We start from the raw sequence: 112,171 nt of genomic DNA, 5'->3' as shown, positions 1-112,171 counted from the left end.
TGGGCACCGACGAGTACGTGCACGGTCCCGTGCAGACCCTGATCCGCAACACCGGCCCGTCGCTGTCGGCGTTCAACGCGTGGGTGCTGCTCAAGGGCCTGGAGACGCTGTCGCTGCGTGTGCGGCACCAGACGGCGTCGGCGCTGCAGGTGGCCACGTGGCTCGAGCAGCAGCCCGGCGTCTCGCTGGTCCGCTACCCGTACCTGCCCTCGCACCCGCAGCACGAGCTCGCGCTCGCGCAGCAGTCCGGCGGGGGCACCGTCGTGACGTTCAACCTCGCGGTGCCGGAGGGCGCGCAGCCCGACGTCGCCAAGAAGGTCACGTTCGGCGTGCTCGACGCGCTGCGGATCGTCGACATCTCGAACAACCTCGGCGACGCCAAGTCGATGGTCACGCACCCCGCGACGACCACGCACCGCAAGCTGGGTCCTGAGGGACGCGCGGCCGTCGGCATCGCCGAGACGACCGTCCGGCTCTCGGTGGGCCTCGAGGACCCGGCGGACCTGATCGACGACCTCGCGCAGGCGCTCGACACACTCGCCGGCTGACGCCTCCCCGATCCCGTCGGTCCGGCGCGGAACACTGACGGCGTGAGCAACTCGTCGTCACTGGTGCGCCTGCTGGTCGGCGTGCTGGCCGGGGTCGTCGTCGCCGGCATCATCGGCTGGTCGTCGGCGGTCGCCGCGATCCTGGCGGGCTGGGCGACCGTGGCCGCGGTCTTCGTCGTGTGGACGTGGGCGGCGATCTCGTCGATGGGCCCCGACGACACCGCGTCGCACGCCACGCGGGAGGAGCCGACGCGGTTCGGCGCCCACGCGGTCGTCCTCGCCGCCGCCGTGGTGACGCTCGCGGGCGTCGGGATCGTGCTCGTCGAGAAGGAGATCGGCCAGCTGTTGCCGACGATCGCGGTGCTGGCCAGCGTGCTGACGTCGTGGGCCGCCATCCACACCGTGTTCGCGCTGCGGTACGCGCGGATGTACCTGAGCGACGGTGCCGGCGGCATCGACTTCCACATGCAGGAGGCGCCGCGGTACACCGACTTCGCCTACGTCGCCGTCACCGTGGGCATGAGCTTCGCCATCTCCGACACCGACCTCGGGTCGTCCGCGATGCGGCGCACCGCGCTGGGGCACGCGCTGCTCAGCTACCTGTTCGGGACCGTGATCATCGCGCTGCTGGTCAACCTCGTCGCGTCGATGTGACCGCTCAGAGCCGGACGGTCTCGTTCTCGCCGCCGTCGTAGCGCTCGCCGGTGACCTTGGCCTTGACCAGGCTGAACGCCGTCGTCAGGCGGCCGCCCTTGGCGTGCCAGTACTCCGCCGTCTCGCCGCGGAGCACGACCAGGACCACGCCCGGCGTCTCCGGACCGTCGGGGAACCAGGCCTCGGCCGAGGTGCCCCACAGCTCCGCGATCTTGGCGCGGTCGCGGACCACCTCGGCGCGACCGGAGACCGAGACCCAGGCCGTCGAGTCCGAGAAGGCCGCGTTGGCGGGGCTCCCGCCCTCGACCTCGTGCACCTTGTGGCTGCCCTCCTCGGCGAAGAACCACAGGTCCCCGTCGAAGTCCACGTCCTGCACACCCATGGGCCGGCTCACCAGCGAGCCGTCCGCCGACACCGTGGTGAGCATCGCGATCCGCGCGTCCTTGATCAGTCCCGCGACCTTGGCCTGCTGGTCCTCGTTCGTCATGCGTCCTCCTCGAGCGGCGCGCTCGCGGGGCTGCTGACCGCGGCGGCCGGCCCACCGTAGGCACGCTGCGCGGCTGTCGCATGTCGGAGGGGCGCGGGATGCTCGGTCCATGACGGACAGCGACTACGACGCGATCGCCGACGACCTCGTCGCGCGTGGCGCCACGCGGGCGCAGATGATGGGCCGCCCGATCCTCAAGGTGGGCTCGACCATGTTCGCCGGGCACGTGGGCGGCGACCGCCTCGTGGTCAAGCTCGGCCGGGACAGCGCCGAGTACGCCGAGGCGCTGGCGCTGCCCGGCGTCACGATCTGGTCACCCGGCGACAGCGGACGGCTTTTCTACGACTGGGTCGCGCTGCCCGCCGCGCTCGAGGACGAGTGGATGCGGTTCGCGGAGATCGCCCGCGTGCGGGCCTCGAAGGGCTAGCGGACCCACTGCTCCCCGGCCTCGACCGCGACCGTCAGCACGTTCTCCGGCGGCGGGATCGGGCACGTCGCGAACTGCGTGAGACCGCAGGGCAGGTTGGACGCGCGGTTGAGGTCGAGCGTGACCGTGCCGTCGTCCGCCACCGGGCCGAGCGCGAGGGTGCGCGACGCCGGGTACGTGGTGACGCCGCTGGTCGCGTCGCGGAAGAGCACGCTGAGCCCACGCGCGCCGCCGTCGAAGACGATGAGCGACTGCGGGATCCCGGCGACCTCGAACTGCACGGTGCCGACCGCGGTGTGGTGGTGCTCGAGCCCGTCCACGACCGCCCCCGTGGTGACCGTCCGCGGCTCGTCGAAGGGCTCGAAGCGGCCGGTCAGCACCCAGTCCTCCGACGGCGCGTACGCCGGGATGCCCTCGAACGCGGCCAGGTGCGGCGCGGCCGGGTCGTGCACGCGGACGATCGCGTGGCCCGTGCGGCGGGCGACCTCGAGCAGAAGGTCACCCGCGCGGACCTGCAGGCCAGGCGCACCCTCGACCGGGTCGATCGTCGCGACGCCGTCGACGGTCGTGCCGTCCGGGAGGACGAGACCGTCGTCGGCAACCGCCTCGATGCGCACGACACCGTCCGCCGACCAGAGCCCGGGGACGTCCGCGAGCTCGCGCGGCTCGGCGGACAGCCAGTGCAGCGCGGTGATCGCCACCCAGCCGTGCGGCTGACGGAAGTAGGCCTCGCGGGTGGCGTGCCAGTCCTCCCACTCGGCGACGAAGGCGGAGCGCTCGGTCGTGGTCGTCATCAGCTGGCCCTCACATCGGCGTCGGCGGTGCGGCCGAAGGCGTCGGCCGGCGGGAGTCCGAGGTGCTCGCGCAGGGTCGAGCCCTCGTAGGACGTGCGGAACGAGCCCCGCTCCTGCAGCAGCGGGACCACGCGGTCGACGAACTCGTCGAGCCCGTGCGGCGTCAGGTGCGGGACGAGGATGAAGCCGTCAGAGGCGTCCTCCTGCACGTACCGGTCGATCTCGGCGGCCACGCGCTCCGGCGTGCCGACGAACGAGTGGCGGCCGATCACCCGGATGACCAGTTCGCGGATGGACAGGCCCTTGGCCTCGGACAGCTCACGCCACTGGTTGGCGATGGCCAGCGGGTCGCGGAAGTGCGAGGCGCGGCCCTTCGTGATCGACGGGGCGTCGACCAGCGGGTCGATGGCGGGCAGCGGGCCGTCGACGTCGTACTCCGACAGGTCGCGGTTCCACACCTGCTCGACGAACGAGCGCGCGACGCTGGGCCGGACCTGCTGGAGCTGGATCGCGCGCAGCCTCTCCTCGGCGTCGGCCTCGGTGTCGCCCAGGACGAACGACGCCCCCGGCAGGATCAGCAGGTCCTCGGGGCGTCGGCCGTACTTCGCGAGGCGGCCCTTGACGTCGGTGTAGAACGCCTGGCCGTCGGCGAGCTCGCTGTGCCGGGAGAAGACCGCGTCGGCCACCTGTGCGGCGAGCTCGCGGCCGCCGTCGGAGTCGCCGGCCTGGAGGATGACCGGGTGACCCTGCGGGGGGCGCGGGATCGTCGGCGTGGCCTCGATGTCGACCAGCCGGCCGCCCGTGCGGATCGTGCTCAGCGAGCCGGGGCGGACGAACTCGCCCGACGCGGCGTCGGCCACGACCGCGTCGGCGGCCCACGCGTCCCACAGGGCACGGGCGGTCTCGACGACCTCGCGCGCACGCTCGTACCGGTCCTCGTAGGCGAGGTACCCGCCGCGACGGAAGTTCGCGCCGTGGAAGGCGTCCGACGAGGTCACGACGTTCCACGCGGCGCGGCCCGCCGAGAGGTGGTCGAGCGTCGCGAACTGGCGGGCGAGCTCGTACGGGTCGTTGAAGGTCGCGTTGATAGTGCCGGCGAGGCCGACTCTCGACGTGACGCCGGCCAGCGCGGCCAGGACCGCGTAGGTGTCCGGGCGGCCGACGACGTCCTGGTCGACCAGCTGGCCGCGGTGCTCGCGCAGGCGCAGACCCTCGGCGAGGAACACGAAGTCGAACAGCCCGCGCTCGGCGGTGGCGGCCAGGTGCTGGAACGACGCGAACGACGACTGCGTGTCGGCGTGGTGGCTCGGGTCGGTCCAGACGGTGTGGTGGTTGACGCCGGGGAAGTGCGCGGCGAGGTGGATCTGCTTGGGCATCGGGGGTCCTTAGCGAGCGGCCGCGTAGCGGCTGGTGGGGCGGGGCAGGCCGAGGGAGTCGCGCAGGCTCGTCCTCTGCTCCACGGGGGTGATCGCGGCGCCGAGCAGCGGGAGGTCGCTCGCGAGGGCCAGCGGGCGGATGGTCAGGCCGTCGGCGCCGGAGCTCTCGACGAGCGCCGCCAGGGTCGTCGACGCGGTCTGCGGGCCGGCCACGATCGCGTCCGTGGTCCACGGCTCGAGGGCGTCGAGCGCCGCGAGGCGTGCGCGGGCGTCGTCGTCGGACGTGCCGAGCAGGACGTCCACGTCGAGCAGCACGATCACCTCGCGTCCGGCCTCCGCCGCGGCCGCCCGCACGAGCGGCACGGTCGCCTCGTCGGCAACCCGCACGATGTCCGCACGGCGTGCGGCGACCTCGCGGGCGTGCGGCTCGTCGCCGCGGACGATCACGACCGGGCGGCCCTGCGGCGAGCGGGGGGTGATCGAGGCGCCCTGCACCGAGAAGAACTCGCCGCTGAACTCGATGGCGTGCACGCGGGTGCGGTCGATGTACCGGTCGTGCTCGGCGTCGAGGACGATCGCGTCGTCCTCCCAGCTGTCCCAGAGCCGCCCCAGCACCTCGAGCACGTCGTCGGCCTCGCGCCACAGCGCCGCCACGTCACGCGGCACGCGCTCGTCGTACCGCAGCGCCTCGGCGCCCGCGCCGCTGTCGCCCGCGGGCGCAGCCACATCGACCTGCACCGCCGCGCGGCCCAGGCTCACGTGGTCGATCGTCTGGATCTCCTTGCCCACGTGGAACGGCTCGCGGTAGGTGACCGGCACGACGGGCGCGAGACCCACGCGATCGGTCAGCGGGCCGAGGAGGGCGGCGACGCCCACGGCGTCCAGGCCGCCGACGAGGGCGCCGGGGCGCTCGACGGGCGGCGCGGCCGAGTCGTCGACGATCACGAACGTGGCGCCGGCGCTCTCGGCCGCCCGCGCGAGGCGGACCCAGTGCTGTGCCGCGAAGGGGTCGGTCGGGTGCAGGCGCCAGGCGGCGGGGTGGAGGCCCGCGGCCGTCAGCTCGACAGCGACGGGGAACGTGTCAGGGAGGGTCATCGTGTCTTCCGGTCGTCGGGCGCATCGGTCCTGGCAGGAGCACCCGCACCCAGGTGGCCGGGGGGTTGCTGCGACGTCGACGAGCCAGGTCTCTCGGTCGCTCGGGATGGCGCGCACAAGGTAAGAACGAGTCGACGCTCTGACCAGGGTTCGGTCGGAAGTTCCCGCGATGTGAGACGGGTGTTCAGATGTCCTTCGCGAAGCACAGCGAGAGGAAGTCGTCCGCGTAGGGGGCGAACGGCGGCACGGGCCGGTAGCCGGCGGTGCGGTACAGCGTGACGGCCTCCGGCTGCCGGATGCCCGTCTGCAGGACGACGCTGGTCAGGCCGTGCGCGCGGGCATCGTCCTCGATCGCCGCGAGCAGCGCGCGGGCCACGCCGGTGCCGCGGGCCTCGTCGGCCACCCAGACCTTCTTGAGCTCGCCGGAGCCCTCCGGGAAGCCGTCGCCCGTGGTGCGCAGCGAGGCGCAGCCGACCGCTCGGCCGTCGATGCGTGCGACGACCGTGGAGAGCATGCCGACGCCGGTCTCGGCGTCGTAGGCCTCGTAGGACTCGGGCGCGTCGAACTCGGGGTAGCGGATGCCACCGTCGGCGAACATCTCCTTGCGCAGGGCCGTGGCGTCCTCGTCGGTCCACGGGACGCGGGCCAGCTCGATCGGGGGGCGCGGTGCCGTGCGGCGCTCGCGCGGCTGACGGTCGAGGTCCTTGGTGAAGCAGCGCGACGCCGTCTCGGTCGCGTACTCCCCGAAGTTGTCCATCGAGTGGTAGCCGGCGGACAGGTACAGCCCGATCGCCTGCGACTGCAGCACGCCGGTCTCCAGGACGAGCCGCTGCAGCCCCTTGCTCCGCGCGATGTCCTCGAGCTCCGTGAGCACCGCGCGGGAGTACCCGCGGCCTCGCGCGTCGGGGACGACGAACATGCGCTTGAGCTCGCCGACGCCGTCGCCGAGACCCTCGTCGGAGGCGTCGCGGATCGCGCCGCACGCCACCGGCTCACCGTCGACGCGCAGGAGAACCATCGCGAGGATGCTCTCGCCCGTCATCGTGTGGCCGATGTCGTCCTCGCCGTAGAGGTCCCGGAGCTCGTCCTGCTGGGCGGTGCGCAGGCGCGCGGCGTCGGGGTCGTCCCAGCCGACCAGGGCGAGGGTCGTGCTCAACTCAGCCGACCAGCGCCTTCAGCACGGACGTGAAGAAGCGCAGGCCGTCGGTGCCCGTGCGGGGCCCCTGGGCGCCGTCGGGGCCGAAGCCCTGCTCGACCGCGTGCTCCGGGTGCGGCATGAGGCCGACCACGTTGCCCGCGGCGTTCGAGATGCCGGCGATGCCGCGGCGGGAGCCGTTGGGGTTCCAGCCCTGGTAGCGGAAGACCACGCGGCCCTCGCCCTCGAGCTCGTCGAGCGTGTGCTCGTCGGCGACGTACTGCCCGTCCTGGTTCTTCAGCGGGATCGTGATGTGCTCCCCCGCCGTGTAGTCGCGGGTCCAGGCCGTGTCGACGTTGTCGACCGAGAGGACCTGCTCGCGGCAGACGAAGTGCAGGTGGTCGTTCTTGATCATCGAGCCGGGCAGCAGGTGGGCTTCGGTGAGCACCTGGAAGCCGTTGCAGATGCCGAGGACCGGCAGGCCCTTGTTCGCCGCGTCGACAATCTCGCCCATGACCGGCGCGAACCGGCTGATGGCGCCCGCGCGCAGGTAGTCGCCGTACGAGAAGCCGCCGGGCAGGACGACGGCGTCGACCCCGTGCAGGTCCGCGTCGCCGTGCCAGAGGGAGACGGCCTCGGCGCCCGCGAGGCGGACCGCGCGCGCTGCGTCGCGGTCGTCCAGCGTGCCGGGGAAGGTGACGACGCCGATGCGCGTCATGCCTGGTTGTCCTCGTACACCGCGACCACGTCCTCGATCACCGGGTTGGACAGCACCTGCTCGCCGGCCGCGCGGGCCGCCGCGAGGATCTCCTCGGTCACCGGCCCGTCGACCTCGAGCTCGAACCGCTTGCCCTGGCGGACGGACGCGAACTGCCCGAACCCGAGCCGCGGCAGGGCGCCGGCGACGGCCTTGCCCTGGGGGTCGAGGATCTCGGGCTTCGGCATGACATCGACGACGACTCGTCCCACGAAAGGGCTCCAGGTGTTCGCGCGGCGGTGGGGGGTCGCGGCGATTCTAGCGAGTGAGCGGGGCGCCTCTGCGCAGGCGTTCAGTCGGTGGCCACGGGTCTCTCGATGAACCCCGTCGACCGGCGGGGCTTGGCCCGTGAGGGCGGTGTGGAGGACGTCCGCCGCGGCGAGGTCGTCGGGACCCCGCGGGCTCGCCTGCCCATACCGACACGGGCCGACGCGCCCGTTCTGCCGACTGCTGGCCACCGACCAGGGGGCGAGCCCCCGCCAGCTGGCCCAACGGGCGCGGGCGGGGGTCCGTTCTCCCGACTGCTGGCCACCTACCAGGGGGCGAGCCCTCGCCGGCTGGCCCATACGGACGCGGGCGGTGACCGTTCTCCAACTACCGACTGCCGACTACCGACTACCGACTACCGACCAGGGGGCGAGAACCGCCGCCTTGGACTCGGACGGCTGCGCTACTTACTCCCGCCGCGCCTGGGGATCGCATTTGTCGTGGTCAAGAGTGAATGTCAGTGGTCGGTCGTACATTTGTTCTATGTCCGGATCGAATGGCTCACGCGGCGAGAGGTGGCGGCAGTGACGGCGGTACTCGGCGATCTCCTGGTCGATGACCTCGTTGTGAACGCGCCCGTCCGCGGCGCCACGGCGATGGCGCCCGCTCTGGCTTTGTCATCTCCGGACTCGATCCCCGCCGCACCACTGTCGTCCGCGCTGATGTGGGCGGACTCCGGGCACGGCGGGCGCCCCGATGCCGCACCGGAGGCTCAGCTCGGTGCGCGGGTGATCGATCTGGCTGCAGTGGAGGACTTCCCGCTGCCCGGCGTCGACGTCGCCGATCTGGTGGCGATGCTGGCCGCGGTGCCGGTCGCTGACGTGTCTGGGGCGGCCCTGGTCAACGCGGTGGCGGCGTCGCAGCAGGCGATCACCATGCTGCAAGCCCTGCAGGGGTCGTTCGCCCGGGAGCTCGGTGCCCGGACCCCGGATGCGTTGCGGCACGTGCCCGATGAGCTCGCGTGCGCCCTGGTGTGCACGAAGCGGGCCGCGGAGCTCGTGTTCCTGCGCGCCTGGGGCGCCGCCCAGCACCCCGCCCTGGGCGACGCGTGGGCGGCCGGCGCCGTGGAGGCGCGCAAGGTCGACGTGATCCTGGACGAGCTGAGCAAGGCAGGCGCAGACGTACCCCTCAGCGACCGTGAACGGGTGGTCGCCGACGCGGTCGATCGCGCGGGTGAGATGACCGCCCCGCAGCTGACCCGACACGTACGCGCCGCGCTCATCGCGTTGAACCCCGGCGTCGCGGAGAAGCGACGAGTCGCCGAACGGGACCGGCGTGCGGTCGAGCTGGTGCTGGCGCCGGATGCGATGGCCCGGCTGGTCGCCTACCTACCCGCCGCCGAGGCGACCGCCGCGTTCACCGCCATCGACGCCCTCGCCGGGCACGCCGGCATCGACGGAGACACCCGCACGGTCGATCAACGCCGCGCGGACGCGTTCAGCGACGTGTTCACCGGCATCCTGGACCGCCAGACCACCCCCGACGGGACCCCGCTGCCGACCCGGCACGGGCAACGCGCCGCGCTCCAACTCTCCGTCGCCGCGACCACCCTGCTCGGCCTGGACGACGCCCCCGGGTTCCTCGGGTCCTACGGGCCGATCCCGGCGCAGGTCGCCCGCGAGCTCGCCCAAGACGCCACCTGGCGCAGGGTCCTGACCGACCCGAACACCGGGCAGGTCTGCTCGGTGGGCACCGAGTCCTACCGGCCCGGTGCGGACATGACCCGCACCATCCAGGCCCGGGACGTGACCTGCACCTTCCCCGGCTGCCGCCAACCCGCCACCCGCTGCGAGATCGACCACCGCATCCCCTACGACCACCACCGACCACCCTCCCCGGGCGCGGGCGCACCACACGCCGACTCCCACGGGCACGACCCGCAGACCGGTCTCGACGGGCACGACCCGCAGACCTGCGACGCGAACCTGCACGCCTTGTGCAAGCACCACCACCAAGCCAAAACCGAAGGCTGGTGGAACGTCACCTACAACCCCGCCACCGGGGTCTCCACCTGGACCGACCGGCACGGACTGACCTACGCCCGCCACCCCATCCCGGTCTACGTCAGCCCCAAAGCGCTCGAACACCGACCGCCACCACCGCCACCCGCAGACCTCGGCGACCCGCCCTTCTGACGTGACTCTTCGGCGACCGCCTTCTGACGAAGACGTCGCTCGCGCGCCCGGCCCTTCTGACGCGACTCTTCAGCGACCACCTTTCGACGACGACGGCGTCGCTCGGGCGCCCCCCTTCTGACACGCCGCCGGCGGCTCAGCCTTCTGCCGCCGCCCTCTGCGGCCAGCCCTTCCAGGATGCCTAGCGACGCTCGTTTGCGGCTCTCTCCTCCAACGGTGGCCTCCATGGCGCGCTCGACGACCCGGCACGCACAGTCCGCGCGCGATTTCCGCGCAGGAGCCCTCCGAGGCGCGAAGTCATCGAGCCCGCCAGATGTCGAGGTGGGCTCACACTCCCTGCCCGATCGGCGTCTACAGAGGTATCACCTTCACTGGGCGACGGACCCCTGAAGCGGGCACGGGCCCGATCTGCGGCCGCCGTCGACCGATGGGGTCCGCCTCGAGGGACCGCACGTCGGTGACGGCTCAATCCCGCGGCGGCGCTCGACCGAAGAAGGGTGTGATGGGCATGGAGGGATGGTCAGGGATGCCAGTGCGGCGGGAGAGGATGCGCCCATGAGTTCTGCCGCACCCTCGACGAGCGGCTGGATCGGCCCGTACCTGCTGCTCGCGGCACTGTGGGGATGCAGCTTCCTGTTCATCGCGACGGCGCTGCAGACGTTCGCGCCGACGCAGGTCGCCTTCGGGCGGATCGTCGTCGGGTTCGCCATGCTCGGGCTGATCCTGCTGGTCAGGCGCGAGAAGGTCAGGGTCGAGCGGCGGCGGATCGGCGACTTCGTCGTGGTGGGCGCGGTGATGACGGCGATCCCGTTCGTGCTCTTCGCCCTCGCCGAGCAGCGGGTCAGCTCGGTGCTCGCCGGGCTCGTCAACGCGACAACTCCCCTGTTCACGGCGGTGTTCGTGGCGATCCTGCTGCCGGCGGAGCGGCCGGACCGGGTGCAGGTGGGCGGCCTGGTCATCGGGTTCGCCGGGATCGCGGTGCTGCTCGGGGTGTGGGACTCCGGCGCGATCGACCTGGCGGGCGGGCTCATGCTGCTCGGGGCCACGTTCTGCTACGGGCTGGGCAACGCGTGGAGCCGCCGGCGGCTGACCAGCACGGGGCTGTCGAACGTGGCGCTGCCGGCGATACAGCTCGCGGTCGGCGCGCTGGTGATCCTGCCGTTCGCCGTCTCGACACCGCTGGCCGGGCCGCTCGCGCCCGCACCCGCGCTCGCGCTGCTCGCGCTCGGGCTCGGCGGGACCGGGTTGGCCTACGTGCTCTTCTGGCGGGTGCTCGCGATCGCCGGTGCCACGGTGACGGCGAGCGTCACCTACGTGATCCCGCTCGTGTCCACGACGCTCGGCGTGCTCGTCCTGCACGAGGGACTGCACTGGTACGAGCCTGTCGGCGGGGCGGTGGTCCTCGCCGGCGTCGCTCTGACGCAGCGGGGAGCGGCCCGGCGGCGGACGGCCGCGGTCGCCGCGCCGGAGCCGACCGGAGACACGGTGGACCTCGTCAAGGAACGATGACCGTCATGCCCGGGCCGGCGGAACCCGCGCTCAGGGCGGCGAGGGCTGCGGGGGCGTCGGCGAGCGGGATCGTGCGGCCCACCAGGCGGGACGGGTCCAGCTCCCCCGACGCAATCCGGGCGAGCATCGCGGGGTACTCGTGCGCCGCCATGCCGTGGCTGCCGTAGATCTCGAGCTCCCAGCCGATGACGCGACCCATCGGGAGCGATGGGTCGGCATCGACACCCAGCAGGAGGCCAACCTGGACGTGCCGACCGCGGCGGCGAAGCGACAGGATCGAGGCGGCGGCGGTCTCCCGGCTGCCCAGCGCGTCGATGGACACGGCGGCTCCCCCGCCGGTCACGGCGTGAACCTGGGCACCGACGTCGCCGGACCCGTCGAGGACCACGGTCGCGCCCATCTCGAGCGCCGCCGCGCGCGCGGCTGGAGCGACGTCGACGGCGAGGACCTTCGCCCCGGCGGCAGCGGTGATCATCACGGCGGAGAGCCCCACGCCGCCGCAGCCGTGCACAGCGACCCAGTCGCCGGGACCGGGGCGACCGTGGACGGCGACGGCGCGGTAGGCGGTGGCGAACCGGCAGCCGAGCCCCGCGGCGGTCACCGGTGACATGCCGGCCGGGAGGCGGACCAGGTTGACGTCGGCGTGGTGGAGAGCGACGAGCTCCGCGAACGAGCCGTCGTCGGTGAAGCCCGGCTGCCGCTGCCGCTCGCAGACCTGGTGCTCGCCGGCCAGGCACGCCGGGCAGGTGCCGCAGGCGCACACGAACGGCACGGTGACCTCGTCGCCGACGGCCCAGGAGCGGACGCCGGGCCCGATCTCGACGATGACGCCGGCCAGCTCGTGGCCCGGGACGTGCGGGAGCGTGATGTCGTCGTCGTGACCCTGCCAGCCGTGCCAGTCCGAGCGGCACACGCCGGTGGCCGTGACCCGCAGGACGACGCCGTCGGCGGGGCAGGCGGGCGCGGGAACCTCGCGCAGGGTCGGAGGGACGCCGAACTGGTCGATCACCACTGCACGCATGGCGCACATCCTCCCGGAAGCGCAGCGGCGATCGGCGCAGCGCGGGGCGGGGCGGGGCGGGTCAGCGCGGGGGCGGAGCGAGCGCGGCGCGGCGACCGGCACGCAGCGCGGCGCGGGGGCGGAGCGCGCGCGGCGCGGGGGCGGAGCGACGGMGGGTCGTCAGATCGTGCGGTGAGTCCACCTGCCGGCGACGAGCGTCCCGGCCACTGGCATCGCTCGCAGCGGGGCGCTCAACGGGTCGGCATCCAGGACCACGAGGTCCGCGGGGCCGCCGACGACGGGCACGAGCCCGCGACCATCGACCGACGACTCCAGCGCGACCAGCCGGTCGAGCGCCTGCTCGGGGTGCCAGGGGGCTCGCCCGTCGCGCGATCGGGTCACGGCGGCGTCGGCGGCGATCCACGGGTCGAGCGGGGCGACAGGTGCGTCCGAACCGAGCGAGAGCCGCACGCCGGCGGCGTGGAGAGCGCCGAACGCGAAGGCGCGGTCCGTGCGACCCGCCCAGTGGCGGTCGGCCACGTCGCGGTCGTCCATCGCGTGCTCGGGCTGCACGCTCGCCACGACCCCGAGCGTCGCGAACCGGGCGACGTCGTCCCAGGACACCAGCTGCGCATGCTCGATCGACCCGGCCGCGCCGGACGCGGCGAACGCATTGAGTGCCAGGGCGTTGGCGGCGTCGCCGATCGCGTGGATGGCGCAGCGCAGGCCGTGCCGGGTCGCGTGGGCCATGAGGGGCGCCAGCCGGGAGGCCGGGACGGCGAGGATCCCGCGGGCGTTCGGACCGGTCAGCCCCGGATAGGGGTCGTGGCAGTAGGCGGTGCGCGTGTTCAGCGAACCGTCGGTGATGACCTTGAGCGGCCCCTGGGTGACCAGGCCGGCGATGGCGTCCCCGGTATGCAGGTCCTCGCGGACCACGCGATCCAGGAACTCCTCCCAGACGCCCGCCCGCACCCGGAGCCGCCCGKGTCGGGCCGCGGCGCGACGGCGCCAGACGGAGACGTTGTCGGCGATCTCGAGGTCGACCACGCCGACGACCCCGCGCGCGGCGGCCGCGGCGGCGGCATCGTCGACGAGGGCGTCGGCGACGTCGTCGGGAACGTGGTCGACGACGGCCGAGAGCGGGAGCCACTCGGACTCGCGCAGGAGCCCCGTGGGGTGCGACTGCACGCCCAGGAAGCGCAACCCGGCGGTCGACGCCCAGGCGCAGTGGAGGTCGCCCGAGACGAGGACGACGGGCAGATCGCCGACCACCGAGTCCAGCAGCGCGGCGGTCGGCACGTCGGGCCAGAGCCCGTCGCGAAAGCCGTAGCCGACGAGCGCGGTGCCCGGGACGGGCCGGGGCGCGGCAGCGACGAGCGACGCCGCGTGCGCGGCCGAGGTGGCCGTCGAGACGTCGAGCCGGCGCCGGGCCAGCGCCCACTGCGTGAGGTGCACGTGCGCGTCCCAGAGCCCCGGCATCAGCCACCGGCCGTCGAGCGCGACGGTCGACGCGTCGGGGGCCGAGAGCGAGGGCCCGACGGAGGCGACCCGGCCGTCGCGCAACAGGACGTCGACGGGCTGGTCGGCGCCGACGAGCCGTGCTGAGCGGAGAAGAAGAGCAGTCGGTACGGTCCCCATGTGAGCACCGTAGAGGCGGGATACGACCCCACGTTCCTCGGTCCGCGGGTGCCGCTGCCGGTCCCGGCGCAGACCGTCCGTCTGCTCCCGTCGACCCACTTCACCGTACTGCTCGACACGGAGCGCCGGCTCGCGGCGGCGACGGCGGTCAACATCGACGGCGCGCAGCTGGTGGACCTCGAGCGAGGCGACGACTGGCACCTCGACCCGCGCATCCCGGCGGACGAGCAGGCGGGCCCGGAGCTCTACGTGCGCAACGACCTCGACCGGGGACACCTTGTCCGGCGCCGGGACCCCGTGTGGGGCGACCTCGTCGTCGCGCGCCGGGCCAACTTCGACACGTTCGCCTATCCGAACGCCGCCCCGCAGGCCTCGGCCTTCAACCAGGGCGAGCTGCTCTGGGTGGGCCTCGAGGACCACGTCCTGGGGTACGCGAGGGCGAACGCGCGCCGGCTGTCGGTCTTCACGGGTCCGGTGCTCGCCGACGACGACCCGGTGTACCGCGGCATCGGCATCCCGCGGCTGTTCTGGAAGGTGGCCGCGTGGGCGTCGGAGGACGCGCTGCTGCGGGCGACCGCGTTCGTGCTCGACCAGACGTCGCTGGTGGCGGGGATCCAGGCGGCCGACGAGGTGCCGCCGCTCGGGCCGTTCCGGACCTTCCAGGTGCCCGTGGCGGACGTCGAGCACCTCACCGGCGTGGACCTCGGGCCGCTCGTCGACGCCGACGTCCTCGCGCCGGTGGGGGCCCAGGGCGACCGCGGGCGCTGGGTGCTGCTGACCGCGCTGGAGGAGATGACGCTCTAGGGCCGGACGTGCGCGTCGCGGCGCGCGGGCACCACCATCGGCGTCCCCGTCTCGGGGTCCGGCACCACGCGGCACGCGAGCCCGAAGACCTCGCGGACGAGCGGCTCGGTGACCACCTGCGACGGCGGACCCTCGGCGACGACCACGCCGGCCTTCATCGCGATGAGATGAGTGGCGTACCGGGCCGCCTGGTTCAGGTCGTGCAGGACGGCGACGAGCGTGCGCCCCTCCTCGTGCAGCCGCGCGCACAGGTCCATGACCTCGAACTGGTGGGCGATGTCGAGGAACGTGGTCGGCTCGTCGAGCAGCAGCAGGTCGGTCTGCTGCGCGAGGGCCATCGCCAGCCACACCCTCTGCCGCTGCCCGCCGGAGAGCTCGGAGACGAACCGCTCGCGCAGGTCGGCGACCTCGGTGGCGTCGAGGGCGTCGGCGACCGCGCGGGCGTCGGCGGCGGACCACTGCCGCAGGAGCCCCTGGTGCGGGTACCGCCCGCGGGCCACGAGGTCGCCGACCGTGATCGACTCGGGCGCGATCGGGCTCTGCGGGAGCAGGGCGAGGCGTCGCGCGACGTCCTTGCTCTTCAGCGACGCGATGGGCACGCCGTCGAGCAGCACCTGCCCTGCGCGGGGCTTGAGCGTCCGACCGAGCGCCCGCAGCAACGTCGACTTGCCGCAGCCGTTCGGCCCGATGATGACCGTGAACGACGACTGCGGGATCTGCACGGACAGACCCGTGGCGACGACGAGCTGGTCGTAGGCGAGCGTCAGGTCTGACGCCTCCAGCGGCGGACCGTTCACGCGGCACTCCTTCTCCACTCGCGGACCAGCAGGACCGCGAGGTACACGCCGCCGAGCGCGGCGGTGACGACCCCGACGGGATAGACGACGCCGGGCACGGCGTACTGGGCGATCAGGTCCGCGACGACGAGCACCGCGGCGCCGCAGCACGCCGCCGCGACCATGCCGGGACCGGTCGAGCGGGTCAGGCGGCGCGAGATCTGAGGCGCGGTGAGCGCGACGAACGCGATGGGCCCGCTGACGGTCACGGCCGCGGCGGTGAGCAGCACCCCCACGACCACGGCCCACGTGCGCACCCGGTCGGCGGGCACCCCGACGGCCACGGCGACCTCGTCGCCCATCTCGGCCAGCTGCATCGGCCGGGTGAGAGCCAGGGCCGCGGGCAGGAGCACCAGCAGGGCGACGACGATGAGCACGACGTCCGCCCACGACCGCGCCGCAAGGCTGCCGTTGAGGTAGGCGGCGACGACCTGCGCGTCCTCTCGGGTGGCCCGGGCGAGCGCGAGCTGCACGAACGCGAGCGACATCGCCCCGACGGCGATGCCGACGACCACCATGCGCAGCGGCGCCCGGAAGCCGGCGCCGGACCCGAGGTAGACGGCACCGATCGCGACGCCCGCGCCGATCAGCGCCCCGACCGGGACCGGCACCACGCCCGGCCACAGCAGGCCGGCCGCCGCCGCACCCGCGGCCGCGCCGGCCCCGAGACCGATGACGTCGGGGCTGCCCAGGGGGTTGCGGGTGACCGACTGGAACATCGCCCCGGAGACCGCGAACGCCGCGCCGGCGGCCGCACCCACCAGCAGCCGTGGCAGCCGGTTGGTCCACAGCACCCACTCCTGCACGCGGGTCCCGTTCCCCGCGACGACGGTCGGCAGCTCCGCGAGCGAGATCCCGAGCTCGCCGGCGGCGAGCGTGACCAGCATGGTGACGAGCACGACGACGAGCGCGACGAGGCAGACGACGACAGGTCGGTGGTGCCAGCGAATGGCGAGAACGGGCTCGGCGGCAGGGCCGACGGTCAGGACGCCGGTCACAGGCCGACCCTCCCCCGGCGCACGGCCGCGATGAGGAACGGTGCCCCGACGAACGCGGTCACCGCACCGACGGGCAGCTCCCCGGGGCGCGCGACCACGCGGCCCAGCACGTCGGCCGCCAGCAGCAGGACCGGGCCGAGCACCAGGCAGTACGGCAGCAGCCAGCGGTGGTCCGAGCCGGTGAACCCGCGGACCACGAGCGGCACGGCGAGGCCGACGAACGCGATCGGCCCGACGGCGGCGACGGCGGCGGCGCACAGGACGGTCGCGCCGGCGGCGCCGAGCAAGCGGGTGCGGCCGGCGCGCAGACCGAGGGAGGTCGCGGCCTCGTCGCCGAGCGCCAGCGCGTTGAGCGGCCGCGCGAGCAGGAGGCAGAGCACGAGGCCGACGACGACGAACGGGAGCACGGTCCCGACGGTCGACAGCGGCCGCCCGGCCAGGGAGCCGACCACCCAGTAGCGGTAGGTGTCGAAGATGGTGGGGCTGGCCAGCGTGATCGCCTCGACCAGCGCCACGAGCACCGCGGACACGGCGGCACCGGCCAGCACGAGCCGCACGGGCGTCGCTCGTCGGCCCCCCGACCCGACCAGGTACACCGCGACGGCCGCGAACAACGCACCCGGCACGGCGGCCCACACGGACCGCCCCGCGGCGCCGCCGAGCACCACCACGGTGAGGACCAGGGAGGCCGACGCCCCCGAGTTGACGCCGAGCAGCCCGGGGTCGCCGAGCGGGTTGCGCGTGAGCCCCTGGATGACCACGCCGGCCACCGCGAGGGCGGCGCCGACCAGCAGCCCGAGCTCCGTGCGCGGGATCCGCGACGCGACGACCACCGAGTCGTAGGACCCGTCGGGATGGCGCCACGCCGACCACACGTCGCCGAGCGGCACGGCCTTCGAGCCGACGGCGATGCTCAGGCCGACCACGAGCACCAGCAGGAGCACCGCGCCGACCAGCCCGAGACCCAGCCCGAGCGCGCGCGAGCCCCGCACGCGGGTGGCGTGCGGGGCTCGGGCGACGGCGGTGCTCACGAGGTGAAGGCTACGGAGCGACGTTCGCGGCGCCAGCGGTGATCAGCGGCAGGTACTGGTCGAGCGCCCACGGCACGCTCAGCGGCGTCGCCACGGACACGGCCATGCCCAGCTGCGGGTCGAGCATCGGCACGTACGCGCCGGAGGCGAACGCGGGGATCTGCGCCCAGAGCGGCTGCGCCTCGGTCGAGGCCTGCTCGTCGGCGTCGTTGAACCAGGTGAACAGCATCTGCGCGTCGTTCAGCTGGTCCGCGTTCTCCAGGCCGAGGGTCGCGACGAACGTGCCGGGCGACGCGGTCAGCGTCGAGACCGAGGGCGCGAGCGTCATGCCCAGGCCGGTGAGCAGCTCGACACGGGGGTCGCCGGGCAGGTAGACGGACAGGGCGCCGGGCTGGTCGCCGCCGTAGACGTAGGCGAACGAGACGCCGGCGAGCTCGGGGTGCGCGGCGGCGGCCTCGTCGATGGCGGCCTGGCGCTCGTCGAGCAGCGGCTGCGCCCTCTCCGGGACACCCAGGGCCTTCGCGGCGATGGTCACCTGGTCCTCGAGCGAGGTCTGCCAGGCGTCACCGGGATAGGCCACCACCGGAACGAACGCCGAGAGCTGGTCGAACGTCTTCTGGTCGAGGCCCGACTGCGGGGCGAGCACCAGGTCCGGGTTCAGCGCGACGACCGCGTCGACGTCGAGCTCCGGGTACATCGCGATCGTCGTCGGCAGCTCGTCGCCGGCCTTCTCGACGGCGTCGCGGAACCACGGCTGGTACCCCTCGGCGTCGCCGCCCCAGGTGTCCGACTCGATGCCCACCGGCGTGGTGCCCAGCGAGAACGCGATGTCCGCGGCGCCCCACCCGAGGGTCACCACGCGCTCGGGCTTCGAGGTGATCTCCGCGGTGCCGAGGGCGGAGTCGATCGAGACGGGGAAAGCAGCATCGGCCTTGTCGGTCGTCGACGGCGTGGAGCCGGCATCGTCGGCCGAGCCGCCGCACGCGGTCAGGGTGAGGGCGACGGCCGTCGCGGTGGCCACGAGGGCCGAGAGGCGCGCGATGCGCACAGGAGTGCTCCCATCCGGTCGGGTGACGAATGAGGTAAGCCTAACCTCTCCCCGACGACCGCCCCGCCGACCGTGGTGAGCGAAAGGTCACACCGCCAGCGCGGTACCGGTCAGGCGCTCGTACGCCTCGAGGTAGCGGTCGCGGGTGCGCTCGACGACGTCCGCGGGCAGCGCCGGCGGCGGCGCGTCGGCGGTGCGGTCCCAGCCCGACGCGTCCGAGGTCAGCCAGTCGCGCACGAACTGCTTGTCGAAGCTGGCCTGTGCGCGGCCCGGCTGCCAGAGGTCTGCGGGCCAGAACCGGGAGGAGTCCGGGGTCAGCACCTCGTCGCCGAGCGTGATCGCGCCCGTGGTCGGGTCGGTGCCGAACTCGAGCTTGGTGTCGGCCAGGATGACGCCGCGCTCCCGCGCGATGCCCTCGGCCCGGGCGTAGACCGCGAGAGTGAGGGAGCGGAGAGCCTCGGCAGAGCCCGAACCGATCTGCTCGACGACCGCCTCGAACGGGACGTTCTCGTCGTGCTCCCCCAGCTCGGCCTTGGTCGCCGGCGTGAAGATGGGCTCCGGCAGCCGCGAGCCGTCGACCAGCCCGTCGGGCAGCGGGATCCCGGTCACCGACCCCGAGACCCGGTACTCCGCGAGGCCGGACCCCGTGAGGTAGCCACGCGCGACGCACTCGACCGGGAACATCTCCAGGCGGCGGCAGATCATCGCGCGGCCGGCAACCTCCGCGGGCACGTCCGTCGACACCACGTGATTGGGCACCAGGTCCGCCAGCTGCTCGAACCACCACAGGCTGAGCTGTGTGAGCACGACACCCTTGCCGGGGATCCCCGGGCTGAGCACGTGGTCGTACGCCGAGACGCGGTCACTGGCGACGACGAGCACGACGTCGCCCAGCGAGGTGGTCGGGCCCTCGGGGACATACAGGTCGCGGACCTTGCCCGAGTAGGTGTGGGTCCAGCCGGGGATCGCAGCAGTCACGGCGCTAAGTGTGCCGGATCAGACGAGATCTTCCCCGCCCTCGAGCCCGTCCGGGATGGGCAGGCCGACCAGACGCACCAGCCGCTCGACGGTCTCCTCGACGAACGTGTCCTCCGGCTCGTCCACGTGCGCCTCGGCGAGCAGACGCCGCACGTGCTTGGCCTCGACGTCGACGGCGCCGACCAGCAGCGCCCACTCGGCGAAGGCCTCCGCCTCGGCGGCGAGGTCGACCGGCTCGCTCTCGGTCGGGTCGTCGAAGAAGTCCCGCGGCTGGAAGCCGAGGTAGAACCGGCCGAGGCCGTCGGGCGCCGGGCGGTAGTCGACGGTCGCGATGTCACCGTCCTGGACCTCGATGCTGAGGCTCGGGGTCACAGTGGCGTCCCCGCCCCAGGTGCCGTCGGCGTACACGAACGTGGTGGTGGCCATCCCGCGATGATGGCACTCATGACCGACTCCCTGCTCGTGGTGCTCGGCGGCCTGCCCGGCTCCGGCAAGACGACCCTCGCCCGCGCCCTCGCCCGCGAGCTGCGTGCCGTGCACGTCCGGATCGACACCCTCGAGCAGGCGATCGTGCAGTCGTCGCTCGGGGTGCCGGACGCCCAGGAGGCCGGCTACGCCGCCGGGGCGCGGGTGGCGCTCGACAACCTGCGGCTCGGGCTGCCCGTCGTGGCCGATTGCGTGAACCCCGTGCGCGCCAGCCAGGAGGGCTGGCGGGCGGTCGCCGACGAGGCCGGCGCCCGGCTGGTCGAGGTCCTCGTGGTGTGCTCCGACGCGGCCGAGCACCGGCGGCGGGTCGAGGAGCGCGTGGCCGACATCCCGGGGCATCGGCAACCGACCTGGGCCACAGTGACCGACCTGACGCTCGATCCGTGGCCGGAGGCGACGGTCGTGGACACCGCGTCCCGAACGGTGGGGCATGTGGTCGCCGAGGTGCGCGGCCTGACGGGCTAGAGGTTGGCGACGGCCGCTGCGATGTCCGAGCGGTGGTGCGACCCGGGGAGCTCGATCTGGTCGACCCCGGCATAGGCGGCGGCACGGGCGGCGGCCAGGTCGGGGCCGACGCCGACCACGGACAGCACGCGGCCGCCGGCGGACACGAGGTGCGCGCCGTCGATCGCGTCGTCGTCGTCGCCGGGCGCGTTCAGCTGCAGGGCGGTGCCCGCGTGCAGGACGTGGACGCCGGGCAGCTCCTCGGCGTCCTCGATGCCCGTGATCGGGTCGCCCGAGCGGACCGCGCCCGGGTAGCCGCCGGACGCGATCACGACGGTCACCGCGGCGTCGTCGCGCCACTCCAGCGGCGGCAGCGCGCCGAGCGTCCCGACGGCCGAGGCGAGCAGCACCGCGGCCAGCGGCGTCGCGAGCCGCGCGAGGACCACCTGGGTCTCGGGGTCGCCGAACCGGGCGTTGAACTCGACCACCCGCAGCCCCTTCGACGTGAGCGCGAGCCCGACGTAGAGCACGCCGGAGAACGGCGTGCCGCGCCGCGACATCTCGAGGATGGTGGGGCGGGCGACCCGCTCGACCACCTCGTCGACCAGGTCCGCCGGCGCCCACGGCAGCGGCGAGTACGCGCCCATGCCGCCGGTGTTGGGGCCTTCGTCGCCGTCGAGCGCACGCTTGAAGTCCTGCGCGGGCACCAGGGGCACCACGTCGGCGCCGTCCGAGAGGACGAAGAGTGAGATCTCCGGGCCGTCGAGGTAGTCCTCGATGACGATGCGGCCGCCCGGCTTGGCCAGGCAGGCGGCCGCGTGGGCGAGTGCCTCGGCGCGGTCGTCGGTCACGACGACGCCCTTGCCGGCGGCGAGCCCGTCGTCCTTGACCACGTAGGGGGCGCCGAACGCGTCGAGGCCGGCCTCGGCCTCCGCCAGGGTCGTCGCCACCCGCGGCTCGGCCGTCGGGACGTCCGCGGCGGCCATGACCTCCTTCGCGAAGGCCTTTGAGCCCTCCAGCCGGGCGCCCGCGGCCGACGGGCCGAACACGGGGATGCCGACGGCGCGCACCGCGTCGGCGACGCCCGCGACCAGCGGCGCCTCGGGCCCGACGACCATGAGGTCGACGTCCAGCGACGTGGCGAGCGCGGCGACCGCGGACCCGTCCAGCTGGTCGACGTCGTGCAGCGTGGCGAGCGCGCCGATGCCGGGGTTGCCCGGCGCGGCGTGCAGCGCGGTGACCGCGGGGTCGAGGGACAGCGCGCGCACCAGCGCGTGCTCACGGGCACCGGTGCCGATGACGAGGATCTTCACGGCTCGCGAGCCTACCGACCCCGGGAGGACTCAGGCGCCGTCGAGCGGCAGCGGGAGCGCGTCGAAGTAGATGCGCACGCGCCGCCGGCCTTCGGTGTCGCCCGCCGCCTTGCGCTCCTTGGCGTGCTTGAGCGCGCCGTCGATGATCTCCTGCACGGCAAGCACGAGCTCGTCCATCTCCCCGACGGTGAGGTCCCCCGTCGAGCGGTCGTTGAGCGACACCGCCTCCCACTCCGGGGTGTCCCCCGAGCTGAGCCACCGCTGCAGCACCTGCGCACGCTCGGCGACGACGCCCTCCAGCAGGGCGTTCGCCGCGTCGGCGGTCCGGGGGTCGCGCAGCATGTCGCGCCCGTCGAGGCTGTACCCGACCGCACGCCACCAGCGGTCGCGGCCGCGCTCGTGCGCCGGGTCGTCCTCGACGAACCCGTGCTTCTCCAGCTGGCGCAGGTGGTAGCTGGTCTGCCCGCTGCTCTCCCCGAGGTACCGGCCCAGCTGGCTGGCGGTCGCCGACCCGTGCTCGGACAGGTAGTCGTACATGGCCATGCGCAGGGGGTGGGCCAACGCCTTGAGCTCCTCCGGCCCGATGGCGCGGGCTCGGAACGGCAGGGGCTTGCTCTCGCTCATTCGCAGAGATACCTTTGCAGAGTTGTCTTTGCAGAGTTTTCTCTTCGATCGTACCGGGAGTCCACCCATGAGCGAGCAGGTCGCCACTCGCGAGCCTCTCGGCCGCCGGTTCGCCGCCCACCTCACCGCCACGGGCATGGCCAACCTGGGCGACGGCATCGTCCAGACCGGCGTCCCGCTGTACGCCCTGACGCTCACGCGCTCCCCCAGCCAGATCGCGCTCCTCACGGCCGCCGCCTGGCTGCCGTGGCTGGTGTTCGGGCTGGCCGCCGGGGTGGTCGTCGACCGTCGGGACCGCAAGTACACGCAGGTGGTCGGGCTCGGTGCCCGCGCTCTCCTGCTCGGGGTTGCCGTCTGGCTGGTCGCGACCGGGCACATGACGATCGCCGCGCTCGCCGTGATCGTGCTGGCATACGGGGTCACCGACGTGTTCGTCGACCTCGCCGGCTCCGCGCTGGTGCCGGACATCGTGCCCCGCTCCCGCCTGGAGGCCGCGAACGGCCGCACGCTCGCCGCGCAGCAGGTCATGGCCACCTTCGTCGGCGGACCGATCGCGGGCGGGATGCTCGCGCTCGGGGCCGGCTGGGTGTTCGGCGTCCCGGCAGGTCTCGGCGTCCTCGCCCTGCTGCTCATCGCCACGCGCATCCCCGGCAAGTACAAGCACGCGGCGGCGGAGAAGCGGCGGGCGACCACCGAGATCCGCGAGGGCGTCGGCTTCCTGGTCCGGCACCCCGTGCTGCGCCCGCTGCTGGTGGCCGGCAGCGTGATGAACATGGCCAGCACCGGCTACTTCGCGGTGTTCGTGCTCTGGATGGTCGGCCCTGGCTCGCGCGTCGGCCTCGAGCCCGCCCACTACCCGCTGGTCATCGCCGTCCTCGCGGTCGGCGCCGTGCTCGGCTCGATCGCCGCCGAGCCGCTGGGCCGCCGGATCCCGGAGGTCCGGCTGCTGCTGGGCTGCTGGACCCTCGACGCGCTGCTCATGCTGGTCCCCGTCCTGGTCCCCACGGTGCCCGCCATCGCGACCTCCCTGTTCTTCCTGGGGTTCCTCAACACCAACGGCAACGTCATCTCGCAGTCGATGCGCCAGCGCATGGTCGCCCCCGGCATGCTCGGCCGCGTCGGCGGCGCCAGCCGCACCCTCGGCTACGGCCTCATGCCGATCGGCGCGCTGCTCGGCGGGTTCGTCGCTGAGCAGTGGGGGCTGCCGACGGTGTTCATCGGAGCCACGGCCGTCTGCGTCGCGGCGGTYGCCTACCCGATCGCCGTCGTCCGCCAACGCATGCTCGCGGAGTTCGAGCTGCCCGAGGTCGTCGACGAGCCGGTCCACGAAGAAGCGCTGCCTCCCCTCACCGCCACGGTCTGACCCCGACATACTGGGCGCGTGCCCCGGCTGACCCCGCCTGCGATCACGCCCGGCAGCATCAGCCGGCTCCCCCAACCCGTCCTGTCGGTCGACGGGCTGGTCCTGCGGCCCTGGCGCGCCGACGACGCCGGCGCGGTGGTGACCGCCTACGCGGACCCCGGCATCCGGCGCTGGCACGACCGGTCGATGAGCCCCGAGGAAGCCGACGTGTGGGTTGCCCAGTGGACGGACCGCTGGCAGACCGAGACGGGCGCGGGGTGGGCCGTCACGCTCGACAACGCCCCCGTGGGCCAGATCAGCCTGCGGAAGTTCGAGCACGGCGACGGCGTTTCGGAGGTCTCGTACTGGGTGCTGCCGGTCGCCCGAGGCCGCGGGGTCGCGACGAGGGCGCTGCGCGCCGTCGCCGCCTGGGGGCTCGACCTGGCGGGGCTACACCGGATCGAGGTCGACCACTCCATCGACAACCCCGCGTCCTGCCGGGTGGCCACCCGGGCCGGCTTCCGCCTTGAGGGCACGAAGCGCGGCGACGCCCTCCACGCGGACGGCTGGCACGACATGCACCTGCACGCCCGTGTGTCGGGCGACGCATAGCTCAGGCGAGCAGCTCGTGCCGGACGATCGTGGCCTCGCGGCCGGGCCCGACGCCGATCGAGGAGATGCGGACGCCCGAGATCTCCTCGAGGCGCAGCAGGTAGCGCTGCGCGTTGACCGGCAGGTCCTCGAACTCCCGCGCGCCTGAGATGTCCTCGGACCAGCCCGGCAGGTACTCGTAGATCGGCGTCGCGTGGTGGAAGTCCGACTGGTCGTACGGCATCTCGTCGAACCGGCGGCCGTTCACGTCGTACGCCACGGCCACGGGGATGGTGTCGCGGCCGGTGAGCACGTCGAGCTTGGTGACGACGAGGTCGGTGAGCCCGTTGACGCGGGCGGCGTAGCGCACGACGACGGCGTCGTACCAGCCGGTGCGGCGCGGCCGGCCGGTGGTCGTGCCGAACTCGCCGCCGGTCTGACGCAGCCACTCGCCGTCGTCGTCCAGCAGCTCGGTGGGGAACGGGCCCTCGCCCACGCGGGTGGTGTACGCCTTGGCGACGGCGACCACGCGGTCGATCCTCGTCGGCCCCACGCCCGAGCCGGTGCACGCGCCGCCCGCCGTGGCCGACGACGACGTGACGAACGGGTAGGTGCCGTGGTCGACGTCGAGCATCGTGGCCTGGCCGGCCTCGAAGACGAGCGTCTTCCCCTGGTCCAGCGCCGTGTTGAGCAGCAGCGGGGTGTCCGCGACCAGCGGCTGCAGGCGGTCGGCGTGGCGCAGCAGGTCCTCGACCGTCTCGTCGACCGTGATCGCCCGGCGGTTGTAGACCTTCACCAGCAGGTGGTTCTTCTGGTCGAGCGCGCCCTCGACCTTCTCGCGCAGGATCTTCTCGTCGAAGAGGTCCTGGATGCGGATGCCGACGCGGTTGATCTTGTCGGAGTACGCGGGGCCGATGCCGCGACCCGTGGTGCCGATCCGGCGCTTGCCCAGGAACCGCTCGGTGACCTTGTCGAGCGTGCGGTTGTACGGGGCGATGACGTGGGCGGCCGACGAGACCCTGAGGGCGGACGTGTCCACGCCGCGCACCTCGAGCGCGTCGATCTCCTCGAACAGCACGTCGATGTCGACGACCACGCCGTTGCCGATGACGGGCACGACTCCCGGCGACAGGATGCCCGACGGCAGCAGGTGCAGGGCGTACTTCTCCCCGCCGATGACGACGGTGTGGCCCGCGTTGTTCCCGCCGTTGAACTTGACGACGTAGTCGGTGCGCGAGCCGAGCTGGTCGGTCGCCTTGCCCTTGCCCTCGTCGCCCCACTGGGCCCCGAGCACCACGACGGCCGGCATCTAGATCACCACTTCCACCCTGCCTACGGTGCGCACATGTGTGCCGGGACTGCGCGGACTCCCTGCACCGGGCGGCAGTGACCCAGTACTCCCAGAGGGTATCGGACCGTCAAGAGATGGTCATGTCTCAGCGCAGCTCGGCCACTTCCTCGCCCGAGGTGCCGCTGTCGACGAGGAACTTCTCGCAACGCTCGGCCTCCTCGGACTCGCCGATGGCCTCGGCGGCCTCCGCGAGCGCCAGCAGCGCCCGCAGGAACCCCTGGTTGGGGCCGTGCGTGACCGGGATGGGTCCGCGGCCGTGCCAGCCGGCCCGCCGCAGGGCGTCGAGCCCCCGGTGGTACCCCGTGCGCGCGTAGGCGTAGGCGGCGACCGGGTCGCCCTCGTCGGACAGCGCGCCCTCGGCGAGGAGGGCCCACAGCAGGGACGAGGCCGGGGCGGCCGGCACCGCCTCGCGCGGCGACGAGCCGCTGGTCAGCGCGGTGCGGGCGTCGGCGTCGGGGCCGTCGACGGGCAGGAGTGTCGGCGCGGGTCCGTCCAGCAGGTTCTCGTGGCTCATGCGCCCAGTGTGCACGCCGTCACCGGCGCGGCTACAGTCGATCCGCCGACCTGGACCACTGTTCGGCAAGCACACCCCCTCACCAGACAGGGCGGGCCATGATCGAGATCTCGACGTCCCCCACGACGACCACGCTCACGGTCGCGGGCGACCTCGACCTGGCCGAAAGGGACCAGTTCCCGGAGATCGCCGCCCGCGTCGTCGGCCTTCGCCGCCAGCTCCTGGTCATCGACATGTGCCAGGTGACGTTCATGGACTCCACGGGGGCGGCGTTCCTCATCTCGCTGGCCGACGCGGGCCGCAAGCGCGGCGGCGCGACCGTGCTGCGTGGCGCGGACCCGCGCGACCTGTTCGTCATCGAGATCTGCGGCGCGCTCGAGCTGTTCCGCATCGACGCGGAGCACCACTGCGAGGCCGCCGTGACGGAGTCCGGGTTCCGCCGCCCGGACGAGGCGTCGGCCCCCGCCTAGGACTCCGGGAGCGAGCCCGGACGGACCTTCGCCCACACGAGCTTGCCGCCCCGCGACTGCCGCCAGCCCCAGTCGGCCAGCCGCTCGACGATCTGCATCCCGAACCCGCCCACGCGTCCGGGGTGGCCGTCGGTGGTGACGGGCGGCGCGGGGTTGCCGTCCTCGACCTCGATGCGCAGGCCGTCGCCCGTGTCGTAGAGCTGCAGCGACACGTGCCCGAAGCCGTGCAGCACCGCGTTGGCCACCAGCTCGGACACGACGAGCTCGGCGCTCGCGGAGTCCTCGATCCCCCAGGCCTGGCAGGTGCGCACCACGGCGTGCCGCGCGCGGCCGATGGACGCGGCCTCGTTGGGCAGCGACCACCGCCGACGGCGCGGGCTGCGCGTGCGCTGGGAGGCGTCGGTCGGTGACGGCACGCGCACGACGACCACCGCGACATCGTCCTCGGGGTGGTCCGCGAGCCGGGACAGCAGCTCCTCGCCGACTCCCGCGGCGTCGCGGGCCGTGACCGCGCCGGCGACGGCCGTCAGGGCCGTGAGGCCGTCGCGTAGGCCGCGGTCGCGCCGCTCGATGAGACCGTCGGTGTAGTACAGGACGACGTCGCCGGGCTCCAGGTCGACCTCGGCCGTCTCCCGGTGCTCTCCGCCGAACCCGATGAGGGGGCCGCCCGCGCCGCTCAGCTGGGTGACCTGACCGGCGCGCACGTGCAGGGCCGGCAGGTGGCCCGCGCGCGAGTACTGCAGCTGCCACGTCTGACCGCTGCGCGTCAGCGTGGACAGGACCAGCCCCGCCGGGCGGGGCACCCGCATGCCCGCGACCAGCTGGTCGACCCGCTCGAGCACCGGCCCGGGCGTGGTGATGTCGAACATGTAGGAGCGCACCACCGAGCGCAGCTGGCCCATGGACGCCGCCGCCTCGACGTCGTGCCCGACGACGTCGCCGATGACGACACCGACCACGTCCGCGCTCACCTGCAGCACGTCGTACCAGTCGCCGCCCACCTGGGCGTTCTCCGAGTTGGGCGCGTAGTAGGTCCACACGTCGAGCCCGTCGACCTCGGCCTGCTCGGGCAGCATGGCGCGCTGCAGCGTCTCGGCCAGCCGATGCTCGCGGTCGTAGAGACGCGCGTTGTCGATGACCAGGCCGACGCGGCGGCTGGTCAGCTCGAGCACGGTTCGCGCCGACGGCTCGAGGTCCCGCAGCCCGACGCCGTCGTGGGCGTGCACGGCCAGCACGCCCAGCACCCGGCGGCGGCCGGGCAGGGGGAAGACGAGCACGCGGCGATCCTCGTCGGTCTCCGACCCGCCCAGCGCCCGGTCGGCCTCGCGGGTCAGCCACGCCGACGCGCTGCCGAGGCCGTAGTGGCCGCTGAGCTCGAGCTCGACGGGCCGGTCGATCTCGGCGTCGAGCAGCTGCTGGACGGCGTCGGGGCGCAGGTCCCGCACCGCCGGCCCCTCGCCGTGCCGGGTGCCCTTGCCGGTCGCCGGGTGCGCGGCGTCGATCCCGTCGGCCGCCCGCAGGCCACCGTCGTTCAGGTAGAAAGCCGCCCACCCGACGACGGACCGCCGCAACATCGTGGCGATCTCGCGCAGGGCGTGCGGGTCGTCGACGTCCATCAGCAGGTCGGACACCTGGGCGATGAGCCCGAGGCTGCGCCGCTCGCGCCGCTCCGCCTCGACCAGCGCCGCCTGCTCGGCGTCGTGGGAGATCTGCTCCGTGAGGTCCTGCAGCGCCACGACCCAGTGCGTGACCACGCCGTCGACGCCGGCCGGCACGGGCGACAGCGTCGCCCGGCAGGTGAACTGCGACCCGTCGACGCGGCGCAGGGTCACCACCTGGGAGACCGGCTGCTGCGTCCGGATCGCCTCCAGCATCCGGTCGAGCTCGGGTTGCTGGGGTGAGTTCTCGTCGACGGTACCGGGGTGCCGCCGCCGTGCTTCCTCCAGGCCGTACCCTGTGACTCTCTCGAAGGCGTCGTTCACCCACACGACGGGCATGTCGGGTCCGGACGCCTCCAGCAGGGCGATCGGCACCGACGTGGCCCGCAGGGCGCGGTCCCGGACGTCGGCGAGGTCGCGATCGGGCAAAGGCGCAGCGTGGGAGTTGACCGCTACCACCTCCGATCGTCTAGCGTTCCGGACAAGGGAGTCGTCGAGAAGCCGGCAGCTCACCTTGTGCGAGTGTCAGCGAAAGGAGCGCCGTGCGCGACGGTAACAGCACGATCCCCGACGGGCCTGCGGACGTCTCGCAGGCCGACCAGGCTGCGGGGATCGTCGGCGAGCCAGGGGCCGTCCACGTCATCGTGGGCACGGACGCCACGCGCATCGTGCTCTCGGGCGAGGTCGACGCAGATCTCGGCGCGGAGCTTCAAGAAGCGACCGCGGAGGCCGAGCAGGTGGGTCTGCCCATCGAGGTCGACGCCCACCACGTCACGTTCATGGACTCCTCGGGCGTCGCCTTCCTCGCGCGCCTGTCCATCCGGTCGCAGCACCGGGTCCGCCTGCTGCGGGTGCCGCCGACCGTACGGTTCCTGCTCGAGGTGACCCGCATCGGTGAGCTGCTCGACGTCGTCGAGGGCGACGAGTCGGAGTTCCAACCGGTGAGCGACAGCCAGAACTGAAGAAAGGCCCCGTCCAGGTGGACGGGGCCTTTCCTTCTGTCAGACGTCAGACGTCAGGCGCCGAGCGTGTGCCCCGCCGAGCGGAGCTGCTGGGCGGCCTCGACGAGGCGCTGCGCCATGCCGGCCTCGGCGAGCTTGCCCCAGGCGCGCGGGTCGTAGGCCTTCTTGTTGCCCACCTCGCCGTCCACCTTGAGCACGCCGTCGTAGTTGCGGAAGAAGTGGTCCGCCACCGGACGGCTGAACGCGTACTGCGTGTCCGTGTCGATGTTCATCTTGATGACGCCGTTGTCGACGGCCTCGGCGATCTCGGCCTCGGTCGAGCCGGAGCCGCCGTGGAACACGAGGTCGAACGGGTTCTCGACGCCGATCGCGTCGCCCACGGCCTTCTGGATCTCCGCGAGGATCGACGGGCGCAGCTTGACCGAGCCCGGCTTGTAGACGCCGTGCACGTTGCCGAAGGTCAGGGCCGTCAGGTAGCGGCCCTTCTCGCCGGAGCCGAGCGCCTTGACCGTGGCCAGGCCGTCCTCGACGGTCGTGTACAGCTTGTCGTTGATCTCGGCCGTGTGGCCGTCCTCCTCGCCACCGACCACGCCGACCTCGATCTCGAGGATGGTGCGGGCCTGGCGCGAGAGCTCGAGCAGCTCCTCGGCGATGACCAGGTTCTCGTCCAGCGGGACCGACGAGCCGTCCCACATGTGCGACTGGAACGTGGGCAGCTTGCCGGCCTTGACCTGCTCGATCTCGATGGCCAGCAGCGGGCGCACCCAGGAATCGAGGTTCTGCTTGGCGCAGTGGTCGGTGTGCAGCGCGACGGTGATCGGGTAGCCCTTGGCCACCTCGGCCGCGTAGGCCGCGAGGGCGAGCGAGCCGGCGATGCGGTCCTTGACGGTCGAGCCGGCCGCGTACTCGGCGCCGCCGACGGAGACCTGGATGATCCCGTCGGACTCCGCCTCGGCGAAGCCCTGCAGCGCGGCGGTGACGCTCTGGGACGAGGTGACGTTGACGGCCGGGTAGGCGAACTTGCCCGCCTTCGCGCGGTCGATCATCTCGGCGTACACCTCGGGGGTGGCGATGGCCATCTGCAGCATCTCCTGCGTGTCGTGGGAGGGGTATCAGGAAGATTCTGGCACGGCTGCGCGGAGGGCCGTCCGGGACGTTCTACCCCTGGACAGCGTGCTGGGCGATCCACGCGTGCATCGCGATGGCGGCGGCGGCGCCCGCGTTGATCGAGCGCGTCGAGCCGAATTGAGCGATGTGCAGGACGTCCACGGCGGCCGCGCGGGCCGCGTCGGACAGCCCGACCGACTCCTGGCCGAACAGCAGCACGCACGCGCGCGGGAGCGGGTACCCCTCGAGCGCCACCGAGCCGGGCAGGTTGTCGACGCCGAGCACCGGCAGCCCCTCGTCGGCGGCCCAGGCCAGCAGGTCGTCGACCGACGCGTGGTGGCGGACGTGCTGGTACCGGTCGGTGACCATGGCGCCGCGGCGGTTCCAGCGACGGTTGCCGACGATGTGCACCTCGGCCGCCAGGAACGCGTTGGCCGTCCGGACCACCGAGCCGATGTTCATGTCGTGCGCCCAGTTCTCGATGGCGACGTGGAACGGGTGCCGACGGGTGTCGAGGTCGGCGACGATCGCCTCGAGCGTCCAGTACCGGTAGCCGTCGACGACGTTGCGCCGGTCGCCGTGCGCCAGCAGCTCGGGGTCGTAGCGCTCGTCAAGGGGCGCGCCAGCGCTGTCGGGCACAGGCGCGCCAGCGCTGTCGAGCACAGGCCACGGGCCGTCCCACGGCCCGACCCCGACCTCCGCGCGCTCCTCGTCCACGGGCGCCACGGTAACGGCTCAGGCCAGCGTGACCTCCAGCTCCACGACCGCCCAGCTCAGGGGCGGCAGCCGCAGGCTCACGGTGCCGTCGTCGGCCTGCACGCCGTCGAGCCGCACCAGGCCGACGCGGTCCTGCGCGTCCGCGGTGTTCGACGTGTGCCGGTCACCGCCGTCGGGCGTGGTCAGTACCTCGGCGCGTGTGACGCGGCCGGCTGCCCAGCCGCGCAGGTCGACCGCGACCTCGGCCTCCTCGTCGAGACCCCGGTGAGCCAGGAAGAGCGCGACCCGCCCGTTCTCCTCGTCCCACGTGGCCGAGACGTCGACCAGGTCCACGTCGTCGAACTTCGTCGTCTCGTACCGGTCGGAGGTGACCGCGGTTCGCAGGACGACCCCGCGTGCCAGGGCCGCCGTGCGGGCGAACGGCCAGAAGATCGACTGCCGCCACGCCGGCCCGCCCTCCTCGGACCGGATGGGCGCGATGACGTTGACCAGCTGGGCCTGGTTGGCGATCTGCACGCGGTCGCCGTGGCGCAGCAGCGAGTTGAGCAGGGTGCCGACGACCACCGCGTCGGTCACCGAGTACTCGTCCTCGATGATCCGCGGATGCTCCTTCCACACGCCGGCCTTCTCGATGACGTGCGGCTGGTCCTCGGTGTCCCGACCGCTCTGGTACCAGACGTTCCACTCGTCGAACGAGAGGTTGATGTGCTTCTTGTGCTTGCCCTTCGCCCGGACGGCGTCGGCGGTGGAGACCACCGACTCGATGAAGTAGTCCATGTCGACCGCGCTGGCCAGGAAGCTCGCGTGGTCGCCCTCGAGCTCCTGGTAGTAGGCGTGCAGCGAGACGTAGTCGACCTGGTCGTAGGTGTGCCCGAGCACCGTCTGCTCCCACGCGCCGAACGTCGGCATKCCCGAGCCCGACGAGCCGCAGGCGACCAGCTCGATGCTGGGGTCCACCAGCCGCATGGCCTTGGCCGCCTCGACCGCGAGCCGGCCGTACTCGTCGGCGGTCTTGGCGCCCATCTGCCACGGGCCGTCCATCTCGTTGCCCAGGCACCACAGCCTGATGTTGAACGGGTCGTCGTGGCCGTTCTTGCGCCGCCGGTCCGACAGCTCGGTGCCGCCGGGGTGGTTGGCGTACTCGACGAGCGCGCGGGCCTCCTCGACGCCACGGGTGCCGAGGTTGACGGCCTCCATGATCTCGACGCCCGCCACCCGCGACCAGTCGACGAACTCGTGCAGGCCGAACGCGTTCGTCTCTACCGTGTGCCAGGCGCCGTCCAGACGACGCGGCCTGTCGGGGCCGACGCCGTCCTCCCACGCGTACCCGGAGACGAAGTTGCCGCCGGGGTAGCGGATGACGGTGGCGCCCAGCTCCTTGACCAGGTCCAGGACGTCGCGGCGGAAGCCCTGCTCGTCGGCCGCGGCGTGGCCGGGCTCGTAGATGCCGGTGTAGACGCACCGGCCCATGTGCTCGACGAACGACCCGAAGATCCGCCGGGGGACCTCGCCGACGACGAAGTCGCGGTCGAGCGTGACACGTGCGCGGGACATGAGTCTCCTTGCAGTTCTCGGACGAGGGTGCTTACTGGCCGCCGAAGCCGGTCGTGGCGAAACCCTTGATGATCTGGCGCTGGAAGAACAGGAAGACGACGATCAGCGGGACCGCCGCCAGCACGGCCGACGCCATGACCTGCGCGTACTGCAGGCCGTAGGCGCTCTTCACGGTCTGCAGCCCGACGGGCATGGTCATGAGCGACGAGTCGCTGGTGGCGATGAACGGCCACAGGAAGTTGTTCCACGCCCCGATGAACACGAAGATCGAGACGGCCGCGAGGATCGGCCGCGACAGGGGCAGCACGATCGACCAGAACACCCGCAGGCGCCCGGCACCGTCGATCCGGGCGGCGTCCTCGAGCTCAATGGGCACCTGGTCGAAGAACTTCTTGAGGATGAACACCATCGCCGGCGCGACCACCTGGGGCAGGATGATCGCCCAGTAGGTGTCGACGAGGTTGAGCGTGAGCATCTCGTAGAACAGCGGGACGATGAGCACCTGCGGCGGGATGATGATCGACGCGATCATCCCCCAGAACAGCCAGCGCCTGCCGGCGAAGTCGAGCCGCGAGAAGCCGTAGGCGGCCAGCGCCGACACCACGAGCGTGATGATCGTGATCGCGGTGGCCGTCACCAGGCTGTTCCAGGTCCAGAGCGGGATGTTCCCCGCTTTCAGCACGCTCGAGTAGGCGTCGGTGGTGAAGCCGCTCTTCGGGAAGAACGACACGGGCGTCGCCGCCGCGTCCGTCTCGGTCTTGAACGAGGTGACGAGGGCCCACAGGAACGGCAGGAGCCAGAGCACGGCGAGCACGACGAGGGCGACGAGCGCGCCGATGCGGCCGGGGCTGGCGAAGCGTTCACCGATCCGCAGGCCGGCGCGCTCGGCGAACCTGCCGCGGGGGTGGTGGACCGGGCGCTGCGTGGTGGGCTCGGTGGCGATGGCGGTCATCAGGCGCTCCTGCGGGACGTCAGTCGGACCTGGCCGACCGAGATGATGACGATGAGGGCGAAGAAGATGTACGCGATGGCCGACGCGTACCCGAACCGGTAGCCGGTGAACCCGGTCTCGAAGATGTACATGACGACCGGCCGGGTGACGCCGGCGGGGCCGCCTTGGGTCATGACGTAGATCTGGTCGAAGACCTTGAGCGAGGCCAGGATCTGCAGCATCGCGATGAGCACGGTGACCTGACCCAGCTGCGGGATGGTGATCGACCGCAGCTGGCGCCATCGCCCGGCCCCGTCCAGCGCGGACGCCTCGTACTGCTGCTCCGGGATGTTCTGCAGGGCGGTCAGGTAGAGCAGGAAGTTGAAGCCCACCGTCCACCACGTCGTCATGACGACGACGGCGAACATCGCCCACGTCGGATCTTGCAGCCACGCCACCGGATCGACCCCGACGACGCCGAGCAGGTAGTTCACGAGCCCGAGCTGAGGGTTGTACATCCAGATCCAGATCTGCGCGGCGACGGTCGACGCGAGCAGGAACGGCATGAAGAACGAGAGCCGCCACAGCCACTGGCCAGGCAGCCCCTGGTGCACGAGAAGAGCGAGGACGAGCGCGACGATGACGAGCGGGATCGTCGACAGCACCGTGAACCACAGGGTGTTGAGCAGCGAGCGCCACATGATCGGGTCGCGCAGCGCCTCGGCGTAGTTGGCGAAGCCGATGAGCTCGCCGTTCGCGCCCGTGATGCTCTCGCCGGTGAAGCTGAGGTAGAAGCCGTGGATCAGCGGCCAGATGAGAAACATCCCGAAGACGATGACGAAGGGCGCCACGAACGCCCAGCCGATGCGGTTGTTCCGGTTACGCGCCGAGCGCTCGCCGGCCCGGACCTGGTCCGCGTCTACGCGCGTGCTGGCGGCGGCGCTGAGGGCTGCGGTGGACATGTTCGACTCCTTCCGCTCAGACGGGGTTCGGCTTGGAGAGCTGGACGTTGACGCGACGGACGAAGGCGTTGAAGCCCTCCGCCGGGTCCGCGCCCTGGAGGTAGACGTTCTGGACGGTCTCGGCGAACTTGTTCTGGAAGTCGCTGCCCGACCCCGTGAACCACGCCTCCGGGTCGTAGTTGAGGATCTCGGCGGCCGGTGCGTAGTGCGCCTGCGGGATCAGCGCCTGGTACTCGGAGCTCTTCACGACCGGCTGGAAGGCTGGGATGTGCCCGGCCTCGGCCCACGCCAGCGAGTTGGAGAGGATGTCGGACACGAACCGGTACGTCGCGCGCCGCTGGTCCTCGTTCGGGCTCGACTGGTGCGGGAGCGTGAACGCGTGCGAGTCGGCGTAGGCCGCCGGCGTGCCGAACAGGGTCGGGATCGGCTGGGCGTCGAAGTTGAGGCCGGAGCTCTTGGCGGTCGGCAGCTCCCACACACCGGTGAAGAACAGGCCGCTCTCCCCCGACATGAACTCGGAGACGGCGGTGCCGTAGTCGCCGCTCGGGGTGCAGATCGTGTCGTCCAGCAGCTGCTGGATGAACTCGAGCGACGAGACCGCGGCGTCCTGGTCGACCTCGGCCCGCGGGCCGGACAAGTCGAAGTCGGCGTCGTGCTGCTTGTAGAGCGTGTAGAACAGCCGCCACATCTGGGCACCGTCGCCGAGGTAGCCGTAGGACAGTCCGTGCTTGCCGGTCACGCCCTGCATGGCCCGGGCGACCTCGAGGAACTGGTCGGGACTGTCGATCTTGGCCAGCTGGCCGTCGGAGCCCAGCACGCCGGCCTTCTCGGCCACGTCCAGGTTGTACATCATGATGAACGGGTGCGAGTCGAGGGCGATGGAGTACTGCTTCCCGTTCAGCCCGCCCTTGGCCCACACGCGGTCGAGGAAGTCGGACTCCTCCACGCCGTTCTCGGCCAGCAGGTCGAGGTCCCACGGGTCGAGCAGCCCGCCCGGTGCGTACCCGGCGACGCGTGATGCGTGCATGATCGCGGTGTCGGGGGCGCGGCCGCCGACGCTCGCCATCGCCAGCTTGGTGTAGTACGGCGCCCCCCAGGCCAGCACGGTCTGGATGGCCTTGTAGCCGTGGTCCAAGGCGTTGACGTCGTCGACGAGCCCCGCCATGTTGATGCCGTCGCCGCCGCTGAGCAGATGCCAGTAGTCGAGGTTCCGGACGCCGTCCGCCGCCGAGGCGCCCGGGGCACACCCGGCCAGCGATCCGATGGCAGCGACGCCGCCGACGGCCGCGAGGGAGCCGACCAGCATCTGGCGGCGCGTGAGGCCCTGTCCGGGCGGGGGTGGTACCGCGAGCGTGCGCGGCCGATGGTGCAGTGCCATGCCCTCACTCCTTCGTGAGACACAACTTCCTGTGCAGGTCCGGCGTCATTACCGTGCCCGATTCGTAGCATTACATCGTTGAAATGGGTTTGGCAACACGGACACGCGACATGAGTCAGGCGTGTCGTGACCTCAGCGCGTGCTGGCGCGGACCACCAGGCGGTGGGGGATGACGAGCTGCCGCGCGGCGCGGCCGGGGTCGTCGATGCGGTCGCTCAGCAGGTCGAGCGCGGTGGTGGCGTAGGCGCGCAGGTCGAAGGCCACCGTCGTCAGCGGCGGGACCGCGTACCGGGACCCCACGAGGTCGTCGAACCCCGCGACGGCGACGTCCTGCGGAACCCGCAACCCCCGCTCCCACAGGACGCTGAGCACCCCGAAAGCCATGGAATCCGTGAAAGCGAAGAACGCGTCAGGAATGTCGTGCACCGCAAGGAAATGGCGCGTCGCGACCACGGCTTCGTCCGTGGTCCAGGTCTCCGTGGGGATCTCGAGCGACGGGTCGTGGGCGATCCCGGCCTCCGCGAGCGCGAGCCGGTACCCGTCCGTGCGCTGCCGCGCCGCCGCGTTCTCGATCGGACCCGGCGGCCCGACCACCGCGATGCGGCGCCGGCCCGTCGCCAGCAGGTGCTCGGTCATGTCCTGCGCGGCACGCACGCTGTCCACACCCACGTGGTCCGCCCGGTCCTGGACGACCTCACCGATGAGCACAGTGGGCGGCAGCGGACCCGCGACCACGGGGACGGCCGAGTCCTCGAGCGACACGGGGTTGAGCACGAGGCCTTCGACCAGGTGCGACCGCGCCCGGGACAGCAGCTCGCGCTCGCGTTCGGGCTCCGCGGCCGTCTCCTCGATCTGGACCGACCAGCCCCGCGCGTGGCCTTCCTCGACGAAGTGGTGCGCCAGCTCGGCCGAGTACGCCGTCGACAGGTCGGGCAGGGCGAGCGCGATCAGGCCGTAGCGCCCGTTGCGCAGGCCGCGGGCGCCGAGGTTCGGGACGTAGTCGAGCTCGGCGAGCGCCCGCTCGACCCGCTCGCGCGTCTCCGGGCGCACGAACACGACTCCGTTGATCACGTTGGAGACGGTCTTGGGCGACACGCCCGCCCGAGCGGCGACGTCCTTCACTGTGGCGCGCACGGCGCCATTGTTCAGCATCTGTCGATAAGGGGGTGCACAGGGTCCCCACATTCGGCTGCGTTCTCGTCACAGGCCGCCCACGCACGGCCCCGTAGGCTGGCGCCCATGATGACGACCGCACTCTCGGCCGCCGGACCGGTCGTGGCCCTGGGCCCCGACTTCCTCGACCCGCAGCACCTGATCGACTCGTTCGGTACCTGGGTGCTCCTCGGCATCATGGCGATCGTCTTCATCGAGGTCGGCCTGCTGTTCCCGATCCTGCCCGGCGACTCGCTGCTGTTCACGGCCGGAGCCCTGGTGGCGCAGGACAACCTGCAGATCGACATCACGATCTGGCAGCTGGTGGTGATCCTCATCCTCACCGCCTACGCCGGCACCCAGACCGGCTACCTCATCGGGCGCAAGCTCGGACCGAAGGTGTTCAGCAAGCCCGACTCGCGGATCTTCAAGCAGAAGTACATCGACGAGACCTACGCGTACTTCGACAGGTACGGCGGCCGGACGCTGATCGTGGCGCAGTTCATCCCGTTCGTGCGGACCTACGCCTCCGTCGCCGCCGGGGTCGGCAAGATGCCGTACCGGCACTTCGCGCTCTTCAACGCCATCGGCGTCATCCTGTGGGCGGGCGGCGTGACGATGCTGGGCTACCTGCTCGGGAACATCGAGTTCATCAGCAAGAACATCGAGGTGCTGCTGGTCCTCGTCGTCTTCATCTCGGTCGTCCCGGTGCTCATCGAGGTGTGGCGCAAGCGCCGCCGTGAGAAGGCCGGGCTCCCTGCGGACGACGGCCGCGACGAGCGCTACGACGAGCAGTCCGAGCGCGACGAGGTCGAGCGCAAGGCGTTCGGCGCATGACGCACCACGGCCCCCGGGAGATCCGCTCCTGGCTGTCGGACATGGACGGCGTCCTGGTGCACGAGGGCACGGCGCTGCCCGGAGCCGCCGAGTTCATCCGTGCGCTGCGCGACAACGACCGGCCGTTCCTCATCCTCACCAACAACTCGATCTTCACCACGCGCGACCTGCGCGCCCGGTTGTCGGCCTCCGGCATCGACGTCCCCGAGGACGCCATCTGGACCTCCGCGCTGGCCACGGCGCAGTTCCTGATCGACCAGATGCCCAACGGCTCCGCGTACGTCATCGGCGAGGCCGGGCTGACCACCGCGCTGTACGAGGCCGGGTACACCCTGACCGCCGCGCAGCCCGACTTCGTGGTGCTCGGCGAGACCCGGACCTACTCGTTCGAGGCGATCACGCAGGCCATCCGGCTGATCCAGGGCGGCGCGCGGTTCATCGCGACCAACCCCGACGTGACCGGCCCGTCCGCCGACGGCGACCTGCCGGCCACCGGCGCGGTCGCGGCGATGATCAGCGCCGCGACGGGGCGGCAGCCGTACTTCGTCGGCAAGCCCAACCCGATGATGATCCGGTCCGCGCTCAACCGCATCGACGCACACTCGGAGACCACCGTGATGGTGGGCGACCGGATGGACACCGACGTGGTCTCCGGGATCGAGGCCGGGCTGCGGACGTTCCTCGTGCTGTCCGGCTCGACCCGGCTGGCCGACGTCGAGAGCTTCCCGTTCCGGCCCACCGAGATCCTCGACTCGGTGCAGGACCTGATCGAGCGGGTCTAGGCCCCGCTCAGACTCAGAAGCTGACCTCGGGCGCCGCGCGCACGCTGGGCTCGTCGGCCTCGAAGTACTCGGCGCGCTCGATGTGGAACGCGCCCGCGATGACGTTGGACGGGAACGACTCGACCTTGGTATTGAGCTCGCGGACGTTCGCGTTGTAGAACCGGCGGCCCGCGGCGATGCGGTCCTCGGTGTTGGTGAGCTCGGCCTGCAGCTGCTGGAAGTTCTCGCTGGCCCGCAGCACCGGATATGCCTCGGCGACGGCGAAGAGCCGGCCGAGCGCCTGAGTCAGCTGGTTCTCCTGGGCGGCCTGCTCGGCGGGGCCCGACCCGGCGCCGATCGCGGCCGCACGAGCGCGGGCGACCTCCTCGAACACGCCCTTCTCGTGGGCCGCGTAGCCCTTGACCGACTCGACGAGGTTCGGGATCAGGTCGTGCCGGCGGTGCAGCTCGACGTCGATCTGCCGCCAGGCCTCCTGGACCAGGTTCCGCAGCCGGATGAAGCCGTTGTAGGTCGAGACGGCCCAGATCAGCGCGATGACGACGATCACGACGAGGACGATCAGGACGATGACACCGGTGCTCACAGCGCAGGCCTCTCAGCGGTCGGTCAGGTCAGCCGATCGTAGCGTCGAGGGGGTCGTATCCGTGGTCGAGCCAGACGTGCCGCGGGATCGAGCGGACGACCGCCGAGAGCAGGCCGAGCCGGGTCGCCAGGTTCTCCAGCGCCGATGACCCGGGCTCCCACGAGATGATCCACGTGCCCTCGATGCGCCACGGCGTGACCGAGCCGTCGCGCAGCAACCGCTCCATGAGGCGCGGGTGCACGATCGCGTGCCCGACCTGCGGGTCGGACGCCGTGACGCGGAACTCCCTGTTGAACGCCTCGGACTCGAACTGGATGTCCTGGCCGCCGAACAGCTTGTCCAGCTTGGCGCCCAACCCGTCGCGGGTCACCTCGACGGTCGGCAGGTACGCCGGCAACCCCAGCGCGACCACGTGCGCGGTGTGGCTCGTCTTGTCCTTCTCGTCGCCCGTGGTCCACGCGTAGGTGAAGGACACGGCCTGGTGACCGTCGAAGGCGCCGCGCAGCACCTCGGTGGCCCGCTTGTTGCGGCCCTGCCCGAACGGCTGGGCGTCCGAGAGGTGGACCAGGGAGGGGTCGGACCCTTCGAACGTCCAGCGGTTGCGCAGCGCCCACTGCTGGAACGCCTCCTGGCGCTTCTTCTGCATCATGTAGGCGAGCACGGCGAGGATGACGACGCCGAGGGCGACGGTGGCGAGCAGGACGCCGTTCACGGTCAGGCGAGGCCGAGGTCCGACAGGCTGAACAGGTAGTGGTACGGCACGCCGAGCGCCTCGATCTTGGCCTGCGCACCCGTGGCGCGGTCGACGATCACCGCGACGCCGAGCACCTCAGCGCCCACCTCGCGCGCGGCCTCGACGGCGGCGATGGGCGAGCCGCCCGTGGTCGACGTGTCCTCGAGGATGACGACCTTGCGGCCGACGATGTCCGGACCCTCGATCCGGCGCTGCATGCCGTGCGCCTTGGCCTCCTTGCGGACGACGAACGCGTCGAGGTCCTGCCCGCGGGAGGCGGCGGCGTGCAGCAGGGACGTCGCGACGGGGTCCGCCCCGAGTGTCAGGCCGCCGACGGCGTCGATCTCCGCCGTGCCGAGCCCGACCTCCTCCAGCCGGTCGAGCAGCAGGTGCCCGATGAGCGGCGCGGCGCGGTGGTGCAGCGTGACGCGGCGCAGGTCGACGTAGTAGTCGGCCTCACGGCCGGACGACAGCGTGACCTTCCCGTGCACGACCGCGAGGGTCTTGATGAGCTCGAGCAGCTGCTCGCGGGGCGTCGGGGAGAGGTCGGTGCTCACGGCGGTCAGGCTACCGGGCGGGCTCGCCCCGACCGCTCAGTCCGTCGTGGCGGTCTCGATGACGAGGTCCGTCTCCTGCCCCTGGTACGCCCGGCGGTAGCGGCCGAACGCGCGGACGGCGCTGCGCGGGGCCAGGCGAGCGAGCGCCGACGCCGTGCGGTAGCGCAGGCTCGGCGTCGAGATCACCGCCCCGCGACGCACATCGGCAAGGGCTGTGGCCACGACGTCCTCCGCGTTCAGCCACGCGATCTCGGGGTACGCGGTCATGTCGATCTCGCCGCGCTCGTGGAACTCGGTGTGTACGAAGCCGGGGTTCAGGGCGGTCGCGGTCACGCCGGTGCCGCGCAGCTCGACGGCAAGACCCTCGGTGAACACGCGGACCCAGGCCTTGTGCGCGGAGTAGGTGCCCGACGTGAGAAGGGCGGCGACGGACGCGACGTTGAGGATCGCGCCGCGGCCGCGCTCGACCATCGCGCTGGCCGCGGCGTGGGACAGGACCAGCACCGCCGTGACCATGACCTCGAGCGCGGACTCCTCCGTCTCGAGGTCGCCCGTGACGAACCGCTGGTTCAGGGCCAGCCCAGCGTTGTTGACCAACAGGCCGATCGGGCGCTCGGTGGCACGCAGGCGGTCGGCCACGCGCTCGACGTCGGCGCGGACGGAGAGGTCGGCGACGAGCACCTCGGCGCGGATGCCCGCGGCCGCCTCGAGCTGCCTGGCGAGTCGCGTCAGGCGCTCCTCGTTGCGCGCCACGAGGACGACGTCGTGCTTGGCCGTGGCCAGCTGCCAGGCGAACTCCAGACCGAGGCCGGCGGACGCGCCGGTGATGAGTGCGGTTGCCATGGGGAACACCCTACGGAGCCGCCCCACCCCCACGCGCGCGCTGCGCGCCCGGCGACCAAGCCCTGAGTGTCGTCATCGACGCTGGTGGCGGCGCTCAGGGCTTGGTCGACGTCGGCACGGGGTCCGACGACGTCCGCGGGCCTGTGGATCGGGGCGACCCGGGCGTCGGTGGCGGCACGTAGGGTGTGCGCGTGACTGACGGGTGGGGTGGCGACGTGCCGGACTGGCCTCTCGACGAGGAGCCGCCGTTCGACCCGTTCTACGACGCCGCGCCGCCGGAGCACGAGCCCGCCCGCGGCGGTCGTGCCGAGCCTCCCCCGCGTCCCGACATCCCGCGCGAGGTGGCCCAGGAGCTCGACCCGCAGGCCGCGCTGGCGGCGGCGGCCGAGGTGCTGCACACCGTGTGGGGGTACGACGCCTTCCGCGGCGAGCAGGCCGAGATCATCGACACCGTCGTCCGTGGCGGCGACGCGCTGGTGCTCATGCCCACCGGCGGCGGCAAGTCCCTCTGCTACCAGGTGCCCGCGCTGGTCCGGCAGGGCACCGGCGTCGTCGTGTCGCCCCTGATCGCCCTCATGCAGGACCAGGTCGACGCGCTGTCGGCGCTGGGCGTGCGCGCCGGGTTCCTCAACTCGACGCAGCAGTCGTTCGAGCGCCGCAAGGTCGAGGACGCCTACCTCGCGGGCGAGCTCGACCTGCTCTACCTCGCGCCCGAGCGCCTGCGCGTGCGGGAGACCATCGAGCTGCTGGACCGCGGCACCATCGCGCTGTTCGCCATCGACGAGGCGCACTGCGTGTCCCAGTGGGGGCACGACTTCCGGCCCGACTACCTGCAGCTGTCGATGCTGCACGAGCGCTGGCCCGAGGTCCCCCGCATCGCCCTGACCGCCACGGCCACCGAGCAGACCCACGCGGAGATCGCGCAGCGCCTGCAGCTCGGGGACGCCAAGCACTTCGTCGCCAGCTTCGACCGGCCCAACATCCAGTACCGGATCGCACCGAAGGACAAGCCGCGCGACCAGCTGCTCAACCTCCTGCGCACCGAGCACGAGGGCGACGCGGGGATCGTCTACTGCCTGTCGCGGAACTCGGTCGAGCAGACCGCGCAGTTCCTGGTCGACCACGGCGTGCCGGCGCTGCCCTACCACGCAGGGCTCGACCGGCAGGTGCGCGCGCGCAACCAGAGCAAGTTCCTGCGCGAGGACGGGATCGTGATGGTCGCGACCATCGCGTTCGGCATGGGCATCGACAAGCCCGACGTACGGTTCGTGGCGCACCTCGACCTCCCGAAGTCCGTCGAGGGCTACTACCAGGAGACCGGCCGCGCGGGCCGCGACGGGCTGCCGTCGACCGCCTGGCTCGCGTACGGCCTCGCCGACGTCGTGCAGCAGCGCCGCATGATCGACACCTCCGAGGGCGACGCCGCCCACAAGCGGAGGCTGACCGCGCACCTCGACGCGATGCTCGCGCTGTGCGAGACGGTGTCGTGCCGCCGGGTGCAGCTGCTCAACTACTTCGGCCAGCCCTCGGAGCCGTGCGGCAACTGCGACACCTGCCTCACGCCGCCCGAGTCGTGGGACGGGACCGTCGCCGCGCAGAAGCTGCTGTCGACGGTCGTGCGGCTGGAGCAGCGCGGGCAGCGGTACGGCGCGGGGCACCTTGTCGACATCCTGCTGGGCAAGGAGACGCCCCGGGTGACGCAGCTGGGGCACCAGTCGCTCTCGACGTTCGGCGTCGGGAAGGACGTGTCCGACAGCGAGTGGCGCGGGGTCATCCGACAGCTGCTGGCGATGGAGCTGCTCGGCGTCGACTCCGACGGGTACGGGACGCTGCGGCTTGCGCCGGACAGCGCCGAGGTGCTGCGCGGAGCCCGCGAGGTGCGGCTGCGGCGCGAGACCGAGAAGGTCGTGCGGTCGCGCGGGTCGCGCTCCGGCCGGCCGACGGCCGCGGCAGACCTGTCCGACGACGCGCTCGAGCTGTTCGAGGTGCTGCGCGCCTGGCGCGCGGGGGTCGCCAAGGAGCAGGGCGTACCCGCGTACGTGGTGTTCCACGACGCGACGCTGCGCGAGGTGGTGACGCAGCGGCCGACGTCGCTGGAGCAGCTGGGCGGGATCAGCGGCATCGGTGCGGCCAAGCTCGAGCGGCACGGGCCGGGACTCCTGGCGGCGCTGGCCGAAGTCGGCGAGCCGGCCTGACCCGGCAAAGCGCTGGACCCGCTCTGGTGCACTGGACCGCATGTTCCGGTACGAGTCCGACCCGCGCGTCGGTGCCTGGCTGAGCCCGGGCCCCTTCGGCGCGACCGTCGGCTCGCTGGTGCCGCGAGGTTTCGAGGCCTACGCGCGCGTCCTGCACCCGATGTACGACGCCGACTTCGCGCCGGTCTCGTGGGCGGAGGTCGCCGCGACGACCGGGCGCGTCCTGCACCCCACGGCCCAGGCCTGGCGGTTGGCCCGCCGCTCGGACGTGCACGCCGGGCGGCCCGCGCCGGAGCCCGGGGTGGCCGGCGATGCCCCGGCCACGGACGTCGAGTGGCCTGGCGACGATCCCGCCGAGGGCTCCCTCCCGCCCGCCCAGCTCCGAGCACTGTCCCGGGTCCTGGCCCCGCACACCGACGGGGACCTGGTCGCGGCGTTCTGGGAGGGTTCGGGCTGGGAGGGCGGGATGCAGGTGGTCGCGTGGTTGTCCAACGACCCCGACGCGACACCGCCCCCACCGACCCGCGCGCCCGACGCGCTGGCGCCGGCGGTCCTGCGTGGCCCGAAGCTCGAGCTTCCGCACCGCGCCTACGTCCTGTTCCGCGCCGCCCCCCGCGATCTCGAGGCACTCGCCGACGGCCGGGCCGCGGCCGACGTCGACCCGTTCGCCCCGGGGTTCCGGACGCCGAACCTCCTCTGTCCCGACGACTGTTCGTGGTGCCTCGCGACCGAGGTCGACCTCGACTCGACGGTTGTCGGCGGGACCCGGGCGCTGGTCGACGACCTGCTCGCGGCGCCCGACCTCGAGGTGATGGAGGTGGCCGAGACCGACTCGCTGGGCTGGTTCGACGACCAGGTCAACGTGTCCTGATCAGGCCCCGAACCGGCGGCGCTGGAGCTCGCGCACCTCGTCCACCAGGTCGGGGACGGGCCCCTCGACGGGGATGCCGGGCGCGACGGTGCGGATCGAGAGCGGGGCGACCGCGGCAGGGGGGACGCCCCACTCGGCCAGCCAGCTGCCGGTCTGCGCGGACGACGTCACGTAGACGATCCGACCCAGGCCGACCCAGGCATGGGCCGCGGCGCACATCGGGCAGTGCTCGCCTGACGTGTAGACGGTCGCCGCCGCGCGTTCCTCGGGCGTGAGGTGGTTCGCCGACCACCGGGCGATCTCGAACTCCGGGTGACGGGTCTGGTCGCCGTCCTTGACGCGGTTCCGGTCCTCGAAGCGGACCCGGCCGTCGGCGTCGACCAGGACGGAGCCGTAGGGCTCGTCGCCGTCGTCGAGCGCCTCGCGCGCGAGATCTACCGCGCGGCGCAGGTGGACCAGGTCCGTCTCGGTGATCGTCACGCGCCCAGCCTGCCAGACGGCATGTCAGCGGACGACGCGCAGCGGCGCCTGACCCGTCGAGCCGCGGATGACCAGGTGGGTCGGGAGCTCGACCGTGACCGTGCCGCCCGGGTGGGTGGGGGCCAGGCGGGCCAGGAGCAGGTCGGCCGCCGCGTGGCCGGCGCGCTCCAGCGGGGCGGCRATCGTCGTCAGGCCGGGGCGGACCAGGTCGGCGCCGAAGACGTCGTCGCAGCCGACGACGCTGAGGTCGCCGGGCACGTTGACACCGCGCTCGGCCAGGCGGTCGAGGATGCCGAATGCGAGCAGGTCGTCGAAGGCGAGCACCGCGGTGGCGCCGGAGTGCAGGACCGCGTCGGCGGCCGCGGCTCCGTCCTCGCGGCGGGGGACGAACGGGCCGAGGCCGATCACCTCGACGCCGAGGCGCTTGGCGGCGGTGCGCAGGACGGCGCGGCGGCGGCGGTCGGACCAGGACGCGCGGGGGCCGCCCGCGTAGACGACGCGGCGGTGGCCCAGGGACGCCAGGTGGGCCAGCGCCTGCCCGGAGCCGCCGGCGGTGTCGACGAGCACGCCCGACTGGTCGGCGACCGGGCGGTTGACCGTGACCATCGGGAAGTCCGCCGCCCAGGCGGCCAGGCGGTCGTCGTCGAGGCGGGAGGCCGCGAGGACGGCGCCGTCGACCGTCGGGCGCAGCGCTCGCAGCGCGCGCTCCTCGGCCTCGACCGACTCCTCCGCGTCGACCAGCACGTGGATGTAGCCGTCGGCCCGCAGGCGCGCGGCGGTGCCGCGGACGATGCCGAAGAAGTACGGGTTGGTGACGTCGGGGACGACGAGCGCGACCATGCCGGTGCGGCCGGAGCTCAGCGCCCGGCCGGACAGGCTCGGCGCGTACCCGAGCTCGCGGGCCGCCTCACGGACACGGGACGCGGTGCGCTCGTTGACCCGGCCCGGCTTGGTGAGCGCGCGGGAGGCCGTCGAGATGGCCACACCGCTGGCGGCCGCGACGTCGCGGAGGGTGGGTGGCCTGGTCATCGGTCCTCGTCGCGCGATGGGCAGCGCCGGACCGACCGGCCCGACGCGTTCCCATCGTTGCCGGGAAGACCTCGGTTGGCAACTCTGGGCAAACGTTTGTCTCGCGCGCCGGTCGCGCCTACGGTGGGACTGCACAGCACGTGCCGGCGAGGTGGCCGGCGACGGGAACGATCGCCGACGGTGTCGTCGGCGGGACGGAGCATTCATGCCCACGGACCACGGGGACCCGACAGCGCCCGGCAGCGCGATCCGCAGCGCCGAGGTGCTGGTCAGCAGCCCGGACCGGAACTTCGTCACGCTGCGGATCACCACCGAGGACGGGGTGGTCGGGCTTGGCGACGCGACGCTGAACGGCCGCGAGCTGTCCGTGGTCTCGTACCTCGCCGACCACGTGGTGCCGCTGCTCATCGGCCGCGACGCGCACCGCATCGAGGACACGTGGCAGTTCCTCTACCGGTCGGCGTACTGGCGGCGCGGGCCGGTGACCATGGCGGCGATCGCCGCGGTCGACGTCGCGCTGTGGGACATCAAGGCCAAGGTCGCGGGGCTGCCCCTGTACCAGCTGCTCGGCGGCGCGAGCCGGAACGRGATCATGGCGTACGGGCACGCGAGCGGCCGGGACCTGCCCGAGCTGTTCGACTCGATCCGCCACCACCAGGAGCTGGGCTTCCGCTCCATCCGCGTGCAGACCGCCGTGCCGGGCATCGACGCCGTGTACGGGGTTGCGGCGCAGCCGTCGTCGTCGGGTCGCTACGACTACGAGCCGGCGCAGCGTGTCCCCCTGCCCGTCGAGGAGGACTGGGACACGCGGGCCTACCTGCGGCACATCCCGGGCGTGTTCGAGGCCGTCCGCAACGAGTTCGGGCCTGAGCTGCCGCTGCTGCACGACGGGCACCACCGGATGACGCCGATCCAGGCGGCGCGGCTGGGCAAGGACCTCGAGCCGTACGACCTGTTCTGGCTGGAGGACTGCACGCCGGCCGAGAACCAGGAGGCACTGCGGCTGGTCCGGCAGCACACCACGACGCCGCTGGCCATCGGCGAGGTGTTCAACACCGTGTGGGACTACCAGACGCTGGTCCGCGAGCAGCTCATCGACTACGTGCGGTCGGCGGTCACGCACACCGGCGGCATCTCCGCGCTGCGCAAGATCCTCGACTTCGCAGCGCAGTACCAGATCAAGTCCGGCATCCACGGGCCGACGGACATCTCACCCGTCGGCATGGCCGCCGCGCTGCACCTCGACCTCGCGATCCACAACTTCGGCATCCAGGAGTACATGCAGCACGGGTCTCGCACCGACGAGGTGTTCCGGCAGTCGTTCACGTTCACCGACGGCTACCTGCACCCGGGTTCCGAGGCGGGCCTCGGGGTCACCTACGACGACGAGGCCGCGGCGCGCTACCCGTACCAGCCCGCGTACCTGCCGTTCAACCGGCTCAAGGACGGCACGGTGCACGACTGGTGACCGTCCACCCGATGTGGCTTCCCGACGAGGCGTTCCGCCCGCTCGGGTCGCGGCGGGTGCTCGTCGCCGTGGGGCCGGACGACGGGCCGGTCGCGGAGACGGTGATCGCCGAGGTCGCGGCGGCGGAAGAGCGGTTCGGCGGGCAGCTGGTGACGGCTCCGGTGAGCGTCGACGACGCTCTCGCGTGCGACGTGGTGCTCGCGATCGTCGGGAGCGCCGGCCAGGTGGGGACGGCGTCGGCCACCATGCCGCCACCTCCTGGCTACCCGCCGCGGATCGATCCCTACCTCCCCGCCGTGCAGGCCGTCGTCGAGGACCTGCTCGCTCTGGGCAGCAGCGTGCTCAACCCCGGCATGTTCGGCCTCGGGCGGCACCGGGGCAGGACGATCGTCGTGTCGGCCGACGCGGCCGGCCTCCTGTACGGGCTGCACGCCCTGGTTCGTCGCGGGGAAGCGGCCTTCTCGGGACCCGACGACTTCGTGTGGGACCTTCCGGTCAACCCGATCCGGATGCTCGACCACTGGGACAACACGGTGGTGCACCCGGTGATGGGCCAGGTCGAGCGCGGCTACGCGGGCTGCTCGCTCTTCTACGCCGACGGGTGCGTCCGCGAGGACCTGTCCCGGGTCGCGCAGTACGCGCGGCTGCTCGCGTCGGTCGGGATCAACGCCGTCGGGCTGAACAACGTCAACGTCCACGCCGCCGAGGCCCGCCTGCTCACGGACCACGTCGACGACGTCGCCCGGCTGGCCGACGCCTTCCGGCCGCACGGCATCCGCGTGTACCTGTCGGTGAGCTTCGCCTCGCCGATCACGGTGGGTGGGCTGTCGTCGGCGGACCCGCTCGACCCAGCCGTGCAGGACTGGTGGGCGTCCGCGACCCGGGCGGTCTACGCGCGGATCCCCGACTTCGGCGGGTACGTCGTGAAGGCCGACTCCGAGGGGCAGCCCGGCCCGTTCGCGTACGGCCGCGACCACGCCGACGGCGCGAACCTGCTGGCCAGGGCGCTGGCACCGTTCGGTGGCACGGTCTTCTGGCGCGCGTTCGTCTACGACCACCACCAGGACTGGCGCGACCGGTCCACCGACCGCGCGCGYGCCGCGTACGACCACTTCGCGCCGCTGGACGGCCGGTTCGACGACAACGTCGTCCTGCAGGTCAAGTACGGGCCGATGGACTTCCAGGCGCGCGAGCCGGTCTCCCCCGTGATCGCCGCGATGCCGCGGACCCGGCTGGCCGTCGAGCTCCAGGTGACGCAGGAGTACACCGGGCAGCAGAAGCACGCCGTCTACCTAGGGCCGCAGTGGGCGGAGATCCTCGACTTCCCCGTGGCCGAGGACGGGCGATCGGTGCGGTACGTCGCGGCGGGGCTGCCCGGCGGCACGATCCACCGCGGGGACGACCCCGTGCCGCCCGCCGGCGGGCTCGTCGCGGTCTCCAACGTCGGGGACGACGAGTTCTGGACCGGTCACCCGCTGGCGCAGGCCAACCTCTACGCGTTCGCGCGGCTCGCGTGGGGTGAGGACGACCCGATCGCGATCCTCGACGAGTGGATCGGGCTCACGTTCGGCCAGGACCCGGATGTCCGCGCTGCGGTACACGCCGTGCTCGACGACTCCTGGCGCACCTACGAGAGGTACACCGCGCCGCTCGGCGTCGGCTTCATGGTCCGGCCGGGCCACCACTACGGCCCGGACGTCGACGGCTACGAGTACACCCCGTGGGGCACGTACCACTTCGCCGACCGCGACGGCATCGGCGTCGACCGCACCCGCGCCACCGGAACCGGCTTCACCGGCCAGTACGCGGCCCCGTGGCGGGACGTCTACGAGTCGCTCGAGACCTGCCCCGACGAGCTGCTGCTGTTCTTCCACCACGTGCCGTACACGCATGTGCTGCACAGCGGGAAGACGGTCATCCAGCACCTCTACGACACGCACGCCGACGGGTACGACGAGGTCGTGCGCATGGCTTCGGCGTGGGCATCGGCGAAGGGGCGGGTGCCGGACGCACTCTTCGACCGGGTGACCGAACGGCTGGGCGAGCAGCGGCGCAGCGCCGGCGAGTGGCGCGACCAGCTGCGCAGCGCGTTCTTCCGCCGCTCGGGGATCCCGGACGCGACGGGGCGCACGATCTACTGACCTGGCCCAGACTCGGGGCATGACGCTCAGCACCCAGGTCCAGCTCGTCCGCCGCCCGCAGGGGTGGCCCGTCCCGGAGGACTTTCGCACCGTAGCCGTCGAGCTGCCCGACCTCGGGCCCGACCAGGTGCGCGTGGCCAACGAGTTCCTCTCGGTCGACCCCTACATGCGCGGCCGCATGAACGACGCCGAGTCGTACACGCCGCCGTACGCGCTGGGCGCGACGATGACCGGCGGCGCGGTGGGCCGGGTCGTCGAGTCGACCTCGGACACGGTGCCCGTCGGCGCGGCGGTCACGCACGACCTCGGCTGGCGGGACGTCGCGCAGGGCGACGCGAGCCGGTTCCGCGTGGTGCAGGACGGCGTGCCGCTGTCGGCGTACCTCGGGGTGCTCGGGATGACAGCCTTCACGGCGCACCTCGGGCTGCTGGAGATCGCGCAGATGAAGCCCGGCGAGGTCGTGTTCGTGTCCGGGGCGGCGGGCGCGGTCGGGTCGATGGTCGGGCAGATCGCGCGGCTCAAGGGCGCGTCGCGCGTGATCGGGTCGGCGGGGTCTAGCGAGAAGGTCGCCCTCGTGAAGGAGAAGTACGGGTTCGACGCCGCGTTCAACTACAAGGACGGCCACGTCTACCGGCAGCTGCGGGCAGCGGCACCGGACGGGATCGACGTGTACTTCGACAACGTCGGCGGGGTCCACCTCGAGGCGGCGCTCGGCACCCTGAGGCGCGACGGCCGCGTGGCCGTGTGCGGCGCGATCTCCGGCTACAACGACGAGCAGGCGCAGCCCGGGCCCCGCAACATGGCGCGGATCACCCAGCAGGGGCTGACCCTCAAGGGCTTCACCGTCGGGTTCCACACGCAGCACTACCCGGCGTTCCTCGCGGACATGCGCGAGTGGTTCACCACGGGCCAGATCGCCTACGACGAGACCGTGATCGACGGCCTCGACCACGCAGTCGATGCGTTCCTGGCGATGATGCGCGGCGAGACCACTGGCAAGACCGTCGTCAGGCTGTGAAGCGCTGCTCGGCGACGGTGACCACCGGCACGGCCGTCCGCGCGTACAGGTAGGTCAGCGGGGCGACCAGCAGGACGAGAAGCCAGTCGGACAGGTACGCCACGCCCGCGGCGAGCACGAGCACCGACGCGAACCCCAGCGTGACCAAAGGCTTCGCCGCGACGAAGTACGCGCCGAGCCGGGCGACGTCTCGCGTGCGGAACGAGAAGAGCGCGCTGAGCACGAGGGCGTGGCCGGACCAGAGCACGAGCATCACGGCGATCGCCCCGAGGACGACGCCGAGCACCGGCGGGAAGCCCGCGTCGGACAGGTGCGTGAGGTTGACGGCGACGATGGCCAGGACGAGAAGCGTCGGCACCCACCAGCGCAGCACGTCGAGCGCGTCGAGCCGGTACCCGCGCCAGAAGTGCCGGGCGGGCGAGAGGTCGCGGTCGCGCGCGAACACCCGCCACGCGAACAGGGCCGCCGCCACCGACGGCCCGAACGGCAGGCACGCCAGCGCGAACAGCGGGATGTTGCTCGCGTCGCGGTCCAGCACCTGCACGAGCACCAGGCCCGGCGCGCTGGTGAGCAGCAGCAGGACCTCGACCACGAGGAACCAGTACACGGCCGCCGACGAGCGCGGGAGCAGGCCCGTGCCGATCTCGTCGTCGCTCTTGCCCGCCATGGCCGTCATCCGACCACACCGAGGAGCCGGCCGTCGTCCAGTCCAGGATGGTCGTCGGGAATCACGGGCAGCAGCTCGACCAGGGTCACCTCGTGCCGGCCGAGCACCAGGTCGAGGTCGACATGTCCGTCGACGGCGTCCAGCGAGTAGTGCCGGACCGCCGGCGCCGAGGCGTCGTGCAGGAGGTCGAGCACGCGGTCCGACGGGTTCCGCGGGCGGCCGAGCTCGCGCCAGGCGGTCCACGCATTGCCCTCGGTCTCGTTGACGGACCGCCGGACGACGGCGACGCCCGACGGGACCGGGACCCGCAGGCGCACGGTGTGCGAAGCGGGCGCGGAGCCGTAGGGACCGTCGTCCGAACCCCCGAGCGGCTGCCAGGCGAGGACGGTCACGCGGCCGTCGTCGTCGCGGCACACCAGGTGGTCCTCGCCCCGGGCCAGGACGGTGGAGCCCAGGCGGGCCATGAACGCGTACAGGTGGAACGTCGGCTTGCGCACCTGGCGGTGGGTGAGCAGCCCGAACCCGCCGTGGAACAGCGAGGTCGGGATGTTCTCCTCCTCGAACACGTCGCAGAACGTCCAGTACGAGAACGAGTCGACCAGGTCCCCGCCGCCGGCCAGCACGGGGGCCAGGTAGGCGGCGTTCCAGGCCGTGTCGTGGATCGGGTTGTCGGGCCGGTACGACGTGTTGAACTCGCTGATGTGCACGGGCAGGCCCGCGAGCGCGGTGCCCGCCAGGTGCCGACGCGGGGCGTCGAACTGGTCGAGCAGGGACTGCGGCGGGTCGAACGTCTGGTAGACCCCGAACGGCACGTGCTGGGCGGGTCCCGACGAGTACGCGTGGCGGCTCACGAAGTCGACGGGGACGTCGCGGGTGGCGACGAAGTCGGCGAAAGGCGCCCACCACTCGTCGGACCCCGGAGACAGGACCGGGCCACCCACCTGCAACCACGCGTCGACGTCCTTGACCGCGCGGGCCGTCGCCTCGTACATGCGGAAGTAGGCGGCCTGGTCGGCGCCCTGCCAGAAGGCGGTGAGGTTGGGCTCGTTCCACACCTCGATCGGCCAGGTGCGCACTTCGTCGAGCCCGTACCGGTCGATCAGGTGCCGCAGCACGGCGCGGACCAGCGCGGCCCAGTCGTCGTGGGAGCGCGGTGGCGTGACGTTGCCCTTCCACCAGAAGACGGTCTGGTCGCCCGAGGCCAGGGCCGACGGCATGAACCCGAGCTCGAGGAAGGGCTTGAGGCCGATCCGCAGGTAGGAGTCGACCACCTGGTCCACGTACGTGAACGTGTACCGCGTGACGCCCTGGGACTCGCGCAGCACGCCCATGTCGTCCGAGAGCAGGCCGTGCCCGCGGATGTACCGGAAGCCGATCTCGCGCTGCACCAGCGCGGCTGACTCCTGGTAGTCGGCGCGCAGGGCGAGGTTGAGCCGACCGGTACCGACGCAGTGCCGCCAGGCGTCGGGCAGGGGTCCGACGGGGTCGGTGCCGATGAGGACGCGGTTCATGACAGGACGAGCACCTCGGTCGGGGAGAGGGTCAGGGGGTCGCCCAGCTCGACACGACGGCCGGTGAGCAGGTCGGTGCCGGCGACCTCGGAGGTCACGATGACCGGCGACGGTCCGTGGTGCAGGACGAAGGTGTACCGGGCGCCCTCGGGTGCGACGCGGTCGACCACCTCGACGCCGTCGACGTCGGCGAACGGCCCCACGAGCCCGTGCCGGACCAGGACGCGCCGCACGACGGCCGCCACGCCCGCGTCGTCGAGCGCCGTGGCGACGTACCAGGCCTCGCCGTCGCCGCGGGTCGCGCGCGTGACCGCGGGGGTGCCGGCGTAGAAGTCGGTGCCGTACGTCGCCTCGACGACGGTCGAGGGGTCGGGGATCACGACCTCGAACACGTGCCGGGCCTCGTACGTCGCGCCCTCGAGCGTGACGGGGTTGACGACGGAGGGCTGCTGGGCGTCGGTCTCCTCGACCCGCAGGCCGAGCAGGTCGCGCAGCGGGCCGGGGGCGTCGGCGAGGAACGCGTTGTCGTCCTCGTCGACCCGGCCTGACAGGAAGGTGGTGAGCAGCGAGCCGCCGCGCTCGACGACGGCCTCCAGCCGCGACCCGAGGTCGCCCTTGACCATGTGCAGCAGGGGCGCGACGACGACGTCGTACCCGTCGAGGTCCGCCGTGATCGGGACGACGTCGACGAGCGCGTTGAGCCCCCACAGCGCCCGGTGGTAGCTGGTCAGCACGTCGAGGTATCGGACGTTCCGGTTCGGGCCGTCCGACATCTCGACGGCCCACCAGGAGTCCCAGTCGAGCAGCAGCGCCACGCGCGCCGGCGTGCGGGCGCCGAGCGTCGCGTCGCCGAGCTCCGCGAGCTGTGCACCCAGCGCGGCGACCTCGCGGAAGACGCGGGTGTCGGTGCGGCCCGCGTGGTCGAGCACGGCGCCGTGGTACTTCTCGCAGGCGCCGCGGGACTGCCGCAGCTGGAAGAACAGGGTCGCGTCGGCGCCGTGCGCCACGGACTGCCAGGTCCACAGGGCCAGGACGCCCGGGCGCTTCACCGCGTTGACGTCGCGGCTCGCCGTGGTCGAGGGCGTCTGCTCCATGACCCAGAAGGGTGCGCCTCCGCGGAGCCCCCGCATCGCGCCGTGCGCTAGTGCCATCCGGGCCGCGGTCCGGACGGGCGAGGTGTCCTCGGGCGGGTAGTTGTCCCACGTCGCCAGGTCGAGATGCTCGGCCCAGCGGTGGTAGTCGATGGGCTGGTAGAGGCCCATGAAGTTGGTCGTCACCGGCGTCTGCGGCACGTGCGCGCGGATGCCCGCCTTCTCGGCGAGGAAGCCGCCGAGCAGCGCGTCGGACATGAACCGGCGGTAGTCCAGCGTGATGCCCTGGAACGCGGTGTGGTTCGGGCCGCGCCAGTGCTCGGAGAGGGCCGTCGGCGGCTCGACCTCGTCCCAGTCGGAGAAGGTGTGCGACCAGAACGTGGTGTTCCAGGCGTCGTTGAGCCGCTCCAGCGTCGCGTACCGCTCGCGCAGCCAGACCCGGAACGCCGTCGCGCACTGCGGGCAGTAGCAGGCGCCGCCGTACTCGTTGCCCACGTGCCAGGCGACGATCGACGGGTTCTCGCCGTACCGCTGCGCGAGCCGGCCGGCCAGCTCGACCGACAGCTCGCGGAACGCGGGCGAGGACGGGCAGTGGTTGTGCCGCCCGCCGTAGACGTGCCGACGGCCCTCGAAGTCGACCCGGCAGGCGTCGGGATGGGCCCGCGCGAGCCAGGGCGGCATCGCCCCGCTGGGCGTCGCGAGCACGATGCTCCGGCCCTGCGCGGTCGCGAGGTCGACCATGGCGTCCAGGGTCGAGAAGTCGTACCGGTCCTCGGCGGGCTGCAGGTGCGCCCAGGCGAACACCCCGAGCGTCACGGTCGTGATGCCAGCGAGGTCGAAGGCCGCGTGGTCGTCGTCCCACACCCCGCGCGGCCACTGCTCGGGGTTGTAGTCGCCGCCGTAGTGGATCTGGTTCATGGATCTCCGAAGAACAGCGGCCGGCCCCGCGGGATGCGGGGCCGGCCGGCGAACGGTGCTCAGCCCTTGGCGGCGAGCGCCTGGTTGTACGTGTCGACGTACTGGTCGACGTTGAGCCCCTTGAGCTCGGTCTGCCAGGCGTCCCACTCGGACATCGGGCGCTTGCCCAGGATGAACGCGGCCGTGTTCTGCGTGACCGAGTCGTTCAGCGCGGCCTGCCAGAGCGTGAGCTGCTCCTGCTGCATCTCGTCGAGCGGGGCGCTCGGGGTCAGCGGCAGCTCCTTCTTGCTGGACATGGAGTCGACGAATGCGTTCGTCTCGTCCGTGTTCAGGGACGAGATGAGCGCGTCCGTGGAGCCGTTGGCCAGCGACCAGACGCCGTTGCTGAACCCGAAGTCGGCGTTGAGCTTCTTGGTGCCGGCCGGGTTCACGCCGTTCCAGTCGACGTCAGGCGCGAGAGCCAGGGTGTCGCCGTCCTTGGTGTACGTGGTGCCCTCGACGCCGAGCTTTCCGAACTCCAGGCCCGCGTCGGAGTAGTAGAGCCAGTCGGCGAACTGCAGGAGCGCCAGGAAGTGGGGCTGCTCGGCGGCCTTCGACGAGATCATGAAGCCCGACGCCGCCCGGCTGCCCGACGCGACGTTGTCACCGGCGGGGCCCTCGGGCACCCGGATGAGGTGGACCTTCGCGTCGGTGTTGCCGGCGTCGGCGAACGTCTTCTTGTACGCGGTGACCTCCTGGGTGTTGCCGGAGAGGGCCAGCGACTGGCCACTGCCGAACTTCTGCTTCGCCGTGTCGTCGTCCTGCGTGAGCGACTCCGGGTCGAGCAGACCGTCCTTCACCAGCGACGCGAAGTAGGAGACCAGGTCCTTGTAGCCGTCGGTGGTCGCCGCGTACTCGAACTTCTTCGAGTCCTGGTCGAACCACAGGCCGTTGCCGAAGCCCCAGCCCGCGATGGTGCCGAAGTTGGGCGCGGCGATGTTCAGCGTCGCGCCGAGCGGGCTGTCGTTCGTCGTCGACCAGCGGTCCGACATGGGCCAGACGCCCGGGTTGGCCGCCTTCAACTTCTCGAGGTCGTCCTTGAAGTCGTCCCACGTGGCCGGGTCGTCCTTCAGACCCGACTTCTCCCACACGTCCTGACGGATCGCGATCGAGTACTGCGGCTGGGGCGACTGGTAGAGCCCCGGAAGCATGTAGTACTTGCCGTCGGCCTGCTTGAGATTGTCGATGTAGGGCTGGAGGTCCCAGTCCTTGACCTTCTGCTGGAAGTTCGGCATGTACTGCACGTAGTCGCTGAGGGGCAGCAGCGCGCCGCCCGAGACAAACTGCGTCTCCTGGCCCGAGTAGGTGACCGGGATGAGCTCGGGGGCATCGCCCGAGCTGATGATGAGCGACTTCTTCGCGTCCCAGTCGCTCAGCGGCGCGCTGGTCAGGTCGAAGCTCACCTTGTTCGTCTCGGCGACGTGCGTGAAGAACAGCCAGTCCTTGTTCAGCGGGTAGTTCGGGTGGTCGCGGTACAGCACGCTGAACGTGACCGGCTCGCTGGCGACGAAGTCCGTACCGACCTTGTAGTCGTCCATGGCGCCGACGCGCTGGGCGTCGGGGATACCTGCACTGGCACTGGCGGACGGCTCGTCCGACGAGCCGCCGTCCGACGAGCACGCCGCGGTGAGTGCGAGCGCGAACACGGCGACCGACGCGGCGGCACCGACGCGCTTTCTGGTGGACCTCATGGCTCTCCTTGACTGGGTGGGAGGGGACTACTGCTTGACCGCGCCGAGCATCACGCCCGACACGAAGTACCTCTGGATGAACGGGTAGAGGCAGATGATGGGCAGCACCGTGAGGAGCATCGTCACGGACTGCACGTTGGCGGCGATCTGGGACCCGTCGTCCGCCGACCCGCCCTGGATCGAGGTGCCCGAGGTGACGCCGGCCATGAGGTTGCGCAGGTAGAGCGTCACCGGGTAGAGGTTCGGGTCGTCCATGTAGAGGAACGCGCCGAACCAGCCGTTCCAGAACGAGACCGCGTAGAAGAGCAGCATCGTGGCGACGACGGCCTTGCTCAGCGGCAGCACGACCTTGAAGAACACCCCGTAGGTGCTCATGCCGTCGATCGACGCGGCCTCCTCGAGCTCGCTCGGGAAGTTCTCGAAGAACGACTTCATGACCAGCAGGTTGAACACGCTGATCGCGTTGGGCAGGACGATCGCCCAGAGGGTGTTCCGGAACCCGAGGTGGCTGATGAGGATGTAGTTCGGGATCAGGCCGCCGTTGAAGAACATGGTGGCGACCGCGATGCCGATGAAGAACTTGCGGCCCTTGAGGTGCTGCTTGGACAGCGCGTACGCGTATGTCGTCGTCAAGGCCATCGCGATCGCGGTGGCGACCACCGTGTACTCGACGGTGTTGCGGTAGTTGCGCCAGAACATCGAGTCGCCCAGCACCACCTGGAAGGTGGTGAGGTTGAACCCGCGCGGGATCAGGTTGACCTGCCCCGAGTTGATGAAGCCCTCGGAGCTGAACGCCTGGGCGACGATGTTGACGAACGGGTACAGCACTAGGGCGGCGACGACGATCAGGAACGCCGCGTTGACGAGCCGAAAGGCCCGCTGGCCCCGGGTGTCCTGGACCCGAGTCCCGCTGGTGCTGCTGGTCACGGGGACGTCGGTGGTCACCACAGGCTCGCCCCCACGGTCTTCTTGGAGATCGCGTTGGCGGACAGGATCAGCGCGACGCCGATGACAGCCTCGAACAGCCCGATCGCGGTGGCGTAGCTGATCGAGTTGGAGACGATGCCGACGCGGAACAGGTACGTGGAGATGACGTCGGCCGTCGAGTAGATCAGCGGGTTGGACAGCAGCAGGATCTTCTCGAAGCCGACCGCCATGAACGTGCCGACGTTGAGGATGAGCAGCACGATCATGGTCGGGCGGATGCCGGGCAGCGTGATGTGCCAGGTCTGCTTCCACCGGTTGGCGCCGTCGATCCGGGCTGCCTCGTACAGCTGCTCGTCGATGGTGGTCAGCGCCGCGAGGTAGAGGATCGTGCCCCAGCCGACGGTCTGCCAGACCTCCGACGACAGGTAGATCGGGCGGAACCACCCCGGGTCTTGCATGAAGGTAATCGCCTGGCCGCCGAGCGCCGTGATGATCTGGTTCACGGTGCCGTTGACGGCGGTGAGCTGGAACACCACGCCCGCGACGATGACCACCGACATGAAGTGCGGCAGGTAGGAGATCGTCTGGATGCTGCGCTTGAAGTGCCGCGAGCGCACCTCGTTGAGCAGCAGCGCGAGCAGGATCGGCAGCGGGAAGACGATCAGCAGGGTGAGGATCCCGATGATCACCGTGTTGGTGAACGCGTGCCAGAACTGCTGGTCGTTGATGAACATCTTGACGTAGTAGAGGCCCACCCACTCGTCGCCGAACATGCTGCCGCCCGGCCGGAACCGGCGGAACGCGACGACGTTGCCGAGGATCGGCCAGTACCGGAACACGGCGAGGAAGATCAGCGGCAGGACGAGGAACGAGTAGAGCCGCCAGTCCTTGCGCAGCGCCGCGCGCCAGGTCAGGTGCGGGGCGTGGATGACCTGGCCGTCGTGGGTGGTCCAGGACTCCTTGCGCGACCGCTTCTTCTTCGCCTTCGGCGCGGCCGGCAATGCCGGAGCCAAGGGCGAGACGGGGTCCGCCGCGGGGGCGACGATCGGTTCCTGCAGGGTCATGAGGTGCTCACCTCCACGCTCAGCGGGGTCACGGACGATGCGGTGGTCAGCCGGCGGGTGTGGTCGACCTCGCGGAGCTCCCCGGTCAGCCGCAGGGCCAGCCGCTCGCCGTCGTCGACGCTCGACCGCGCCACCCGAAGCTCGACGTCCCCGGGCTCGACCACCCGCGCGCCGGACAGGCCGGTGAACGACGTGACGTCCGCGGGCACGACGAACGACACCAGCGCAGACTCGCCGGGCTCGAGGTCGACCCGTGCGTAGCCGACCAGGCGCACGACGGGCCGGGTCACCTGCGCCACCGGGTCGTGCAGGTACAGCTGCACGACGTCGGCGCCCGCGCGGTCGCCGGTGTTGGTGACCAGGACCTCGACCGTCACCTCGCCGTCGGTGGCCCACTCGTCGCCGGTGGCACGGGCCGACCATGAGAAGCTGGTGTACGACAGCCCGTGCCCGAACGGGAACACCGCCGTGGGGTCGACCGACGAGACCTCGGTACGCCGGCCGAGCGGCGCGGACAGGTACGTGCCCGGCTGGCCGGCGGGGTCCGCGGGGATGCTCACCGGCAGCCGGCCCGACGGGTTCACGGCGCCGGTCAGCACGTCGGCGATCGCCCGCCCGCCGAGCTGCCCGGGGAAGAAGGCCTGCACCACCGCGGCGGCGTCCCGCGCCAGCGGCCCGATCGCGTAGGGGCGGCCGGTGAGCAGCAGAAGCACGACCGGTGTCCCCGTCGCCTCGACGGCCCGCACCAGGTCCTCCTGCACCCCGGGCAGCCGCAGGTCGGTGGCGTCGCACCCCTCGCCGGACGTACCGCGGCCGAACAGCCCCGCTCGGTCGCCAACCGCCACGACGACGACGTCGGCAGCACGGGCCGCCTCCACCGCCGCGTCGATGCCGTCGCGGCTCGGGTCGGTCACGTCGCAGCCGCGGGCGTAGGCCAGGGGTCCGACGGCGTCGCGCAGGGCGTCGAGGACCGTCGGGAGGTCGATGCCGAGCCCGTGGTCGGGGTGGTGCACGCCGACGTGCGCGGGGAACGAGTAGCAGCCGAGCATCGCCATCGGGTCGTCCGCGAGGGGGCCGACGAGCGCGACCCGCGCGCCGGGCCGTAGCGGGAGCACCGCGCCCTCGTCGGCGAGCAGCACGATCGACTCGCGCGCCAGACGCAGAGCCAGGTCCTGGCTGTCGGCGTCGTCGAGCTCGGGGTCGGGGTCGACGTCGGTCCAGGGCGTCCAGTCCTCGTCGAGAAGCCCGAGCTCGGCCTTCTGCGTGAGGACCCGGCGGACAGCCCGGTCGACGAGGGCCTCGTCGACGGCACCGTCGCGCACCGCGGACCGCAGCGGCTCGCCGAAGCAGTGCACGCTGGGCAGCTCGACGTCGACACCGGCGGCCAGCGCCAGCGCGGCTGCCTCCCGCTCGCTGCCCGCGATGCCGTGCAGCGACTGCAGGAACCGGATCCCGAAGTAGTCCGCGACGACCGTGCCGGTGAAGCCCCAGCGGTCGCGCAGCACGGTGGTCAGCAGCTCGGTGTCCGCGGCCGACGGGACGCCGTCGAGCTCGGTGTACGCGTGCATCACGGACCTGGCGCCGCCCTCGCGCAGGGCCATCTCGAACGGCGGAAGGATCACATCGGCGAGCTCGCGCCGGCCGATGGACACGGGGGCGAGGTTGCGGCCGGAGCGCCCGGCGGAGTACCCGGCGAAGTGCTTGAGGGTCGCGACGATGCCGGCACCCTCGAGGCCCCGGACGTAGGCGGCGCCCACCGTGCCGACGAGGTACGGGTCCTCGCCGATGGTCTCCTCGGTGCGACCCCAGCGGTAGTCGCGCGTGACGTCGAGAACCGGTGCGAGCCCCTGGTGCACGCCGGCCGCGCGCATCGACGAGCCGATCCGGCCCGCCATCGCCTCGACGAGCTCGGGGTCGAAGCTCGCTCCCCACGCGAGCGGCACCGGGTACACCGTGGCCCCCCAGGCGGCGAACCCGGCGAGGCACTCCTCGTGCACGACCGCCGGGATGCCGAAGCGGTTGGCGGCGACGATCTCGGCCTGCGAGGCGGCGAGGCTGCGCGCGCCCGCGGCCGGGTCGACCGGCGCGGAGCCGTAGGGGCGGGTGAGCTGGCCGAGCCCGTCGCGGATGACGTCCGCCCAGCCGAGGCCGTCGGCGGTCATCTCGGACTGGTGCGGGGCCACCCCGGCGCCCGTCGCGTCGGCACCGACCCAGAGGCCGACCAGCTGCGACAGCTTCTCGTCCAGAGTCATGCGGGCGACGAGGTCGTCCACCCGTGCTGCCCTGGTATCGGGACCTGACTGTGTAGTCATCCGACCTGTCCACCTCCATCTCACGGCCCTGTGAGAATTCGAAAGTATCGACTTCGGTGTCGATATCTGCCGGAACGGGACGTTAGGCGCGAACGGCCTAGTTGGCAATCCGGACGGGAATTTTGGCAAACGTTTCTCATCCTGCTGGGAGGCACCTGGGGGCGATTCCGTCCCTGTCGGTGGGCGGCACGGGGTGACGGTGCTACGTTCGGCCCGATAGTTGCGACGAGCAGATGGACAACATGACCACCACGAGCGCGAGCACGACCCCGGACGGGCAGGAGGCGATCGCGACCCCAGACGTCCCCACCGCGACCATCGCCCTGATCGCCGCCGAGGCCGGCGTCTCGATCCCCACGGTGTCCAAGGTGCTCAACGGCCGGACCGACGTCGCCGCGGTCACCCGCGCTCGCGTCGAGGAGGTCATCGACCGGCACCAGTACCGTCGGCGCCGCGGCCGCAGCCAGACCGGCCCCGGGCTCCTCGACCTCGTCTTCCACGAGCTCGACGCGGGCTGGGCCGTGCAGATCATCAAGGGCGTCGAGTCCGTCGCCGGACCCGAGCGCATGGGCGTGGTGCTCTCCGAGCTGGGCGGCGCACACCGACCGCGGCAGGAGTGGCTCGACGACGTGCTGGCCCGTCGGCCGCGCGGCGTGATCCTCGTGCTCTCGGACCTCGACCCCGCGCAGCGCCGACAGCTGGAGACCCGGTCGATCCCGTTCGTCGTCGTCGACACCGCGGGCGAACAGCCCGCGGGCGTGCCGACAGTCGGGTCCGCCAACTGGGCCGGCGGCCTGGCCGCGACCCGGCACCTGCTCGGGCTCGGGCACCGTCGGATCGCCGTCATCTCCGGCCCGATCGACGTGCTGTGCAGCCGCGCCCGCATCGACGGCTACCGCACGGCGCTCGACCAGGCCGGCATCGCGGTCGACCCGTCGCTGGTCCGGTACGGCGACTTCTTCGTCGGCGGCGGGTACACCCACGGCATGGACCTGCTCGACCGGCCCGACCGGCCCACCGCGATCTTCGCGGGCTCCGACTTCCAGGCGCTCGGCGTCATGCGCGCGGCCCGCGAGCTGAACCTGCGGATCCCCCAGGACCTCTCGATCGTGGGCTACGACGACCTGCCAGTCACCGAGTGGATCGGCCCGCCGCTCACCACCATCCACCAGCCGCTGCAGGAGATGGCCGCCACGGCGACGCGCATGGTGCTCGCGCTGGCCCGCGGCGAGGTGCCCGCCAACCCGCGCATCGAGCTGGGGACCGAGCTGGTCATCCGGGACAGCACCGCGCCCCCTTCGTCGTCGGGGCCGCTCGTCTGATGGCCCAGTTCGACATGCCGCTCGCCCAGCTCGAGCGCTACCTCCCCGACGTCCTCGAGCCCGCGGACTTCGACGCCTTCTGGACCTCCACCCTGGTCGACGCACGGCGGCACGACGTGCTGGTCGACGTGGTGCCGGTGGCCACCGGGCTCTCGCTCGTCGAGACGTGGGACGTGACCTTCGCCGGGTTCGACGGGCAGCCCGTGCGCGCCTGGTACACCCGACCCGCCGGCGACCCGTCGGCGCTCCCGGCCGTCGTCGAGTACCTCGGCTACGGGCGCGGGCGCGGGTTCCCGCAGGAGCGGCTGACCTGGGCCGCCGCCGGTTACGCGCACCTGCTCATGGACACCCGCGGCCAAGGCAGCCAGTACGGCTCGGGCGGCGACACTCCCGACCCCGCAGGCTCCGGACCGGCCACCCCCGGCTTCGTCACGCGCGGGATCCTCGACCCCGGCACGTACTACTACCGCCGCGTCTTCACCGACGCCGTCCGGGCCGTCGACGCGGTGCGCGCGCTGCCCGGGGTCTCGCCCGCACGGGTCGCCGTCGTCGGCAACAGCCAGGGCGGCGGCATCGCGCTGGCCGTCGCGGGGCTGGTGTCCGACCTGTCCGCTGTGCTGGTCAGCGCGCCGTTCCTGACCGACGTCCGGCGCGCGCTCGCGCTCACCGACGACGACCCCTACGGCGAGATCGTCCGCTACCTCGCCGTGCACCGCGGCGCCGGCGAGCAGGTGCTGCGCACGCTGTCGTACATGGACGGCGTGCACTTCGCCCGCCGCGCGACCGCCCCGGCGCTGTTCGCCACGGGCCTGCGGGACAGCATCTGCCCGCCGTCCACCGTCTTCGCGGCGCACAACCACTGGGCGGCCGACCGCGAGATCGCGGTCTACCCGCACAACCACCACGAGGGCGGCGAGGCGTTCCACACGGCCCGCCAGCTCCTCTGGCTGGCGGCTCGCCTGGGACGCGCGTAGTCGACGCGCCAGTTCGCGAGTTTGCGACGAACTCGTGGGTTCCGACCCACGAACTCATCGCAAACTCACGAACTGGCGGGCGACGGACGGCTAGCGGCCCGTGCCGTCGATCGCGTGGGGCTCGATCGCGGCGATCTCGTCGGCGGTCAGGGCAGGGGCCTTCAGCGCGGCGACGTTGTCCTCGAGCTGGGCGACCGAGCTCGCGCCGACCAGCGCGGACGTGATCCGGTCGTCGCGCAGCACCCAGGACAGCGCGAGCTGCGCCAGCGACTGCCCGCGCCCGGCCGCGACCTCGTTGAGCGCACGGGCGCGGGACAGGTACGTCTCCGAGATCGCGGCGGGCTTGAGGAAGTGGCCCACGGCCGCGCGGGAGTCGGCGGGGACGTCGCCGGACAGGTAGCGGCCGGTCAGCAGGCCCTGCGCCAGCGGGGAGAACACGATGGTGCCGATGCCGAGGTCGCCGACGACGTCGAGCAGGCTCTCGCTCTGGCCGTCGGCGATGTTCTCGACGTGCCGGTTGAACATCGAGTAGCTGGGCTGGTGGATGAGCAGCGGGGTGCCCAGGTCGGCGAGCACCTGCTGCGCGACCCGCGTCTGCGCCGGCGAGTAGTTCGAGATGCCGGCGTACAGCGCCTTGCCGCTGGTCACGGCCGTGTGCAGCGCGCCCATCGTCTCCTCGATCGGCACGGACGGGTCCGGGCGGTGCGAGTAGAAGATGTCGACGTAGTCCACGCCGATGCGGGCCAGCGACTGGTCGAGCGAGGAGAGCAGGTACTTGCGCGAGCCGCCGTCGCCGTACGGGCCCGGCCACATGTCGTAGCCGGCCTTCGAGGAGATGACGAGCTCGTCGCGGTACGGCCGCAGGTCGGAGGCGAGGATCCGGCCGAAGTTCTCCTCGGCGGAGCCGTACGGGGGGCCGTAGTTGTTGGCCAGGTCGATGTGGGTGATGCCGAGGTCGAAGGCCCGACGCAGGACCGCGCGCTGCGTCTCGAGCGGCGTCGTGTCCCCGAAGTTGTGCCACAGGCCGAGCGAGAGCGCCGGCAGGTCCAGGCCGCTGCGGCCGGTCCGGCGGTAGGTCATGGAGTCGTAGCGGGCGGCGTCGGCCGCAAAAGGCGCAGAGGGCATGAGACAACGCTATCCGTAGGATCGGCCCGTGCTGCACGTCGCGTTCTTCGAGCCCCGCATCCCCGGCAACACCGGCAGCGCCATCCGGCTGGCAGCCGGGACCGGCGCCACCCTGCACCTGATCGAGCCGCTCGGCTTCGACCTGTCGGAGGCGAAGCTGCGGCGGGCCGGGCTCGACTACCACGACCTCGCGCACGTGGTCGTGCACCCGTCCCTGGACGCCCTGCTGGCCGCGCTGCCCGGACGCGTGTACGCGTTCACCACGCAGGCGACGCAGCGGCACACGGACGTCGCGTGGGCCGACGAGGACGTCCTCCTGTTCGGCCCCGAGCCGACTGGCCTGCCCGACGAGGTGCTCGCCCACCCCCGCATCACCGACCGCGTGCGGATCCCGATGCTGCCCGGCCGACGGTCGATGAACCTGTCGAACGCCGCCGCGGTCGGGATCTACGAGGCCTGGCGGCAGCTGGGGTTCGTCGACGGGGTGTAGGCGCCAGACCGCTGCGGCAGGATCGGAAGATGTTCACCACCCGGCCCGAGCTCCTCGGCACGTTCGGCATGGTCGCCTCGACGCACTGGCTGGCGTCGGCGGTCGGGATGCGCACGCTCGAGGCCGGCGGCAACGCCTTCGACGCGGCGGCGGCCGCCGGCTTCACCCTCAGCGTGGTCGAGCCGCACCTCAACGGGCCGGGGGGCGACGCCCCGATCATCGGGCATCGCGCCTCGGACGGGCACACGTTCGTCGTCTGCGGTCAGGGCCCTGCGCCGGCTCTCGCGACCATCGACGCGTACCGCGACCTGGGCCTCGACCTCGTGCCCGGCACCGGGCACCTGGCCGCGGTCGTGCCCGGGGCGTTCGGGGCGTGGCTCGACCTCCTCGCGCGGTACGGCACGCTCCCCCTGGCCGACCTGCTCGCGCCGGCGATCGGCTACGCGCGGGACGGGTACCCGCTGGTCCGGGCCGCGTCGCGGACCATCGCGACCGTGGAGGAGATGTTCACCGAGCACTGGCCCACGTCGGCGGCGGTCTACCTCCCCCACGGCGAGGCCCCCGCCCCCGGCACGCGGTTCACCAACCCCGTGCTGGCCGACACCTTCGAGCGCCTGCTCACGGGCGGCGGCACGCGCGAGGCCCAGATCGAGGCGGCCCGCCGCGCGTTCTACGAGGGGTTCGTCGCGGAGGCCGTCGACGCGTTCCAGTCGTCGGCAGCCGTGCAGGACTCCTCCGGCCGACCCCACACCGGCCTGCTGCGTGCCGACGACCTGGCCGCCTGGCGCGCCACGGAGGAGGCGACGACCTCGCTCCGCTTCGCGGGCCGGACCATCCACAAGACCGGCGCCTGGGGGCAAGGTCCGGTGCTGCTGCAGCAGCTCGCGATGCTCGAGGCGCTCGACGTGACCGCGATCGTGCGGAGCGCCGACGCCGAGGCGCTCGTGCACACCGTGGTCGAGGTGGCCAAGCTCGCGTTCGCCGACCGCGAGGCCTGGTACGGCGACGTCCCGGACGTCCCGCTCGAGACCCTGCTGTCGCCGCCGTACGCGGCGGCGCGGGCGCGGCTGGTCACGGCGACCGCGTCCGAGGGTCTACTGCCCGGCTCCCCCGACGGCCGCGTGCCGCGGGTGGCCGCGAGCCTGTGGTCCGAGCACACCGGGACGGCGCCGGGAATCGGCGAGCCGACGGTCTCCCCCCTCGGCCTCAGCCCGGGCGACACGTGCCATGTCGACGTCGTCGACCGGTGGGGCAACCGCGTGTCCGCGACGCCGTCCGGCGGCTGGCTGCAGTCGAGCCCCGTGGTGCCCGGCCTCGGGTTCGCACTGCCGACGCGCGCGCAGATGTTCTGGCTCGAGCCCGGCCTGCCCAACAGCCTGGCGCCCGGCAAGCGGCCCCGCACGACGCTGAGCCCGTCGATGCTGCTCGACGACGACGGGTCCGGGTTCGCGTTTGGGACGCCCGGCGGCGACCAGCAGGACCAGTGGACGGTGCCGTTCCTGCTGCGGCACCTCCTGGGCGGCGCGGGGCTCCAGGCCGCGATCGACGCGCCCGCGTGGCACTCGTCGCACGTGCCCGGCTCGTTCTACCCGCGCACGCACACGCCGCGCGGCCTGGTCGCCGAGTCACGCCTCGGCGCCGAGCTGCTCGACGGGCTGGTCAAGCGCGGGCACGCCGTCGAGATCACCGGCCCGTGGGAGCTGGGGCGGATCAGCGCGGCCGGTGTCCGGTCCGACGGCCTGCTCGCCGCGGCCGCCAACCCGCGAGGCATGCAGGGCTACGCGGTCGGGCGATGACGGTCGCCGCGGATGGCGCCTTCCGCCCGAAGTCCTCCGATGACTTCCCCGGATGATGAGGGTTCGATGAGGGATGCGCCCGTGACGGGGTCGAGAGGTACGACCACTGTTAGCGTCGCCTCATGCCCAATGTCGTGGATGCCCACCTTCAGGTGTGGAATCCCGACGCCGTGCACTACCCCTGGATGACCTCCCAGAACACGCCGCTGCACCGCGCGTTCCGGGTGCCGGACATCGAGGACCAGCTCGCCGACGAGGGCGTCGCGTGGGTGGTGCTCGTCCAGGCCGCCGACAACCGGGCGGACTCGGAGCTCATGCTCTTCCAGGCCCTCTCGTCGAATCGCGTGGCCGGCGTGGTCGCCTGGGTCCCCCTCGACGCCCCCGACGAGGCCGCGAACCAGCTGGACACGTGGCGCCGCGAGCCCATCGTCGGCATCGGCCACCGCGTGCACGACGAGCGCGACCCCGACTGGCTGCTGCGGCCCGCGGTCGACGACGGCCTGACCCTGCTCACCGAGCGACGCCTCACGTTCGACCTGCGCGCGCACACGCCAACCGTCCTGCGACACGTGGCCACCCTGGCCGAGAAGCACCCGAAGCTCACCGTGGTCCTCGACCACATCGGCTGCCCGCCCATCGCCGCGCAGCGCGCGGGCGACCGGGACGCCTGGGCGCAGTGGTCGGCAATGCTCGGGGTGGTCGCGCAGATGCCGAACGTCGTCGCCAAGGTGTCGGGCCTGGCCACCAGGGCCGGGACGGGCTGGCGGCCCGACCACCTGCGGCCGTCGGTCGAGCGGGCGCTCGAGGTGTTCGGGCCCGACCGGCTGATGCTCGGCAGCGACTGGCCGTACGCGCTGCTGGAGGGCGACTCGTACGCGCACGTGTGGCACGGGCTGCGCACCACCGTCGACGGGCTGGCGGAGGCCGACCGTGAGCTGGTCCTCGGCGGGACCGCCACCCGGGTGTACGGGCTCCCGTTCGAGACGTTCTGACCCGTGGACCGCTAGGTTCGCACCCGTGTCACGTTCCGACGACGTCGTCGACGGGGTCAAGCAGATGATCCTCGACGGGCGACTGCAGCCAGGCGAACGGCTCCCCGCCGAGAAGGAGCTCGCCGCGACCCTCGGGGTGTCCCGCGGCTCGTTGCGCGAGGGCGTCCGCGCGCTCGGCACCCTCGGCATCCTCGACTCCCGGCACGGCGACGGCACCTACGTCACCACCCTCGACCCGGCTCTGCTGCTGGCACCCGTCGCGTTCGTCGCCGAGCTGCAGGACGACGCCGCGGCCTTCCACGCGGTCCGACGCCTGCTCGAGACCGAGGCCGCCGGGCTCGCCTCGCTGCACATCGACGACGCCGGGCTCGCCCGCCTGCGCGCCGTGCTCGACGAGACCGCCCGCGCGCTGGTCCAGCAGCCGCTCGACCACGAACGGCTGGTCGACGCCGACCTGGCGTTCCACCAGGAGATCGCGCGCGCCTCCGGCAACCCGGTGCTCGCCGCCCTGGTCGAGGGGCTCGCCGGCCGGACCTCGCGCACCCGGCTCTGGCGGGGGCTGAGCGACGTCGGGGCCGAGGATCGCGCGTTCGTCGAGCACGAGGCGATCCTCGCCGCCATCGCCGCCCGCGACCCCGACCGTGCGCGCCTGCGGATGGCGACGCACCTGCTCGGGCTCGAGGACTCGGCGACCGGCGCGCGGGCGCCCTGGGAGGACTAGCTCGTCAGCTCCACGCGGCGGCCCGTGCCGAGGTCCTGCTGGTCCTCGTCGGTCACCACCGCGAAGGTTCCGTCCGGCACGCCGGCCAGGTTGGCGACCTGCGTCGCGACGACGAGCAGGTCCGCCTCCTGGTCGCCGGTGATGAAGAAGACGTACTCGTCGCCCAGCTCCTCGCCGTCGTCGTAGACCTCGTACGTGCCGTCCTCCGCACCGAGCTCGAGGGTCTCCTCGATGTCGTCGATCCACGGGAACGGGTACGCGCCGGGAGCGATGTCCGGGTCCGGGGTCAGGGGGACGTGGATCTCGACGATCGGCTGGGTCATGTCAGCGCCCCGGCGTCGAGTCGCGCAGGACCACCTGGGTGGGCACGTGCGTGAGGCGGGGCTCGTCGGCGCCGTCTGCGAGCGCGAGCTCGGTGGCGGCGATGCCGACGTCGACCAGGGGGATGCGCACGGTGGTCAGCGCGGGGACCACGTCGCGGAGCGTCGAGATGTCGTCGAAGCCGGCGAGCGCGAGGTCCTGCGGGACCCGCACACCCGCCTCGCGCGCGGCCGCCAGCGCACCGAGGGCCATGACGTCGTTGACCGCGAACACGAGCTCCGGCAGGTCGCCGCCGCGCAGGAGGGTCCGCATCGCGTCCTCGCCGCCCTCGTGCGTGAAGGCGCTCGTGATGACGGCGTTGTCCGGGACCGGGTCGCCCAGCTCGGCCAGCGCACCGCGGAACGACTCGCTGCGCTCGCGAGCCGTCAGGTGGCCCTCCGGTCCGGCCAGCACCGCGACGCGTCGGTAGCCGCGGGCGTGCAGCGCCTTGGCCAGGTCGCCCGCGCCCTGCGCGTTGTCGATCACCACGGAGTCGACGCCCAGGATCGGCTGGCCGATGAGCGCGACCGCGCCGCCGACCGCGCGGTAGTCCGCGAGCGCCGCGCGCAGCTCGTCGTTGGTCGCGTCGTCGTCCAGGCGCCCGCCGGCGATGACGATGGCGCGCGCCCGCTGCCGCTTGAGCAGGTCGACCAGGCCGCTCTCCCGGCTGGGGTCGTGCTGGGTGCTCGCGAGGGTCACCTGCAGCCCCGCGCGGTCGGCCGCTCGGGCGACGCCGGCGGCGATCGAGGAGAAGTACGGGTCGGCGATGTCGTGCACCACGAGGCCGAGCGACGTCGTCCTGCCGCGGGCCATCGCCTGCGCGTTGGCGTCCGGGGTGTAGCGCAGCCGGGTCGCCGCGGCGAGCACCCGGTCGCGCAGGTCGGCGCGGACGGTGCGGTTGGCACTGCCGTTGATCGCGCGGGAGGCGGTGGCGAGCGAGACGCCGGCCTCGCGCGCGACGTCGCTGAGGGTGACGGATGCGGCCATGTCTGGAGGGTAGGCGCTTGCCCCGGTCGTGCGGCACGTTCCCGATGGACAACGCCGGTCACATCGCCGGGAAAGCGATATCCTCGGGTGAGATCTCCACTGGAAGGGACGCCGATGACGCTCGCCCTGACCGACTGCGTGCTGTTGCTGCGCCCGGACGACGACGTGGGCGTCGCGACGCGGGATCTGCAGTCCGGCACCGAGCTGGACACGCTCGTGGTCGCGCAGAGCGTGCCGCGGGGGCACAAGCTCGCCGTGCGCGCCGTCGCGGCGGGCTCGCCGGTGCACAAGTACGGCCAGTCAATCGGGCGCGCCACCCGGGACATCGCCGTCGGCGACCACGTGCACAGCCACAACCTCGGCATGGACGACGACGAGCGCGCGTACGAGTTCGGCACCGCCCGCGTCACGCTGCCGGCGCCGTCGGGACCGCCGCGGACCTTCGACGGGTACGCGCGCAGCGACGGCCGGTGGGGCACCCGCAACTACGTCGGCATCGTTACCTCGGTGAACTGCTCGGCCTCCACCGCCCGGCTGATCGCCGACCAGTTCCGCGGCCGCGTGCTCGACGCCTACCCGCACGTCGACGGGGTCGTCGCGCTCACCCACGACACCGGCTGCGGCCTGGTGCCGACGAGCGAGGGCGCGCAGATCACGCGGCGCACCCTGCGCGGGTACGCCGACCACCCCAACATCGCCGGGCTGCTGGTGCTCGGGCTCGGGTGCGAGATGATCCCCGCCGAGTCGCTGCTGGACGGGCTCTCGCTGCCCGCCGACAAGCCGGTCACGACGCTCGTCATCCAGGAGACCGGCGGCATCCGTGCCACCGTGCGCGCGGGCGTCGCCGCGATCGAGAAGATGCTCCCGGCCATCGACGCCCTGCGCCGCAGCCCTGCGCCCGTCTCCGAGCTGATCCTCGGCCTCAACTGCGGCGGGTCCGACGGGTACTCCGGCATCACCGCCAACCCGGCGCTGGGCCACGCCTCCGACCTGCTGGTCGCCCGGGGTGGCACCTCCGTGCTGGCCGAGACGCCCGAGGTGTTCGGCGCCGAGCACCTGCTGCTGCGCCGCGCCGTCTCGGAGTCCGTCGGGCGCAAGCTGGTCGACCGCCTCGACTGGTGGAAGGGCTACACCGCGGCCGGCGGCGGGACCATGGACAACAACCCCTCCCCCGGCAACAAGGCCGGCGGCCTGACCACGATTCTTGAGAAGTCGCTCGGCGCCGTGGCCAAGGGCGGGACCGCCGAGCTCGTCGAGGTCTACCAGTACGCCGAGCCCGTCACCGCCCGCGGGTTCACCTTCATGGACACGCCCGGCTACGACCCCGTCTCCGTCACCGGCCTCGTCGCCGGCGGCGCGACCGTCGTCGTGTTCACCACCGGGCGCGGGTCCGTGCTCGGCTGCAAGCCGACGCCGTCCATCAAGGTCGCGACGAACACCACGACCTACCTGCGGATGACCGAGGACATGGACCTCAACGCCGGGCGGATCGTCGACGGAACCGCGACCGTGACCTCCGTCGGCGAGGAGCTGTTCGAGCTGATCATCGCGGTGGCATCCGGCCGGCAGACCGTCTCCGAGGAGCTCGACCTGGGGGCCGACGAGTTCGTCCCGTGGCAGCTGGGCGCGGTGACCTGAGTGTCGCCGACAGCTCGGCGCGATGACCTGAGCCGCGGACGCGTCTGGCGAGGTCACGCCACACGCTCACGCTGTGGCGCACTCCGGCACCTTGACGGCGTCGCGGCCGCCGACGCTACGGTCGGAGACTCCCCTCAGGAGGTCTGCGATGAAGTTCACGCTCGAGGTCGACCTGGCGGCCGGCGCGGTGCCCGACGACGTTCTCGGCGAGCTCGGCCGCATCCTGCGGTACTGGGCAGGCAACGTGAAGCACTACCCGATGGAGCCGGGAGCCGGCGAGACGATCTCCGACTCCACCTATGCCCCCGTGGGGTCGTGGCGGTTCACGGAGTAGGCCACGGCCGGCGGCCGGACCGAGGTCAGCGGTCGACGCGGGCTCCGCCGCCGCCGGCGAGCTTGAGCACCTCGGCCTTGCTGACCATCGTGGTGTCGCCGGGCGTCGTCATCGCCAGCGCGCCGTGCGCGGCCCCGTACTCCACGGCCGTGCGCAGGTCCTCACCGGCGAGCAGGCCGTAGGCCAGGCCGGAGGCGAACGAGTCGCCGCCGCCCACCCGGTCGAGGATCTCGAGGCGCTCGCGATGCGTCGCGCTGACCAGGCCGGTGCCCTTGGACCACGCGATGGCGCCCCAGTCGTTGAGGGTCGCGGAGTGCACGGTGCGCAGCGTGGTGGCGATCACCTGGAAGTTCGGGTACGCCTCGGCGACCCGGTCGATCATCGCCGCGAACGAGCCGAGCTCGAGGGTGCTCAGGTTCTCGTCCACGCCCTCGACCTCGAAGCCGAGCGAGGCCGTGAAGTCCTCCTCGTTGCCGATCATCACGTCGATCGACGGCGCGATCGCCCGGTTGACCTCCTGCGCGCGCGCCTGCCCGCCGACCGCCTTCCACAGGCTGGGGCGGTAGTTCAGGTCGTAGCTGACGATCGTGCCGTGCTTGCGGGCGACCGTCACCGCCTCGATCACCGTCTCGGCCGCGCTGTCCGACAGCGCCGCGAAGATGCCGCCCGTGTGGAACCACCGCACCCCGAGCTCCCCGAACAGGTGCTCCCAGTCGACGTCCCCCGGTGCCAGCTGCGCCGCCGCCGTGTGCCCGCGGTCGCTGACCCCGACCGCGCCGCGCACGCCGAAGCCCCGCTCGGTGAAGTTGAGCCCGTTGCGCACCGCCCGGCCGACCCCGTCGTACGGCACCCAGCGCAGGAACGACGTGTCGACCCCGCCGGTGAGGATGCAGTCCTCGACCAGCCGGCCCACCTCGTTGTCCGCGAGCGCCGTGACGATCGCCGTGCGCAGCCCGAACGCGCGGCGCAGGCCGCGGGCCACGTTGTACTCCCCGCCGCCCTCCCACACGCGGAACGAGCGGGCGGTGCGGATGCGCCCCTCGCCGGGGTCGAGGCGCAGCATGACCTCACCGAGCGAGACGGCGTCGTAGCGCGTCTCGGTCGCGGGGCGGATGACCAGATCGGACATGAGCAGGCGCTCCTCGGGTGTCAGGGGGCTCAGGGGTGCGCGACGAGGCTGACGGCCTCGGCCGTCAGGTCGCGGACGGCATCGAGGTCGCCGGCCCGGATCAGGTCGCGCGGCACCATCCACGACCCCCCGACGGCCCGCACCGACGGCAGGGCCAGGTACTCGGCGAGGTTCGCCGGGCCGATGCCACCGGTCGGCACGAACCCGACGTCACCGAACGGCGCCGCCAGCGCGGCCACGGCCTTGGCGCCACCGGAGGTGCCCGCCGGGAAGAACTTCACCGTGGTCAGGCCGAGCTCGAGGGCGGCCTGCACCTCCGTGGCGGTCACCGCACCGGGCAGCGCCAGGATCCCGTGCTCCTGGCAGCGCTCGACCACCGCGCGGCTGGTGCCGGGCGAGACGACGTAGGACGCGCCGGCGGCGACCGCGGCGTCGACCTGCGCGGGGGTCAGGACCGTGCCGGCCCCCACGAGCACGTCGCCGCGCGCGGCGATCGCCCGGATCGCGTCAGCAGCGGCCGCCGTGCGGAAGGTGACCTCGGCCACCGGCAGTCCACCGTCCACGAGCGCCTGCGCGAGCGCGTCGGCGTGAGCGGCGTCGTCGATCACGACGACGGGGACCAGTCGGTGCGCCGCCAGGCGCTGCAAGATCTCGCTCACTCGTGCTCCTTCGCACCGTGCTCGTCGCTGGGCACCGCGTCCGCTCCGCCCGGCGGGAAAGCGTTTGCCGTGTGAGGGGGAGCATACGCCTGCCGCGGGATCCGGTACGCAAGATCCACGGCGGTCTCGATCGCCTCGTCGAGCTCGAGCCGGTGCTCCGCCACCAGACGGCCCAGGAAGCCGGCGTCGATCCGGCGCGCCAGGTCGTGCCTCGCGGGGATCGAGCAGAACGCGCGCGTGTCGTCGACGAACCCACTCGTGTTGGCGAAGCCGGCCGTGTCCGTGACGGCCTCGCGAAAGCGTCGCATGCCGTCGGGGGTGTCGAGGAACCACCAGGGCGCGCCCAGCCGGACGGCCGGGTAGACCCCCGCGATCGGGGCGAGCTCGCGGCTGAACGTGTCCTCGTCCACCGTGAACAGCACCAGCCGAAGGTTCGGGTGATGGCCGAACGCCTCGAGCACCGGGCGCAGGCCGCGCACGTACTCGGTCGGGACCGGGATGTCGTAGCCCACGTCGGGTCCGCGCAACGCGGCGACCGCCCGGTCGTGGTCCCGCAGGACGCCCGGGTGCAGCTGCATCACCAGCCCGTCCTCGGAGGACATCCGCGCCATCTCGAACAGCATGTGTCCCGAGAACGCCTGCGCGTCCGCGGCGCTGACCTCGCCCCGCAGCGCGGCCGCGACGATCCGCTCCGCCTCGCCGACGCTCAGCGGCGTGGTGTCGGCCGAGAGGTGCCCGTGGTCGGTCGCGCGCGCCCCGGCCGCGACGAACGCGCGCCGACGCTCCTCCAGCGCCCGCACCAGGTCGCGGTACCCGCCGATGGCGACACCGGACCGCTCCTCCAGCAGGGCGACGTCCGCGCGCCAGGCTGGCCGGTCGACGTGCAGGACCGCGTCCGGTCGGAACGTCGGCACGATCCGTTCGCCCCAGCCACGGGCCGCCAGATCCGCGTGGTCGGCGAGGGTGGCCGTCGCCGCGTCGGTCGTCGCCAGGATCTCCAGGCCGAAGGTGTCGAACAGGGCCAGGGGACGAAATCCCGGCTTCGCGAGCCGCTCGGACAACAGGTCGTACAGCCGGTCGGCCGACTCGGCCGACGGCCGCTCGTCGAGGCCGAACACCTCGACCAGCTCGTGCTCGAGCCAGTAGCGCGTCGGTGTGCCGCGGAACAGCGGCCAGTGGGTGGCGAACGTGCGCCAGACCTCGCGAGGGTCCGCGACCCGCCCGGGCCGGTCACCGCGCGTCACCCCGACGGCGTCGTGCGGCACGCCCTGGGACACGAGCATCCGTACCAGGTAGTGGTCGGGCGTGACCAGCAGCGACGCCGGGTCCGCGAACGGCTCGTCACGCGCCAGCACGCCCGCGTCGACGTGGCCGTGCATGGAGACGATGGGCAGGCCGGCGGTCGTCGCGAGGATCTCCCGCGCGATCGGGCGCACGGACGGATCGCTGGGCAGGGCCCTGTCGGGGTGCAGCGACCACCCGGTCTCGCTCGCCATCGAATCCTCCTCGAACCGACGTGAAGCCGATCTAGCACCGCGTCGGATGACGCACGGTGCAAACGCATTCATCGCAGCAAACCAGGTGAACGCCAAGTCCACAAGAGGGCATCCCGCATCTCGGACGAGGCTTGCCAGGAGTTCGTTCAAGATGCTGAAATCGCATTCATCGATCGGCCCATGCCGGGAAGGAGGCGACGTGGTGGTCACGTTGCGCGATGTCGCGCGAGCCGCAGGCGTCTCGCCGGCTACGGCATCCCGAGCCCTGAGCGCACCCGACCTCGTCGCACCCGCCCGCCGCGAGCACGTGCAGCAGGTCGCCCGCGAGCTCGGCTACCGGCCCAACCGGGCGGCACGGGAGCTCATCACGGGCCGCACCGGCAACCTGTGCCTCGTCGTGCCCGACCTGGAGAACCCGTTCTTCGCCGCGGTCGCCAAGGGCGTCCAGGCCCGCGCCCGCGCGCTGGGCTTCGCCCTGCTCGTCGCCGACGCCGAGGAAGACCCGCGGCTCGAGTCGGAGCTCGTCGGGCACCTCGGCGCACAGGTGGACGGAGTGGTCCTCTGCTCGCCGCGGATGTCGGAGGCCGAGCTCGACCGGCTCAGCCACGACGTCCTCGACCGGGACGTCCCGCTCCTGCTGGTCAACCGCCTGCACGCCGGGCTGCCGTCCGTGGTGATCGACAACGCCGACGGCATCCGCCAGGCCGTGACGCACCTGTACGCCCTGGGTCACCGACGGATCGGGTTCGCCGGCGGACCGGTCGGGTCGTGGTCGGACGCGCAGCGGCGCCGCGGCCTCGAGCACGCGTCGCACGGCCTGCGCAGCGTCGAGGTCGTCGACCTCGGACACTTCCCACCGGTGTTCGGCGGCGGGGTCGCCGCGGGCGACCTGGTCGCGGCCAGCGATGTCACCGCGGTGCTCGCGCACAACGACCTGCTCGCGCTCGGCATCCTCAGCCGGCTCCGGGCTCGCGGGGTGAGCGTGCCCGAGGACGTGTCGGTCGTGGGGTATGACGACATCCCGGCCGCGACGCTGGTCTCCCCGGCGCTCACCACCGTCAACGTCCCGCTCGCGCGGCTCGGTCGGGCAGCGGTCGACCTCCTCGTCGAGGCGGGGTCCGTGCCCACGGCGACGGAGTCCGCCCTGGCAGCCGCCCTGGGCGCTGCGGCCTCGGGGAGGCAGCCAGGATCCGACGCCGCGAGCTCCGGCGCCGAGGGCAGTGCGGCGCCGACCGTGCGCATCGGCGTCGAGCTGGTCGTGCGCGCGTCGACCGGTGTCGCGGCGAGCGGATCGACGGTGGCCGCACGATGACGGAGGTCGGCTCGCCGCGGCTGTCCCGCGAGACGCTGCGGAGGCTCGACCCCGGGCACCTGTCCCCCGCCGTCCGCCTGCCGGCGCTCGACCCGGGCTCCGTGGGTATCGGCGTGGTCCATCTCGGCCTCGGCGCCTTCCACCGCGCACACCAGGCGGTGTTCACCGAAGACGCGGCCGCGGCCACGGGCGAGCCCGGCTGGGGCATCCTCGGCGTGACGCAGCGCAGCGCCCGGGTGGTCGAGCAGATGGCCCCCCAGGACGGCCTGTACGGCGTGCTCACCAAGGGCACCGAGGAGACGTCGCTGCGGCTCGTGGGGTCGCTGCGCGCCGTCGCCTTTCCCGGGACCGACACCGCGCGCGTGCTGAACACGATCGCCGCGCCGACCACGCACGTGGTGACCCTCACGGTGACGGAGAAGGGTTACCGGCGCGACGCGGGAGGCGGACCGGATCTCACCGACCCGGACCTGGCGGTCGATCTGGAGAACCTCGCCACCGAGCTGCGGGGCGCGTCCGCCGACGTTGCGCCCGCGCGCTCGCCGATCGGTCTGCTCCTGCGCGGGCTCGCGCTGCGCAGGCGCCGGGACTCCGGGCCGATGACAGTCGTCTGCTGCGACAACCTTGCGGAGAACGGTGCCGTGCTGGCCGGCCTGGTCGGGGCGACGCTCGACGCCGTGCCGGGCGGGGACGCGCTCCGGGGGTGGCTCGAGTCGTCGGTGCGGTTCCCGGGGACCATGGTCGACCGGATCGTCCCGGCAACCACCGACGCTCACCGCGACGAGGCGCGCTCGCTCCTGGGGCTGGCGGACGCCGGGCTGGTCGTCGGCGAGCCGTTCACGCAATGGGTGATCGAGGACGCGTTCGCCGGACCGCGGCCCGCCTGGGAGCGCGCGGGGGCCACCCTCACGTCGGACGTCGCGCCGTTCGAGCGCGCCAAGCTCCGGGTGCTCAACGCCAGCCACTCGACCCTCGCGTACCTCGGCGCCCTGCGCGGCCACGCGACGATCGCGCAGGCGGTCGACGACCCGGACCTCGCCCACGCGGTGCGGGCGCTGGTCGACGAGGACGTGCTGCCGACGCTCGTCGCGCCCGACGGACTCGACCTGCTCGGGTACCGCGACGAGGTCCTCGCGCGGTTCGCGAACCCGAACACCGGGCACACCACCGTGCAGGTCGCCATGGACGGGTCGCAGAAGCTCCCGCAGCGCCTGCTGGGCACCGTCCGTGACCGCCTCGCGGTCGGCGCGGTCCCCACGGCGGCGGCCATGACCGTGGCGGCGTGGATCGCGTACGTGCGCGCGACGACGCAGGGCGAGCTCGAGGTCGAGGGTCGCCGGATTGCCCTCGACGATCCGCTTGCGCCTACGCTCGCCGCCGCGGCCGCCGGGCCGCTCGACGCTCTCGCGGACCGGATGCTCGACGTGCGGGCGGTGTTCGGCGACGACCTCGCCGACTCGGCGGCGTTCCGCTCCGCCGTGCGCGCGGCGGTGGCGACCCTGGTGAACAGCCGGGCCTGAGCCGGGACGGCCCGCACGTCACACGTCTCGCGCGAGAGACAGCGGGGCCGTGCCACAGGCCGGTGGGATCGATGGGCGGAGGCCGCACCCACCGCAACGCAGGCGCGCCACCGGGGGGCCGGGGTTTGCGGGAGTGTGCGGCGTACGCGGGCGGGGATCGATGGGCGGAGGCCGCACCCACCGCCACGCAGGCGCGCCACAGGGGCGGGGGTGCGCGAGCGGGCGGCTCACGCGGCGGGTTCCGAGACCGCCCGGCCCGGCCAGACCTTCCGACGACCCGTCCCCACGCCCGGCCCGCGGCCGCCGGATCAGCCGCGGACCCCTTGACGCGACCGGACCATGATGCGCTACGCTGGAAAGCGCATTCCACTCCGACCGACAACGCGGTCCAGAACACTCGGAGCAGCACCCATGACCACTCGCACCCTGCGCATCGGGATGAACGGCATCACCGGCCGGATGGGCTACCGACAGCACCTGGTCCGGTCGATCCTGTCGATCCGCGACCAGGGCGGCGTCACGCTCGAGGACGGGACGCGTGTGCAGGTGGAGCCGATCCTCGTCGGCCGCAACGCGGACAAGGTGCGGGAGCTGGCCGAGCTGCACGGGGTCGAGCACTGGACGACGGACGCCGACTCGGTGATCGCGGACCCGACGGTCGACGTCTACTTCGACGCCCAGGTGACGAGCCGCCGGTACGAGGCCCTCGCCGCGGCGATGAAGGCCGGCAAGCACATCTTCACGGAGAAGCCGACGGCCGAGACGCTGGCGGACGCCATCGACCTGGCGCGGCTGCGCGAGAGCACGGGCGTCACGGCGGGCGTGGTGCACGACAAGCTCTACCTGCCCGGTCTGGTCAAGCTGCGCCGCCTGGTGGACGAGGGCTTCTTCGGCCGGATCTTGTCGCTGCGCGGCGAGTTCGGCTACTGGGTGTTCGAGGGCGACGGACAGGAGGCCCAGCGCCCCAGCTGGAACTACCGCAAGGAGGACGGCGGCGGCATCGTCGTCGACATGTTCTGCCACTGGAACTACGTGCTCGAGGGCATCCTCGGCACGGTCAAGACGGTGAACGCGCAGGCCGTCACGCACATCCCGACGCGCTGGGACGAGCGGGGGGCTGCGTACGACGCGACCGCCGACGACGCCGCCTACGGGATCTTCGAGATCGAGACGCCGGGCGGCGACCCGGTGGTCGCGCAGATCAACTCGTCGTGGGCCGTCCGCGTGTACCGCGACGAGCTGGTGGAGTTCCAGGTCGACGGCACGCACGGCTCGGCGGTCGCGGGGCTGAACAAGTGCGTCGCCCAGCAGCGCGCGCACACCCCGAAGCCCGTGTGGAACCCGGACCTGCCCGTCTCGGAGTCGTTCCGCGACCAGTGGCTCGAGGTGCCGGCCAACGGCGACCTCGACAACGGCTTCAAGCTGCAGTGGGAGGAGTTCCTGCGCGACGTCGTCGCCGGACGCACCCACCGGTTCGACCTGCTCTCGGCCGCGCGCGGCGTGCAGCTGGCCGAGCTGGGCCTGCGGTCGTCGGCGGAGGGCCGGCGCCTCGACGTCCCCACGATCACGCTGTGAGCAACGAGCTCGCCCGGCTGTCGCTGAACACCGCGACCACCAAGCGCTGGACCCTGCAGGAGGCGGTCGACGGCGCCGTCCGCGCGGGGCTGGGGTCGATCGGGCTGTGGCGCGACCGGGTGCACGAGGCCGGCGTCACCGAGTCGGCGAAGATCGTCGCCGATGCCGGGCTGCGCGTCTCGTCGCTGTGCCGGGGCGGCTTCCTCACGGCGGAGGACGACCGCGCCGCCAAGGACGCCCTCGACGACAACCGCCGCGCGATCGTCGAGGCCGCGACGCTGGGCACCCGCGAGCTGGTCATGGTCGTCGGCGGGCTGCCCGCCTCGACGGAGCCAGGACGGCCCGCGCAGCCCGGGACCGGCGGCCGCGACCTCGTCGGCGCTCGGCAGCGGGTGGCGGACCGCATCGGCGAGCTCGCGCCCTTCGCCGCCGGTCACGGCGTCCGGCTGGTGCTCGAGGCGCTGCACCCGATCTTCGCGGCCGACCGCGCCGTCATCTCAACGCTGGGCCAGGCGCTCGACATGGCGGAGCCGTTCCCCGCGGACGTCGTCGGCGTCGTCGTCGACACCTATCACGTGTGGTGGGACCCGGACCTCCAGCGCCAGATCGCCCGGGCCGGTGCCGCGGGCCGCATCGCGGGCTACCAGGTGTGCGACTGGATCCTGCCGCTGGCGTCCGACGCCCTGCTGTCGCGCGGGCACGTGGGCGACGGGTTCATCGACTTCCCGACGATCACGCGGTGGGTGGCCGAGGCCGGCTACGCGGGCGACGTCGAGGTCGAGATCTTCAACGAGTCGATCTGGGACGCGCCGGGCGACGAGACGGTCGCGGCGCTCGCGGCGCGCTATCTGGAGCACGTCCAGCCATTCCTCTGACGGGCCGGCGTCGCCGCCGCTAGCGTGTGACGACGTCGACGCCGACCGCTGGAGGACCTGCGATGGACCCGCTCACCCCCACAGCCTTCGACGCGACGTTCAGTGCGGCGGCGGTCATCATCCCGCTGCTGATCGTCGGCGTGATCGTCTTCTCGGTGGTGATCGCCGTCCGCAAGGCGTCGGTCCTGCGGAAGGCCGGCCTCGACCCGTTCACCGCCGAGGCTCAGCTGCTCGCGCAGGCTCGCTCGAGCCGACTGCTGGCGCCCGAGAAAGAAGAACGCCCGAGCGAGGCTCGGCTCGCCGAGGCCCAGGACCTGCACGCCCGCGGCCTGATCACGGCCGACGAGCTCGGGGAGATCCGGCAGCGCATCCTCGGCGAGCTCTGAGCTACAGCAGCGAGCCGAGCACCGCGCCGAACCGCTTCCCGATGAGCCGGTGCGCCGCGGGGTCGGGGTGCATCAGATCCCGCATCGGCAGGTCGTCCCAGTCGGACCAGCCGTAGAGCGAGGTGCCGTCGACGTAGGTCAGCGCCTCGTCGGCACGCGACGCGACGACGGCCGCGAGCGCTGACCGGATCACCGTGAGCGAGAGCTTGCCGTCGGCGACCTCGGACGGCTGGCCGAGCGTGCGGAACACCGACGGGTCCGCGGGGTCGAGGGAGGTCGGCCCGGGGGTCGTCTCCACCAGCGGGCAGAGCAGCGGCGAGACGACGACCAGGGGTGTGGCCGGGTGGCCCTCGCGGATCGTGTCGAGGAAGCCGTGCACGGCGGGGACGAACGCGCGCAGGCGCATCGCGTCGTGGTTGACCACGTTGATGCCCAGCTTGAGGGTGATGACGTCGGCCGGCTGGTCGCGGATGGCGCGCGCGACGAACGGGTCGAGCACTGCGTTGCCGGAGAAGCCGAGATTCACCAGGTCGAGGCCGGCCGCGTGGGCGGCGACCACCGGCCAGGCACCGAGGGCCGAGGCCGCGCCGGCGCCGTGGCTGATCGACGAGCCGTGGTGCACCCAGCGCGGCGACCCGACGGGCTGCGGCGCGGACACCGCGGCGTCGGCCGTGAGCGCGATGAGGCGAACCGTCTCGCCCGGCGGCAGCCAGATCTCGACGTCGCGCTCGACCGAGCCGTCGCCGCCGAGCACGAGGTGCACGGGTCCGGCGGGTCCTGGTCGCTCGACGGTCGTCCCGGCCAGCGGCTCGAGGGCGATGACTCCCGCCGCCTCCGCCACGCCCGCGGGCTGCGGCACGGCGACGCCGTCGACGAGGACGTCGAACGGCTGCGGCGCCCCGGGCGGCGCGGGGTCCACGGCCACGCGGAGCACCCGGACGTCGAGGATGACCTTGCGGGCTGCGGTGCGGAAGCGCAGGCGGACGCCCGAGGGCTGCTCCTCGACCATCGCCATGAAGTCGTCGGGGAACTGCGTGCGCGCCCAGGCAGGCAGCCGGTGTGGGAGCACGCCGTCGAGGGACTCCTCGAGCCAGGCTGCGCCGCGGATCTCGACACGCGGGTCGGGCAGCGGGACGGTGACCGGGAACCCCATCAGTGAACGTTCCCGTGCTCGCGGAACTCGCGCCACACGTTCTCGAAGAAGTCGTCGTCCTCGGGGATCGGCCGGCGTGGGCGCCAGCGGAAGACGGGCTCGCCGGCGGGGTCGTCGGACTCACGCGGAACCACCGGGAGCCACCCCGGTGCGGGCGCCCACGACGTCTCCTGCACCTCGTCGTCGAGCGCGCCGCCGTCCAGGGTGAACCGGAACACCGACGGCAGCTCGGTCAACCCGTGCGGGATCTCGCCGGCGGGGTCGGTGTAGAGCACCGATCCGCGAGACCGACCACCGTGCGCGACGTAGTCCGCCATGGCCGACAGGTACACGTACGCGCTGGTGAGGATGTCGCGGACCAGGAAGGTGCGGTTGATGGAGCGGCGCGACGAGGCATCGGCCGAGACCGTCGACTCGTACTCCGAGAGCCACGCGTGGACCTGGACGAGGGCTTCGTGGATCGACTCCGCGGATCGCACGGGCCCGGCCTTGGCGCTCATGAGCACCTGGACCTCGCGCAGGAGGTCGCCGGTGTTGTCGGGGACGCCGGCCGCCGCTCGCTCGGAGGCGGCGGCAACCAGCGCGAGCGCCGCGGCGAGCACCGGGATCGCGGCGTCGTCGAACGGTGCCGGGTCGGTCGAGCGCCGCGCCGCGATGAACTGCGCCGCCCTCGTCGCGCCCACCTGCCCGCTGTTCAGCGCCGCGCCGCCGGGCCGGTACACGCCATGCGCTCCGCCGGCCTCCCCCACCGGGAAGAAGCCCTCGATGTTGGACTGCCACCAGGCGTCGACGACGAGCCCGCCGTTGTTGTGCTGGGCGCAGACGTCGACCTCGAGCATCGTCGTCTCGAGGTCCACGTACGGGTTCTTGCCCAGGTAGAACTGGTACGCGGGCTCGTTCATGCGCCGCAGCCGCTCGATCGGCGTGCCGAAGAGCACGCCCGCACGGTCGAGGTACTTGTGCGCCTCGGGGCTGAGCGCGGAGGGATCGAACTCCGGAGAGACCGGGTTCCGACGGAAGTCGAGGAACACCCGACGCCCGCGCAGGACGGTCTCGCGGTAGACCAGCAGGTCGATCAGCGACGAGCCGTCGCGCGCCTTCCGGATGTCGAACGGCCACTGGTACCCCTTGAGGAACACCAGCGACATGAGCTGCCCGTAGTCGGGAATCGCCTCGGTGAGGAACTCCCGCTCGTCGCCCCCGTCGGCATCCGTCGAGACGAACGTGGGGATGACCTGCATGTATGTGCCGGACACGTTCCAGCGCGGGTGAGTGGAGGCCAGCCCGAACTGCCACTCGGTGAGGTTCTTGCCGTGCACGCCCGCGCGGTAGGCCGCGCCGGACGCGCCCCACTGGCCGTTCGGGAAGACGCGCGTCGCGTACATCCCGGCGGGGCCGCCCGTCGCGTAGACGAGATTGGTGCAGCGGAACAGCAGGAACGGGCTCTCGACGCCGTCGTGCGGCACGTCCGTGCGCAGCACCAGCAGCCCGGCGACGGCTCCGTCGGAGACGATCACGTCGACCACGCGGCACTCGTCGTAGATGCGCGTGCCGTTGCGGTGGACCTTCTTCTCCAGCTGCTCGACCATCGACCGGCTGGTGTACGGCCCGACGGACGTGGCCCGACGACGCGGGTCGTGGTCGGTCTTGTAGCCGATGAACTCGCCGTACCGGTTCTGCGGGAACGGGACGCCGAGGTCGCACAGCCGCAGGAACCCGCGGGCGCTCAGGGCCGCCTCGGCGAGTGCGTTGTCGCCGTCCATCGCGCCGCCGGAGTACAGCGTCTCGGCCATCTCCCGCACGGAGTCACCGTCGCCGCCCGAGAGCGTGAGCTTGTAGTACGTCTGCTTGTCGGAGCCGGCGTTCCGCGACGAGCCCGCGTTGACCTTGTCGGCGACCATGACGACGTCGGTCTGGCCCAGCTCCCAGAGGCGGTCGGCCGCGCAGAAGCCGGCCGAACCGGTGCCGACGACGACGGTGTTGACGGTGACGACCGGGACGCCGTTCAGCTCCGAGGACATCACAGCACCGGGATGTGCAGGCCGCCGTCGACGTGGAACACCTCGCCGGTGGAGTACGGGGTCTGGCCGGACGCGAGGATCGAGACGGCGCCGGCGACGTCGGACGGTCGGCCCCAGCGGTTGATGGGCGCGAGGCCCTCCTCGATCATCGCGTCGTACTTCTCGGTGACGCCCGCGGTCATGTCGGTGGCGATCACGCCGGGCCGCACCTCGTAGACGACGATCCCCTCGGGGGCCAGGCGGACCGCGAACAGCTGGGTGGCCATGGCGACGCCGGCCTTGGAGACGCAGTAGTCGCCGCGGTTGGTGGAGACGGCGGTCGCGGAGATGCTCGACACGTTGACGACCGTGGCGCGCGGGAGGTTCGGGGAGTCGAGCGCGATGACCCGGTTGGCGAACGTCTGCGTGAGGAAGTACGGCCCGCGCAGGTTGATGCCGAGCACCCGGTCGAAGCTCTCGGGGCCGGCCTCGAGGAGGTCCGCCCGCACGGCGGGAGCGACCCCGGCGTTGTTCACCAGCAGGTCGAGGCGACCCCAGGCCTCGACCGCGTCGTCGACGAAGCGTGCGTGGTCCTCGAGGTCGGCCACCGAGCCGCGCACGTAGCGCACCCGACCGGGCGCGTCCAACGACTCCAGCAGCTCGGTCGGCTCCTCGCGCGTGGCCAGGATGGAGACCGCGAAGCCGTCGGCGAGCAGCCGCCTCGTGATCCCGAGGCCGATCCCCCGATTGCCCCCGGTGACCAGTGCGACTGCCGGCATCGTTGCCTTCTCTCGTGTGCGGGACGCGCGCGTGACCTGCGCGTCGAATCCGATCGTGCCATGCCGCACGGCACCGAGGCAAGCGCTTTCCCGACGAAAGGCCCCGTGCGAGGATCGGGCGCGTGATCCCTCGATGACGGCCGTCGTCACCGCGCTCGGCACCATGGGCCTGGTCGTGGCGCTCGGCTGGCTGCTCGCGCGCCGCGGCGTGCTCGGCGAGCGGGCGGCCCCGGTGCTCGCGCGCGTCGTCTTCACCGTCGCGACGCCCGCCCTGCTCGTCACCACGGTCGCGCATGCCGATCTGCACCTGCTGTTGTCCCGCACGGCCGTCGTCACGTGGAGCTCGACCGCCGTCGTCGCGCTCGTCGCCGTCCTCGTGCTCCGGTTCGGGTGGCGCCGGTCCGCGGCGGACGCCACCGTCGGCACGCTCGCGTCCTCCTACGTCAACGCGGGCAACATCGGGCTCCCGCTGGCGGTGTACCTGCTCGCCGACGCCGTCGCCGTGGTGCCGACGCTCCTGTTCCAGCTGCTGGTCCTGGCGCCGATCGCGTTCGCGGTGCTCGACGCGCGGACGGGTCCCCTGCGGCCCGGACCGGTCCTGCGGCGCACCCTGAGCAACCCGATCATCGTCGCGACCCTCGTCGGGCTGATCCTCGCCGCGCTTCCCTGGCACCTGCCCGACGTGGTGTTCGAGCCCTTCCGGCTGGTCGGCGCCGCCGCCGCCCCGCTCGCGCTGCTCACATTCGGCATGTCGCTCGCCGTGCCGCGGTCGGTCGACACGGCGGCCCCCCGGCGCGACCTGGCCCTCGCCGTCGCCCTGCGCACGGTCGTGCAGCCGTTGCTGGCGTGGGGGCTCGGCACGACCCTCGGCCTCCCCCCGCACGCCCTGCTCGCGGTCGTCGCCATGGCGGCGCTGCCGACCGCGCAGAACGTCCTCGTCTACGCGATGCAATACCGGCACGGCGAGGCGCTCGCGAGGGACGCCGGCCTCGTGACGACCGTTCTGTGCGTGCCGGTGCTGCTCGTCGTCGCGGGCACGCTCGGCTGAGCTCAGGGCAGCCGCGCGCCCTCGGGGACCACGATGCGGTCGTAGACCAGCACGTTCGGGACGCCGGCGAGGCTGGCGTGGTGCAGCACCTCGGCGTTCTCCTCGACCGCGACGGCCACCTTGAACGCGAGCTCGAGGGACGTGCCGACCGCCAGCAGCCCGTGGTTCGCCCACACGACCGCGTTGACGTCGTCGCCCATGAGCTCGGCGCTGCGCCGGCCGAACTCCGCGTGCGTCGAGAACTCGAACGGCATGACCGGGACCGGACCCTTGGCGTAGAGCACCATGTTCAGCAGGACGGGGTCGATCGTCCGGCCGAGGACGCCGAGCACGTTCACGAACGTCGACTCGGTGTGCACGATCGCCTGCACCTCGGGGCGCCGACGGTAGTGCGCGAGGTGCACGGGCAGCTCGGTCGACGGCAGCAGGCTTCCCGACAGGACGTTGCCGTCGAGGTCGACGATCACGAGGTCGTCGGGGGTCATCAGGTCGTACCGCACGCCCGACGGCGTGATGACGATGGCCTCGTCGCCCAGGCGCACGCTGATGTTGCCCTGGGTGTTGAAGTTCAGGCCGGCCCGGACGGACTCGCGGCAGTAGTACAGGATCTCGTCGCGCACCTGCGGGGTCGCCTGCGCGGTGCGGTGGGACTGCAGCATGGCCGACACCTCTCGATCGGGATGAATCGTTTCATCTCATCCTGGCGCCGACGACGCCCCCGCACGCGGGACCTTGGTCCCCGCGACAGCGGGGGCGCCGGCGGACGATGGCACGACCGGCGCGCGGACCCGTCCGCAGCGGCACCGCGCGTCGGTCTGTCGCGTCACCAGGTGCTGTCGCCGCGGATCACCGCGTCCGAGCCGCCGTCGACGAAGACCAGCTGACCGCACAGGTGCGTGTTCTCCTCGCTCACCAGCCACGCGAGCAGGCGGGCCGGGACCTCGGCCTGCATGTACCCGTTCAGCGGCATCGGCACCGTGCCCGCCATCGCGATGCGCTGCTCGTCGGTGGCGAGCAGGTCGGCCGTCATCGGCGTCTCGACGATCCCCGGGCCGATCCCGTTGAGCGGGATGCCGGCGCCGGCCCACTCCGGCGTCGCCGCGACCCGTCGCATCCAGCGGCTCAGCGCCACCTTGCTCGACGCGTAGAGGAGGTCCCCGTGGCCGGCGTCGGCCACCTCCTGCGCGCGGGCCATCGCCTTCGTCTCGTCGCCGGCCAGCGCGGCGTCGACCAGCAGCTCGTCGTACGGCATGAGGCTCGCCATCGAGCTCGTGAGCGCCGCAGACGGCGCGTCGGAGCCCAGCAGCAGCGGCCGCAAGCCCTCGAGGGTGGCCAGCGCACCGAAGTAGTTGACGGCGACGGTGGCCGGAACGGGCAGGGCGAGGCCAGCGTTGGCGACGACCGCGTCGATGGTGCCGCCGCTCAGCTCCCGGACCCGCTCGACCATGGTCGCCCGGCCCTGGACGGTGGTGAGGTCCGCCATGACGTCCGCGTCGTGGAGGTCCACGCCGATGACCCGGTCACCGCGATCACGCAGGAGCTCTGCGGTCGCGAGACCGATTCCCGATGCCGATCCGGTGACGACGACGGTGCGCATGACGACTCCTTCGGGACTGGGCCCGACGCCATCGAGGGGCCTCGTCTCCACGCTAGGAAGCGCGCGTCGGGCCGCCTACGGACCTTCGTCCCGTCCTGTCCGCGCAGCTGCCGCGTCCCACTGCCGGTCGGTCGGACCACCCGTCGCGCCCGGCTCGTACCGCCGCAGCCCGAGGCCCCGTGCGCCGACCGCCCGCAGCTCCGGCAGGCCCCCGGACAGCACGTCCGCGGCCCGCGCCTGGACCAGCACGTTGCCCAGCGCGGCCCCCTCGACCGGGCCGGCGACCACGGGCAGCCCGGTCGCGTCGGCGGTGAGCTGGCAGAGCAGCTCGTTGCGCACCCCGCCGCCGACGACGTGCACGACGGAGACCGGTCTGTCGGCGAGCGCCGACGCCTGCCGGACCGCCCCGCGGTACGCGAGCGCGAGCGAGTCGAGGATGCAGCGCACGGTCTCGGCCTGCGACTGCGGCGGCGTCTGCCCGGTCCGCACGGCCTCCGCGGCGATGCGCGCAGGCATGTCGCCGGGTGGCAGGAACGCCGGGCCGTCGATGTCGACCACCGTGGTCAGGGCCGGGACCCGCGCGGCCGCCGCGAGCAGATCGGGCAGGTCCGCCGGCAGGCCGGCCTCGTTCCAGGTGCGGATCGACTCCTGCAGCACCCACAGGCCCATGACGTTGCGCAGGTACCGGACCGTGCCGTCGATGCCGGCCTCGTTGGTGAAGTTCGCGGCGCGGCTCTCCTCGGTGAGCACCGGTCGGTCGAGCTCCAGCCCGACCAGCGACCATGTGCCGCACGAGATGTAGGCGAAGTCGTCGGAAGAGGCCGGCACCGCGACCACCGCCGATGCCGTGTCGTGCGAGCCGACGGTCCACACCGGCACGTGCCCGGGCAGCCCGATGTCCTCGCGGACGTGCCCGAGCAGCTCGCCGGCGTCGCGCAGCGGCGGGAGCAGCCGCGCGTCGATGCCGAGCCGCTCCGCCAGGTCGGTCGCCCATGTGCGCGTCGTCGCGTCGAGCAGGCCCGTGGTGGACGCGTTGGTCACCTCCGCCACCCGCACGCCCGTCAGCCAGTAGCCGAGCAGGTCCGGGATGAGCAGCGCGCCGCGCGCGGCGGCCAGCGCGGCGGTCCCCTGCGCGGCGACGAGCTGGAACACCGTGTTGAAGGGCTGCACCTGCAGTCCGGTGCGCGCGTAGAGGTCCGCGGCGGGGATCGTCGCGAAGACCTTCGACGGCACTCCGTCGGTCCGGGCGTCCCGGTAGTGGAACGGGTTGCCGAGCAGGGCTCCGTCGGCGTCGAGCAGCCCGTAGTCGACCGCCCACGAGTCGATGCCGATGCCGTCGAGCACGCCCGCCTCGCGGGTCGCCGCGCGCAGCCCGTCGAGGATCCCGCGGTAGAGCCCGAGCACGTCCCAGTGCAGCGACCCGCCCACGCGCACCGGCCCGTTGGGGAACCGGTTGACCTCGTGCAGGGTCACACGGCCGTCGACGACGGTCCCGACGATGACCCGTCCGGACGACGCCCCGAGATCGACCGCCGCGAACGCGCTCACCGGCTCGCCCCGTCGCCGAGAACGGCCGATCGCCGCGAGAACGGCACCCAGCAGTGCCGTTCTCGCGGTGAGGCGACGTTCTCGAGGCTCATCGCAGGAAGGCCGCCGCCACGCCCGAGTCGACCGGGACGTGCAGGCCTGTCGTCTGCACCAGGTCCGGGCCCGTCAGCGCGAAGACCGCCGCGGCCACGTGCTCGGGCAGGACCTCGCGCTTGAGCAGCGTGCGCTGGGCGTAGTACGCGCCCAGCTCGGACTCCGGCACGCCGTAGGTCGCGGCGCGCTGAGCGCCCCAGCCGCCGGCGAAGATGCCGGACCCGCGCACGACGCCGTCGGGGTTGACCCCGTTGACGCGGATGCCGTGCGCACCCAGCTCGGCCGCGAGCAGCCGTACCTGGTGGGCCTGGTCGGCCTTGGTGGCCGAGTAGGCGATGTTGTTCGGCCCGGCGAACAGCGAGTTCTTGGAGGCGATGTAGACGATGTCGCCGCCCATGTCCTGGGCGATCATCGCCCGGGCCGCCTCGCGCGCCACCAGGAACGAGCCGCGCGCCATGACGTCGTGCTGCAGGTCCCAGTCGCGGGCGGTCGTCTCCAGCAGCGGCTTGGAGATGGACAGCCCGGCGTTGTTGACCACGAGGTCGACGCCGCCGAAGGCGAGCGAGGTCTCCGCGATCAGGCGGGCGATGTCCTCCTCGGAGGTGACGTCGGCCTGCACAGCGACGGCCACGTCGGGGCCGCCCAGGGACGCGGCCACCTCGGACGCGCCCTCGAGGTTGAGGTCCGCGACGACGACGCACGCGCCCTCGGCCGCGAGCCGCTCGGCGATCGCGCGCCCGATGCCCGACCCCGCCCCGGTGACGACCGCGACGCGGGTGGCCAGCGGCTTGGGCTTGGGCATGCGCGCGAGCTTGGCCTCCTCGAGTGCCCAGTACTCGATGCGGAACTTCTCGGCCTCGTCGATGGGCACGTAGGTGCTGATCGCCTCGGCGCCGCGCATGACGTTGATCGCGTTGACGTAGAACTCGCCGGCCACACGCGCCGTCTGCTTGTCCTTGCCGAACGAGAACATCCCGACGCCCGGGACCAGCACGATCGCCGGGTCGGCGCCGCGGATCGCCGGGCTGTCCGGCGTCGCGTTGCGGTCGTAGTAGCCCTGGTAGTCGGCCCGGTACAGCGCGTGCAGCTCCTTGAGCCGGCCGACGACGTCCTCCAGGGGCGCGTCCGACGGCAGGTCCACCACGAGCGGCTTGACCTTGGTGCGAAGGAAGTGGTCCGGGCAGGAGGTGCCCAGCTCGGCGAGGCGACCCAGCGCAGCGCGGGACACGAAGTCCAGCACCACGTCGGAGGATGTGTAGTGCCCGACCTGCGGCTTGTCCGTCGAGGCCAGACCCCGGATCACCGGCGCCAGGGCGGCGGCGCGGGCGCGGCGCTCGTCGTCGGACAGCGGGCTCACCACCACGTCACCGAACGGGTGCGGGCCGGCGGCGAGCTTCTCGGCGATGAAGGCCTCCGCGGTCCGCACGATCTCCAGCGAGCGCTCCTCGGCCTCGTCGGACGTGTCTCCCCAGGCCGTGATGCCGTGCCCGCCCAGGATGCAGCCGATGGCCTGCGGGTTCTTCGCCTTGATCTCCGCGATGTCCAGGCCGAGCTGGAAGCCGGGCCGGCGCCAGGGCACCCACACGACCGAGTCGCCGAAGACCTCCTCGGTCAGCGCCTCCCCGTCGGCGGCGGTCGCGAACGCGATCCCGGAGTCCGGGTGCAGGTGGTCGACGTGCACCGCGTCGACTAGCGCGTGCATCGCCGTGTCGATCGACGGCGCCGCACCACCCTTGCCGTGCAGGCAGTAGTCGAACGCGGCGACCATCTCGTCCTCGCGCTCGACCCCCGGGTACACGTCGACCAGCGCGCGCAGCCGGTCCAGACGCAGCACCGCGAGGTTCTTCTCCGTCAGCGTGCCCAGGTCGCCGCCGGAGCCCTTGACCCAGAGCAGCTCGACGTCCGACCCGGTGACCGGGTCCGTCGCCGTGCCCTTGGCCGAGGTGTTCCCGCCGGCGTAGTTCGTCGTGCGCGGGTCCGCACCCAGCCTGTTCGACCGGGCGACCAGCTCGTCTGCGGCGCTCGTATTTGCCCTGCTCATGCTCCCCATCCCGCCTGCGTGCCGCCGACTCGCTCGGCGACGATCTTCTCCGCGTACCCCGATGCCTTGTACGCCCCGATCGGATCGGGGTCGAGGCCCTGCGACTCCCGCAGCTGCGCGAGCAGCGGGCGCACGTCCGTGTTGTACGCGTCCATCACCAGGCCGTTCGCGCCCAGCACGTCACCGGCCGTCTGCGCCGCCAGCAGCGCGTCGGCGTCGACGAGCAGCGCCTTCGCGGTCGCCTCCTGGACGTTCATCACCGAGCGGATCTGCCCGGGGATCTTCGGCTCGATGTTGTGGCACTGGTCGAGCATGAAGTTGACGCCGGAGTCCGGCGACAGAGCCCCCGACTGCACGATCTCGTGCATGATCCGGAACAGCTGGAAGGGGTCCGCGGACCCGACCATGAGGTCGTCGTCGGCGTAGAACCGCGAGTTGAAGTCGAACGCCCCGAGCCGGCCCGCGCGCAGCAGCTGGGCGACGATGAACTCGATGTTGGTGCCCGGCGCGTGGTGCCCGGTGTCCAGCACGACGAACGCGCGGTCCCCCAGCGCCAGGCAGTGCAGCAGCGACGTGCCCCAGTCGGGGATGTCCATCGAGTAGAACGCGGGCTCGAAGAACTTGTACTCGAGGATCAGCCGGTGGTTCGGGTCGAGGGCCGCGTAGATCTCGGCCAGCGAGTCCGCGAGCCGGTCCTGCCGGGCGCGCAGCGAGTCCTGCCCGGGGTAGTTCAACCCGTCCGGCAGCCAGAGCTTGAGGTCCGTGGACCCGGTGGCGCGCATGACGTCGATGCACTGCAGGTGGTGCGCGACGGCCTTCTTGCGGACGGCCGCGGACGGGTGCGTCAGCGAGCCGAGCATGTAGTCGTCGTCCTGGAACAGGTTCGAGTTGATCGCCCCGATGCTGACGCCGAGCCGCGCGGCGTGCGCGGCGAGGTCGTCGTAGTCGTCGACCAGGTCCCACGGGATGTGCAGGCTCACCCGCGGGGCGACGCCCGTGTAGCGGTGCACCTGGGCCGCATCGGCGATCTTCTCGTACGGGTCGCGCGGGACGCCTTGCTGCGCGAACACCTTGAACCGGGTGCCCGAGTTGCCGAACGCCCACGAGGGGAGCTCGATCGTCTGCTGGGCCAGGACGTCAGTGATGGTCATGCGCGGAGCTCCTGGGAGTAGGTCGGGAGGCCGGCCGCGAGCAGCTGGTCCTCCAGGTGGAACACCTCGTCGAGGACGCGGAAGCCCTCGTCCGGGTTGCCGTCGTCGACGAAGAAGTCGCTCATCTCGGCCTGCCAGCGCGGGTTGACCGCGGTGCGGGTCATGGCCTCCTGGGCGGCGGCGTAGTCGTCGGTCTCGAGGTAGCCGACGAGCAGGCCGTCGTCGGCGAGGAACAGCGAGTAGTCGCGCCAGCCGGTGTCCCGCAGGGCCTCGAGCATCTCGGGCCACACGGCGGCGTGCCGGGACCGGTACTCGTCCAGCCGGTCGGGCCGAACGCGGGAGATGAAGCACACGCGGGTCATGCCGACACCTTTCTCGAATCGCCTTTGAAACGATTCACGCACTCTACGAACGCGTTTGCCACGCTGTCAAGGGGCGAGAGGCACGCCCGCATCCGCCGGATGCCCGGCCGGCCCCGCGAGAGCGAAGATCCGAACCATAGTCTTTGCCCTCAAGGGTGGTGAATCGATTCACGATGCTGCACGCTAGTGGCGGGCGGTCCGGCGTCACAAGAAGTGATGCCGCGGGGCGCCGTGGTGGCCTCGACGGTGACAACTACCATCGGCCCACCTGATCGCACGCTTCACGGGGAGGACGAGTGTCCATGTCGACGACGACACGGGGACGCGCCGACCGCCGCCCGTCCATCACGGACGTCGCCCGGCGGGCCGGCGTCTCCGTCGGCACCGTCTCCAACGTGCTCAACCGCCCCGACCAGGTCAGCGACTCCACGCGCGACCGGGTGCTGGTGGCGATCGAGGAGCTGCAGTTCGTCCGCAACGCCTCGGCGCGGCAGCTGCGCGCCGGGACCATCCAGACGGTCGGTGCCATCGTGCTCGACATCGCCAACCCGTTCTTCACCGAGGTAGCCCGCGGGGTCGAGGACCGGCTGGCCGCCGACGAGTACACCCTCATGCTGTCGTCGTCCGACGAGGACCCCGAGCGCGAGGCGCGGTACCTGCGGCTGTTCGAGGAGCACGGCGTGCAGGGCGTCATGGTCACGCCGTCCGCCGGGTCGCTGGACGGGTTGCTCGCCCTGCGCGACCGCGGCATCGACGTCGTCCTGCTCGACGCCACCTCCCCGGTGGACGACATCTCGTCCGTCGCGGTCGACGACGTCCGCGGCGGCGCCCTCGCCGTCGAGCACCTCATCGCCCTCGGGCACACGCGCATCGCGTTCATCAACGGGCCGCTCACCATCAAGCAGTGCATCGACCGGCGCGCCGGCGTGCTCGCCGCGCTCGACGCCGCCGGGCTTGAGCCCGCCGACGCGCTCGTCGAGATCACCATCGGCTCGCTCAACGCCGACGGCGGAGAGACCGGCATCGAGGAGCTGTTCGCGCTGCCCGGCGAGCGTCCGACGGCCCTGTTCTGCGTCAACGACCTCACCGCGCTGGGCGCCCTGCGCGCGCTGCGGGCGCACGGCGTCGCCATCCCCGGCGAGATGGCGGTGGTCGGGTACGACGACGTCGTCTTCGCGTCGATGCTCACCGTGCCGCTCACGTCCGTCCGGCAGCCGACGCACCAGCTCGGCTGGACCGCCGCCGACCTGCTGCTGCGCCAGCGAGCGGAGGGTGCGAACTTCCAGCACCAGCGCATCCAGTTCCAGCCGGAGCTGGTGGTCCGAGGCTCGTCGGACCCGTCGGCCTGAGGGGTCGCTCGGACGCCAGCACGGCGCTGCAGCCGAGTCGATGTCGTCCGGCCCGCGCCGGCGGCGAGTTCGTGAGTTTCGGACGAAGTCGCGGGTTGCAACTCACGACTTCGTCCGAAACCCGCGACGTCGCGCAGGCCAAACGCCCGGGGAGTGGCCAGTCTCCGCGCGTCCGCCCGGACGCAGGGAGCCGCAGCGCATGGACGGATCGGCAGGCAAGCGCTTACCGTTGCCACGCACGGTCGAGAGTCGACGCAAAGGAGCGGACGTGACGGAAGTGCTCAGGGTTGCCCTCGTCGGGACCGGGGCCATCGCCCACGCGCACGCGGCGGTGCTGGCGGCGGACCCGCTGGCGGAGGTCGTCGCGGTCGCGGACCCCAGCCCGGCTGTGCGGGACGCGTTTGCCGACGAGTTCGGCGTTGCCGGCCGGTACGACAGCCTGGACGAGCTCCTCTCGAACGAGACCGTCGACGTCGTCCACCTGTGCACCCCGCCCGGCCTGCACAAGGACCAGGCGATCACCGCTCTGCGCGCCGGCGCCCACGTGGTCTGCGAGAAGCCGCCGGTGCTCTCCCTCAAGGACCTGGACGCGGTCCTCGAGGTCGCCCACGAGGTAGGCCGCCAGTACGCCGTGGTGTTCCAGCAGCGCACCGGGACCGCCGTCGGGCACGTGCAGAAGCTGCTCGCGGACGGGGCGCTCGGCCGCCCGCTCGTCGGCGTCTGCCACACGCTCTGGTACCGCAAGCAGGAGGACTACTACGCGGTCCCGTGGCGCGGGAAGTGGGCCACCGAGGGCGGCGGGCCGCTGCTAGGGCTCGGCATCCACCAGCTCGACCTGCTCGGGTTCCTGCTGGGCGAGTGGGCCGAGGTCGACGCGCGCGCGTTCCGCCTGGACCGCGACCTGGAGACCGAGGACACGTCGACCGCCGTCATCCGGTTCGCCAACGGCGCGATCGTGTCGGTGCTGACCACCGCGCTCGCGCCCCGGCAAACCAGCTACGTGCGGGTCGACACCACGCTCGGCACGGTCGAGGTCGAGCACCTGTACGGGCACGACGCCCGCTCGTGGCGGCTCACGCCGGCCCCCGACCGCACCGGCGGCGAACCGGCGGACGCGCCCGCGTCGTGGACGCTGCCGGTCGACGACGAGCCCTCCGGTCACACGCCCCTGCTGCGCGCCGTCTACGCTGCGCTGCGCACGGGTGAGAGCCTGCCGCCGGTGGCGTCGGACCCGCACCGCTCGCTCGAGCTGGTCACCGCCATCTACGCGTCGGCCTCGCTCGGCCGGCCCGTGACCAAGGACGACCTGGCCCCGGGCAGCGAGCTGCGCGACGGCTTCCTGCACGGCATCGAAGACCTGCGACCCACACAGATGAGGACCCGATGATCCAGTACGGCGGCGACTACAACCCCGAGCAGTGGCCCCTGGCTACACGCATCGAGGACGTGGAGCTCATGCAGCAGGCCGGCGTGACGCTGGTCAGCGTCGGGATCTTCAGCTGGGCGCAGCTGGAGCCGCGCGAGGGCGAGCACGACTTCGGCTGGCTGGACGACGTGCTCGACCGGCTCGCCGCCGCGGGCATCAAGGTCGCGCTCGCGACGGCGACCGCCAGCCCGCCGCCGTGGCTGACGCGCAAGCACCCCGAGCTGCTGCCCGTGCTCGCCGACGGGACAGTGCTGCACCCGGGTGGTCGGCAGGCGTACCGGGTGTCCGCGCCGCTGTACCGCGAGTACGCCCTGCGCATGACGCGGACGATGGCCGAGCGCTACAAGGACCACCCCGCGCTCGCGATCTGGCACGTGGACAACGAGCTCGGCTGCCACGTGCCGCACGACTTCTCCGACGACGCCGCGGCCGCCTTCCGCCGCTGGCTCGCGGGCCGGTACGGCACGGTCGAGGCGCTCAACGACGCCTGGGGCACGGCGTTCTGGTCGCAGCGGTACGACGACTTCGACGAGGTGCTGCCCCCGCGCAGCGCCCCGACGTACCCGAACCCGACGCAGCAGCTCGACTTCGCGCGGTTCTCGTCGGACGAGCTCCTGGTCCACTACCGCGCGCTTCGCGACGTCCTGCGCGAGGTCACGCCGGACATCCCGACGACGACCAACCTCATGCTGTCGACCGGCACGAAGTGGATGGACTACTTCTCCTGGGCCGACGACCTCGACGTCATCGCGAACGACCACTACACGCGCGCCCACGACCCCGAGGCGCACATCGAGCTCGCGTTCAGCGCGGACCTGACGCGCGGCGTGGCCGGCGGCGAGCCGTGGATGCTCATGGAGCACTCGACGAGCGCCGTGAACTGGCAGCCGCGCAACCGCACGAAGCGGCCGGGCGAGATGCTCCGGCACTCGCTGGCGCACGTGGCCCGCGGCGCCGACGCGGTGATGTTCTTCCAGTGGCGGCAGTCCGCCGCGGGGGCGGAGAAGTTCCACTCGGGGATGCTGCCGCACGCGGGCACGGACACGGACGTCTGGCGGAACACGGTCGCGCTGGGGGCGGCTCTGAAGGCCATCTCCGAGGTCTCGGACAGCCGCGTCCGGGCCCAGGCCGCGATCGTCTTCGACTACCCGGCCTGGTGGGGCACCGAGCTGGACAGCCACCCGTCCGCCGCGGTCACCTACCCCGACCGCGTGCTGGCGCACTACCGGGCGCTGTGGCAGCGGAACATCACCGTCGACATCGTGCGTCCCTCGGCGGACCTGTCGGGCTACTCGCTCGTCGTCGTGCCGACGCTCTACCTGGTCACGGACGCGGACGCGGCGAACATCGCGGCCGCGGCTGCCGACGGGGCGTCCGTGCTGGTCACGTACTTCTCCGGGATCGTCGACGAGCACGACCACATCCGCCTCGGCGGCTACCCGGGCGCGTTCCGCGAGCTGCTGGGCGTCCGGTCGCAGGAGATCTGGGCGCTGCAGGACGGCGAGACGCTGACGCTGGACGACGGGTCGGCGGCGGACGTCTGGTCGGAGCAGATCCACCTCGCCGAGGGGACGACCGCGGTCCGCACGTTCGCCGACGGCGACCTCGCCGGCTGGCCGGCGCTGACTCGTCGGCAGGTCGGCGCGGGAGCCGCCTGGTACCTGGCGACGCGTCTCGACGCCGACGGGCTGCAGGCCGTGACCGACGCGCTCGTCGCGGAGGCCGGGCTGACGGCCGCCGACGCGCCGGAGGGGGTCGAGATCGTGCGACGCCACGGCGCCGACGACCGGTCGTGGCTGTTCGTGCTCAACCACACGGACGACGAGGTCAAGGTCGCGGCGAGCGGGCACGAGCTGCTGCGCGACGAGGCCGTGGCGGGTGCACTGGTGGTCGCCGCTGGCGGGGTCGCCGTGGTCCGGGAAGGCTGACGGGGAACCGCCTTCGGTTGTCCGTATCTCGTCGCCTTTCGTCGGTGCCGTCTGTTTCGATGGGACGCATGGGTGCACTGACGATGGAGTCCCTCAACAAGACCTACGGCGACATCCGCGCGCTGCGCGACCTCTCGATGGAGGTGCGCGCGGGCGAGATCGTCGGCTTCGTCGGCTCCAACGGGGCCGGCAAGTCGACGACCATGCGGATCGTGCTCGGCGTGCTGGAGGCCGACTCGGGCGAGGTGCGGTGGGACGGCAGGCCGGTCGACCTGGCCGTGCGGCGGCGCATCGGGTACATGCCCGAGGAGCGCGGCCTGTACCCGCGCATGAAGGTCAGCGACCAGTTGGTCTACCTGGCGCGACTGCACGGGCTGTCTACCAAGTCCGCCACGGACGCGATGGAGCACTGGACCGAGGTGCTGGGCATCGGTGAGCGGCGCGGCGACGAGATCCTCAAGCTGTCGCTGGGCAACCAGCAGCGCGTGCAGCTGGCCGCGGCGCTTGTCCACTCCCCCGAGATCCTGGTGCTCGACGAGCCGTTCTCGGGCCTCGACCCGGTCGCGGTCGACGTGATGAGCGGGGTGCTGCGGGACCAGGCCGCGGCGGGCGTGCCGGTGCTGTTCAGCTCGCACCAGCTCGAGCTGGTCGAGGCGCTGTGCGACCGGGTCGGCATCATCAAGGCCGGCTCGATGGTGGCGTTCGGCGGGATCGAGGAGCTGCGTCGCACCGACCACCGCCGCTGGGTGGTGGACGGGCCGCCGGCGGCGTCGTGGGTGTCGGCGGTGCCGTCGGCGCGCGTCGTGTCGACCGACGGACCGCGGTCGGTGGTGGAGGTGCAGGGGCAGGCTGCCGACGATGCCGACCAGCAGATCCTGCGGGCGGCCCTGTCAGCCGGCGCGGTGCGCGAGTTCAGTCTCCTGCGGCCGTCGCTCACCGAGCTCTACCGGCACGTGGTCAGCACCGACGCCGACGCGCCGGAGAAGCAGGCGGTGTCCGCATGACCCCCCGACCGACCCTCGTCGAGCTGTCCTCTGGCGCGGCCGTGCGCCTCATCGCCGGCCGCGAGATCAGCACCCGCATCCGGTCCAAGGCCTTCGTCTGGACGACGATCGCGCTGGTCGCCGCCGTCGTGCTGGGCGGCGTGCTGCTCAGCTTCGTCGGCAAGCAGGACTCGACGCAGCACGTCGGCGTCACCTCCGAGGCCGCGGACGTCGCGGACCAGGTCGTGGCCACGGGCAAGGTCACCGGCGCGACGATCGAGACGCAGGAGGTCGCCGACCAGGCGAGCGGCGAGGCGCTGCTCAAGGACGGGACCATCGACGCGCTGATCACCTCGACCGACCCGCTGACGGTCGTCGTGCACACCAAGCTCCCCGACTCGCTGGCCCCCGTGTTCGCCTCGCTGGCGCAGCAGGAGGCGCTGTCGACCGCCGTGACCGAGCTCGGGGGCGACCCCGGCGAGGTCGGGCGCGAGATCGCTCAGGCGTCGCCCGCGGTCACCGCGCTGGAGCCCGAGCCGGAGCGCGACGGCGGGCAGATCGTCGCCGGGTTCGTCGCCGGGATCCTGCTGTTCATCTCGCTCATGACCGCCGGGCAGCTGGTGGCGCAGGGCGTGGTCGAGGAGAAGTCGAGCCGCGTGGTCGAGCTGCTGCTGGCGACGGTCCGGCCGTGGCAGCTCATGGCCGGCAAGGTCCTGGGCATCGGGGTGATCGGTCTGTCGCAGGTGGTGCTGGTCGTCGCCTCGGGCGTGGGAACCGCGTTCGCGCTGGGCCTCGTCGACTCCAGCTCGATCAACCTCGGCTCGACCGCGCTCTGGGTGATCATCTGGTTCATCGTCGGCTTCACCATGTATGCGCTGGCGCTGGGCGCGCTCGCGGCGCTGGTCTCCCGGCAGGAGGACGTCGGCTCGGTGACCGCGCCGGTCATGACGCTGATGATGGTGCCGTACATCATCGGCGTGAGCATCGCGCCGTGGGACCCGACGAACCCGCTGGTGGTGTGGCTGTCGTTCGTCCCGTTCTGCGCGCCGCTGCTCATGCCCATGCGGATCGCCCTGGGCGAGGTCGAGCCGTGGGAGGTCGCCCTGTCGCTCGGGCTGTCGCTGGCGCTCATCCCGGTGCTGGTGTGGCTGGCGGGGCGGGTCTACTCCAACGCCGTGCTGCGCAGCGGCGGTCGGATCAAGCTCAAGGACGCACTGAGCTCGTCGTAAGGGCTGTCGGTGCTCCGGTCTAGCGTCTGAATCATGGAGAACGTCGACTACACCTCCACGTTCATCGCGGTGGCGCCGGACACGGCGGCCGTCGCCGGGGTCCCGCCCGCGCCCCGCGGTGATGCGCCGACCATCGCGTCGGCCACGTACGACCTGATCGCCTCGGCGCCCTACGGGCTCCGGTCGTCCGACGTGATCTTCCGGGTGTGGGCGTCGCGCCACGACGTCGATCCGTCGTCCGCCGCCGAGTGGGCCGCGTTCTACTCCCAGTCGCACGCCTGCCTGCGCTCCAGCGACCTGGGCAAGCGGTACGGCTGGGGCATCCACGCCGACGCCGACGGGCGGCTGGCGGTGTACGCCGTGGGGTCGTCCGACTACGACGCCTTGGCCGCCGGCGCGGCGCCCGACGGGTCACCCGTCACCGTGACGACGGCGATGCGGAGCTCGCGGCGATGACCTACTCGTACGTGGGGACCATGCGGACGCTTCCGGGCCGGCGCTCGGAGGTGGTCGAGATCCTGCTGCGCTCGACCGACACCTTGGCGGACGTCGGCTGCCGGTCGTACGTCGTGTCCCTGGCCGTCGGCGACGAAGACCTGATCGTCGTGTCGGAGGTCTGGGAGTCGGCCGCCCACCACGCCGCGTCGCTGCAGCTGCCGGGCACGCGCGCCGCGATCGCGGAGGCGATGCCGATGCTGGCCGGGGAGTTCACCAGCGTCGAGGGCGAGGTCGTCGGCGGGCTGGGGGCTTGACGTCCCTCAGTCCCGCGCCAGCTCCCCCGTCGCCGCCACGCCGGCCTCCCGCGCCCGGGTCAGGAAGTCGGCAATGACCGTCAGGTCCCGCTCCGAGTAGCCGTCGAGCAGGTCCTCCATGGACGCGTTCATGCCCGAGTACAGCTGGTAGATCTCCGCCCCCCGCTCCTTCGCGGCGCGGACGACGATGGCCCGGCGGTCCTCCGCGGAGCGCTCGCGGACGATCCAGCCACCCTTCTCCAGCCTGTCGAGCACGCCCGTCATGGTCGCGGGGTGCAGGCCGGCCAGCCGGGCGAGCGCCGAGGCGCCGAGCGGCCCGTGGCGGCCGATGAGGTCGAGGCAGTCCAGGTCGACGTCGCGCATGTCGAGGCGCTGGCTCACCTGGTGGTTGAGCAGGTCGAGCTGGATGCTCAGCTCGCGCATCGAGTCGCGCACGTCGACGGTCAGCCGGCGCTTGCGGCGACGTTCGTCGGCAGACGTTTCGGAACTCATATGTTACGGTCCTCATATCTTCTCGATCTCTAAGAAGACCGTACACCGGACTGGGAGCACACCCATGAAGCTCACGATCATCGCCGCGACCGGCGGCATCGGGCGTCAGATCCTCGAGCAGGCAACCGCCGCCGGGCACGACGTCACCGCGGTCGTCCGCGACCCGAGCAGGCTGCCGAGCACGACGGCGCGGGTCATGACGGTCGACCTCGACAAGGACACGGCGGCGCTGGCCAACGCCGTCGCCGGGGCGGACGCGGTCCTGTCCGGCCTCGGCGCGCGCACCAAGGCCGACGAGGGGATCGCGACCCGCGGCACCCGCGCGATCGTCGACGCGATGCGCAGCACCGGCAGCACGCGGCTCGTCGTCGTCAGCGCAGCCCCCATCGGCACCGTCCCGTCCCCCGAGAACCCGCACCCGCCCACGCACGACGCGGGCGACGGGTTCTTCATGCGCCACCTGTTCAGCGGCGTCGCGAAGACGCTGTTCACGGCGCACTACGCCGACCTGGCCGCGATGGAGGACGTCGTCCGCGCAAGCGGTCTCGACTGGACGATCGCGCGCCCGCCGAAGCTCACCGACAAGGCCCTCACCGGCACGTACCGGACCGCGCTCGACCAGAACGTCCGCGGCGGCTGGTCGATCTCGCGGGCGGACGTCGCCGACCTCATGCTCCGTGCGCTCGACCGGCCCGAGACCGTCGGGCACGCGGTGGGCGCCGCGTCCTGACGGGCTGTGTGGGACGCGGCTGCGACCATGAGCCGTGTCCTTGCTGCTGCTCGTCGACGACCCGTCGCGCCCCGACGTCGTCGCGCTGCAGACGCTGACCGACGACGGCGCGTTCGTCTCGTCGACGGACGTTCCCGTCGACGCGCTGGCCGCCGCCGTGCACGAGCGCGAGACCGACCGGCCGCGGTGGGTGTGGGACGACACGTCCCGCCGGTACCCGCCGCTGCTGGCCGCCGGCGTGCGCGTCGAGCGCTGCCACGACCTGCGGCTCTGCCACGCGATCCTGCGCCGGAGCGTGTACTCGCAGTCGTCGGCGCTGGCCCTCGCGGACCGCGGCCCCTGGGACGGTCCGCGCATCCCGGCGCCCGTCGAGGTCAGCCTGTTCGACGAGCCCCGGGCGGAGGTCCCCGAGGACCCCCTCGAGGAGCTGCAGCGCCAGCTCGCGGCCGTGACGGGCGCCGACGAGCCGGGTCGCCTCCGCCTGCTCCTCGCGGCCGAGTCCACCGGCGCGCTGATCGCCGCCGAGATGCAGCACGACGGCATGCCGTGGAGCGTCGAGGCCCACGACGCCCTGCTCACCGACCTGCTGGGCCCGCGTCCGCGCAGCGGGCGGCCCGCCAAGCTCGAGGCCCTTGCCGACGAGGTCCGCGCGGCGCTCGGGCAGCCGTCGCTCAACCTCGACTCGCAGCCTGACCTGCTGCGCGGGCTGCGGTCGGCGGGGTGCGACGTCGAGTCCACGCGCACCTGGGAGATCAAGGAGCTGGACCACCCGGTGCGCGAGCCGCTGCTCGCCTACAAGAAGCTGTCGCGCCTGCTCAGCGCCAACGGATGGGCGTGGATGGACGCGTGGGTGCACGACGGGCGGTTCCGGCCCGACTACGTGCCCGGCGGGGTGGTGACCGGGCGCTGGGCCACCAGCGGCGGGGGCGCCCTGCAGCTGCCCGCGAGCGTCCGCGCGGCCGTGCGGGCGGATCCCGGCTGGACGCTCGTCGTCGCCGACGCCGCGCAGCTGGAGCCCCGCGTGCTGGCCGCGATGTCCGGCGACGGCGCCATGGCCGCGGCCGGCCGGCAGGCGGACCTCTACCAGGGCGTGGTCGACGCGGGCATCGTCGAGACCCGGTCCGAGGCCAAGTACGCGATGCTCGGCGCCATCTACGGGGCGACCACCGGGCCGTCCGCCGTCCTCATGCCACGCCTGACCAAGGCCTACCCGCGCGCGGTCGCGCTCGTCGAGGCGGGTGCGCGGGCCGGTGAGCGCGGCGACGTCGTGTCCACCTGGCTGGGTCGCACCTCCCCGCGTCCCGACGCCGCCTGGCAGGCCGAGCTCGCGGCGGMGTCGGCCGAGGGCGCCGCCGCCGACGACGTCCGGGCCGCCCGTCGGCGCGGCCGCGACTGGGGGCGGTTCACGCGCAACTTCATCGTCCAGGGCACGGCGGCCGAGTGGGCGCTGTGCTGGATGGCGTCGCTGCGGCGTCGGTTGCTCGCGATCGACGGCCGCCCGCACCTGGTGTTCTTCCTGCACGACGAGGTCATGGTGCACGCCCCGGTCGACGTCGCCGCCGCGGTGGCCGACGCGGTCCGCGAGTCCGCCATCGAGGCCGGGCGGCTGCTGTTCGGGGCCACGCCCGTCGACTTCGCGCTGAACGTCGCGGTCGTGGAGTCCTACGACCAGGCGAAGTAGGTCAGTGGCTGAGGATCAGCTTGAGGGCGATGACGAGCAGCCCGAAGGCGCCAGCGGCGGCCGTCTCCCCGATGAGCTTGCCGCCGCGGACGCCGGCCCGGTGGGCGGCGAGGGCCGCCACGGCCGCGAGCATCGCGACCGTGAACCAGAGGGCGAGGAAGGCGGCGTTCGCGACGGTCATGCCGAGCAGCCGCCCGAGGAAGAACACGACCAGCACGGGGATGCTGCCCAGCAGGACGCCGGTGTTGTTCGTGAGCGCGTGCCGGATGCGATGGTGGGACGGGTGGTCGACGTCCTCGAACCGGCCGCCGACTGCGTCCGCGTAGACGTGGGCCAGCCAGTACGTGACGGACACCATGGCGGTCGCGACCAGGACGATCTCGCCGCTCTCCACGGTGGCGCTCGTCGTCGCGAGCACGACGGCCGAGACGAGCGCTCCGTACAACAGCTCGGCCGGGCCCTTGCTGCGCAGGAATCGGCCGACGAACGTGATCGAGCTGTTGTCGGAACTCATCAAACCTCCGTCGTCGACCGGGACTGCACCCATGGTGCCTTGCGAACCACCGAGGTGCGTCACAGGCCCGCTGGCCACGTCTGCAGGCGACCGCACATGCCGTACCTGCGCGGCGCCGGGTCGGCCTCGGTCGCCGTTGCGACACCGCGCCCGAGGTGCGGGGCGGCCCCGCGGACCAGGCCCTCGAGCGCGGCGGCCGTGGACTCGGTCTCGCGGTACACCGTGCGGGTCCACACGTCCTGCCAGTGCGGCACGAAGGTCCGCACGATCCTGGCGGCCGCGGCGTGCAGCGGCTCGAGGGCCGCGGCCGCACCGAGCCGGTCGACGGCGTCACCGAGCTCGGCGTACCCCTCGAGCGCGAGGTCGCGCCGACGCCGGGCGGCCGCCGCGACCTCGTCGTCGGACGCCCCACCACCGGGCAGCGTGGCGGCGGCGCGGTAGGCGACCGGGTCGGCCAGGACGGCCGCGGGGAAGGTGAGGACCGCGTCGCCGGCCTCGGGCAGCCCGGCGTTCGACATGAGGACGAGCACCTCGAGGTCGCCGTCGTTCACGGCGCGGTGCACCACGCCGGGGCCGAACGACACGATCGAGCCGGGGCGCAGCGGGTGCACGGCGGAGCCGGACGGGCCGAGCGTGTGCACCGAGCCGGAGCCGCCCAGGACGACGTACGCCTCCGACGACACGACGTGCAGGTGCGGCGACCCGCTGCCGGACAGGCCCACACCGTCGGGCGCCGGCCAGTCGTACACGCGCAGGTGGCTGACCGAGACGCCGCCGGGAAGTCCGTTCATGCGACCAGCATCCCGCCGACGAGCCTCACGCCGGCAGCACGTCCACGCCGAGCGCGGCGAGCTCGGCGGCCGTCGCGGGGTTCGACGCCCCGTCGGCGACCACGACCGCGTACCGGAAGGTGAGGGAGTCACCGGGCGCGAACGGCACCTCGGTGGAGAAGAACGGTGCCGGGTTGAGGCAGCCGAACAGCTCGGTGCGGGCGAACCACTGCGGCGGGTGCGAGGGGTTCTCGGTCCCGTCGACGATGACGACCGTCGACGCGCCGCCGGTCTCGTCGTGCCGGCCGACGAACCCCATCCACGGCCCGCGGGTCCCGCGGATCTCCTCGCCGCCCGAGAAGTCGGGGGCGAGCAGCGTCCCGCCGGTGAACGACCGGGGCCCGCGCCAGAACAGCCCGCCGTAGCCGGCGTTCTCCCGGCCGCGGGTGGTCGGCGAGCCGATGGTGAGGTCGGCGGCCGAGACGTTGGTCATGGTCGTCGTGAAGGTGAGCACCCAGGCGTCGTCGCGCGACGGGGGCACGACGAAGGCGAGCGACCGCTGCTCGTCGATGACGTGCTCGCGCGCCTGGGTGTGCCAGGCGAGCGTGTGCGCGACGTCGACGCGATCCGGCGAGACCGACAGCGAGGTGAGCGCGACGTGGTCCATCGAGCCGTCGTTCTCCAGCTGCACGTACCCCTCGCCGTGCACGTACGTGGGACCGCCCCAGAAGTTGTGCTCGCCGACCACCGGGAGCGACCAGGCGATGCCCTTGTGCCAGACGTGGTCGTGCGGCCGGAACGCGGTGACCAGGTCGCCCCCACGTGTGCGGACGGGGTGCAGGTAGGGCCGCGGGCTCTCCAGCTGCACGTCGGTCGGGACGTAGACGTACTGCGCGAGCGTGGTGCCGTCGGCGACGACGTCGACCGCGCGCCCGACGTCGTGGAGGGCGGAGAGGCTCACGAGGCGCTCGCCGGGAGGGCGAGGTCCGCGCCGAGGTCCAGGTCGACGATCGTCACGGGCAGGCCGGTGACCAGCGACTGGTTGGCGGCGATGCCGACGGAGACGGCCCGCAGCCCGTCGAGGTACCCGGCCGGCCTTCCGAGCGCGTCCCGCGACACCCGCAGGTGCCGCCGGAACACGTCCTTGAGCAGGATGGCGTCGCCACCGCCGTGACCGCCGATGCCGTCCGGGATCGGGTACTCGGTCGCCCGCTCCCAGTGCTTCTGCACCAGCAGCCGCTCCCCCTCGGGGCGCAGCGCGTCGCCCACGAACGAGGGCGTCGCCGACGGGTCGAGGACCGCGTTGCCATTCTCGTCGAGCTCGATCGCTCCCCGCTCGATCACCTCGAGCTCAGCCCGACCGGCGGTGCCGTTGACGGTGACGCGGTACCCCTCCCAGGGGCTGTGCGCGTTGAGCGAGTAGGTGAGGGTGGCGCCGCGCCGGTAGTCGACGAGCAGCGCCATGTTGTCCTCGATGGTGATGCCGGGGCCGAAGACGTCCTGGTCGCGCAGGTAGCCGTCGTGCTGCTCGGCGTCGAGGTAGAGCGACTTGAGGCGGGGGTCGTCGTTGAGGTCGAGCGTGAACGGGTCGCCGACGACGCCGGTGCCGCGCGCCGGGCGCGCGCCGAGCCCGCGGTCCGCGGCGTTGCGGTCGCCGTAGAACTTGAGGCCGCCCCGGGCGTACACCCGGGACGGGACGTCGCCGATCCACCAGTTGACCAGGTCGAAGTGGTGGCTCGACTTGTGCACCAGCAGCCCGCCGGAGTTCTTCTTGTCGCGGTGCCAGCGGCGGAAGTAGTCGGCGCCGTGCACGGTGTCGAGCGCCCACTCGAAGTGCACGCTGGTCACCTCGCCGATCTCCCCCGAGGCGATGACCTGGCGCAGCGAGGAGTTCCGCGGGGCGTAGCGGTAGTTGAACGTCATGACGACGTCGCGGCCGGTCTCCGCGACCGCGCCCGTGATGCGGCGGCAGCCCGGCCGGTCGATGGTGAGGGGCTTCTCGACGACCACGTCGGCGCCGGCGGCCAGTGCGCGCGCGACCAGCTCCGCGTGGGCGTGGTCGGGCGCGGTCACGATGACCACGTCCACCGACTGCTCCGCGATCATCTTCTCGAGTCCGTCGGGCGCGTACTGCGGCAAGTCCGCGGGACGGCCGAGGGCCTCGGAGACCACGGACTCGTAGTGCGCCATGCGACCGGGGTTGGTGTCGAGCAGCGCGACCAGCGACGCGACGTCGGCGTGCTCGCCGGTGATCGCGCCGATGTACATGCCGGCGCGGTGGCCGGTGCCGACGACCGCGTAGCGCAGCTGCTCGCCTTCGGGGGCTGGGGCGAACTCCGGGATGACGCCCGCGCTCGCCGTGGTGCTGCTGCTGGATGCGGGACGCGGTGCGGTGGGGTTCTGGTCGCTCACGGGTGTCCTCGGTGTGTGTCGTCGCCTCGTTGCGCCGGACTGCGGAAAGCGTTGTCCGTCGTGAGTAGCCTAAGCGTTGTCCCCTGTTCTCGACAGACCCTGGGGGACCCGATCGTGCACACAGGAGAACCCGATGACCCAGCGCGCCACCGTCCTGCTCCACCCCGACTTCCGCGTGGGCGAGATCGACCGCCGCGTCTTCGGCTCGTTCGTCGAGCACCTGGGCCGCGCGGTCTACACGGGCATCTACGAGCCGGGCCACGAGTCGGCCGACGAGCACGGCTTCCGCCGCGACGTGGCCGACCTGACCCGCGAGCTCGGCGTCAGCATGGTCCGCTACCCGGGCGGCAACTTCGTCTCCAACTATGTGTGGGAGGACGGGGTCGGGCCCGTCGAGGAGCGCAAGCCGTTCATCGACCTGGCCTGGCGGACCATCGAGCCCAACACGGTGGGCACCGACGAGTTCCTGCAGTGGGCCGAGCGCGAGTGCATCGAGCCGATGATGGCAGTCAACCTGGGCACGCGCGGGGTCGCGGCCGCGGCGGCGCTGGTCGAGTACTGCAACGGCGAGGCCGGCTCGCGGTGGGCGGACCTGCGCATCGCCAACGGCCGCGAGCAGCCGTACGCCGTGAAGCTGTGGTGCCTCGGCAACGAGATGGACGGCCCCTGGCAGATCGGGCACAAGGACGCCGACGAGTACGGCAGGCTCGCCGCCGAGGCGGGCAAGGCCATGCGGCTGGTGGACCCGTCGATCGAGCTGGTGGTCTGCGGCTCGTCGTCGATGATGATGGACACCTTCGGCTCGTGGGAGCAGACGGTCCTCGAGCACACGTGGGACGTCGTGGACCATGTCTCGATGCACGCCTACTACGAGGAGCTCGACGGCGACCGCGCCTCTTTCCTCGGGTCGGGCACCTCGATGGACCGGTTCATCCGCCGGGTCGTCGCCTCGGCCGACGCCGTCGCCGCCCGCCGCCGCTCCGACAAGCAGATCAGCATCTCGTTCGACGAGTGGAACGTCTGGTACCTGCAGTCGCGCTTCCCCGGCGAGAAGAACCTGCCGCTGCAGCGCGACGCCCCGCGGATCATCGAGGACGTCTACTCCGCGCTGGACGCGGTGGTCGTCGGCGACCTGCTGGTCACCCTGCTCAATCACGCCGACCGCGTGCCGGTCGCCTGCCTCGCCCAGCTGGTCAACGTCATCGCGCCGATCATGACCGAGCCGGGCGGCCCGGCCTGGCAGCAGCCCACGTTCCACCCCTTCGCGACGACGGCGCGCCTGGCCCGCGGCACCGCGCTCGACCTGCGCGTGTCGTCCCCGTCCCTGCCGACGAAGGCCCACGGCGACGTGCCCGTCGTCACCGCGGCAGCGACCCTGGACGGCTCCGAGGTGGCGGTGTTCCTGGTCAACCGCTCCGCCGAGCCGGTCGAGGTCGAGCTCTCGCACCCGGGCGTCACGCTGGCCTTCGGCCGCGGCGTGCAGGTCACGGCCGACCACGAGCCCGCCGTCGACGGGCCCGAGCACGCCGCCGCGGTCGCCGAACGGCACGTGTCGGAGGTCGACGGCCCGGCCGGTGGCGTCGGCAGCACCGTGGTGACCCTCGCGCCCGAGTCCTGGACGGCGCTGCCGGGGACCCTCACGCGCGCCTGACGATTAGGTGGTCGGTGGCACGATCGAGCAATGAGACGGCTCGCGCTCGGTTTCGGTTGGCTGGTCGGCCTGCTCGCGGCCGGGCTCGTCGGTTTCGGGATCGCCGCGCGCCTCAGCCCGAGGCCGGCGTCCGTGATGCTGCGCCGCAGCTTCGACCGGAACGGTCAGGCGCGGTTCACGGCGACCGCGCCGTTCGTCCCCGCCGACGTGGTGTCCCGGCTCGACATCCCGTACCGCGCCGGCGACCGCGACGCCCGCCTGGACGTGCACCGGTCCACGACGTCGGACGGGACGCTGCCGACGATCGTGTGGGTGCACGGCGGTGCGTGGCTGTCGGGCAGCAAGGACCTCATCGCCAACTACCTGCGGGTGGTCGCCGGCGGCGGGTGCACGGTGGTCGGGATCGGCTACTCCATCGCCCCGCGCGCCACCTACCCGACGCCTGCGCTGCAGGTCCTCGACGCGCTCGCGTACCTGACCGAGCATGCCGAGGAGCTCGGCGTCGACGCGCAGCGGCTGGTGCTCGCGGGCGACTCCGCGGGCGCGCAGATCGCGTCGCAGGTGACGGGGATGGTCGTGAGCCCGGCCTACGCGGCCTCGATCGACGCCCACCCGCGGATCAGCCCCGACCAGATCGTCGGCACCCTGCTGTTCTGCGGTGTGTTCGACATGTCGCTCGCCCGCGGGCTGCACGGCCGGGACCGGTGGTTCGTCGACTCGGTGATGCGCTCGTTCACCGGCACCACCGACTACCTGGACAACCCGCGCTTCGCGGGGATCTCGGTGGTCGAGCACCTCACGGCCGACTTCCCGCCGACCCTCGTCTCCTGCGGCAACGCCGACCCGGCGCTGAAGCACTCGCTGTCGCTCGTCGCCAGGCTCGAGGAACTCCACGTCCCGCTGGAGACGCTGTTCTTCGACGCCGACCACGTGCCGCCCGTCGGCCACGAGTTCCAGTTCCACGTCACCACGGACGCGGGCCAGGAGGCGCTGGTGGCGATCCAGAAGTTCGTCGAGTCGCTGCCCTAGGGCCCGCGCTCAGCCCCTGACGGTCGCGCGGTGCTCGACGGCGACGACGGCGAGGGACAGCAGCCCGGGCACGACGACCGCCAACGGCGCGAGCATCCAGATCATCACGGCGCACAGCCCGAGGGCGACGACCAGCAGGAACGTGCCCATGAGGTCGTCGCCGGCGCGCTTGGCCGCCGCCTGCACGACCGTGCCCCATCGCGCCCCGGGCGACCAGCCGGCGGCGGCCCGCAGGACGACGACCAGCAGGATCGCGACCAGGAACACCGTCGCGACGCGTACGCCGGTCCCGCCGGGCAGGCCGCCCGAGCCGGCGAGCTGCAGGTTGAACAGGAACACCGCGAGCAGCAACGGCGCGCCGATCGACACCGCCCACACGCCGTGGCAGGCGGCCTTGAAGTCCTCCCACAGAGCCGCGAGGGTGTCGGGCCGCCCGTCGAGGTGCCGACGGACGTGAGACACCCCGGCGGCGAGCGCGGGGACTGCGGTGATGATCGGCAGGCTCAGCACGGAGACCCCGAGACCCACCAGCAGCGCCTCGCTGAAGAGGCCGAACCGTCCGCCGCCGAGCAACGCCTTCTGGTCGGGACCCGGCGTCGTGTCGTCCTCCGGCGGCGTGGCGGGGCCGGCGTCGTCGTCGGKAACCTGGGAGCTCATGGCGCCCAGCCTCACACGACGCCGTGCCCCAGCGGAAACGACCATCAGCCCTTGAGGCCCTGCGTGGCCACGCCCTCGACCAGGTACCGCTGGAACACGAGGAAGAAGATCATCACGGGCACCAGCGCGAGGACGGCCATGGCCATCTGGGCGCCGTAGTCGGACGTCGTCGTCTGGTCGACGAAGAGCCGCAGGGCGATCGGGAGCGAGTACAGGTCGGGCCGCTTGAGGTAGAGCAGCGGGCCGAAGAAGTCGTTCCACGACCAGATGAACGCGAAGATCGAGCTGGTCACCAGGGCCGGCTTCATCAGCGGCAGCATGATCGACCGGAAGATTCGCACGTGCCCGGCCCCGTCGATGCGCGCAGCCTCGTCGAGCTCACGCGGCAGGTTGCGCATGAACTGGACCATGAGGAACACGAAGAACGCCTCGGCGGCCAGAAACTTGCCGATGAGCAGCGGCACGAACGTGTCCACCAGGCCGAGCCGGTTGAACACGATGTACTGCGGAATGATCACGACGTGGAACGGCAGCAGCAGCGTGCCGATCATGAGCGCGAAGAACACGTTGCGTCCGGGGAACTCGATGCGGGCGAACGCGTAGGCGCTGACCGAGCACGAGATCGTGATGCCGACCACCGAGCCGACGGCCAGGATCAGCGAGTTGGTGAAGAACCTCCAGAACGAGACGCCACCGATGCCCTCGATGGCCTTCTGGAAGTTGGCGAGCGTCGCGTCGGTGGGGATCAGGCTGACGTTGCCGACGATCTCGCTGCTCGGCTTGAACGACGACATGAGCATCCAGATCGCCGGGTACAGCACGATCGCGACGAGCACCAGCGAGCTCACGTGGAAGAGCAGGGCCTTTCCGCGCTTGCGGTTCTTGCTGGACCGGCGCAGCAGCTCGCTGTCGTGCGAGCTGACGAGGCTGTTGGCACTGGCGGTGACGGTGCTCATCACTTGCCCTCCCCCGAGTAGTGGACCCAGGACTTCGAGGTCTTGAAGAAGACGGCGGCGAGGGCACCGACGACGATCACGAGGATCCAGGCCATCGCGGACGCGTATCCCATCTGGAAGTCCTGGAATCCGCGGAAGTAGAGGTAGAGCGTGTAGAAGAGCGTCGATCTCGCCGGGCCGCCGGTGCCGTTGGAGATGATGAACGCCGAGGCGAAGATCTGGAACGCATGGATCATCTCGAGCAGCAGGTTGAAGAAGATCACCGGCGAGAGCATGGGCAGCGTGATGCGAAGGAACTTGCGCCACGGGCCGGCGCCGTCCACCGCTGCGGCCTCGTAGAGCTCCACGGGGATCTGCTTGAGCCCGGCCAGGAAGATGACCATCGGAGCCCCGAACTGCCACACCGTCAGCAGGATGAGCATCGGCATCGTGCGCGCCGGGTCACCCACCCAGCCGCCGGCCGGGAAGCCGAAGAGCTGCTGGACCTGGTCGACGATGCCCTTGTCGATGAACATGGCCTTCCACACGATCGCGATCGAGACCGAGGCGCCGATGAGCGAGGGTGCGTAGAACGAGGACCGGTAGAAGCCCTTGCCGCTGAAGGCGTTGTTCAGCAGCATCGCCACGGCCAGGGCCGCGAGGAGCTTGATCGGCGTGCCCAGCACCACGTAGGTGAGGGTGACCTTCCACGCCTGGGCGTAGTTCGGGTCGTGGAACAGGCGCTGGAAGTTCTCGAGGCCGATCCACTGGGGTGGCGCGAACAGGTTGTAGTTCGTGAACGACAGGTACAGGGAGGCGAGCATCGGGCCTGCGGTGAGCAGCAGGAAGCCGAGCAGCCAGGGGCTCAGGAAGGCGTAGCCGGCCCGGGCCTCGGCCCGCTTCCGGCGCTTCTTGGCGGCGGAGTGCGCGGCGATCGAGGAGCCCGTCGTCGGAGCCTCGGCAGTGAGGGTCACGAGCGTGATCCGTTCGTTGTGCGGTCAGTTCGCTGCGGTCCGTCGTGCGGATCGCGACGGGGTGGGCCGCCCGGGCGTGCGGGCGGCCCACCGCCGGGATCACTGGGTGGACATCTCCGCCTCAGCGAACCACTGCGAAGCGAAGTCCTCCGGCGTGATGTTGCCGTAGCCGAGGTCCTCGGCGAGGGTCTTCCACTTGGCCTCGATGGTGCCGAAGCCCTTGACGGGGATCGGCGTGGACTCGGTCACCTGCTCGGCGATCTTCTCCTCGTACGCGATGACCTGGGCGTCGACGCTGCCCTCGGTGGTGTCGACGGCGGCGCGCTGGTCGGCGTCGGCCGGCACACCCTTCGACGTGCCGAAGAT

General features: G+C 72.3%; 107 protein-coding genes (2 of these 107 only partly in view). 43 read left to right on the top strand and 64 right to left on the bottom strand.

Features of this window, described 5'->3' with window-relative positions:
• Both AC1DYZ_RS00770 and AC1DYZ_RS00765 read left to right on the top strand, forming a co-directional pair.
• Positions 1-548 carry the final stretch of an O-succinylhomoserine sulfhydrylase gene (locus AC1DYZ_RS00770; RefSeq protein ID WP_477063323.1) on the top strand. It extends 712 nt beyond the left edge of the window, so only the last 548 of its 1,260 coding nucleotides appear in the window; the start codon falls outside the window, past its left edge; the stop codon is at positions 546-548.
• Between the two features lie 42 nt (positions 549-590).
• Positions 591-1,202 carry a DUF1345 domain-containing protein gene (locus tag AC1DYZ_RS00765; protein ID WP_477063322.1) on the top strand — a complete coding sequence of 204 codons (612 nt, stop codon included), beginning with the start codon at positions 591-593 and terminating at the stop codon, positions 1,200-1,202.
• Positions 1,203-1,206: 4 nt separating this feature from the next.
• Here the strand turns inward: AC1DYZ_RS00765 and AC1DYZ_RS00760 are convergent, their stop codons facing one another.
• Positions 1,207-1,689, bottom strand: coding sequence for a pyridoxamine 5'-phosphate oxidase family protein (locus AC1DYZ_RS00760; RefSeq protein ID WP_477063321.1), 483 nt, complete (start codon positions 1,687-1,689; stop codon positions 1,207-1,209).
• Positions 1,690-1,798: 109 nt separating this feature from the next.
• Between AC1DYZ_RS00760 and AC1DYZ_RS00755 the strand changes: the two genes are divergently transcribed.
• Positions 1,799-2,116, top strand: a complete 318-nt coding sequence (locus AC1DYZ_RS00755; protein WP_477063320.1) for a hypothetical protein — start codon at positions 1,799-1,801, stop codon at positions 2,114-2,116.
• On the opposite strand, the gene AC1DYZ_RS00750 is transcribed toward AC1DYZ_RS00755, so the two are convergent.
• From AC1DYZ_RS00750 to purS, 6 genes are all read right to left on the bottom strand, one after another.
• On the bottom strand, positions 2,113-2,910 hold the full coding sequence (locus AC1DYZ_RS00750; protein ID WP_477063319.1) for a DUF1684 domain-containing protein: 798 nt from the start codon (positions 2,908-2,910) through the stop codon (positions 2,113-2,115). The genes AC1DYZ_RS00755 and AC1DYZ_RS00750 overlap by 4 nt on opposite strands.
• Positions 2,910-4,286 (bottom strand): NtaA/DmoA family FMN-dependent monooxygenase, encoded by a 1,377-nt coding sequence (locus AC1DYZ_RS00745; protein ID WP_477063318.1) that lies wholly within the window; start codon positions 4,284-4,286, stop codon positions 2,910-2,912. The genes AC1DYZ_RS00750 and AC1DYZ_RS00745 overlap by 1 nt, the downstream gene beginning before the upstream one ends.
• Positions 4,287-4,295: 9 nt before the next feature.
• A complete protein-coding gene (locus AC1DYZ_RS00740) occupies positions 4,296-5,381 on the bottom strand; it encodes an LLM class flavin-dependent oxidoreductase (protein WP_477063317.1) in 1,086 nt (361 codons plus the stop codon).
• Between the two features lie 184 nt (positions 5,382-5,565).
• On the bottom strand, positions 5,566-6,537 hold the full coding sequence (locus AC1DYZ_RS00735) for a GNAT family N-acetyltransferase (RefSeq protein ID WP_477063316.1): 972 nt from the start codon (positions 6,535-6,537) through the stop codon (positions 5,566-5,568).
• A gap of 1 nt (position 6,538) precedes the next feature.
• Positions 6,539-7,234: a phosphoribosylformylglycinamidine synthase subunit PurQ gene (gene purQ / locus AC1DYZ_RS00730; protein ID WP_477063315.1), complete on the bottom strand. Its 696-nt coding sequence runs from the start codon at positions 7,232-7,234 to the stop codon at positions 6,539-6,541.
• Entirely contained in the window at positions 7,231-7,485 is a 255-nt protein-coding gene (gene purS, locus AC1DYZ_RS00725; RefSeq protein WP_477063314.1) for a phosphoribosylformylglycinamidine synthase subunit PurS, read from the bottom strand. The genes purQ and purS overlap by 4 nt, the downstream gene beginning before the upstream one ends.
• A gap of 579 nt (positions 7,486-8,064) precedes the next feature.
• On the opposite strand from purS, the gene AC1DYZ_RS00720 reads away from it, so the two are divergent.
• Both AC1DYZ_RS00720 and AC1DYZ_RS00715 read left to right on the top strand, forming a co-directional pair.
• Positions 8,065-9,675: an HNH endonuclease signature motif containing protein gene (locus AC1DYZ_RS00720; protein ID WP_477063313.1), complete on the top strand. Its 1,611-nt coding sequence runs from the start codon at positions 8,065-8,067 to the stop codon at positions 9,673-9,675.
• A 555-nt stretch (positions 9,676-10,230) separates the two neighbouring features.
• A complete protein-coding gene (locus tag AC1DYZ_RS00715; RefSeq protein ID WP_477063312.1) occupies positions 10,231-11,184 on the top strand; it encodes a DMT family transporter in 954 nt (317 codons plus the stop codon).
• Here AC1DYZ_RS00715 and AC1DYZ_RS00710 read toward each other — a convergent pair.
• Together AC1DYZ_RS00710 and AC1DYZ_RS00705 are read right to left on the bottom strand one after the other, a co-directional pair.
• A complete protein-coding gene (locus AC1DYZ_RS00710; protein WP_477063311.1) occupies positions 11,171-12,205 on the bottom strand; it encodes a zinc-dependent alcohol dehydrogenase family protein in 1,035 nt (344 codons plus the stop codon). The two genes, AC1DYZ_RS00715 and AC1DYZ_RS00710, sit on opposite strands and share 14 nt — an antisense overlap.
• A gap of 159 nt (positions 12,206-12,364) precedes the next feature.
• Positions 12,365-13,822, bottom strand: a complete 1,458-nt coding sequence (locus AC1DYZ_RS00705; RefSeq protein ID WP_477063310.1) for an amidohydrolase family protein — start codon at positions 13,820-13,822, stop codon at positions 12,365-12,367.
• Here AC1DYZ_RS00705 and AC1DYZ_RS00700 point away from each other — a divergent pair, their 5' ends adjacent.
• Positions 13,823-14,626 (top strand): DNA/RNA non-specific endonuclease, encoded by an 804-nt coding sequence (locus AC1DYZ_RS00700; RefSeq protein WP_477063309.1) that lies wholly within the window; start codon positions 13,823-13,825, stop codon positions 14,624-14,626.
• Here AC1DYZ_RS00700 and AC1DYZ_RS00695 read toward each other — a convergent pair.
• The 6 genes from AC1DYZ_RS00695 to AC1DYZ_RS00670 all read right to left on the bottom strand — a co-directional run bounded on the left by AC1DYZ_RS00695 (position 14,623) and on the right by AC1DYZ_RS00670 (position 19,943).
• The gene (locus AC1DYZ_RS00695) at positions 14,623-15,423 is read right to left on the bottom strand and encodes an ABC transporter ATP-binding protein (RefSeq protein ID WP_477063308.1); all 801 of its coding nucleotides are present in this window, start codon (positions 15,421-15,423) and stop codon (positions 14,623-14,625) included. The genes AC1DYZ_RS00700 and AC1DYZ_RS00695 overlap by 4 nt on opposite strands.
• Positions 15,420-16,460 (bottom strand): FecCD family ABC transporter permease, encoded by a 1,041-nt coding sequence (locus AC1DYZ_RS00690; RefSeq protein ID WP_477063307.1) that lies wholly within the window; start codon positions 16,458-16,460, stop codon positions 15,420-15,422. Before AC1DYZ_RS00690 ends, AC1DYZ_RS00695 begins: the two co-directional genes overlap by 4 nt.
• A complete protein-coding gene (locus tag AC1DYZ_RS00685; protein WP_477063306.1) occupies positions 16,457-17,491 on the bottom strand; it encodes a FecCD family ABC transporter permease in 1,035 nt (344 codons plus the stop codon). The genes AC1DYZ_RS00690 and AC1DYZ_RS00685 overlap by 4 nt, the downstream gene beginning before the upstream one ends.
• Positions 17,492-17,501: 10 nt before the next feature.
• Positions 17,502-18,539, bottom strand: a complete 1,038-nt coding sequence (locus AC1DYZ_RS00680; RefSeq protein WP_477063305.1) for an ABC transporter substrate-binding protein — start codon at positions 18,537-18,539, stop codon at positions 17,502-17,504.
• Between the two features lie 87 nt (positions 18,540-18,626).
• Positions 18,627-19,517 carry a phosphoribosylaminoimidazolesuccinocarboxamide synthase gene (locus AC1DYZ_RS00675; RefSeq protein WP_477063304.1) on the bottom strand — a complete coding sequence of 297 codons (891 nt, stop codon included), beginning with the start codon at positions 19,515-19,517 and terminating at the stop codon, positions 18,627-18,629.
• Positions 19,518-19,535: 18 nt separating this feature from the next.
• Positions 19,536-19,943: a hypothetical protein gene (locus AC1DYZ_RS00670; protein ID WP_477063303.1), complete on the bottom strand. Its 408-nt coding sequence runs from the start codon at positions 19,941-19,943 to the stop codon at positions 19,536-19,538.
• Between the two features lie 18 nt (positions 19,944-19,961).
• Between AC1DYZ_RS00670 and AC1DYZ_RS00665 the strand changes: the two genes are divergently transcribed.
• The gene (locus tag AC1DYZ_RS00665; protein ID WP_477063302.1) at positions 19,962-20,468 is read left to right on the top strand and encodes a P-loop nucleotide/nucleoside kinase family protein; all 507 of its coding nucleotides are present in this window, start codon (positions 19,962-19,964) and stop codon (positions 20,466-20,468) included.
• Here the strand turns inward: AC1DYZ_RS00665 and purD are convergent.
• Both purD and AC1DYZ_RS00655 read right to left on the bottom strand, forming a co-directional pair.
• Positions 20,465-21,760 (bottom strand): phosphoribosylamine--glycine ligase, encoded by a 1,296-nt coding sequence (gene purD, locus AC1DYZ_RS00660; protein WP_477063301.1) that lies wholly within the window; start codon positions 21,758-21,760, stop codon positions 20,465-20,467. The two genes, AC1DYZ_RS00665 and purD, sit on opposite strands and share 4 nt — an antisense overlap.
• A gap of 30 nt (positions 21,761-21,790) precedes the next feature.
• Positions 21,791-22,384, bottom strand: coding sequence for a helix-turn-helix domain-containing protein (locus tag AC1DYZ_RS00655; protein ID WP_477063300.1), 594 nt, complete (start codon positions 22,382-22,384; stop codon positions 21,791-21,793).
• Positions 22,385-22,451: 67 nt separating this feature from the next.
• Between AC1DYZ_RS00655 and AC1DYZ_RS00650 the strand changes: the two genes are divergently transcribed.
• Together AC1DYZ_RS00650 and AC1DYZ_RS00645 are read left to right on the top strand one after the other, a co-directional pair.
• Entirely contained in the window at positions 22,452-23,747 is a 1,296-nt protein-coding gene (locus AC1DYZ_RS00650; RefSeq protein ID WP_477063299.1) for an MFS transporter, read from the top strand.
• Positions 23,748-23,765: 18 nt separating this feature from the next.
• Complete coding sequence (locus tag AC1DYZ_RS00645) at positions 23,766-24,338, top strand: GNAT family N-acetyltransferase (protein WP_477063298.1); 573 nt, start codon at positions 23,766-23,768, stop codon at positions 24,336-24,338.
• Position 24,339: 1 nt separating this feature from the next.
• On the opposite strand, the gene AC1DYZ_RS00640 is transcribed toward AC1DYZ_RS00645, so the two are convergent.
• Positions 24,340-25,626 (bottom strand): adenylosuccinate synthase, encoded by a 1,287-nt coding sequence (locus AC1DYZ_RS00640; protein ID WP_477063297.1) that lies wholly within the window; start codon positions 25,624-25,626, stop codon positions 24,340-24,342.
• 127 nt (positions 25,627-25,753) lie between these two features.
• Entirely contained in the window at positions 25,754-26,182 is a 429-nt protein-coding gene (locus AC1DYZ_RS00635; RefSeq protein WP_477063296.1) for a DUF3151 domain-containing protein, read from the bottom strand.
• Between the two features lie 98 nt (positions 26,183-26,280).
• Between AC1DYZ_RS00635 and AC1DYZ_RS00630 the strand changes: the two genes are divergently transcribed.
• A complete protein-coding gene (locus tag AC1DYZ_RS00630; protein WP_477063295.1) occupies positions 26,281-26,652 on the top strand; it encodes an STAS domain-containing protein in 372 nt (123 codons plus the stop codon).
• On the opposite strand, the gene AC1DYZ_RS00625 is transcribed toward AC1DYZ_RS00630, so the two are convergent.
• Positions 26,649-28,739, bottom strand: coding sequence for a SpoIIE family protein phosphatase (locus tag AC1DYZ_RS00625; protein WP_477063294.1), 2,091 nt, complete (start codon positions 28,737-28,739; stop codon positions 26,649-26,651). The two genes, AC1DYZ_RS00630 and AC1DYZ_RS00625, sit on opposite strands and share 4 nt — an antisense overlap.
• A 113-nt stretch (positions 28,740-28,852) precedes the next feature.
• Here AC1DYZ_RS00625 and AC1DYZ_RS00620 point away from each other — a divergent pair, with 113 nt between their 5' ends.
• The gene (locus tag AC1DYZ_RS00620) at positions 28,853-29,272 is read left to right on the top strand and encodes an STAS domain-containing protein (RefSeq protein ID WP_477063293.1); all 420 of its coding nucleotides are present in this window, start codon (positions 28,853-28,855) and stop codon (positions 29,270-29,272) included.
• A gap of 53 nt (positions 29,273-29,325) precedes the next feature.
• On the opposite strand, the gene fbaA is transcribed toward AC1DYZ_RS00620, so the two are convergent.
• The 7 genes from fbaA to AC1DYZ_RS00585 form a co-directional block, all read right to left on the bottom strand.
• Positions 29,326-30,360: a class II fructose-bisphosphate aldolase gene (gene fbaA, locus AC1DYZ_RS00615; RefSeq protein ID WP_477063292.1), complete on the bottom strand. Its 1,035-nt coding sequence runs from the start codon at positions 30,358-30,360 to the stop codon at positions 29,326-29,328.
• A gap of 70 nt (positions 30,361-30,430) precedes the next feature.
• On the bottom strand, positions 30,431-31,105 hold the full coding sequence (locus tag AC1DYZ_RS00610; protein WP_477063291.1) for a TrmH family RNA methyltransferase: 675 nt from the start codon (positions 31,103-31,105) through the stop codon (positions 30,431-30,433).
• Between the two features lie 9 nt (positions 31,106-31,114).
• Positions 31,115-32,650 (bottom strand): arabinosylfuranosidase ArfA, encoded by a 1,536-nt coding sequence (arfA, locus tag AC1DYZ_RS00605; protein ID WP_477063290.1) that lies wholly within the window; start codon positions 32,648-32,650, stop codon positions 31,115-31,117.
• A gap of 31 nt (positions 32,651-32,681) precedes the next feature.
• Positions 32,682-33,602: a carbohydrate ABC transporter permease gene (locus AC1DYZ_RS00600; RefSeq protein WP_477063289.1), complete on the bottom strand. Its 921-nt coding sequence runs from the start codon at positions 33,600-33,602 to the stop codon at positions 32,682-32,684.
• Positions 33,602-34,543 (bottom strand): carbohydrate ABC transporter permease, encoded by a 942-nt coding sequence (locus AC1DYZ_RS00595; RefSeq protein ID WP_477063288.1) that lies wholly within the window; start codon positions 34,541-34,543, stop codon positions 33,602-33,604. Before AC1DYZ_RS00595 ends, AC1DYZ_RS00600 begins: the two co-directional genes overlap by 1 nt.
• A gap of 16 nt (positions 34,544-34,559) precedes the next feature.
• Positions 34,560-35,921, bottom strand: coding sequence for an extracellular solute-binding protein (locus AC1DYZ_RS00590; protein WP_477063287.1), 1,362 nt, complete (start codon positions 35,919-35,921; stop codon positions 34,560-34,562).
• A 132-nt stretch (positions 35,922-36,053) separates the two neighbouring features.
• The gene (locus AC1DYZ_RS00585) at positions 36,054-37,055 is read right to left on the bottom strand and encodes a LacI family DNA-binding transcriptional regulator (RefSeq protein WP_477063286.1); all 1,002 of its coding nucleotides are present in this window, start codon (positions 37,053-37,055) and stop codon (positions 36,054-36,056) included.
• 105 nt (positions 37,056-37,160) lie between these two features.
• Between AC1DYZ_RS00585 and AC1DYZ_RS00580 the strand changes: the two genes are divergently transcribed.
• Both AC1DYZ_RS00580 and AC1DYZ_RS00575 read left to right on the top strand, forming a co-directional pair.
• Positions 37,161-37,910 carry a VTT domain-containing protein gene (locus tag AC1DYZ_RS00580; protein WP_477063285.1) on the top strand — a complete coding sequence of 250 codons (750 nt, stop codon included), beginning with the start codon at positions 37,161-37,163 and terminating at the stop codon, positions 37,908-37,910.
• Positions 37,907-38,692 carry an HAD-IIA family hydrolase gene (locus AC1DYZ_RS00575; protein WP_477063284.1) on the top strand — a complete coding sequence of 262 codons (786 nt, stop codon included), beginning with the start codon at positions 37,907-37,909 and terminating at the stop codon, positions 38,690-38,692. The genes AC1DYZ_RS00580 and AC1DYZ_RS00575 overlap by 4 nt, the downstream gene beginning before the upstream one ends.
• A gap of 13 nt (positions 38,693-38,705) precedes the next feature.
• Here the strand turns inward: AC1DYZ_RS00575 and AC1DYZ_RS00570 are convergent, their stop codons facing one another.
• Genes AC1DYZ_RS00570 through AC1DYZ_RS00555 form a run of 4 tightly spaced genes read right to left on the bottom strand, consistent with a single transcriptional unit; the run spans position 38,706 to position 41,408 of the window.
• Positions 38,706-39,275: a LemA family protein gene (locus tag AC1DYZ_RS00570; RefSeq protein WP_456845601.1), complete on the bottom strand. Its 570-nt coding sequence runs from the start codon at positions 39,273-39,275 to the stop codon at positions 38,706-38,708.
• 28 nt (positions 39,276-39,303) lie between these two features.
• Positions 39,304-39,987, bottom strand: a complete 684-nt coding sequence (locus tag AC1DYZ_RS00565; RefSeq protein ID WP_477063283.1) for a type III secretion system chaperone family protein — start codon at positions 39,985-39,987, stop codon at positions 39,304-39,306.
• 2 nt (positions 39,988-39,989) lie between these two features.
• The gene (gene pyrE, locus AC1DYZ_RS00560; RefSeq protein WP_477063282.1) at positions 39,990-40,565 is read right to left on the bottom strand and encodes an orotate phosphoribosyltransferase; all 576 of its coding nucleotides are present in this window, start codon (positions 40,563-40,565) and stop codon (positions 39,990-39,992) included.
• 36 nt (positions 40,566-40,601) lie between these two features.
• Entirely contained in the window at positions 40,602-41,408 is an 807-nt protein-coding gene (locus tag AC1DYZ_RS00555; RefSeq protein ID WP_477063281.1) for an SDR family NAD(P)-dependent oxidoreductase, read from the bottom strand.
• Between the two features lie 191 nt (positions 41,409-41,599).
• On the opposite strand from AC1DYZ_RS00555, the gene recQ reads away from it, so the two are divergent.
• Both recQ and AC1DYZ_RS00545 read left to right on the top strand, forming a co-directional pair.
• Complete coding sequence (recQ, locus tag AC1DYZ_RS00550) at positions 41,600-43,603, top strand: DNA helicase RecQ (RefSeq protein WP_477063280.1); 2,004 nt, start codon at positions 41,600-41,602, stop codon at positions 43,601-43,603.
• Positions 43,604-43,643: 40 nt separating this feature from the next.
• Positions 43,644-44,474 carry a hypothetical protein gene (locus AC1DYZ_RS00545; RefSeq protein ID WP_477063279.1) on the top strand — a complete coding sequence of 277 codons (831 nt, stop codon included), beginning with the start codon at positions 43,644-43,646 and terminating at the stop codon, positions 44,472-44,474.
• On the opposite strand, the gene AC1DYZ_RS00540 is transcribed toward AC1DYZ_RS00545, so the two are convergent.
• Both AC1DYZ_RS00540 and AC1DYZ_RS00535 read right to left on the bottom strand, forming a co-directional pair.
• Positions 44,475-44,954: a nucleoside deaminase gene (locus AC1DYZ_RS00540; RefSeq protein WP_477063278.1), complete on the bottom strand. Its 480-nt coding sequence runs from the start codon at positions 44,952-44,954 to the stop codon at positions 44,475-44,477.
• 24 nt (positions 44,955-44,978) lie between these two features.
• Complete coding sequence (locus AC1DYZ_RS00535; RefSeq protein ID WP_477063277.1) at positions 44,979-45,983, bottom strand: LacI family DNA-binding transcriptional regulator; 1,005 nt, start codon at positions 45,981-45,983, stop codon at positions 44,979-44,981.
• 205 nt (positions 45,984-46,188) lie between these two features.
• On the opposite strand from AC1DYZ_RS00535, the gene manD reads away from it, so the two are divergent.
• From manD to AC1DYZ_RS00520, 3 genes are read left to right on the top strand one after another with little or no spacing between them, the layout of a single operon-like run.
• Positions 46,189-47,451 (top strand): D-mannonate dehydratase ManD, encoded by a 1,263-nt coding sequence (manD, locus tag AC1DYZ_RS00530; protein ID WP_477063276.1) that lies wholly within the window; start codon positions 46,189-46,191, stop codon positions 47,449-47,451.
• Complete coding sequence (locus AC1DYZ_RS00525) at positions 47,448-49,592, top strand: alpha-glucuronidase (RefSeq protein ID WP_477063275.1); 2,145 nt, start codon at positions 47,448-47,450, stop codon at positions 49,590-49,592. The genes manD and AC1DYZ_RS00525 overlap by 4 nt, the downstream gene beginning before the upstream one ends.
• A gap of 19 nt (positions 49,593-49,611) precedes the next feature.
• Positions 49,612-50,610 (top strand): NADP-dependent oxidoreductase, encoded by a 999-nt coding sequence (locus AC1DYZ_RS00520; protein ID WP_477063274.1) that lies wholly within the window; start codon positions 49,612-49,614, stop codon positions 50,608-50,610.
• Here AC1DYZ_RS00520 and AC1DYZ_RS00515 read toward each other — a convergent pair.
• Genes AC1DYZ_RS00515 through AC1DYZ_RS00485 form a run of 7 tightly spaced genes read right to left on the bottom strand, consistent with a single transcriptional unit; the run spans position 50,600 to position 60,830 of the window.
• Complete coding sequence (locus tag AC1DYZ_RS00515; RefSeq protein WP_477063273.1) at positions 50,600-51,286, bottom strand: glycosyl transferase; 687 nt, start codon at positions 51,284-51,286, stop codon at positions 50,600-50,602. The two genes, AC1DYZ_RS00520 and AC1DYZ_RS00515, sit on opposite strands and share 11 nt — an antisense overlap.
• The gene (locus AC1DYZ_RS00510; RefSeq protein WP_477063272.1) at positions 51,283-52,788 is read right to left on the bottom strand and encodes a GH39 family glycosyl hydrolase; all 1,506 of its coding nucleotides are present in this window, start codon (positions 52,786-52,788) and stop codon (positions 51,283-51,285) included. Before AC1DYZ_RS00510 ends, AC1DYZ_RS00515 begins: the two co-directional genes overlap by 4 nt.
• Positions 52,785-54,797, bottom strand: a complete 2,013-nt coding sequence (locus tag AC1DYZ_RS00505) for a beta-galactosidase (protein ID WP_477063271.1) — start codon at positions 54,795-54,797, stop codon at positions 52,785-52,787. The genes AC1DYZ_RS00510 and AC1DYZ_RS00505 overlap by 4 nt, the downstream gene beginning before the upstream one ends.
• 59 nt (positions 54,798-54,856) lie before the next feature.
• A complete protein-coding gene (locus AC1DYZ_RS00500; protein ID WP_477063270.1) occupies positions 54,857-56,527 on the bottom strand; it encodes an ABC transporter substrate-binding protein in 1,671 nt (556 codons plus the stop codon).
• A 27-nt stretch (positions 56,528-56,554) separates the two neighbouring features.
• Entirely contained in the window at positions 56,555-57,472 is a 918-nt protein-coding gene (locus tag AC1DYZ_RS00495; RefSeq protein WP_477063269.1) for a carbohydrate ABC transporter permease, read from the bottom strand.
• A complete protein-coding gene (locus AC1DYZ_RS00490) occupies positions 57,469-58,518 on the bottom strand; it encodes an ABC transporter permease (RefSeq protein WP_477063268.1) in 1,050 nt (349 codons plus the stop codon). Before AC1DYZ_RS00490 ends, AC1DYZ_RS00495 begins: the two co-directional genes overlap by 4 nt.
• Positions 58,515-60,830 carry a beta-xylosidase/alpha-l-arabinosidase gene (locus tag AC1DYZ_RS00485; protein WP_477063267.1) on the bottom strand — a complete coding sequence of 772 codons (2,316 nt, stop codon included), beginning with the start codon at positions 60,828-60,830 and terminating at the stop codon, positions 58,515-58,517. Before AC1DYZ_RS00485 ends, AC1DYZ_RS00490 begins: the two co-directional genes overlap by 4 nt.
• Before the next feature lie 242 nt (positions 60,831-61,072).
• Here AC1DYZ_RS00485 and AC1DYZ_RS00480 point away from each other — a divergent pair, with 242 nt between their 5' ends.
• A complete protein-coding gene (locus AC1DYZ_RS00480; protein WP_477063266.1) occupies positions 61,073-62,152 on the top strand; it encodes a LacI family DNA-binding transcriptional regulator in 1,080 nt (359 codons plus the stop codon).
• Complete coding sequence (locus tag AC1DYZ_RS00475; protein WP_477063265.1) at positions 62,152-63,126, top strand: acetylxylan esterase; 975 nt, start codon at positions 62,152-62,154, stop codon at positions 63,124-63,126. The genes AC1DYZ_RS00480 and AC1DYZ_RS00475 overlap by 1 nt, the downstream gene beginning before the upstream one ends.
• Positions 63,127-63,216: 90 nt before the next feature.
• Here AC1DYZ_RS00475 and mgrA read toward each other — a convergent pair whose 3' ends face one another.
• On the bottom strand, positions 63,217-64,251 hold the full coding sequence (mgrA, locus tag AC1DYZ_RS00470; protein WP_477063264.1) for an L-glyceraldehyde 3-phosphate reductase: 1,035 nt from the start codon (positions 64,249-64,251) through the stop codon (positions 63,217-63,219).
• Between the two features lie 28 nt (positions 64,252-64,279).
• On the opposite strand from mgrA, the gene AC1DYZ_RS00465 reads away from it, so the two are divergent.
• The 4 genes from AC1DYZ_RS00465 to AC1DYZ_RS00450 all read left to right on the top strand — a co-directional run bounded on the left by AC1DYZ_RS00465 (position 64,280) and on the right by AC1DYZ_RS00450 (position 68,250).
• Positions 64,280-64,741 carry a tRNA (cytidine(34)-2'-O)-methyltransferase gene (locus tag AC1DYZ_RS00465; protein ID WP_477063263.1) on the top strand — a complete coding sequence of 154 codons (462 nt, stop codon included), beginning with the start codon at positions 64,280-64,282 and terminating at the stop codon, positions 64,739-64,741.
• 29 nt (positions 64,742-64,770) lie between these two features.
• Positions 64,771-66,537 carry a gamma-glutamyltransferase family protein gene (locus AC1DYZ_RS00460; RefSeq protein ID WP_477063262.1) on the top strand — a complete coding sequence of 589 codons (1,767 nt, stop codon included), beginning with the start codon at positions 64,771-64,773 and terminating at the stop codon, positions 66,535-66,537.
• Positions 66,538-66,659: 122 nt separating this feature from the next.
• Entirely contained in the window at positions 66,660-67,529 is an 870-nt protein-coding gene (locus AC1DYZ_RS00455; RefSeq protein ID WP_477063261.1) for an amidohydrolase family protein, read from the top strand.
• A gap of 25 nt (positions 67,530-67,554) precedes the next feature.
• On the top strand, positions 67,555-68,250 hold the full coding sequence (locus AC1DYZ_RS00450; protein WP_477063260.1) for a FadR/GntR family transcriptional regulator: 696 nt from the start codon (positions 67,555-67,557) through the stop codon (positions 68,248-68,250).
• Here AC1DYZ_RS00450 and AC1DYZ_RS00445 read toward each other — a convergent pair.
• Both AC1DYZ_RS00445 and AC1DYZ_RS00440 read right to left on the bottom strand, forming a co-directional pair.
• On the bottom strand, positions 68,247-68,573 hold the full coding sequence (locus tag AC1DYZ_RS00445) for a hypothetical protein (protein WP_477063259.1): 327 nt from the start codon (positions 68,571-68,573) through the stop codon (positions 68,247-68,249). The two genes, AC1DYZ_RS00450 and AC1DYZ_RS00445, sit on opposite strands and share 4 nt — an antisense overlap.
• A gap of 1 nt (position 68,574) precedes the next feature.
• The gene (locus AC1DYZ_RS00440; protein ID WP_477063258.1) at positions 68,575-69,597 is read right to left on the bottom strand and encodes a LacI family DNA-binding transcriptional regulator; all 1,023 of its coding nucleotides are present in this window, start codon (positions 69,595-69,597) and stop codon (positions 68,575-68,577) included.
• A gap of 114 nt (positions 69,598-69,711) precedes the next feature.
• Between AC1DYZ_RS00440 and AC1DYZ_RS00435 the strand changes: the two genes are divergently transcribed.
• A complete protein-coding gene (locus AC1DYZ_RS00435; RefSeq protein WP_477063257.1) occupies positions 69,712-71,235 on the top strand; it encodes a UxaA family hydrolase in 1,524 nt (507 codons plus the stop codon).
• Positions 71,236-71,383: 148 nt separating this feature from the next.
• Positions 71,384-71,569, top strand: a complete 186-nt coding sequence (locus tag AC1DYZ_RS00430) for a hypothetical protein (protein ID WP_477063256.1) — start codon at positions 71,384-71,386, stop codon at positions 71,567-71,569.
• A 25-nt stretch (positions 71,570-71,594) separates the two neighbouring features.
• Here the strand turns inward: AC1DYZ_RS00430 and AC1DYZ_RS00425 are convergent, their stop codons facing one another.
• From AC1DYZ_RS00425 to uxaC, 3 genes are read right to left on the bottom strand one after another with little or no spacing between them, the layout of a single operon-like run.
• Positions 71,595-72,698 carry a PfkB family carbohydrate kinase gene (locus AC1DYZ_RS00425; protein WP_477063255.1) on the bottom strand — a complete coding sequence of 368 codons (1,104 nt, stop codon included), beginning with the start codon at positions 72,696-72,698 and terminating at the stop codon, positions 71,595-71,597.
• Positions 72,699-72,727: 29 nt separating this feature from the next.
• A complete protein-coding gene (eda, locus tag AC1DYZ_RS00420; protein ID WP_477063254.1) occupies positions 72,728-73,357 on the bottom strand; it encodes a bifunctional 4-hydroxy-2-oxoglutarate aldolase/2-dehydro-3-deoxy-phosphogluconate aldolase in 630 nt (209 codons plus the stop codon).
• Complete coding sequence (gene uxaC / locus AC1DYZ_RS00415; RefSeq protein ID WP_477063253.1) at positions 73,354-74,853, bottom strand: glucuronate isomerase; 1,500 nt, start codon at positions 74,851-74,853, stop codon at positions 73,354-73,356. The genes eda and uxaC overlap by 4 nt, the downstream gene beginning before the upstream one ends.
• 199 nt (positions 74,854-75,052) lie before the next feature.
• Between uxaC and AC1DYZ_RS00410 the strand changes: the two genes are divergently transcribed.
• From AC1DYZ_RS00410 to AC1DYZ_RS00390, 5 genes are all read left to right on the top strand, one after another.
• Entirely contained in the window at positions 75,053-76,165 is a 1,113-nt protein-coding gene (locus AC1DYZ_RS00410; protein WP_477063252.1) for a LacI family DNA-binding transcriptional regulator, read from the top strand.
• Positions 76,162-77,685 carry a mannitol dehydrogenase family protein gene (locus AC1DYZ_RS00405; protein ID WP_477063251.1) on the top strand — a complete coding sequence of 508 codons (1,524 nt, stop codon included), beginning with the start codon at positions 76,162-76,164 and terminating at the stop codon, positions 77,683-77,685. Before AC1DYZ_RS00410 ends, AC1DYZ_RS00405 begins: the two co-directional genes overlap by 4 nt.
• 411 nt (positions 77,686-78,096) lie before the next feature.
• Positions 78,097-79,260: a Gfo/Idh/MocA family protein gene (locus AC1DYZ_RS00400; protein ID WP_477063250.1), complete on the top strand. Its 1,164-nt coding sequence runs from the start codon at positions 78,097-78,099 to the stop codon at positions 79,258-79,260.
• Entirely contained in the window at positions 79,257-80,135 is an 879-nt protein-coding gene (locus AC1DYZ_RS00395) for a sugar phosphate isomerase/epimerase family protein (protein ID WP_477063249.1), read from the top strand. Before AC1DYZ_RS00400 ends, AC1DYZ_RS00395 begins: the two co-directional genes overlap by 4 nt.
• Before the next feature lie 62 nt (positions 80,136-80,197).
• The gene (locus AC1DYZ_RS00390) at positions 80,198-80,521 is read left to right on the top strand and encodes an SHOCT domain-containing protein (RefSeq protein WP_477063248.1); all 324 of its coding nucleotides are present in this window, start codon (positions 80,198-80,200) and stop codon (positions 80,519-80,521) included.
• A gap of 1 nt (position 80,522) precedes the next feature.
• On the opposite strand, the gene AC1DYZ_RS00385 is transcribed toward AC1DYZ_RS00390, so the two are convergent.
• Genes AC1DYZ_RS00385 through AC1DYZ_RS00375 form a run of 3 tightly spaced genes read right to left on the bottom strand, consistent with a single transcriptional unit; the run spans position 80,523 to position 84,453 of the window.
• On the bottom strand, positions 80,523-81,674 hold the full coding sequence (locus AC1DYZ_RS00385) for a GDSL-type esterase/lipase family protein (RefSeq protein WP_477063247.1): 1,152 nt from the start codon (positions 81,672-81,674) through the stop codon (positions 80,523-80,525).
• Complete coding sequence (locus AC1DYZ_RS00380) at positions 81,674-83,695, bottom strand: FAD-binding protein (protein ID WP_477063246.1); 2,022 nt, start codon at positions 83,693-83,695, stop codon at positions 81,674-81,676. Before AC1DYZ_RS00380 ends, AC1DYZ_RS00385 begins: the two co-directional genes overlap by 1 nt.
• Positions 83,695-84,453, bottom strand: coding sequence for a 3-ketoacyl-ACP reductase (locus tag AC1DYZ_RS00375; protein ID WP_477063245.1), 759 nt, complete (start codon positions 84,451-84,453; stop codon positions 83,695-83,697). Before AC1DYZ_RS00375 ends, AC1DYZ_RS00380 begins: the two co-directional genes overlap by 1 nt.
• A 133-nt stretch (positions 84,454-84,586) precedes the next feature.
• Between AC1DYZ_RS00375 and AC1DYZ_RS00370 the strand changes: the two genes are divergently transcribed.
• The gene (locus tag AC1DYZ_RS00370; RefSeq protein ID WP_477063244.1) at positions 84,587-85,501 is read left to right on the top strand and encodes an AEC family transporter; all 915 of its coding nucleotides are present in this window, start codon (positions 84,587-84,589) and stop codon (positions 85,499-85,501) included.
• A 2-nt stretch (positions 85,502-85,503) separates the two neighbouring features.
• On the opposite strand, the gene AC1DYZ_RS00365 is transcribed toward AC1DYZ_RS00370, so the two are convergent.
• From AC1DYZ_RS00365 to AC1DYZ_RS00340, 6 genes are all read right to left on the bottom strand, one after another.
• Entirely contained in the window at positions 85,504-86,160 is a 657-nt protein-coding gene (locus AC1DYZ_RS00365; protein ID WP_477063243.1) for a class II aldolase/adducin family protein, read from the bottom strand.
• A 164-nt stretch (positions 86,161-86,324) separates the two neighbouring features.
• Positions 86,325-87,098 carry an SDR family oxidoreductase gene (locus tag AC1DYZ_RS00360; protein WP_477063242.1) on the bottom strand — a complete coding sequence of 258 codons (774 nt, stop codon included), beginning with the start codon at positions 87,096-87,098 and terminating at the stop codon, positions 86,325-86,327.
• A 75-nt stretch (positions 87,099-87,173) separates the two neighbouring features.
• Positions 87,174-88,646: a rhamnulokinase gene (locus AC1DYZ_RS00355; RefSeq protein ID WP_477063241.1), complete on the bottom strand. Its 1,473-nt coding sequence runs from the start codon at positions 88,644-88,646 to the stop codon at positions 87,174-87,176.
• 88 nt (positions 88,647-88,734) lie between these two features.
• Positions 88,735-90,780, bottom strand: a complete 2,046-nt coding sequence (locus AC1DYZ_RS00350) for a bifunctional aldolase/short-chain dehydrogenase (RefSeq protein WP_477063240.1) — start codon at positions 90,778-90,780, stop codon at positions 88,735-88,737.
• A complete protein-coding gene (rhaI, locus tag AC1DYZ_RS00345; protein ID WP_477063239.1) occupies positions 90,777-91,931 on the bottom strand; it encodes an L-rhamnose isomerase in 1,155 nt (384 codons plus the stop codon). Before rhaI ends, AC1DYZ_RS00350 begins: the two co-directional genes overlap by 4 nt.
• The gene (locus AC1DYZ_RS00340; RefSeq protein WP_477063238.1) at positions 91,928-92,293 is read right to left on the bottom strand and encodes an L-rhamnose mutarotase; all 366 of its coding nucleotides are present in this window, start codon (positions 92,291-92,293) and stop codon (positions 91,928-91,930) included. The genes rhaI and AC1DYZ_RS00340 overlap by 4 nt, the downstream gene beginning before the upstream one ends.
• A 302-nt stretch (positions 92,294-92,595) precedes the next feature.
• Here AC1DYZ_RS00340 and AC1DYZ_RS00335 point away from each other — a divergent pair, with 302 nt between their 5' ends.
• From AC1DYZ_RS00335 to AC1DYZ_RS00305, 7 genes are all read left to right on the top strand, one after another.
• Positions 92,596-93,642 carry a LacI family DNA-binding transcriptional regulator gene (locus AC1DYZ_RS00335; protein ID WP_477063237.1) on the top strand — a complete coding sequence of 349 codons (1,047 nt, stop codon included), beginning with the start codon at positions 92,596-92,598 and terminating at the stop codon, positions 93,640-93,642.
• 268 nt (positions 93,643-93,910) lie between these two features.
• The gene (locus tag AC1DYZ_RS00330) at positions 93,911-95,029 is read left to right on the top strand and encodes a Gfo/Idh/MocA family protein (protein ID WP_477063236.1); all 1,119 of its coding nucleotides are present in this window, start codon (positions 93,911-93,913) and stop codon (positions 95,027-95,029) included.
• Positions 95,026-96,996: a beta-galactosidase gene (locus AC1DYZ_RS00325; protein WP_477063235.1), complete on the top strand. Its 1,971-nt coding sequence runs from the start codon at positions 95,026-95,028 to the stop codon at positions 96,994-96,996. The genes AC1DYZ_RS00330 and AC1DYZ_RS00325 overlap by 4 nt, the downstream gene beginning before the upstream one ends.
• A gap of 68 nt (positions 96,997-97,064) precedes the next feature.
• The gene (locus AC1DYZ_RS00320; protein WP_477063234.1) at positions 97,065-98,000 is read left to right on the top strand and encodes an ABC transporter ATP-binding protein; all 936 of its coding nucleotides are present in this window, start codon (positions 97,065-97,067) and stop codon (positions 97,998-98,000) included.
• Positions 97,997-99,208, top strand: a complete 1,212-nt coding sequence (locus AC1DYZ_RS00315; protein WP_477063233.1) for an ABC transporter permease — start codon at positions 97,997-97,999, stop codon at positions 99,206-99,208. The genes AC1DYZ_RS00320 and AC1DYZ_RS00315 overlap by 4 nt, the downstream gene beginning before the upstream one ends.
• 33 nt (positions 99,209-99,241) lie before the next feature.
• Complete coding sequence (locus AC1DYZ_RS00310; RefSeq protein ID WP_477063232.1) at positions 99,242-99,664, top strand: DUF6157 family protein; 423 nt, start codon at positions 99,242-99,244, stop codon at positions 99,662-99,664.
• Positions 99,661-99,960, top strand: coding sequence for a putative quinol monooxygenase (locus AC1DYZ_RS00305; RefSeq protein WP_477063231.1), 300 nt, complete (start codon positions 99,661-99,663; stop codon positions 99,958-99,960). The genes AC1DYZ_RS00310 and AC1DYZ_RS00305 overlap by 4 nt, the downstream gene beginning before the upstream one ends.
• A gap of 6 nt (positions 99,961-99,966) precedes the next feature.
• Here AC1DYZ_RS00305 and AC1DYZ_RS00300 read toward each other — a convergent pair whose 3' ends face one another.
• Positions 99,967-100,452, bottom strand: coding sequence for a MarR family transcriptional regulator (locus AC1DYZ_RS00300; RefSeq protein WP_477063230.1), 486 nt, complete (start codon positions 100,450-100,452; stop codon positions 99,967-99,969).
• 64 nt (positions 100,453-100,516) lie between these two features.
• Here AC1DYZ_RS00300 and AC1DYZ_RS00295 point away from each other — a divergent pair, with 64 nt between their 5' ends.
• Together AC1DYZ_RS00295 and AC1DYZ_RS00290 are read left to right on the top strand one after the other, a co-directional pair.
• Positions 100,517-101,182, top strand: a complete 666-nt coding sequence (locus AC1DYZ_RS00295) for an NAD(P)-dependent oxidoreductase (protein WP_477063229.1) — start codon at positions 100,517-100,519, stop codon at positions 101,180-101,182.
• A 34-nt stretch (positions 101,183-101,216) separates the two neighbouring features.
• On the top strand, positions 101,217-102,863 hold the full coding sequence (locus AC1DYZ_RS00290) for a bifunctional 3'-5' exonuclease/DNA polymerase (protein ID WP_477063228.1): 1,647 nt from the start codon (positions 101,217-101,219) through the stop codon (positions 102,861-102,863).
• Position 102,864: 1 nt separating this feature from the next.
• Here AC1DYZ_RS00290 and AC1DYZ_RS00285 read toward each other — a convergent pair whose 3' ends face one another.
• From AC1DYZ_RS00285 to AC1DYZ_RS00270, 4 genes are read right to left on the bottom strand one after another with little or no spacing between them, the layout of a single operon-like run.
• A complete protein-coding gene (locus AC1DYZ_RS00285) occupies positions 102,865-103,377 on the bottom strand; it encodes a hypothetical protein (RefSeq protein WP_477063227.1) in 513 nt (170 codons plus the stop codon).
• Between the two features lie 59 nt (positions 103,378-103,436).
• On the bottom strand, positions 103,437-104,168 hold the full coding sequence (locus AC1DYZ_RS00280; protein ID WP_477063226.1) for a cupin domain-containing protein: 732 nt from the start codon (positions 104,166-104,168) through the stop codon (positions 103,437-103,439).
• Positions 104,169-104,193: 25 nt separating this feature from the next.
• Entirely contained in the window at positions 104,194-105,108 is a 915-nt protein-coding gene (locus AC1DYZ_RS00275; RefSeq protein WP_477063225.1) for a DUF6807 domain-containing protein, read from the bottom strand.
• The gene (locus AC1DYZ_RS00270) at positions 105,105-106,559 is read right to left on the bottom strand and encodes a Gfo/Idh/MocA family protein (RefSeq protein WP_477063224.1); all 1,455 of its coding nucleotides are present in this window, start codon (positions 106,557-106,559) and stop codon (positions 105,105-105,107) included. The genes AC1DYZ_RS00275 and AC1DYZ_RS00270 overlap by 4 nt, the downstream gene beginning before the upstream one ends.
• 133 nt (positions 106,560-106,692) lie before the next feature.
• Between AC1DYZ_RS00270 and arfA (AC1DYZ_RS00265) the strand changes: the two genes are divergently transcribed.
• Together arfA (AC1DYZ_RS00265) and AC1DYZ_RS00260 are read left to right on the top strand one after the other, a co-directional pair.
• Positions 106,693-108,210 (top strand): arabinosylfuranosidase ArfA, encoded by a 1,518-nt coding sequence (gene arfA / locus AC1DYZ_RS00265; RefSeq protein WP_477063223.1) that lies wholly within the window; start codon positions 106,693-106,695, stop codon positions 108,208-108,210.
• A gap of 30 nt (positions 108,211-108,240) precedes the next feature.
• The gene (locus AC1DYZ_RS00260) at positions 108,241-109,239 is read left to right on the top strand and encodes an alpha/beta hydrolase (protein ID WP_477063222.1); all 999 of its coding nucleotides are present in this window, start codon (positions 108,241-108,243) and stop codon (positions 109,237-109,239) included.
• Between the two features lie 9 nt (positions 109,240-109,248).
• Here the strand turns inward: AC1DYZ_RS00260 and AC1DYZ_RS00255 are convergent, their stop codons facing one another.
• The 4 genes from AC1DYZ_RS00255 to AC1DYZ_RS00240 form a co-directional block, all read right to left on the bottom strand.
• Positions 109,249-109,896, bottom strand: a complete 648-nt coding sequence (locus tag AC1DYZ_RS00255) for a hypothetical protein (protein WP_477063221.1) — start codon at positions 109,894-109,896, stop codon at positions 109,249-109,251.
• Between the two features lie 44 nt (positions 109,897-109,940).
• Positions 109,941-110,852 (bottom strand): carbohydrate ABC transporter permease, encoded by a 912-nt coding sequence (locus tag AC1DYZ_RS00250; RefSeq protein ID WP_477063220.1) that lies wholly within the window; start codon positions 110,850-110,852, stop codon positions 109,941-109,943.
• Complete coding sequence (locus AC1DYZ_RS00245) at positions 110,852-111,766, bottom strand: carbohydrate ABC transporter permease (protein WP_477063476.1); 915 nt, start codon at positions 111,764-111,766, stop codon at positions 110,852-110,854. The genes AC1DYZ_RS00250 and AC1DYZ_RS00245 overlap by 1 nt, the downstream gene beginning before the upstream one ends.
• Positions 111,767-111,904: 138 nt before the next feature.
• Positions 111,905-112,171, bottom strand: the 3' end of a protein-coding gene (locus AC1DYZ_RS00240; RefSeq protein WP_477063219.1) for an ABC transporter substrate-binding protein. The gene runs 1,059 nt beyond the window's last position; only the last 267 of its 1,326 coding nucleotides appear in the window; the start codon falls outside the window, past its right edge — the gene reads right to left on this strand; the stop codon is at positions 111,905-111,907.

This window comes from Cellulomonas sp. P1_C4 (genome assembly GCF_056406355.1).
The sequence above is the reverse complement of the archived record's forward strand: the minus strand, read 5'-3'. Positions and strand labels throughout refer to the sequence as shown.

What these genes read in the sequence shown, in the direction of transcription:
- AC1DYZ_RS00575 (WP_477063284.1), top strand. Translation starts at nt 37,907, where the DNA reads ATGACGCACCACGGCCCCCGGGAGATCCGCTCCTGGCTGTCGGACATG.
- AC1DYZ_RS00480 (WP_477063266.1), top strand. Translation starts at nt 61,073, where the DNA reads ATGACCACCACGAGCGCGAGCACGACCCCGGACGGGCAGGAGGCGATC.
- AC1DYZ_RS00600 (WP_477063289.1), bottom strand. Translation starts at nt 33,602, where the DNA reads ATGACCGCCATCGCCACCGAGCCCACCACGCAGCGCCCGGTCCACCAC.
- AC1DYZ_RS00635 (WP_477063296.1), bottom strand. Translation starts at nt 26,182, where the DNA reads ATGAGCCACGAGAACCTGCTGGACGGACCCGCGCCGACACTCCTGCCC.
- AC1DYZ_RS00425 (WP_477063255.1), bottom strand. Translation starts at nt 72,698, where the DNA reads ATGTCCGATCTGGTCATCCGCCCCGCGACCGAGACGCGCTACGACGCC.
- AC1DYZ_RS00715 (WP_477063312.1), top strand. Translation starts at nt 10,231, where the DNA reads ATGAGTTCTGCCGCACCCTCGACGAGCGGCTGGATCGGCCCGTACCTG.
- AC1DYZ_RS00250 (WP_477063220.1), bottom strand. Translation starts at nt 110,852, where the DNA reads ATGAGCACCGTCACCGCCAGTGCCAACAGCCTCGTCAGCTCGCACGAC.
- AC1DYZ_RS00490 (WP_477063268.1), bottom strand. Translation starts at nt 58,518, where the DNA reads ATGACCCTGCAGGAACCGATCGTCGCCCCCGCGGCGGACCCCGTCTCG.
- arfA (WP_477063223.1), top strand. Translation starts at nt 106,693, where the DNA reads ATGACCCAGCGCGCCACCGTCCTGCTCCACCCCGACTTCCGCGTGGGC.
- AC1DYZ_RS00750 (WP_477063319.1), bottom strand. Translation starts at nt 2,910, where the DNA reads ATGACGACCACGACCGAGCGCTCCGCCTTCGTCGCCGAGTGGGAGGAC.
- AC1DYZ_RS00380 (WP_477063246.1), bottom strand. Translation starts at nt 83,695, where the DNA reads ATGTCCTCGGAGCTGAACGGCGTCCCGGTCGTCACCGTCAACACCGTC.
- AC1DYZ_RS00430 (WP_477063256.1), top strand. Translation starts at nt 71,384, where the DNA reads ATGAAGTTCACGCTCGAGGTCGACCTGGCGGCCGGCGCGGTGCCCGAC.
- AC1DYZ_RS00305 (WP_477063231.1), top strand. Translation starts at nt 99,661, where the DNA reads ATGACCTACTCGTACGTGGGGACCATGCGGACGCTTCCGGGCCGGCGC.
- uxaC (WP_477063253.1), bottom strand. Translation starts at nt 74,853, where the DNA reads ATGGCGAGCGAGACCGGGTGGTCGCTGCACCCCGACAGGGCCCTGCCC.
- AC1DYZ_RS00485 (WP_477063267.1), bottom strand. Translation starts at nt 60,830, where the DNA reads ATGACTACACAGTCAGGTCCCGATACCAGGGCAGCACGGGTGGACGAC.
- AC1DYZ_RS00460 (WP_477063262.1), top strand. Translation starts at nt 64,771, where the DNA reads ATGTTCACCACCCGGCCCGAGCTCCTCGGCACGTTCGGCATGGTCGCC.
- mgrA (WP_477063264.1), bottom strand. Translation starts at nt 64,251, where the DNA reads ATGCCCTCTGCGCCTTTTGCGGCCGACGCCGCCCGCTACGACTCCATG.
- AC1DYZ_RS00510 (WP_477063272.1), bottom strand. Translation starts at nt 52,788, where the DNA reads ATGAACCGCGTCCTCATCGGCACCGACCCCGTCGGACCCCTGCCCGAC.
- AC1DYZ_RS00590 (WP_477063287.1), bottom strand. Translation starts at nt 35,921, where the DNA reads ATGGCACTGCACCATCGGCCGCGCACGCTCGCGGTACCACCCCCGCCC.
- AC1DYZ_RS00310 (WP_477063232.1), top strand. Translation starts at nt 99,242, where the DNA reads ATGGAGAACGTCGACTACACCTCCACGTTCATCGCGGTGGCGCCGGAC.
- rhaI (WP_477063239.1), bottom strand. Translation starts at nt 91,931, where the DNA reads ATGACCATCACTGACGTCCTGGCCCAGCAGACGATCGAGCTCCCCTCG.
- AC1DYZ_RS00455 (WP_477063261.1), top strand. Translation starts at nt 66,660, where the DNA reads ATGCCCAATGTCGTGGATGCCCACCTTCAGGTGTGGAATCCCGACGCC.
- AC1DYZ_RS00595 (WP_477063288.1), bottom strand. Translation starts at nt 34,543, where the DNA reads ATGTCCACCGCAGCCCTCAGCGCCGCCGCCAGCACGCGCGTAGACGCG.
- AC1DYZ_RS00670 (WP_477063303.1), bottom strand. Translation starts at nt 19,943, where the DNA reads ATGGCCACCACCACGTTCGTGTACGCCGACGGCACCTGGGGCGGGGAC.
- AC1DYZ_RS00370 (WP_477063244.1), top strand. Translation starts at nt 84,587, where the DNA reads ATGACGGCCGTCGTCACCGCGCTCGGCACCATGGGCCTGGTCGTGGCG.
- AC1DYZ_RS00445 (WP_477063259.1), bottom strand. Translation starts at nt 68,573, where the DNA reads ATGACCCAGCCGATCGTCGAGATCCACGTCCCCCTGACCCCGGACCCG.
- AC1DYZ_RS00710 (WP_477063311.1), bottom strand. Translation starts at nt 12,205, where the DNA reads ATGCGTGCAGTGGTGATCGACCAGTTCGGCGTCCCTCCGACCCTGCGC.
- AC1DYZ_RS00640 (WP_477063297.1), bottom strand. Translation starts at nt 25,626, where the DNA reads ATGCCGGCCGTCGTGGTGCTCGGGGCCCAGTGGGGCGACGAGGGCAAG.
- AC1DYZ_RS00300 (WP_477063230.1), bottom strand. Translation starts at nt 100,452, where the DNA reads ATGAGTTCCGAAACGTCTGCCGACGAACGTCGCCGCAAGCGCCGGCTG.
- AC1DYZ_RS00435 (WP_477063257.1), top strand. Translation starts at nt 69,712, where the DNA reads ATGACGCTCGCCCTGACCGACTGCGTGCTGTTGCTGCGCCCGGACGAC.
- AC1DYZ_RS00655 (WP_477063300.1), bottom strand. Translation starts at nt 22,384, where the DNA reads ATGAGCGAGAGCAAGCCCCTGCCGTTCCGAGCCCGCGCCATCGGGCCG.
- AC1DYZ_RS00740 (WP_477063317.1), bottom strand. Translation starts at nt 5,381, where the DNA reads ATGACCCTCCCTGACACGTTCCCCGTCGCTGTCGAGCTGACGGCCGCG.
- AC1DYZ_RS00385 (WP_477063247.1), bottom strand. Translation starts at nt 81,674, where the DNA reads ATGGGGTTCCCGGTCACCGTCCCGCTGCCCGACCCGCGTGTCGAGATC.
- AC1DYZ_RS00665 (WP_477063302.1), top strand. Translation starts at nt 19,962, where the DNA reads ATGACCGACTCCCTGCTCGTGGTGCTCGGCGGCCTGCCCGGCTCCGGC.
- AC1DYZ_RS00515 (WP_477063273.1), bottom strand. Translation starts at nt 51,286, where the DNA reads ATGACGGCCATGGCGGGCAAGAGCGACGACGAGATCGGCACGGGCCTG.
- AC1DYZ_RS00400 (WP_477063250.1), top strand. Translation starts at nt 78,097, where the DNA reads ATGACCACTCGCACCCTGCGCATCGGGATGAACGGCATCACCGGCCGG.
- AC1DYZ_RS00760 (WP_477063321.1), bottom strand. Translation starts at nt 1,689, where the DNA reads ATGACGAACGAGGACCAGCAGGCCAAGGTCGCGGGACTGATCAAGGAC.
- AC1DYZ_RS00375 (WP_477063245.1), bottom strand. Translation starts at nt 84,453, where the DNA reads ATGCCGGCAGTCGCACTGGTCACCGGGGGCAATCGGGGGATCGGCCTC.
- AC1DYZ_RS00475 (WP_477063265.1), top strand. Translation starts at nt 62,152, where the DNA reads ATGGCCCAGTTCGACATGCCGCTCGCCCAGCTCGAGCGCTACCTCCCC.
- AC1DYZ_RS00390 (WP_477063248.1), top strand. Translation starts at nt 80,198, where the DNA reads ATGGACCCGCTCACCCCCACAGCCTTCGACGCGACGTTCAGTGCGGCG.
- AC1DYZ_RS00440 (WP_477063258.1), bottom strand. Translation starts at nt 69,597, where the DNA reads ATGGCCGCATCCGTCACCCTCAGCGACGTCGCGCGCGAGGCCGGCGTC.
- AC1DYZ_RS00320 (WP_477063234.1), top strand. Translation starts at nt 97,065, where the DNA reads ATGGGTGCACTGACGATGGAGTCCCTCAACAAGACCTACGGCGACATC.
- AC1DYZ_RS00520 (WP_477063274.1), top strand. Translation starts at nt 49,612, where the DNA reads ATGACGCTCAGCACCCAGGTCCAGCTCGTCCGCCGCCCGCAGGGGTGG.
- AC1DYZ_RS00280 (WP_477063226.1), bottom strand. Translation starts at nt 104,168, where the DNA reads ATGAACGGACTTCCCGGCGGCGTCTCGGTCAGCCACCTGCGCGTGTAC.
- AC1DYZ_RS00285 (WP_477063227.1), bottom strand. Translation starts at nt 103,377, where the DNA reads ATGAGTTCCGACAACAGCTCGATCACGTTCGTCGGCCGATTCCTGCGC.
- AC1DYZ_RS00350 (WP_477063240.1), bottom strand. Translation starts at nt 90,780, where the DNA reads ATGAGCAGGGCAAATACGAGCGCCGCAGACGAGCTGGTCGCCCGGTCG.
- AC1DYZ_RS00505 (WP_477063271.1), bottom strand. Translation starts at nt 54,797, where the DNA reads ATGAACCAGATCCACTACGGCGGCGACTACAACCCCGAGCAGTGGCCG.
- AC1DYZ_RS00545 (WP_477063279.1), top strand. Translation starts at nt 43,644, where the DNA reads ATGTTCCGGTACGAGTCCGACCCGCGCGTCGGTGCCTGGCTGAGCCCG.
- AC1DYZ_RS00365 (WP_477063243.1), bottom strand. Translation starts at nt 86,160, where the DNA reads ATGCTGCAGTCCCACCGCACCGCGCAGGCGACCCCGCAGGTGCGCGAC.
- AC1DYZ_RS00405 (WP_477063251.1), top strand. Translation starts at nt 76,162, where the DNA reads ATGACGGAGGTCGGCTCGCCGCGGCTGTCCCGCGAGACGCTGCGGAGG.
- AC1DYZ_RS00755 (WP_477063320.1), top strand. Translation starts at nt 1,799, where the DNA reads ATGACGGACAGCGACTACGACGCGATCGCCGACGACCTCGTCGCGCGT.
- AC1DYZ_RS00260 (WP_477063222.1), top strand. Translation starts at nt 108,241, where the DNA reads ATGAGACGGCTCGCGCTCGGTTTCGGTTGGCTGGTCGGCCTGCTCGCG.
- AC1DYZ_RS00580 (WP_477063285.1), top strand. Translation starts at nt 37,161, where the DNA reads ATGATGACGACCGCACTCTCGGCCGCCGGACCGGTCGTGGCCCTGGGC.
- AC1DYZ_RS00360 (WP_477063242.1), bottom strand. Translation starts at nt 87,098, where the DNA reads ATGCGCACCGTCGTCGTCACCGGATCGGCATCGGGAATCGGTCTCGCG.
- AC1DYZ_RS00630 (WP_477063295.1), top strand. Translation starts at nt 26,281, where the DNA reads ATGATCGAGATCTCGACGTCCCCCACGACGACCACGCTCACGGTCGCG.
- AC1DYZ_RS00315 (WP_477063233.1), top strand. Translation starts at nt 97,997, where the DNA reads ATGACCCCCCGACCGACCCTCGTCGAGCTGTCCTCTGGCGCGGCCGTG.
- AC1DYZ_RS00295 (WP_477063229.1), top strand. Translation starts at nt 100,517, where the DNA reads ATGAAGCTCACGATCATCGCCGCGACCGGCGGCATCGGGCGTCAGATC.
- fbaA (WP_477063292.1), bottom strand. Translation starts at nt 30,360, where the DNA reads ATGCTGCAGATGGCCATCGCCACCCCCGAGGTGTACGCCGAGATGATC.
- AC1DYZ_RS00500 (WP_477063270.1), bottom strand. Translation starts at nt 56,527, where the DNA reads ATGAGGTCCACCAGAAAGCGCGTCGGTGCCGCCGCGTCGGTCGCCGTG.
- AC1DYZ_RS00335 (WP_477063237.1), top strand. Translation starts at nt 92,596, where the DNA reads ATGTCGACGACGACACGGGGACGCGCCGACCGCCGCCCGTCCATCACG.
- AC1DYZ_RS00745 (WP_477063318.1), bottom strand. Translation starts at nt 4,286, where the DNA reads ATGCCCAAGCAGATCCACCTCGCCGCGCACTTCCCCGGCGTCAACCAC.
- purQ (WP_477063315.1), bottom strand. Translation starts at nt 7,234, where the DNA reads ATGACGCGCATCGGCGTCGTCACCTTCCCCGGCACGCTGGACGACCGC.
- AC1DYZ_RS00340 (WP_477063238.1), bottom strand. Translation starts at nt 92,293, where the DNA reads ATGACCCGCGTGTGCTTCATCTCCCGCGTTCGGCCCGACCGGCTGGAC.
- AC1DYZ_RS00325 (WP_477063235.1), top strand. Translation starts at nt 95,026, where the DNA reads ATGATCCAGTACGGCGGCGACTACAACCCCGAGCAGTGGCCCCTGGCT.
- AC1DYZ_RS00555 (WP_477063281.1), bottom strand. Translation starts at nt 41,408, where the DNA reads ATGGCAACCGCACTCATCACCGGCGCGTCCGCCGGCCTCGGTCTGGAG.